Below are 114,576 nucleotides of genomic sequence, written 5' to 3' on the forward strand. Positions count from 1 at the left end.
CAGATCGGTTTTTTCTTTTCCGGTTCGGACTGGGTCATGTCCAGGCTCCGTTTTGGCTGTCTTGTCTGGCCTTGGGTGTCAGGCCGGTGAAATTGGCTGAGGTTTCACCGGGCCAGAGCGGCCCCGCGAACGTGGAAAGGGCGGGCGAGGGGCCCGCCCTTTCCTGTGTTTGGTCCGAACCCGTCAGGTGACGTGGTTCGAGCGGTTGTAGACGTTGAACTTGCCGGTCGGCGCATAGAGCCCGTCGATGCGGCCGATCTCTTCCAGCGTCTTGGCGTCGAAGATCACGATCTGACCGTTGGGCTCCTTGGAGTCCGACAGGTTCCACTTGGAGACCCAGACCTCGGTGCCGTCGGCATTGAATTCAAAGTGAACGGCGGCACTGCCTTCGTCTTCGGTGATCTGGATGGTTTTCACGATCTCGCCGGTCTCTTTCGAGATGACCTGCACCGACTGCTGGATTTCCGGCTCGGGGTGTTTGGTCTGGTCAGCCCAGATGTAGTCCGAGTTCGGGTGGGTGCGGACAAACAGGCCGGGGCCGTCCGTCTCCACTTCGTAGCAGACCTTCCAAGCCTGATCCGGGTGGCCTTCGGGGTCGTTGCCCCAAACGGTCACGGTACCCACACCCAGGTGGGTCGTACCGGCGACGGGTCCACAGTTCGGATCGACCCAGTTTGCGCCCGGTCCGGGGTGCGGCAAGGCAGCGGTGTCGATCATCGCTTCCAGCTTGTGGGTTTCGGTATCGACGACCACCATTTTGTTCGACGCGTTCGCGGCGATCTGGAAATAGCGGCCTGTCGGGTCAAAGAACCCGTCATGCAGGAACTTGGCGCTGTCGATCTTATCGATGCGCAGGTTGTCGAGGTCTGTGTAATCGACCTGCCACAACTGGCCCAGTTCTTTCACGGCGACGATCCAAGTGGGTTCGTTCGGTGTCGTGTAGATCGCGGCCACGCGGCTCTCTTCGACATAGTCGCCGTCCACGTTCACGCCGCGGGTCGAAACGACCTTGAGCGGTTCCATGGTTTTGGCGTCAACGATCGCGAAGTGCGGCGGCCAGTAACCACCACCGATGACGTATTTGCCATCGCCGGAAACTGCGACGTCGCGGGCGTCATAGGCGATCTTGACCTCCGAGACCAACATCTTGTCCGGCGTCTGCCAGAGGTCGATTTTGGTCATCTTGCCGTCGCGACCCATGGTGTACCAGAAACGGCCCGGGTGTTCCGGTTCGGTCAGGCTGTGGTGTTCGGACGCTTTCAGAACGTGCACGGCATAGCCGGTGGGGATGTGGGTCAGCACCTCTTTGGTGTCGCCGTCGATTACGGCAACCTTGCCCACGTCACGTTCGATGACGACGAAGAAGTTCTCCCAGTTGCGACCGTGCAGCGGCTCGGTCGGATAGTCTGCCTCTTCGACATAGACCTTGCGGGTCGCCTTCATCTGTTCCAGCGACATTTCCGGCGGCTTGGGCGCGTCCATCATGATGTAGGTCGCCATGTCGCGAATCTGCTCCTCGGTCATGATGTCCGAGAAGTTGTTCATGCCGCCTTCGGTGCCCCACGCGATGATCTTTTCAAGGCGCTCCTGGCCCAGTTGCAGGGTGCCGCCTTCGGTCACGGTGCCGTCGGCTGCGGTTTTCTTCCAGTGCGGCTCGAGGTTCTTGCCGGTGGCGCCCTTGCGCAGCACGCCGTGGCAACCGGCACATTGTTCGAAGTAGAGCTGTTTCGAAGCCTCGAAGGCCTCGTCGCTCAGGGTTGGCTCTTCGGCGAATGTCGGAGCAGCGACGCTGCCCAACAACATGGCCAGACCGACCCTGAAGGCGCGGCCGGTGGTGTAATGGCTGATTCCAAGTGACATGATCACTCTCCGTTTGCTGGTGAGGCAGGCCGGACACTGCGCCGGGACGGGCGTCTTCTCCTTGACGAAAGTCAACGGAGGGGGTGTTCAGACGGAAATGGGGCCGAAAAAAGCCATGAAAATAAGTGCTTTTTGGGGTCATGTTTTCGCCGACGCTTGATTTTGGTTAAGGGGGGCGGGCCCGGCGGTTGCTAGTGCTTGGCCATCGAACAGTTTGGCCAAGGAGAGCAGGCATGTCATCGGCAATCACGCGCGTTATGGGTGAGGGGTTCCGGGTCTTTTTTCTGTTTGCAGGTCTTTACGGCGTGTTTGCCGGTTTGGCCTGGGGAGGGTGGCTGGCAACGCTGGCCGGGGTCGAAATGTGGACCGAGGCGCCCTATGCCATGAGCCCGCCGATGTGGCACGCGCACGAGATGGTTTTCGGCTATGCCAGTGCCGCACTGGGCGGGTTCTTTCTGACCGCCGTCCCCAACTGGACCGGCGCCCCCGAGGCGCGGCGCTTGTTTATTGCCGCTGCAGCGGCGCTGTGGTTGGTCGGGCGCGTGGCACTGTGGTTCTCGGGTGCGATCGACCCGGTGATTGTCGCGGTGCTCGACCTCGCCTTCGTGCCGGTTCTTGCCGCCAAGATCGCCACCCAGTTGATCCGGCGACCAAAACCGCAGAATATGATCTTTCTTCTGTTGCTGGCCTACATCTGGGTCTCAAACCTGTTGACCCATCTGGACTGGATCGGTGTGACAGCCGGAACCCTGGATGTCGGTCTGCGCACAGGTTTGCTGGCCTTGTGTTCCATGATCGCCATTCTGGGTGGTCGGATCACTCCGGCCTTTACGCGCAACGCAATGAAGCGCGCAGGCGTGCCCGAAGCTGAGTGGCCTGTCAGTCGCGATTGGATGGAAAAAAGCAATATGGTCTTGGCCCTGCTGCTGCCCGCTGCGATGCTGATCTTCGGGGCCGGGTACGCAGTCGCGATAATGGCACTGGTCCTCGGAGTGATACAGGGCTTGCGCCTGTCAGGTTGGCGGGGGGCTTGGGCGCTCCGGCAGCCGATCCTGTTTGCGCTGCATCTGGCCCTGGGGATGCTGGGCCTTGGCTTGGTTCTGTGGGGAATGAGCCTGTTGGGCCTCGGCAGCGAACTCGGTGCGCTGCATGTGTTGGGCATCGGCTGTGTGGGCGGGATGACCCTGGCGGTCATGAGCCGCGCTGCGCTTGGCCATAGCGGCAGGGCGCTGGTCGCCCCCGCTCCGGTGGTCGTCGCCTACGGAGCGATGGCTTTGGCTGCGATCTTGCGCTGGATTGGGTCCGGGTTGGACGCGCAATTTCTGACCACCATGCTGGTCGCCGACGGGCTGTGGATCAGCGCGATGGCGCTGTATGTGGTGGCGATGTGGCCGGCCTTGGTGGGTCCGCGTGCAGTACCGTCCTGAGAGGCTCAGGCCCGGTCGATCAATGGTCGCGCGTTTTTGACATGCCGATGGATCATGTGCCGCGCACGCTTGCCGGTTTCGGGAATGGGCCGAGCGGCGATCGGGACATGATCCGGGTCGTCAAGTTCGGGGAATATCTCGAAGATCTCGTCTCGGGCATCGCAGCCAATGCTTTTGAGAGCCTCGGGCCCGGTGTACAGGCTTTCCGACGGAGCCCCCTCGGCGGTCACGATTTCATGGCGGTCGAACAGAATGTGGTAGTACGTCACGCTGCTGGCAGTTTCATCGACATGAACGCCGGGAACGCCGACCAGCTTATGGGCGGGGATCAGCACTTCTTGGGCGTCGAACATGCGCACGGCAATCGCCGAGCGGACCAGCATCCGGTGCTGCGGAGAGACCCGCAGATCGCGCCGCGGTAGACCCGCCCCCAGCGCACCCGCAGACACGCAGACCGGCCGCAGCCGTGGCTTGGCTCGCAGCTCGGCCGACGTCAAGGTGCGCGAGCCGATCCAGCGAATCGGTTGCGGGCCGTGATCGAGCGTCAGAACCAGGTCGCCTTCCGCCAGATCTTCTATCGCCTTGGCGCCGGTGGGCGTATCGATCAGCGTACCGGCGGTAAAGCAGGGCACGTCGACGATCGCTGTAGGATCGGTGGTGTCCGGCGCGTTCGACGGGGTCACATTCGAACGAATGAAGGAATAGGCGGTACCGGGTACCAAAGGTTCGGACGTGATGTATCCTACAAGACTTCCTTCAACCTCGACCCGAAAAACATCGATCGTACCGCCGCCCGGTTTGGTCAGGGCGTAGGATTCTTCCAGATAGATAGCGCCGGAATCAAAGGTGGTTGATCCGTCAAGACTGGTGACAACGCCTGTCTGTGTCAGGTCATCGCCGACTTCGTTGTTGAAACGGTCGCCGTTAAAATCAGTTCCATTGTCCGGGTCCCCGTTCACGAGCGTTCCACCGGCCGCATCGGTTACGTCAAATACCCGGCGATCGGTGTTCGGATCGTAGCCTGAACTCAGAGTGATGGTCCCGGAGTTAAACCCGGTAAAACTAAGTGAAATCACCCCCGGCGCGTAGCCGATATAGGAATAGTTCGCCATCTTTTACTCGTTCACTCACTCATTCAAAGACACTGGAACCGCACAACACAGACCCGGCAACTCCATCTGACTTGGCACCCTGATAGACGCGGTTCAAGGCGATTTCGGGGCATTTCACGCTTATTTTAAGGGAATGTAGCCTATTGGCCGCGTGCCAGGGCAGAGTCTTGACTTTCGTTAAGGCGGCAAACCGCCCATCCCGCCATTGTCCCACTACCAGCAAAGCGGCGCAAAGGAGAGCGCAATGCGAGAAGTCATGACCAAGAGCATGGCCCGCAACATATTCTATGGCGGGTCACTGTTCTTCATCTTAATCTTTCTGGCCCTGTCGGCCCACTCACACCTCTACATCGTCAATTCGCCGAACTCGGCGAAGCTGGATGAAAGCGTGATCCGGGGCAAGCATGTCTGGGAAAAACACGCCTGCATCAACTGCCACTCGATCATGGGTGAGGGTGCCTATTTCGCCCCCGAGGTCGCCAACGTGATGACCCGCTGGGGCGTTCTGGACGACCCGGAATCGGCCTTTGAATCCCTCAAGGGCTGGATGGAGGCGCAACCCACCGGCATTCCCGGTCGCCGGCAGATGCCCCAATTCAACCTCAGCGACGAAGAGATCCGTGATCTGGCCAACTTCCTGATCTGGACGGACAATATCGACGCTCAGGACTGGCCCCCGAATGACGCGGGCTGAGAAGGGAACGGAGCAATGAAATACGAATCCCAAAAAGTGGCCTATGCCTATTTCGCATTCGCAATGGCCCTGTTCGCGATCCAGGTGATCGGCGGTCTGCTGGCCGGCTGGATCTATGTAGCCCCCAACTTTCTGAGCGAGCTTCTGCCGTTCAACATCGTGCGGATGCTGCACACCAACGCGCTGATCGTATGGCTGATCACCGGCTTTTTCGGCGCGGCCTATTTCCTGATCCCCGAAGAGGCCGAGCGCGAGATCCACTCGACCAAGCTGGCCTATATCCAGCTGGCGATCCTGATTCTGGGCACGCTGGGTGTGGTGCTGACCTATGTCTTCAACCTGTTCGAAGGCAACTGGCTGCTGGGCAAAGAGGGGCGCGAGTTCCTTGAGCAACCCAAATGGGTCAAGGCCGGCATCGTCGTGGCGGCGCTGATCTTCCTCTACAACGTGTCGTTGACCGTTCTTAAGGGCAAGAAGACCGCCATCACAAACATCCTGCTGCTGGGCCTGTGGGGTCTGGCTCTGCTGTTCCTGTTCGCCTTCTACAACCCGGGCAACCTGTCGCTGGACAAGCAGTACTGGTGGTATGTCGTCCACCTGTGGGTCGAAGGCGTGTGGGAGCTGATCATGGCCTCGATCCTGGCCTACCTGATGCTCAAGCTGACCGGTGTTGACCGCGAAGTGGTCGAGAAATGGCTTTATGTCATCGTCGCCGCCGCGCTGTTCTCGGGCATTCTGGGTACCGGGCACCACTATTACTGGATCGGTACGCCGGGCTACTGGCAGTGGATCGGGTCGATCTTCTCGAGCCTCGAGGTAATCCCGTTCTTCGCGATGATGGCCTTTGCCTTCGTCATGGTCTGGAAAGGCCGTCGGGACCATCCCAACAAGGCCGCACTGCTGTGGTCGCTGGGCTGTGCCACGCTGGCCTTTTTCGGCGCCGGTGTCTGGGGCTTCCTGCACACGTTGCACGGGGTGAACTATTACACCCACGGCACGCAGATCACCGCGGCTCACGGGCACCTGGCCTTCTACGGCGCCTATGTCTGCCTCAACCTGGCGATCTTCACCTATGCGATGCCGATCCTGAAAAACCGGGATCCGTACAACCAGGTGCTGAACATGGCCTCGTTCTGGCTGATGACCAGCGGCATGGTCTTCATGACCTTCGTGCTGACCTTCGCCGGTACCGTCCAGACGCACATGCAGCGCGTGGTGGGTGACTACTACATGGATGTGCAGGATCAGATCGCGATCTTCTACTGGATGCGCTTCGGCTCCGGTCTGGTCGCGGTCATCGGTGCGCTGCTGTTCATCTACTCGATCTGGGTTCCGCGCAAAGAGATCGTCGAACCAGGACCGGTCGAACGCGAGCGTCTGGAAAGCGATCCTGACCATGTGGCAGCGGAGTCATGAACATGGATGGATCGATGCAACTGGGAAAGGGGGCGGCAGACGCCCCCTTCTACCTGCCCCAAGGCGATGAATGCGACGTGTTCGCCGCCGCCTATACCAACAAGCTGCCGGTCCTGCTGAAAGGGCCGACAGGTTGCGGCAAGACCCGCTTCGTGGCCCATATGGCCGCCAGCCTTGGCCGGCCGCTCTATACCGTGGCCTGCCACGACGACCTGGCCGCCGCCGACCTGATCGGGCGTTACCTGCTGAAGGGCGGCGAGACGGTCTGGGTCGATGGTCCCTTGACCCGCGCGGTGCGGGAAGGCGCGATCTGTTACCTTGACGAGGTGGTCGAGGCGCGCAAGGACGTGACCGTAGTGTTGCACCCGCTGACCGACGATCGTCGCATCCTGCCGATCGACCGCACCGGAGAAGAGCTTGAGGCCGCGCCCGGCTTCATGCTGGTGGCGTCCTACAACCCCGGCTATCAGAACATTCTGAAAACCCTCAAACCCTCGACCCGGCAGCGGTTCATCTCGCTGGAATTCGACTTTCCCTCGCCTCAGATGGAGGCCGAGGTGGTCGCGCAGGAAAGCGGACTGCCGCTGGAACGCTGTAAGCCGCTGGTGCGGCTGGCGGGAAAACTGCGCGGGCTCAAGGGTCAGGACCTCGAGGAAGGCGTATCCACCCGCCTGGTCGTCTATGCCGCGACGCTGATCGCGCAGGGCATGTCCACCGACCGCGCCATCCTTGCCGCCATGATCGAACCTCTGACCGATGATGAGGATATCAAACGCGGGCTCCTCGATCTTGTCACCGCCGTCTTTGGGTGAGGCCGGCGATGGTCAGGATCGACTTTGAGCCATGGGAACCCGAAGAAACGATCGGGAAACTGTGGCACACCCTTGCCAGCCGCCTTGATGCACCAGAGGTGCACGAAGGAGCCGCGGTCGACCTGTCGCAGGTCGCGGGGCGGCTGGCCGTTCTTTTCCGGGGGCTGGGCGGCAGTCCGGGCGTCGAGCTGCGTCCGGTTTCGCCTGAGCTCTCGCGCCACCGGCTGAGCTGGCGGCGCAAGCTGGCCACCGAGGCCGAACTGATCCCACGCGCCAGTTTCGACGGCGAGGTCCTGCGCCTGCCCGACCGGCTGGCGGTGTTTCCCGCACGCGAGGCCAATGGCGCGCTGTATGTCTGGCTGGCGGCGGTGGCCGCCCATGCCGGAACCCGCATCGACGAGGACGATCCTTTGCGCGCCGATCTGCGCGCCCTGCAGGCGGCCCGCGCGATGGTCGCCGCAACGCTCGAGGACGCGCCGGGCCTGTGCCCGCTTTACACCGAACTATGCAAGGGCGTGCTGTATCAGCGCAATCTGCCCGGCCTGCCCCCGGCCGAGGCCGCCGTCGAAGACCTGATCCGCCGGATGCTGGGTGATCCGGCGCCCCTGTCCGCCCGCGCCCAGGCCTATGACGCCCTGGGCGACGACGTGGCCGCCCCGCGCGGGTACCAGCCGTTCCGCCCGGTGCCCCTGTGGCCCGAACTGCGCGCGGTCGCCTTTTCCGAACACACCGAGGTCGAAAGCCGCGACACCGACGGCCCACCCGAGGAATCGGGGGAAAAGACCCACCGCGCCCGCCGCCGCAAATCCGACCAGGCCGAGCGGCAGGACAGTCTGATCCTGCACAAGTTCGAGGCGATCCTCAGCTGGGCCGAATTCCTGAACCTCAACCGCCGGATCGACGATGACGACCCGGACAACGCGAAAAAGGCCGCCGACGATCAGGACGAAATCGGGCTGGGCCAGATATCGAAGGCGCCGCCGACGCGGCTGAAGCTGCATCTCGATCTCGCGCCCGAAGACGTGAACCGCGAGCGCCTTTCGGGGCGTGTGCTGTACCCGGAATGGGATGTGCGCACGGGGCAGTATCTGCCCGATCACGTCAACGTTCTGACTTCGGATGCCGAGATTCGCGTGGATGCCGCCGATTTCGGCAAGGACCCGGCCACCGCCCGCCGCATCCGCGCCGTCAAACGCCAGTTCGAGGCCCTGCGCCCGGGCCGCGTGATGACCCGCGGCCATCTGGACGGCGACCAGCTGGATATCGAGGCCGCCGTGCGCAGCGCCGTGGACCGCCGCGCCAATGGCGAGGGCAACGAGCGCGTCTGGATGCAATCCCGCCCCGAGGCGCGCGACCTGGCGGTGTCGATCCTGCTGGATGTCAGCCGCTCGACCGAAAGCGCGGTCGCGGGGCGTGCGGTGATTGACATCGAACGCGAGGCGCTGGCGGCGCTGGCCTGGGGTCTGAACGCCTGCGGCGACGATTTCGCCATCCACGCCTTCAGTTCACTGAAACGCCAGCGGGTCTATGTGCAGCGCTGCAAAAAGTTTAATGAGCCCATGACCGCCACCGTGGAACAGCGTATCGCGTCGCTGCGGCCGGGCCATTACACGCGGCTGGGGGCGGCGATCCGTCATGTCTCGGCCGATCTGGCGGCGCAGGCGCGCAAGCGCCGGCTGCTGCTGGTGATCACCGATGGCAAGCCCAATGATCTGGACCACTACGAGGGCCGCCACGGCATCGAAGACACCTGCATGGCCGTGCGCGAGGCGCGCCGGGCGGGGCAGTCGGTCTTTGGCGTCACCATCGACAAGACCGGCAAAAGCTGGTTCCCGCGCATGTTCGGGCAGGGCGGGTTCGCGGTGATCCCCGACCCCAACCGCCTGACCATGGCGCTGCCGCAGATCTATCGCCAACTGGTCGGCGCATGAGCGATGCGTCCCTGATCGACGAGCTGCCCGGCGAATTGCTGATGTGGGTTCTGATCGTTTCGGAACTGTTGGTGTTCGGGGCCGGGCTGACCGCCTTCATGGGCGTCCGCCTGACCGACCCGGCAGGCTTTGCCGAGGCGCAAGCCCATCTCTACCGCACCGGGGCCGCGCTCAATACGGGGGTTCTGGTCACCTCGGGCTTTCTGGTGGCGCGGGCCCTGCGCTGGCGACAGGCGGCACGCCGCGGCGCCGCAAGGCTGGCCCTGATCGGCGCGGCCCTGCTGGGTGTGGTATTCCTGATCATCAAGGGCGCGGAATATGGCGGCAAGGCCGCGCAGGGCATCAGCTACGAGACCCACCCGTTTTTCCTGTTCTACTACCTTCTCACCGGGTTTCACGCCGCGCATGTGCTGGCCGGGGTCGCCATTCTGCTGCTGGTCGCCTGGCGCGACGATCCCCGCAATATCGAGGCCGGCGGCCAGTTCTGGCACATGGTCGATCTGGTCTGGATCCTGCTGTTTCCGGTGATCTACCTGCTGGGGTGACGCGATGCCGAGTTTTTCCTTTGTCCGAGACACCCATGCGGATCGCCTGACCCGCGCCTGGGCCGGCCTGATCGCGCTCAGCCTGGTCTCGGCCCTGCTGACCCTCGTGCCCGTTGGGCCCCGGCTGGTCGGGGGCGGCATCCTGCTGCTGGCCTTGTTCAAGGCCCGCATCATCCTGGCGCGGTATCTCGACCTTGAATGCAGCCCGGCCTGGCTGCGGGGCTTCACGCTGGTGCTGAGCACCTTTGCGGCACTGATCTTCGCACTCTATCTGGTCTGAGGCAAAAAGAACCGCCGCGCACAGGGGCACGGCGGCTTGCCAGTTCAGGGACAGAAATCTATTGCGCGGCCATCGGCATCCGGGCGATCTGGCACCGCTGCCACAGCGCCGAGAGCGCGCCGACCAGATGGTCGATATCGGCATCGGTATGCACGGGCGAGGGCGTGATGCGCAGCCGCTCGGTGCCCTTGGGGACGGTGGGATAGTTGATTGGCTGGATGTAGATGCCGAACTCTTCCAACAGCGTGTCCGAGATGAACTTGCACTTGACCGGGTCGCCCACCATCACCGGGATGATGTGGCTGGGGTTGGGCAGATGCGGGATGCCCTCGGCGTCGAGCCGGGCGCGAACCTGGGCCACGCGTTCCTTCTGCAGGTCGCGTTCCGCATTTGATTGTTTCAGATGCCGGATCGAGGCCGCAGCCCCGGCGGCGATCGCCGGCGGCAGGGCGGTGGTGAAGATGAAGCCGCTGGCAAAGCTGCGGACGAAATCGCACAGCGCGGCCGAAGCGGCGATATAGCCGCCCACAACACCGAACGCCTTGCCCAGCGTGCCCTCGATCACGGTCAGGCGGTCCATCAGACCCTCGCGTTCGGCGATGCCGCCGCCGCGCGGGCCGTAGAGGCCGACGGCATGGACCTCGTCCAGATAGGTCATGGCGCCGAATTCATCGGCCAGGTCGCAGATTTCCTTGATCGGCGCGATGTCGCCATCCATCGAATAGACCGATTCAAAGGCGATCATCTTGGGCGCCTCGGGGTCGGCGGCGGCCAGCTTGGCGCGCAGGTCGTCCAGATCGTTGTGCTTCCAGATCACCTTCTGCGCCCGCGAATGGCGGATGCCCTCGATCATCGAGGCATGGTTCAGCGCGTCCGAGAACACGATCAGGCCGGGGATCTTCGCCGCCAGCGTCCCCAGCGCGGCCCAGTTCGAGACGTAGCCGGAGGTGAACAGCAGCGCCGCCTCTTTCCCGTGCAGGTCGGCCAGTTCCTGCTCCAGCAGGACGTGGTCATGAGTGGTGCCGGAAATGTTGCGGGTACCGCCCGCACCGGCGCCGCAACGGTCCAGCGCGTCATGCATCGCCGCCAGCACCGAGGGGTGCTGGCCCATGCCCAGATAGTCGTTCGAACACCAGATGCGGACGTCCCGTGCCGCCGCGCCATCAGTCTGGCGGGCATTGGGAAAGGCGCCGCATTTGCGCTGCAGGTCGATGAAGACACGATAGTTGCCCTCGGCCTTCAGGTCGCTGAGGCTCTGGCTGAAGAAACGCTCGTAATCCATGTCTCGATCTCCCCGGAAAACTGGCTGCTGGACCGAAAACTAGGGGTGCGCGCGCGTCGGGAACATGACAATAGTCAAGCGACGCCGGGAAAAGGGTGGTGCGCGGCGCGCGGGTTTGGCATAGGCTGGCGCAGGGATGAATGGGCCGGTTATTCGGCCGGACAAGAGGGGATGCCTTCGTGGCGCATGAAGCACAAAAAGCCATTGCGCGGCAGTCGCTGCTGCTCAAAAGCCTGCCGGATCAGCATGTCGAAACCCTGCTGAGCCATGCGATCTGGCGCCAGTATGACCGTGGCGAGACGATCTTTGTGCAGGAAGAAAGCGCCCAGGCTGTGCATGTCGTCCTGGCCGGATGGGTCAAGCTGTTCCGCATGTCGCCCACAGGGGCCGAGGCCGTGGTCAGCGTTTTCACCCGCGGCGAAAGTTTCGGCGAGGCGGTGGCGCTGCGCAACGTGCCCTATCCGGTTTCGGCCGAGGCGGTCTCGGCCTGCGAGATCATGCACATTCCCAGCCCGGTGCTGATTTCCTTGATGAAGACCGATCCCGAGATCGGGATCTCGATCCTGGCTTCGACCTTCACACATTTGCATTCGCTGGTGTCCCAGCTGGAACAGCTCAAGGCCCAGACCGGGGCGCAGCGGGTGGCCGAGTTCCTGCTGAACCTGTGTGACTGCGACGAAGGCGCCTGCGAAGTCGAGCTGCCCTATGACAAGATGCTGATCGCCGGGCGTCTGGGCATGAAGCCCGAAAGCCTGAGCCGTGCGTTTTCGCGGCTCAAGGCGGTGGGGGTGAAGATCAACCGCAACCATGCCGAAATCTCGGACATTCCGCAGCTGCGCGACTATGCCGACAGCGATCCGGCCGACAACTGGGGGCGCTGAACGCGCCCGTTCAAACCCGCAACCCGTCCTCTCCGAACGTCAGTGCATTGGCCGGATCATAGTCGATGCCGACCTGCGTCCCCGGGGACACCAGATGCTGACCAAAGGCCCGAACGGTAAAAGGCTTGTCGGTGCCGATATCGACCAACACGTTGGTATCTGCGCCAAGGTTTTCCACGTGAACGACTGTGCCCGACAGCGGACCCGACTGCCCAAGGCGAGCGTATTCAGGGCGAATGCCGATAAGTTGCCGGCCAGACCCACCGATCCGATCGGCGGGCACGAAATTCATCGCCGGAGACCCAATAAACTCGGCCACGAACCGGTTGGCGGGGTTGTTGTAGAGCTCCATCGGGCTGCCGATCTGTTCGACCCGGCCGTCCCGCAACACAACGATCTTGTCCGCCAAAGTCATCGCCTCGGTCTGGTCGTGGGTCACGTAGATCATGCTGGCGTCGATCTGGCGGTGCAGGTTTGCAATTTCGACCCGGGTGTTCAGGCGCAACGCGGCATCCAGATTGGACAACGGCTCGTCAAAAAGGAAAAGCTTCGGGTTCCGTACGATCGCGCGGCCGATCGCGACGCGCTGGCGCTGACCGCCGGACAACTCGGCCGGGCGACGTTCAAGATACGGATCCAGCGACAACATGCGGCTGGCTTCGGTGATGCGGCGCGCGATTTCGTTCTTGGGATGCCCGGCCTGTTTCAAGCCCAGTTCCATGTTCCCCCGAACAGTCAGATGCGGATACAGCGCATAAGACTGGAACACCATTGCGATGCCGCGCTTGGCAGGTGGGACCTCGTTGACGGTCTGGCCATCGATTTCCACCGTTCCCGAGGTCGCCTCTTCAAGCCCCGCGATTACGCGCAGCAGGGTGGACTTGCCGCAACCCGAGGGGCCAACAAAGACCACGAATTCGTTTTCCTCGACGGTCAGGTCGATGTTCTTCAGCACGTTTACCTGTCCGAAGGACTTGCACACATTGGTCAGTTTCAGGGCGGTCACGTCACGTCTCCTTCAGGTCGACCGGCTGGCCGGATCGAATGCTTTGGTCGGCGGCAAGGCAGATCCGCAGGGATTGCACCGCGTCATTCATGTGGCGGGTCAGGTCGATGTCCTGCGCGATGGCTTGCAGCATGTAGGCTTGTTCGGCGTCGCACAGTTCCTGGTGGCCAGGTTCGCCATCCATCTCGATCAGGGTGTCGCCGCTGGATTTGTGCACAAGAATGCCGCCCACCTTTGTGTGGCCGTCCACATCGTCGGATGCGCCCTTGTTGCCTTCGGTAATGGAAACCGCACCATTGGGTGAAACGATGTCCTTCACGAAGAACGCCGTTTCGGACATCATAGGACCCCAACCGGCCTCGTACCAACCAACCGAGCCATCTTCGAACACCACTTGGAACTGGCCGTAATTGTACATGTCGGGTGCGATTTCGTCCGACAGTCGCAGGCCCATGCCGTTGACCCGAACCGGCCGGGCATCGGTAATCTGGCACATGACGTCGACGTAATGCACACCGCAGTCCACGATGGGTGAGGTGGTTTGCATCAGCGCCTTGTGCGTCTCCCATGTCGGGCCGTCGGACTGCTGGTTCAGGTTCAGGCGAAAGACATAGGGGCCGCCCAGGTCACGCGCCTCGGATATCAACCGCATCCACGAGGGGTGATGCCGAAGGATGTAACCAACCACCAGCTTTCGGTTGGCGTCAGTGGCCTTCTCGACGACACGGCGTGCGTCTGCGACCGTGGTGGCCAGGGGTTTCTCGACAAATACATGCGCACCGGCGTCCATTGCGGCACAGGCATAGTCGGCATGGCTGTCGGAATAGGTGGCAATCACGGCCAGATCAGGGTTGGTGTCTGCAAGCGCCGTATGGAAATCGGTGAAGACCGGATACCCCTGCAAATCCGGGTGATCCACTGTCCCGGATCGGTTCACCAGACCCACGATCTGGGCGTCGGGATGGTGATGATGCGCCAGCGCATGGCTGAGGCCCATGTTGCCCAAACCTGCGATCAGAACCCGGATCATTTGACCGCCCCCGAAGTGATCCCGCGGATCAGTTGCCGCGAGAAGATGACATACAGAACCATGACCGGCAGGATCGCCATGCTGAGTGCCGAAAGCACCGCGTTCCAGTCGGTGACGAACTGACCGATGAAGACCTGGCTACCGAGGGTCAGGGTCTTGGTCTCTTCGGCCGGGGCCAGGATCAGCGGGAACCACAGGTCGTTCCAGATCGGGATCATGTTGAACACCGCCACGGTCGCCATCGCCGGACGCACCAGCGGCAGAACAAGGCGGAAGAAGATGGTGTATTCGCTCAGCCCGTCGATGCGGCCTGCATTCTTGAGGTCGTCGCTGACTTGGCGCATGAACTCGGACAGGATGAATACGGCCAGCGGCAGGCCCTGTGCGGTGTAGACGAGGATCAGCGCCATCAGCGTGTTGACCAGCCCGGTCGCCACCATCATGTCCAGGATCGCAACCGTGCCGATGCGGATCGGAATCATGATACCCAATGCAAGGTACAGGCCCATCAGCGTGTTGCCCTTGAACCGGTATTCGCTGAGCGCAAAAGCCGCCATTGCGCCGAACAGCAGGATCAGGAACAGCGACACGACGGTGACAATCATCGAATTCTGGAAATACAGGAAGAAGTCGCCCTGTTTCATCACCGTCTGGTATCCGATCATCGAGAACGAGTCGGCATCGGGCAGGGCCAGCGGTTCACGGAAGATCGCCTTGCGCGACTTGAAGCTGTTGATCACGATCACGAAGACCGGAAACAGGGCGATCAGCGTATAGAGGATCAGCGCGCCATGCATGGCAGCGATGTTGAAGGGGTTTCTGCGGGCTTTGTTCATGCTCTTCGGGCCCCTCAGAACTGATACCGGCGGATGCGGGTCTGGATCAGGAACAGATAGATGCAGACCCCTGTCAGGATGATGGCGAACATGCCCGTTGCGATGGCCGATCCCATGTGCGGATCACCGAGTTGCAATTGGAACCCGAAGAAGGTCCGGTACATGAACGTGCCAAGGATGTCGGTCGAGAAATCCGGCCCCGCCAGAGCGCCCTGGGATGCGTAGATCAGATCGAACGCATTGAAATTGCCGACAAATGTCAGGATCGAGATGATGCCGATAGAAGGCAGGATCAGCGGCAGCTTGATCTTCCAGAAGGCGGACATGCCGGTGACGCCTTCGACTTCGGCAGCCTCGAGGATCTCTTCGGGGATCGACAGCAGGGCGGCATAGATCAACATCATCGGAATGCCCACGAACTGCCAGACCGAAATCAGGGCCAGCGTGGTCAGCGCGTATTCTTCTTTGCCGAGCCAGGGCGCGAACAGAGATTTGAGTCCCACCGCGGCCAGCATATCGGGGGCGATGCCCCAGATCGGCGACAGGATCAGCTTCCAGGCGAAGCCAACGATCACGAAGGACAGGATCGTCGGGATGAAGATGGCCGATCGATAAAACGCAGCAAAGCGCAGGCGTGGGTGGCTGAGGATTGCCGCCAGTGCGATCCCGATCGGATTCTGCACCAGCATGTGAATGAAGAAGAACCAGAAATTGTTGCCCAGTGCGTTCCAGAACGCATCCGACCAAATCGGGTCGCCGAACAGGGTGCGGAAGTTGTCCAGGCCTACGAAAACACGGGCCTGATCGACCTCGGTGTACAGTGCCAGCCGCAGCGTGTTGAACAGCGGAAAGACCATGACGGCCGAGTAGACCAGCACTGCGGGTGCCAGAAACACCACGATGTGCCATTTGATCCGGCGATTGCCCATGTTGTTCCTCGAAAGCTCAGGGTGGCTCTGGCCGCCTGGCCAGAGCTGATTGTGTCACGATAGACGGGTTACTGGTGCGGGGCGTACCAGCTGGCCAACCCGTCCTGCAGGCGCTTGCCGGCGTCCTCTGGCGATTCCTCACCCTTGATCACCTGAGCCGATGCGTTCCAGGTCTCGTTCTCAAGGTTGGGCGTTCCACGCGACAGGATCTGATAGGTGGACCGGATGGTCGAGTTGCACTCGTTCCGCCAGCTGACGAATTCCTGTGCCAATGGGTCCTCCATCGCCACATCGAAGCTGGAGAGAGAGAAGAAGCCGGGCAGGGCGTTTGCATAGATCTGCGCGAATTCCTCGGACCCGACCCAGTTCAGGAAGGTGCGTGCCGCATCGGCGTTGGGCGACGCCGCGTTCAGACCAATGGCGATGTCGGTGTGATCCGAGATATAGCACTCGTCCCCGGCATTCTGGACTGGCGGCTTGAAAGCGCCCATCTCGAAATCGGCCAGGTTGTTGAAGCCGCTGATCTCCCAGCTGCCGGCCGGATAGATGGCGGCGCGGCCCAGCGTGAACAGGTTCTGGCTGTCGGGATAGGTCTGCGCTTCGAACCCGTCGCCCAGATAGGCACCCCATTTGGCCAGCTGGCGGTAGGGGGCGACCCACGGCTCGTCCGTCAGTTTCTGAGAACCTTCGATCAGGGCGAGGCGACCTTCTTCGCCCTTCCAATAGTTCGGCCCGATGTTGTTGTAACCCATGGTGGCCGCTTCCCACTGGTCATTGGTGCCCATGGCCATGGGGATATAGGTGCCGTCTTCCTTGATCTTGTCCAGAACAGCAAAGAACTCGGCTTCGGTTTCCGGAACCGACAGGCCCAACTCGTCGAACGCGTCCTTGTTGTAGATGAACCCATGGATCACCGAGGCCATCGGCACGCAGAAGGTGGCCGAGCCGTCATCGGTCTGCCACGCCGATTTGGCGACGTCCGAGAAGTTCGCCATGCCTTCAAGGTCCGAAAGATCGGCCAGCTTGCCCGCCTCGTACAGGCCAAGTGAGGTGTCGAAGGGGCGGCAGGTGATCAGGTCTCCGGCCGAACCGGCATCCAGCTTGGCGTTCAGGGCGGCATTGTACTCCGCCGGGGCCGATGGGGTGAACTTGATCTTGATGTCGGGATGCTTGGCCTCAAAGGCCGGGATGATCTTTTCCTGCCACAGGGCCAGGTCGTCGTTGCGCCAGCTTTCGATGGTCAGCGTGGTTTCGGCCATTGCCGCACCGGCCAGGGCCGATGACGCCAGCAGCACGGCGGTCAGTGTGGTTGTTCTCATGATGTATTCTCCCTTTTGGTCTTCTTCTTGGTTCAAATCTGGTCCAACGCAGGGCGCAGATGGCCGCCCGATGCCGTCAGCAGTTCACTGGCCTGCGCCGGTGTTGCGGCACCGGCGGCCAAAAGTACGGCAAGCTTCAGGTTGCCTTCGGCACGATCCAGGGCATCAGCGGCGTGCTGAGGCGTGGCGCCGGTTATGTTCCGGATGATTCCTTCTGCGCGCTGACGCAGCTTGGCATTGTCGGCCACCACGTTGACCATCATGCCGTCATGCACATGGCCCAACCTGACACCCATGAGGGTCGAGAGCATGTTGAGCGCCGCCTTTTGCGCGGTTGCGGCGCCCAGTCGGGTCGATCCGGCAATGACTTCGGGCGGGGTGTTCAGGCAAATTGCGCAATCGGCGTGCTCGAACAGCAAAGCGTCGGCGTTGTTGGCAATGCAGATGGTTTTGGCGCCGCGGGACCTTGCAATTCCGGCAAAGGTCAACGGGTAAGGCGTGGTGCCGCTGGCGGATATCGCGATCACCGTGTCCGTGGGGAGGAGGTCGGCGGCTGCGATTTCGGCAGTTCGGGTGTCATCTTCGGTGTGACCCGGCATCTCTGCCCCGGTCGGTATGCCGCCGGCCATGCAGATGGCGATCGACTCTGGAGACAGGCCGAATGTCCCCGGTATCTCCGCCCCATCGGCCAAGCCCATCAGCCCGGACGACCCGGCGGCGGCATAATAGAGCCGCCCCCCGGTGCGGATGGTTTCTGCCATCAATGCCGCACCTCTTGAGATATCCTGAAGGCATGCATCCAGCCCGTTCAGTGCGGCTTTCTGCGCATCCAGCAGCAGGCGCAGAACTTCGGCGTCCGGGCGCAGGTCCAGTCCCTCGGATTCGTCGCGCAGCATTTCGGTTTGCGGCAGCATGTGCGGCGTCATGTGATTCCCCTTTGGCATCGAAGATAATACCTATATAATACCTTTTGTCTACCATTCGTTTTAAATCGCGAAATATCGACCGATAAGCATGAAAAATCACGATCTCGGCACACAAGAGGTCTTTTTTTCAGACAAAAGGTATCGTAAAGGTATCTATATGGATGAGTCCCTCCAATATCTCATAGCAATTGACGGTGGCGGTACACGCTGCCGGTTTGCCATGGTCGGCCCCACCGGGCGGCATGATCTGATTCTGGGAAGCGCCAATGTCTATTCCGATCGTGCGGCGGCTATCTCAACGCTGAATGCCGGGCTGCGGGCTCTGGCCGAGCGTGCTGCGATGCCCGAAGCGGCTTTGACCGGGATTCCGATCTACGCAGGGCTGGCTGGCGTGACCGACGCGGACACCGGTGCTGAAATCGCACGGCACCTGCCATCGCGCATTGTGCAAGTCGAGGATGACCGTCGCTCGGCCGTGGTTGGGGCGTTGGGTCCGGTCGATGGATGTTTGATCGGGATCGGCACAGGATCGTTCCTGGCCCGGCAAAGTGATGGCGAAATCCGGTTGCTTGGCGGTTACGGGGCGCTCATCGGTGATGATGCTTCCGGATATTGGCTGGGAAAGCAGTTGCTGCGGCGGGTGTTGCTTGCAGCGGACGGAATAATCCCCGACAGCGCGCTGACGCGGTCCATACGCAGACGTTTTGACGATGACCCGATGCAGATCGTGCGATTTGCGGGGCAGGCGCGGCCGGCCGAAATCGCAGACTTCGCGCCCGAAATCATTGCGGCGGCTCAAAAAGGCGATGTGGTGGCCGTGGCCCTGATGCGCGAGGGCGCCGACTATGTCGCTGCAGGGCTTCAGGCCCTTGGTCGCGATGATGCCGAGCCGGTCTGTGCAGTGGGCGGTGTGGCATCGCATTACATCGCCTATCTTTCCGCCGAGGTGCAGAGCGCGATGATCGAACCGGCAGGCACCGCCCTTGACGGGGCGCTGCAGCTCGCCGCACAGCTGGCCGAGCGCGCCAGATTGGGGGCAGCATGACCGCCGAAACGATCGAAACCTTCCTCAGGACCGGTGACTGGATGCAGCAGGCCGTGGGGCCTCGGTACGTTCGGTTGCGCAAGCGGATCGAAGAGGGCATCGAGAATGGTCTGCTGGCGGAAAGTGCACCGCTACCGGCCGAACGCGAGATCGCAAACCTCACGGGCCTTTCCCGCGTCACCGTGCGCCGGGCGATGCAGGATCTGGTAGATCGGGGAATCGTCATTCAACGCCAGGGCTCGGGCAGTTTCGTGGCCGACGGAACGCCTCGGGTCGAGCAATCCCTGTCACGGCTGACCTCGTTCACCGAGGACATGAACCGACGCGGTCTTGAATCCTCAAGCGAGTGGCTCGAGCGCGGTGTTCACACTCCGTCGCCCGAGGAGGTGATGGCGCTGGCCCTGTCCTCGGGCGAAGCGGTCGCGCGCATCTCGCGCCTGCGTATGGCCAACGATCGGCCCATGGCGATCGAACGGGCCTCGCTGCCAATCGACATTCTGCCGCGCCCGCAGGAGGTCGAAGCCTCCTTGTACGAAGTCTTGGAGCGGGATGGAAACCGGCCCGTACGGGCGCTGCAGCGCATATCGGCGATCAATCTGGACAGCGCCGACGCGGGCTTGCTTGGGGTCGAACCCGGTGCGGCCGGACTGCGCATCGTTCGAACATCATACCTGTCCAATCGGCGGGTCGTTGAATTCACTCGGTCGATCTATCGCGGCGACGCCTATGATTTTGTCGCCGAATTGCGGTTGGCCAACAGCTAGGACACATCATGCAACAGCAGATCACCCGGATGCGCCGGGAAATTGATGAAATCCCCGTGGCCGTAGAAAGGCTTCTGAGTCGGGGCCAGACCGACATTGAGGCGGTCGCCTCGGTTGCCCGCGAACTGGACCCGACATTTGTCGTGACGGTCGCACGCGGGTCTTCCGATCACGTCTGCACCTATCTCAAATACACGTCGGAGATCCTATTGGGTGTGCCGGTGGCCTCGGTCGGGCCGTCGATCGGATCGATCTACGATTCCGTTCTGCGCATGCGTCAGGCGATGTGCCTGTCGGTGTCGCAATCCGGCAAAAGCCCTGACATCGTGGCCATGGCTCGCAATGCCCGGCGCGACGGCGCATTGACAGTAGCGTTGACCAACGACGCCGCTTCACCGTTGGCCGAGGTCAGCGATCACACCATAGATATTCAGGCGGGCCCCGAACTGAGTGTTGCGGCAACCAAGACCTTCGTCACATCGGCGGTGGCCGGCTTGTGGCTGTTGGCAGAGTGGGGGCAGGATGCGGCGTTGCTGGCGGCGTTGCGCGACCTGCCCGAGCAGCTGGATCAGGCGGCCCGGATCGATTGGCCCGAAGTGCGTGACGCTATCGGTGCTCACCCGTCGCTGTTCACGCTTGGCCGGGGCCAGGCACTGGCCGTATCGAACGAAGCTGCGCTGAAATTCAAGGAGACCTGCCAGCTGCACGCTGAAAGCTATTCCTCGGCCGAGGTTCTGCACGGGCCGGTGTCCATCGTCGAGGACGGTTTTCCGGTACTCAGCTTTGCAGCGGCAGATGCGGCGGAGCCTGCGTTGGCGGAGGTGGCGGACGCGATCAGCGCCAAGGGTGCCCGTGTCTTTGCGACCACGGACAGGGTTACTGCCGCGACGCGCATTCCGCATGTCCGCACGGGGCATTCCCTGATTGATCCGCTGAGCTTGATCGTCTCCTTCTACGCGATGGTCGAGGCGTTTGCCGCCTCGCGCGGGATCGATCCGGACGCACCGCGGCATCTGAACAAGGTGACGGAAACCGTATGACCAGCGAACTGCAGGCTCTGGCGGGCGCGGACATTCTGACCCCTGCAGGTATCCTGCAGGATCATGCCCTTCTGTTCGCGGAAGGGCGTATCGGGGGCGTGACGCCTGTCTCCGACACTCCTGGCATAGCGAGGGTGTCGCGGCTGGACGGTGGCCTTCTGGTCCCGGGCTTCGTCGATCTGCAGGTCAATGGCGGCGGCGGGGCAATGCTGAACAACGCCCCAGATCTGGCCACGCTCCGCACGATGTCGCAGGCACATGCGCGTATCGGAGCAACGTCGATCTTGCCAACGCTGATCACGGATACGCCTGAGATCACGCGCCGGGCAATCGCGGCCACGATTGCGGCCGTGAACGAAGGCGTTCCCGGCATTGTCGGCCTTCATCTGGAAGGCCCGCACCTGTCCCAAACCCGCAAAGGTGCACATGACGCTGCCCTGATCCGACAGATGGAGAAGGCTGATCTGGATTTGTTGCTGGACACAGCCACGCAGTTGCCGGTTCTCAAGGTTACGGTGGCGCCGGAAAGTGTGACCGATGATCAGATACGCGCCATGACCCAAGCGGGGATCGTCGTCTCGCTGGGCCATACGGATGCGAGTTTTGAAACCTGTCAAAGAGCCGTTCAGGCCGGGGCTCGTTGCGTCACACATTTGTTCAATGCTCAGAGCCAGATGGGTAACCGAGAGCCCGGCGTCGTAGGCGCGGCGCTGGCGCTTGGCGAGCTGTCTGCGGGCCTGATCGCTGATGGAATTCACGTCCATCCGGTGTCAGTGCGCAATGCCATCCGGGCCAAAACAGGGCCGGGCTGTGTTTTCCTTGTCAGCGACGCGATGGCGACCGCCGGGTCGGATATCGACAGCTTTCTGCTGAACGGACGGCAGATCTTGCGCGACGGCAACCGGTTGACCCTCGCCGATGGAACGCTCGCCGGTGCGCATCTTGAGCTGTTGGACGCGGTTCGCAACGTGGTTGCATTCGCGCAACTGCCTTTGCGAGCTGCTTTCGACATGGCGACCCGGTTTCCCGCGGACCTGATCGGCAGATCAGATCTTGGCCGTTTGGCGGTTGGTGCCCGCGCAAATATTTTGCATGTCTCTGACCAACGGCTGCTCCAGGTCTGGCAGGAAGGTCAGGCATTGGGCTGACGGTGTCCACGCCGACCCTTGGTCGCCGGATTTCCTACGACATGTCGGACCCTGGGCTGTTCATGTCGGGAATCTGGATTGTGCACATCTTGTATTTTTCTTAGCCTTGGTGTCGGGCGCAAGTTTCACGCGTGCCCGGCAAGAGGAATGAGATGACGCCTGTGTTCAGATTTCAGGGGATCTACGCCCCGGTGGTGACCCCGTATCACGCGGATTTCAGCGTTGATTGGGATGCCTTGGCCGAGGTGATCGAATACCTTGTCGACAACGGCGTGCACGGGATGATCTCGGGCGGGTCCACGGGCGAAAACTATGCCCAGACCGTCGATGAAAGGCTGGAACTGGCGCGTTTTACTCACCAGCGACTGAAGGGTCGGCTGCCTTTGGTGGTCGGGACCGGCGCGATGTTGACGCCGGATTCGATCGCGTTGGCCCAAGGCGCGCGCCAGATCGGGGCCGATGCCATCCTGCTGGCCAGCCCGCCCTATTCGGTGCCGACGGATCGGGAAAACGCCCTGAATGCGCTGGCCATCGACAAGGCGGCCGATTTGCCGGTGATGCTGTACAATTATCCGCACCGCACCGGCACGATGATGGGGGCCGAGTTCCTCGATCGCGTCGGGCGCAGCCGCAATTTCTGCGGCATCAAGGAAAGCTCGGGCGACATCAACCGCGTACACATGCTGGCGCGGGACTATCCGCATATCCAGCTGGGCTGCGGCATGGACGATCAGGCGCTGGAATTCTTCGCTTGGGGCGCGCCCTTTTGGATCTGTGGCGGGTCGAATTTTCTGCCGCGCGAGCATGTGGCGCTGTATGAGACCTGCGTGCTGAAGGGCGATTTCGCCAAGGGCCGCCGGATCATGTCGGCGCTGATGCCGTTGATGCGGGTGCTGGAACAGGGCGGCAAGTTCATCCAGACCATCAAGCATGGGGTTACGATGAACGGCATCTCGGCGGGCGCGGTTCGGCCGCCCCTGAAGGGGCTGAACAAGGATGACAAGCGCGCGCTGGAACAGGTGACCCGCGTGCTGAAAAGCAAGATCGCAGACATCATGGCGGAGGGCTGAGGCATGGGCTTGCTGACACGGGACGAATACGCATCCATCGCCGCCGGGCTGGACCTGCCCACCGGCGCCTTCATCGACGGCGGCTATCGCCCGGCGACCTCGGGCGCGGTGTTTCCCACGGTGAATCCGGCCACCGGCACGGTGCTGACCGAGGTCGCGGCCTGCGCCGCCGCCGATGTGGACCTGACCGTGGAAAAGGCGCGCGAGTCCTTCGATGACGGCCGCTGGTCGCGCCTGCACCCGTCGGCGCGCAAGGATGTGTTGATCCGCTTGGCCAAGCTGATGACCCGCAATGCTCGCGAACTGGCGGTGATGGAAAGCATCGACAGCGGCAAAACCATCTTTGACTGCGAAACCGTGGATATCCCCGAGGCCATCCACTGCCTGAAATGGCATGCCGAGGCGGTTGACAAGATTTACGATCAAGTCGCGCCTGCCAGCGACGACCACATCGCGATGATCCTGCGCGAACCGATCGGGGTGGTGGGGCTGGTGCTGCCGTGGAACTTCCCCCTGCTGATGCTGGCCTGGAAGATCGGCCCGGCGCTGGCAGCCGGGTGCTCGGTGGTGGTGAAGCCGGCGATGGAAACCCCGCTGACCGCCCTGCGTCTGGCCGAACTGGCGGCCGAGGCCGGGCTGCCGCGCGGGGTTCTGAACGTGGTTCCGGGTGGCGGCGCCGAGGTGGGCGAACCGATCGGACGGCACATGGATATCGACATGGTGTCATTCACCGGCTCGACCGTGACGGGCAAGAAATTCCTGTCCTATGCGGCCGAAAGCAACGCCAAGGAGGTGGTGCTGGAAATGGGCGGCAAGAACCCGGCCATCGTGATGGAGGATGCCGAGAACCTCGACCGGGTTGCCGCCCATGTGGTGAACGGGGCGTTCTGGAACATGGGCGAGAATTGCTCGGCCACGTCGCGCCTGATCGTGCACCGCGCGGTCAAGGCTGACCTGCTGGAGCGCATCGCCCACCACGCCCGCCAGTGGACTGTGGGCGACCCGCTGGACCCTGCAACCCGTCTGGGCGCGCTGGTCAGCAAAGACCATTTCAACAAGGTCTGCGGTTATCTGGACAAGGCGCCGTCAGTCCTTCTGGGCGGCAAGGCCGAAAACGGGTTCGTCGAAGCAACCGTGGTCGAGCTGCCCGACAATGACGCGCCGCTGGCGCGTGAGGAAATCTTTGGGCCCGTTCTGTCGGTGATCGAGGTCGCGGGGTTCGACGAGGCCATCGCGATGGCCAATGACACGCCATATGGGCTGTGCGCATCGCTGTTTACGGCCAACGCCAAGCGCGCCCTGCGCGGCGCCCGCGCGATCTGGGCCGGAACCGTGACGGTGAACAGCTTTGGCGAGGGCGACATCTCGACCCCGTTTGGCGGCTACAAGCAGTCTGGTTTTGGCGGGCGGGACAACGGGCTGCATGCGCATGACCAGTACACGCAGCTGAAGACGCTATGGATCGACCTGTCGGATGATGCCGACGAGGCGGTGGATTGACGCGGTTCACCGCTTGCCGCCTGCCGGTGCAGCGCGGTCCGGCTGCGTGGAATGCCCTGCTGGGCCCGCAAACTCCCGCGCGGCAGCTTTCGGGCAATATCACCGCAGATTTCACCATCGTGGGCGGCGGTTTTGCCGGGCTGTCTGCGGCGCGGCGATTGCGGCAGTTGGTGCCCGATGCGCGGATCGTGGTGCTTGAAGCCGGGCGCGTGGCGGAAGGCGCGGCGGGGCGCAACTCGGGCTTCATGATCGATCTGCCGCATGACCTAGCCTCGGACGACTATGCCGGGGCGGGCGATGACCGGTCGATGATCGGGCTGAACCGGCAGGCCATCGCCTTTGCTCGCGCGGCGGTCGAGGAATACGGCATCGACCCCAACTATTTCGATCCGGCGGGCAAGGTGAACGGCGCGGCCAGCCCGGCGGGACATGCGCACAACCAAAGCTATGCCCGCCATCTGGACAGCCTCGGCGAGCGGTTCGAGATGCTGGACCGGCAGCAGATGCAGGAACTTACCGGGTCCGGGCACTATGTCTCGGGGCTGTATACGCCGGGCACGGTCATGCTGCAGCCGGCGGGCTATGTGCGAGGTTTGGCGGCGGGGTTGGCGGCCGATGGGGTGCAGATTTTTGAAAACAGTGCGGTCACGGGGTTCCAGCGCGACGGTGCGGGTTGGTGCGTGCAGACCGCGCTCGGGCAGGTCTCGACCGGCCGGCTGATCCTTTCGGTGAACGGTCACCTGGAGAGTTTCGGGGTGGAACGTGGCCGGCTGATGCAGCTGTTTCTGTTCGCGGCGATGACGCGAGAATTGGAGGCCGATGCGCTGGCCCAGCTGGGTGGCCAGCCGCGCTGGGGCGTGACCCCGTCCGATCCGATGGGCACCACCATGCGCCGGATCGACACCGGGCAGGGCGGCAACCGGATCATCACCCGCACCTGCGCCGTGCTGCGCCCGGGCATGGAGGCGCGGGCAGCGGACCTGCGGCGCGCAGTTGCGGTGATGCGGCGCAAGTTCGACCGGCGCTTTCCACAGCTGCGCGGCATCGCGATGGAGTACGAATGGGCCGGCCATCTGTGCCTGAGCCTGAACGGCGTCTCGGTCACCCGCGAGATCGAGACCGGCGTTTATTCCGCCTGCGTCCAGAACGGGTTGGGCACCGCGCGCGGCACCCTGACCGGGATCGCCGCGGCCGAGATGGCCTGTGGCGTGCGGTCCGGGATCAGCGATTATTTCGGTGCCGAGGACCGGCCCAAACGCCTGCCGCCCCGACCGTTGTCTGAGATCAGTGCCAATATGGTGCTGCGCTGGAAGGAATGGCGCGCGCGCGACGAATGAAAAAGGCCCGCCTGACAGGCAGGCGGGCAAGTGGAGTGTTCCTAATAGTGCTGGTTCAATTCGTCGGCGGCGGGAATTTCCCGCTCGCGCCGGGCGATGTAATCGCGCAGCGCCTCGTCGGTGGCCGGGTCCATTCGGGGCTCTTGATACTCGGCCAGCAGCTTGCGGGCGTGGTTCAGGGCGCGCTCGGTGATCTCGACCCCGCCCTCGGCCACCCATTGTTCGATCGAGTTGTTGTCGAACAGTTCGGGCATGAAGAACGCCTCCTGGAAATTGTCCTGTGTGTGCGGATGGCCCAGGTAATGCCCGCCGGGGCCGATATCGGATACGGCGGCAACGGCCTCGTCGAAATCGTGCCATTTCGGCCCCTCGGCCATGCGATAGGCCATGGCGCATTGCTCGGCATCGACCACGAACTTGGCGGTTGAACAATGCATCCCGGCCTCGTTCCAGCCCGCCGAATGCCAGATATAATTGGCCCCCGCATGGATCACCGCCGACAGCGTGGTGGCGGATTCGTAGCCCGCCTGCGCATCGAATGTCTTGGCCCCGCCCAGCGTGTTCGAGCTGCGCCAGGGCACGCCGTAGTGTCGCGCCATCTGGCCGATCATGAAGTTCATCAGGCTGATCTCGGGCGTGCCCGCCATCGGCGCGCCGGATTTCATGCTGACGGTCGACAGGTAGTGCCCGTAGATCGCGGGACAGCCGCGCCGGATCACCTGCGTGTAGGCCAGCGCGCTCAGCGCCTCGGCGTTGAGCTGCGCGACCGTCGCCGGCACGCTGGCCGGCGTGTTGGCCCCGCCCAGTACGAAGGGCGAGCACAGCACCGGCTGATTGCGGTGGCAGAAGGCGCGCATCGCCCCCAGCATGGTCTCGTCCCAGACCAGCGGCGAGTTGCCGTTGCAATTGCCGGTGGTGACGGGGTGATCCTCCATGAAATCCTCGCCGAACAGGATGGCGCACATCTCCATCACGTCTTCGGCGTTCTTGGGCGAGGTGGTCATGCCCATGAAGGTCTTGTCGGAATATTTCATCGACGAATAGGTGATGCGCAGATGGCGCTGGCTGATCGGGTGATCATAGGGTTCCACGATGTGGTGAGCGCTGGAATGCAGCGCGGGCAGCATGTGGCTGAGCTTGTGGAACATCGCCAGATCGTCCAGTGTCGGGTTGCGGCGCATGTCGTCGAGATCGCGCAGAAACGGCGCGCCGGTCATCGGAACGAAGATCGCGTGCGGCCCACCCAGGCGCACATTCTTGCGCGGGTCACGGGCGTGATAGGTGAAATCCGAGGGGAGCGTCGCGATCAATTCGCGGACCAGACCGCGATCAAGATACACCCGCTCGTCGTCAACTTTGGCTCCAGCCGCCTTCCAGTCGGCCAGCGCGATCGGGTCGCGGAACTGCACGCCCACGTTTTCGAGGATGTCCATCGAGGCCGCGTCGATCCGCTCGACCTGTGACCCGTCCATCACTTCGCACAGTGGGATGTTGCGGGTCAGGCCCGGCAACATGTCAAAGCAGGGCGCGGTGCGCAGGGCGCGGCGGGCGGCGCGGCCTCCGGTTCGGACACGGGTGGCGGTCTGGGTCATTCTGGGCCTCCTTTGACACCAGTCTGACCGCCGACCGTGGGCGCGACCTGCAGGATTGCGAAATACTGTTGCGGAATGCGACATCGAGCCCGTGCATTGCCGGCGACAGCTGCTAAGCTGCGCTCCGCAGGATCAGGAACAATGCACAGAGCAGACCGAGAATGAATTCCGCCACATCTGAAACCGCCCGGCTCGAGGGCGAATACGACTATATCATCATAGGCGCGGGTACCGCGGGCTGTGTGCTGGCCAACCGGCTGACCGAGGATTCCAGGACACGGGTTCTGCTGCTCGAGGCGGGCAAGTCGGACAATTACCATTGGGTCCACATCCCGGTGGGGTATCTGTACTGCATCGGCAATCCGCGCACCGACTGGATGATGAAAACCGCGCCCGAGCCGGGTCTGAACGGGCGGTCGCTGGTCTATCCGCGCGGCAAGGTGCTGGGCGGGTGCAGCTCGGTCAACGGGATGATCTACATGCGCGGGCAGGCGGCCGACTATGACCATTGGCGGCAGCTGGGCAATGCGGGCTGGGGCTGGGACGACGTGCTGCCCTATTTTCTGAGATCCGAAGATCACCACGCCGGCGACAGCAAAATGCACAGGTCCGGCGGCGAGTGGAAGGTTCAGAAACAGCGGCTGAGCTGGGAGATCCTGAAAGCCGTTCAGGACGGCGCGCGCGAGATCGGCATCCAGCCGCGCGCCGATTTCAATGACGGCAACAACGAGGGCTCGGGGTTTTTCGAGGTCAACCAGAAGAACGGCGTGCGCTGGAACACGGCCAAGGGATTTCTGCGCCCAGCGATGAAGCGGCCCAACCTGCGGGTCCTGACCGAGGCCGAGACTCTGGGCCTGATCCTCGAGGGCAAGGCCGTGCGCGGCGTACGCTTTGCGCGGGGGGGCACCGAATACCGCGCTGTGGCCGGGGCCGAAGTTCTGCTGGCGGCGGGGTCGATCAACTCGCCCAAGCTGCTGGAACTGTCGGGGATCGGCGACCCCCAGGTGCTGGCGGCGCACGGAATCGCGGTTCAGCATGAAAGCGCGGGCGTGGGGGCGAACCTGCAGGACCACCTGCAGATCCGAACCGTGTTCAAGGTGCAAAACGCCAAAACCCTGAACACCATGGCCAACAGCCTGTGGGGCAAGGCGCGCATCGCGGCGCAGTACGCCCTGACCCGGTCGGGCCCGATGGCGATGGCGCCCAGCCAGTTCGGCATGTTCACCAAATCCGACCCGATGCTGGCCACGCCGGATCTGGAATATCACGTACAGCCACTGTCGACCGACCGTCTGGGCGATCCGCTGCATCCGTTCCCCGCGATCACCGTTTCGGTCTGCAATCTGCGGCCCGAAAGCCGGGGGCACTGCCACATCACCACGCCCGATCCGACGGCCCAGCCCGAGATCAGGTTGAACTACCTCTCGGCCGAGCGTGACCGGCAGGTGGCGGTCAAATCCGTGCAGCAGGCCCGGCAGGTGATGGCCGCGCGGGCGCTGGCACCCTATCACCCGCAAGAGGTTCTGCCCGGCCCCGAGATCAACGACCAACAGGGTCTGCTGGATGCGGTGGGCGACATCGCCACCACGATCTTTCACCCGGTCGGCACCTGCCGCATGGGCAGCGACGCCGCCGCGGTGGTCGATCCACAATTGCGCGTTCGGGGTCTGGAGGGGCTGCGGGTGGTCGATGCCTCGGTCATGCCGAAGATCGTGTCGGGCAATACCGCCTCGCCCGTGATCATGATCGCGGAAAAGGCTGCCGACATGATACGCGGACGGGCATGAGCGCGGGGCTTGCGCCTTGGCCCGTCGGACATAAATGACCGCCAGCCTCATCAACCGGAAAAGCTGAACCGATGCAGGACACATTGATTTTTGAACGCCGGTCGCTGAACGCGGCAAAATGGGCCAGCCTGTTCATGGCGGGTGCCGGGGTTGTGGCCGGGTTGCTGGCAAACTCCGATGCGCTGTTGCTGGACGGGCTGTTCTCGGGGCTCAATTTCGCAACGGCTGTGGTGGCGGGATGGGTCGCCGCCTCGATCCGACGGGCCCCGGACCAGAACCGCCCCTTCGGATACGAGATCGACGAATCCGTCTTCGTGATGTTCCGCAGCCTGCTGCTGTTCGGGATCATCCTGATGGCGGCTGGTTCGGCGGTGAACAGTCTGCTGGTCTATGCCAAGACGGGCGAAGCCGCGCCGGTGGTTCTGGAATGGATCCTGATCTATGCCGGGTCGATGGCGGCGATCTGCCTGGCGCTGTTCGCCTATCACCGCTGGAACTGGCGCCGCACGGGAAAGACCAGCGATCTGCTGCGGGTCGAGTCCCGGGCCGCGATGGTCGACGGGGTGCTGAGCCTTGGGGCCGGGGCGGCGTTTTTTGCGATCAACCTACTTGAGGGCGGGCCGCTTGCCGGTCTGGTTCCGGTGTCGGATGCGCTGGTGGTGTTGCTGCTGTGCCTGGCGCTGCTGCCTCAGCCGATCAAGGTATTTCTGGGCGCGCTGCGCGATGTCGTGGGTGTGGCGCTGCCGGTTGATGCCCGGGCCGAGATCATTGCGCAGGCCCGCCGGATCTGTGCCGACAGCCCGTTTCAGGTGCTGGACGTGGCGACGGTGCGCAGCGGGCGGGCACTGTTCCACCTTGTCTATCTGAAACCCGCCGAACCCGTGACGATCGAAGCCTTCGAGGCCGTCCGCGACCGGCTGGCCCAGGCCGCAAGCCCGGGCCGGGTCGCGTTGACACTGGCCTCGGACCCGCCGTTTGGTCCGGCCCCGCGCGCTCAGTAATCGGCGACCAGCAGGAATTCGGGCGCGGTGTCTTCCTCGATCGTGGCAAAGCGCGGGATCGGCTGTTCGAACACGTTATCGGTGCGGTCGTCATTGACGGTCGAGACTTCGCCGATCAGACAATCGCCCTTTTCCGCCCAGAAGGCGTGCCAGATGCCGGGCATCAGCGTGACGCTTTCGCCCGGTTTCAGGCGCAGATGCTCGCCCGGCTGGATGGTCACCGGGCAGGCGTCGCTGGGTACGGTGACGGGGGTATCGCGGTCGATGCTGCCATCGGGGGCCGAGGCGTAGATCTCCATCACCAGATCGCCGCCGCCGCGGTTGATGATGTCCTCGGCCTTGACGATGTGGCGATGCATCGGCGACAGCTGTTTGTCACGCGAAATCAGCAGCTTCTCGGCATAGAGCATACCCCGGCCCGCGCTCAGGTCCTTTTCGTCGCCATTGCGCAGGGTGAACAGGAACAGGCCCAGTTCATCGAACTCGCCCTGGCCGTAATCGGTGATGTCCCAGCCAAGACCACGGGCGCGGATGCCGGCGGCCTGCGGGCTGCGCATCTGCTCGGGCGTCCAGTCGGCAAAGGGCGGCAGGGCAAAGCCGAAAGAATTGATGAAGGCCTGCGCCTCGGCCTTGATGCGGTTGATCTCGGATCGTTTCATATCGGTGCTTTCGATGAATTACAGCTCGTGCGCCCAGGGCGGGTTGGCGCCGGCGCGGGATACGGTGACGGCGGCGACCTTGCCGCCCAGCTCCAGCGCGGTGCGCAGGTCGTCGGGCGAGATCGCACGGAGCGCCTGTTTTGTCAGCAGCCCGGCGCGGTGCAGTTGCGCCAACACCCCGGCGTTGAACGTGTCGCCCGCGCCCACCGTATCGACCACCTGAACCGGCGTGACCGGCACCGAAACCGTGCGGCCATCGGCCAGATACCCGGCCGCGCCCTGACTGCCGCGCGTGACGATCACCACGGCGGGGCCGGCCTGCAGCAGCAGCGGCACTTTTTCCTCCAGCGTTTCAGGGCCGGGGACGATCCAGTCCAGATCTTCGTCCGAGACCTTGACGATGTCGGCCTGCGCGATCATCCGGTTCAGCCGGGTGCGATAGCGGGTCTGGTCCTGGATGAAACCGGGGCGGATGTTGGGGTCGATCATCACTGCGCGCTCGGCGCCGTGGCGGTCCAGCAGGGCGGCATAGGCATCGGCGCAGGGCTCGCAGGTCAGGCTGATGCCGCCGAAATACAGCGCCGAGGTCGCGGTCAACTGGTCCGGCATGTCTTCGGGGCGCAGCATCCGCCCGGCCGAGTTTTCATCGACGAAGGAATAGGTGGCGTGCCCGTCCTGCAGTTGCACGAAGGCCAGCGTGGTCGGACGGTCCGAAAGAACAACCTGCGAGCCATCCACATGACTGTCTTTCAGGGCTTGCGCCATTTGCTGGCCGAACATGTCGCTGGACAGCCCGGTCAGCATTCCGGCAGGCGCACCCAGCCGGCCCAACGCGATGGCGGTGTTGAACACCGCCCCGCCCGAATGCGGCACGAAACCTTGCGCGCCCGAAACCGTCGGCTCCGCGATCATGTCGATCAGGGCCTCGCCACAGCACAGGATCATGTCCCGGCTCCTTCCTTCTGCAAAGATCTGGCGGTGAGTTTACCGCGCGAGCGCATTTTTGCAGAAGTTGTTAGCGCCAACAATGCCAAATTCGGCCTGTTCCGACACATAAACGCCAAAGCCCTGCCGCAGCGCGTCGAACCGGCCTCCGGCGTTGAAGGCCGCTAGGAAGTCGTCGCCGAACAGCCAGCGGTTCTTCTCGGCCACGCCGCCCACCAGGAAGACGCCGCCCGTGGGCATCACGGTCACGGCCATGTCGCCCATCACGGCGCCCAAGTGGGTGGTGAAGATCTGCGCGGCGCGCATGGCGAGCGGATTGGACCCGTTCTGCGCGGCGTGCAGGATGTCCTTGGCGGGCAGGACGGGCGTGTCGGGCTGGCCTGCGGCCATGCCCAAAGCGCGATACAGGATCGGCAGGCCCGTGCCGCTGAGGAACATTTCGGCCTCGAGCGTCAGGCTGTCGCCAAAGAAACACTCGGGCGCGATCCGGCGGGCGGCTTCGAACACGTCCACCTCGTCGCGGGTGCGGGGTGACAGGCCGACATGGCCGCCCTCGCCCGAGACGGTGTGATAGTGGCCTTCGGAATACAAAAGCGCGCCGACGCCCAGCCCAGTGCCGGGGCCGACCACCAGTCGGGTGCCCTTGGGCGGGGTCGGGTCGCCCTGCAGGGCCTGCACGTCATCGCGGGTAATCTCGGCCACCGACCACGCGGCGGCGGTGAAGTCGTTGATGACAAAGGTGTGGTCCGCGCCGGTGGCTGTTGCAATGTCGGCCTCGGACAGGTCCAGATTGGCATTGGTCAGGCGGATCGATCCATTGCGCACCGGGCCGGCGCCCGCGGCGACTACGGCGCGCGGCGGCGTTCCGATCTCGGCGCACAGGTCGTGCAGGGCGGCCAGAAACTCGGGCAGGGTGCCGGTGGGCGATTTGCGCAGATCGGTGAGCGTGCCATTGGTGACGACCCCCAGCCGCGTGTTGGTGCCGCCGATATCGGCCACCAGGTTCCAGTGGTCGTGCATCGCGCCCCTGGGCTGCGCCATCGGGACCGAGACCGGTTCGCCTTGGGCCAAAGCCGCCTGCATCGCCCTGAACGAGGCCTTGGGGCGGCGTTCCAGCGTGTCGAAATCGACATCGACCAGGCCGAACCGCTTTTCGTATCCCAGCGCCCATTCGTAATTGTCCAGCAGCGACCAGATGAAATAGCCCTTGACCGGAACGCCTTGATCCAGCGCGTCCTGCACCGCCGACAGATGCTGATTCAGATAGTCGATGCGGTCGTCATCCTGCTGCCGCTCGGGGCTTGCCATGCCGTTTTCGGTGACATAGATCGGCAGATCGCCTGTGTAGTCCCGGGCCGTACGGGTCAGGAACCGGGTCAGCGCGCTTGGCTCGATCTCCCACCCCATCTGCGTCTTGGGCAGAGGGCCAGGCACCTCTTGCAGGCTGGGCCAGGGCGTGTCGGCGGGCGCGATCAGCTTGCGGGTATAGTAGTTCAGCCCGCACCAGTCGACCGGCGTGCCGATCGTGTCGAAATCATCCTGCCACCCGTCGGGCAGGTGGGCCTGCAGCCCCTGCAGGACGTTCTCGGGGTAGGCCTTGTTGAAAACACCGCCCAGGAAGAACCGGTTGTAGATACCGTCGTACAGATCGGCGGCTTCGCGGGCCTCGGGGGTGTCATCGGCAGGTTCGGCCCATTCCAGGTTGAACACCGCGCCCAGGTTCGACATGCCAAGGCCCCGCATCGCCTGAATCGCGCGGCCGTGGGCCAGAAGGACGTGATGCATGGCGCGGGCCGTGGCGCGGATGTCGCGCAGGCCGGGGGCGTGGTGGCCTTCGAAATGGCTCAGCCAGCTGACGCACCAAGGCTCGTTGATCGGGGCGACGCTGTACATGCGGTCGCCGATGCGGCCCATGATGATCTCGGTGAAATCGGCGAACCAGTCGGCGATGTCGCGGTTGCGCCAGCCGCCCAGATCAGCCAGCGCCGAGGGCAGCTCCCAATGATACAGAGTGGCGCAGGGGCGGATGCCGCGTTCCAGCAGGGCGTCGGCCAGCCGGTCATAATAGTCCAACCCGGCCTGGTTCACCGGACCGCGCCCTTCGGGCAGCACGCGCGCCCAGCTGGTGGAAAAGCGATAGCAGTCGAACCCGGCCTCGCGGATCAGGTCGAAATCCTGTTCGAACCGGTGCAGGTGGTCGCAGGCCAGATCGCCGTTTTCGGCACGCACAACGTTGCCGGGCGTGGCCGCGAAACTGTCCCAATGGGTCGGGCCGGCGCCGCCCTGTGCGTGGCCTTCGATCTGATAGGCCGAGGTTGCGACACCAAAGAGGAAGTCTTTGGGGAAATCAGCGCGGGTGTATTTCATGTTCAGAACCTGTTGGGGGCGGGACCGGTCGAGCCGCCGACTACCAGTTCGGCCTCGAGCAATCTAGTCTTGGCCGGATCGTGGGGTGCGCGGATGCGCTCGATCAGCATCTCGGCGGCCAGTTCGCCGGCGTGGCGTACCGAAGATCGGGTGGCGGTAAAGATCGGAACGTCCTGCCCGTTCTTCAGATAGGACAGGTCATCGTCATGGGCGATCACCGATACGTCGCGGCCCATTTTCAGCCCGGCCTCGTCCAGCGCGCGCCGCACCCCGATCGCCGAGATCATCGACGAGGTCAGGATCGCGGTCGGCGGATCGTCCAGCCGCAGCATGTCGCGGGTTTCGTGATGGCCATAGACTTCGGTCATCTCGGCGCTGCGCATCAGAGCCGGGTCGGGCGACAGACCGGCCTGTTTCAGCGCCTCGAGATACCCGTCGCGGCGCCTTTGGGCAAAGTCCATGTCCTCCAGCCCGTTGATCAGCGCGATCCGCCGGTGGCCCAGGTCGATCAGGAACCGGGTGGCGCGAAGGAACGAGCTTTTGTTGTTCACGTCGATCCAGTCATAGGGCACGCTGACGCTGGTCGACCGGCCATGCACGATGAACGGCACCTGCATGCGGGTCAGAACCTCGATCCGCGGCTCGTTCACTTTGGGGCCCTGCAACACTACGCCGTCGACTGCCCCGCGTTGGAACAGGCTGCGATAGGCGTCCTCGATCGAGGTGTCGTCAGCATTGGTGAACATCATGTCATAGCCGTGCTCGGCATATTTTTTGACCGCGCCGGCGACGAAATCGCCGAAGATCGGGTTCACCATCTCGTGGCGCGACGAGATGGGGATCACGTGGCCGATCACCATCGACCGACCCGTCGCCAGCCCCTTGGCGCGCGCGTTCGGTCGATAGCCATGTTTGGCCGCCGCCGCCTGAACCCGCATGCGAGTCTCTTCGTTCACCTCTGGGTAACCGTTCAGCGCGCGGCTGACTGTCGTCTGTGACAGACCCAGGATCTGAGAGAGCTGCTTGAGGTTCATAGCGGTTGCAAATCGCTTTCAATGCTTGTGTGCGCCCTGTTGTGTGGGGATTTGCCGCTTGCGTCAAGTTGTTTTGCAACTCTCTGCAGTATACCATGAAAACATGGGCGCAGGCGGCCCAAGTCAAAATCTAGCCATTGACAGGGCCAACATGTTAGCGGATAACGGCCACATTCAAAGCGCTTTGAAAACTGAGTCTCACACGCGCGGATACAGTTGGGAGGAAAATCAATGAAACACTCGCTTTTGGCAGGTGCGGCCACGTTTGCCCTGATGGCGGGCGCGGCGCAGGCCGAAAAGGTCACCGTGTTCGGCCCGTGGCTTGGCCCGGACCAGGAGAATGTCGAAAAGGTTCTGGACGGCTTTGCCGCGGCCACCGGTCATGAATATGCCTATGTCGGGTCGGACAGCTTCGAGCAGCAGATCCGCATCGACGCCGAGGCCGGATCGGCACCGAACATCGCCGTGTTCCCCCAGCCGGGTCTTGCTGCCGACATGGCGAAGGCCGGGTTTCTGACGCCGCTTGCTGACGGGACCGCCGACTGGATCCGGGACAACTATGCCGCGGGCCAGTCCTGGGTCGATCTGGGCACTTACGCTGGGCCGGACGGTCAGGATCATCTCTACGGCTTCTTCTACAAGGTCGATGTGAAATCGCTGGTCTGGTACGTGCCCGAGAATTTCGAGGACGCGGGATATGAAGTCCCGACCACGATGGAAGAACTCAAGGCCCTGACCGACCAGATCGTCGCAGATGGTGGCACGCCCTGGTGCATCGGCCTGGGGTCGGGTGGCGCAACTGGCTGGCCTGCGACCGACTGGGTCGAGGACATGATGCTGCGCACCCAATCCCCCGAGGATTATGACGCGTGGGTTGCCAACGAGCTGAAGTTCAACGATCCCAAGGTCGTGGCCGCGATCGAGGAATTCGGCGCATTCGCCCGCAATGACGACTACGTCGCCGGTGGGGCCGGTGCGGTTGCAACCACGGATTTCCGCGACAGCCCCAAAGGCATGTTCAGCTCGCCGCCGCAGTGCTACATGCACCGTCAGGCCTCGTTCATCCCGGCCTTCTTCCCCGAAGGCACGGTCGTGGGCGAAGATGCCGATTTCTTCTACTTCCCGGCCTATGAAGGCAAGGATCTGGGCAGCCCGGTTCTGGGCGCGGGCACCCTGTGGGCGATCACCAATGACAGCCCCGCCGCGCATGACCTGATCGCCTATCTGCAGACGCCCGAGGCGCATGAGACCTGGATGGCGCTCAGCGGTTTTTTGACCCCGCACAAGGGTGTCGATACCTCGGCCTTCTCGGACCCGACCCTGAAGAAGATGAACGACATTCTTCTGGGTGCGACCACCTTCCGCTTTGACGGGTCCGACCTGATGCCGGGTGCGGTTGGCGCAGGCACGTTCTGGACGGGCATGGTCGACTATGCCGGTGGCAAACCCGCGCAAGAAGTGGCCGACGAGATCCAGGCGTCTTGGGACGCGATCCAGTAAAGCCGTAAAACCGGGCAATCCGACCTTCGGGTTGCCCGACCCATTGTCGCCAGGGAGGGTGACATGCATCCCGCATTGCAAGGTCTGCTGACGATCGCCATCGGCGTATCCGCCTGCGTTGGTTACTTCTATCTGTCCAACCAGTTTCTGGACAAGATTCTGTTCCCGCCGCGCGGCCCGAACGCCGGGCGCAACATCAATCGGGCAAACATGGTCCGGCCATGGTTGTTTCTATTCCCCGCTCTGGTCGCGCTGGGGCTGTACCTGGCCTATCCTGTGGTGGAAACGCTGCGCCTGTCTCTGACCGACCGGGTGCCCGGCGGCGGATACGAATGGGTGGGTCTGGACAACTACGCCCAGATGATGGGAGAGCCCAAATTTTGGGAAGCGATGCGCAACAACATGCTGTGGCTGATCGTGGTCCCGGCGCTGTCGACAGCGTTTGGCCTATTGGTCGCCCAGCTGACCGACCGCATCCGTTGGGGCAATATCGCCAAGTCGTTGATCTTCATGCCGATGGCGATCTCGTTCGTGGGCGCATCGGTGATCTGGAAGCTTGTCTATGACACTCGCCCGGTCGAGCAGGACCAGATCGGCATGCTGAATGCCCTGTACATCTTCTTTGGCGGAACCGACCCGCAGACCTGGCTGACGATTCCGTTCTGGAACAATTTCTTCCTGATGATCGTGCTGGTCTGGATTCAGACGGGCTTTGCCATGGTGATCCTGTCGGCGGCCCTGCGTGGCATTCCCGAAGAAACGGTCGAAGCCGCCATTCTGGATGGCGCCAGCCCGTTTCAGATTTTCTTCAAGATCAAGGTACCGCAGATCAAGACCACGATCCTGGTGGTGTGGACAACGATCACCATCGTCGTGCTGAAGGTGTTCGACATCGTGTTCGCCATGACCAACGGCCAGTGGGAGACACAGGTCTTGGCCAACTACATGTTCGACAAGCTGTTCCGCGCCAATGACTGGGGCGTGGGCTCGGCCTCGGCCATGGTGATCATGCTGCTGGTGACGCCGATCCTGGTCTGGAACGTGCGCAACGCGCGCAAGGAAATGGAATAGGAGGGTGCGTCATGAGTGAGATCGCAGGAACCCGCCCGGCGCTCAGATGGGCCGTACATGCCTCGGTTCTGTTTCTGGTGGTGCTGTGGGTGGTGCCCACGCTGGGCCTGTTCATCTCGTCCTTCCGCACGGCGGACCAGATCGCGACCAGCGGCTGGTGGCGGGCGATTTTCCCGTCCGAGCAGAACCTGACGCTGCGCAGCGCCGCGCCCGACACCCAGGTGCAGGAAAACGGCCTGTATGTGATCGAGGGCAACCTGTTTGACGCCGGAACCACGGCGCGCATCTCGAAATGGGGCATCAGCTCGCGCGAGATCGATGCGTTTGAGCCGGGCCAGACGGCCGAGTTGCGCAAGGGCGGCACGGTCACCGTTCAGGCCAATGGCGACTACCGGATGGAGAACACCGAGGAATTCACCGGCAGCCGGGGCACGCGGGTCTTCGTGACCGCCGAACTGCCGCCCGAATTCACGCTGGACAATTACCACAAGGTCCTGCTGGCCGAGGACAGCACTGACAGCATGGCCAAGGCGTTCTTCAACACGTTGACGGTCACGATTCCGGCCACGATCATCCCGATCCTGGTGGCGGCTTTCGCGGCCTATGCGCTGGCCTGGATGGATTTCCCGGGCCGTGCGCTGTTGATCGCCGCGGTGGTCGGTCTGCTGGTGGTACCTTTGCAACTGGCGCTGATCCCGCTGCTGAAATTCCACCTGAACATCGGCATCGGCAAAGGGTATCTGGGCGTCTGGCTGGCCCATACCGGCTTTGGCATGCCGCTGGCGATCTATCTTCTGCGCAACTACATGGCCGGGCTGCCCCGCGACCTGATCGAGAATGCGCGGGTCGATGGCGCCACCGAGTTTCAAATCTTCACCAAGCTGATCCTGCCGCTGAGCTTTCCGGCGCTGGCCTCGTTCGCCATCTTCCAGTTCCTGTGGACATGGAACGACCTGCTGGTGGCCAAGGTGTTCCTGATCGACGCATCCGGCGAAACCACCGTGATGACCAACAGTATCGTCGAGCTTCTGGGCACAAGGGGCGGCAATTGGGAAATCCTGGCAACGGCCGCATTCGTGTCGATCGCGGTGCCGCTGGTCGTCTTCTTTGCAATGCAGAAATACCTGGTCCGCGGATTGCTGGCCGGTTCAGTCAAATAAGGGCGTGTGATGAACGTGCAGAACAACGTGGACCTCAAGCACTCAACCAAGACGGCGTCCGACTGGTGGCGCGGCGGGGTGATCTATCAGATCTACCCACGCAGCTTTCAGGACAGCAACGGCGACGGCATCGGAGACCTGCGGGGCATCACCCGGCGGTTGGACTACATCGCCGGTCTGGGGGTCGATGCGATCTGGATCTCTCCCTTCTTCAAGTCGCCGATGAAGGATTTCGGGTACGATGTCAGCGACTATCGCGCCATTGATCCGATGTTCGGCACGATGGAGGATTTCCAGACGTTGCTGGACCGCGCCCATGGTCTGGGTCTGCGGGTGATGATCGACCTGGTGCTGTCGCATACCTCGGACCAGCATCCGTGGTTCGTCGAAAGCCGCAGCAACCGCGAAAACCCCAAGGCCGACTGGTATGTCTGGGCCGATCCCAAGCCCGACGGGACCCCGCCCAACAACTGGCTGTCGATCTTCGGCGGCTCGGCGTGGCAATGGGATACGCGCCGGCAGCAGTATTACCTGCACAACTTCCTGACCTCGCAGCCGGACCTGAATTTCCACAACCCCGATGTGCAGGACGCGCTGCTGGACGTGGCGCGGTTCTGGCTGGACATGGGCGTTGACGGGTTCCGGCTGGACACGATCAACTTCTACTTCCACGACGCGCAACTGCGCGACAACCCGGCGCTGCCGCTGGATCAGCGCAACGCAACCATCGCGCCGATGGTCAACCCCTACAACCATCAGGACCACCTGTATTCCAAGAGCCAGCCGGAAAACATCGCCTTCCTAGAACGGCTGCGCGCCCTGACCGACCAATATGACGGCCGTGCCTGTCTGGGCGAGGTGGGCGATGCTCAGCGTGGGCTCGAGATCATGGGCGAATACACCCGTGGCGACAAGCGCATGCACATGTGCTATGCCTTTGAGTTTCTGGAAAAACGCCGCCTGTCAGCAGAATACACCAAGCATGTGTTCGACCAGCTTCTGTCCAAGGCCGGCGACGCCTGGCCGTGCTGGGCGTTCTCCAACCACGACGTACAGCGCCACGCCTCGCGCTGGGATCTGGACGAGGCCGGCATCCGCCAGCACGCGGTTCTGATGATGTGCCTGCGCGGCTCTGCCTGCCTGTATCAAGGCGAAGAGCTGGGCCTGCCCGAGGCCGACGTGCCCTTTGAGCACCTGCAGGACCCCTATGGCATCGAGTTCTGGCCTGAATACAAGGGCCGCGACGGCTGCCGCACGCCCATGGTCTGGGCCGCGCAGGACGAACAGTCAGGCTTTACCACCGGTGCGCCCTGGCTGCCCGTCAGCACCGCGCAGGCCGAGCGCGCCGTTGACCGGATGGACGCAGACCCGCGATCGGCGCTGAACCATTATCGTCGCGCCATCGCTTTGCGCCATGAGTATCCGGCGCTGATGTCGGGCACCCAGTCCGACATGCGCGAAACCGGCCCGATCCTCAGCTTCCTGCGCGAGGATGATACTCAGCAGGTGTTCTGCGCCTTCAATCTGGGCGATGGCGCCGCGGAAATCGACCTGCCCGAAGGCAACTGGCGCTGCATCGCTCAGGATCTGGGCGCTATCGAGGCGCAGGGCCGCGTCACGCTGGCGCCGTCGCAATTCTGCCTGATGGTCCGAGAGAAAGGGTAACCCATGTCCGAACTCAAGCTGACCGATGTCGCCAAGACCTATGGCAATGTCGATGTCCTCAAGGACATCAACCTCGAGATCGAGCGCGGCGAGTTGATCGTGTTCGTCGGCCCCTCGGGCTGCGGCAAGTCCACCCTGCTGCGGATGATCGCGGGTCTGGAGAAAATATCGGGCGGGACGTTGGAAATCGAGGGGCAGGTGATGAACGACGTGCCCCCGGCACAACGCGGCATCGCCATGGTGTTCCAGAGCTATGCGCTGTACCCACACATGACCGTGCGCGAGAACATGGCCTTTGCCCTGAAGATCGCCAGGATGCCCGCCGATCAGATCGACGCCGCGGTGAACCGCGCGGCGCAGATCCTGCAGCTGGATCCGTTTCTGGACCGGCTGCCCAAGGCCCTGTCGGGCGGGCAGCGTCAGCGGGTCGCCATCGGCCGGGCGATCGTGCGCGACCCCAAGGTCTATCTGTTCGACGAGCCGCTGTCGAACCTGGATGCCGCGCTGCGGGTGGCCACGCGGATCGAGATCGCGCGTCTGAAAGAGGCGATGCCCGACAGCACGATGATCTATGTGACCCACGATCAGGTCGAGGCAATGACCCTTGCCAGCCGGATCGTGGTTCTGGCCAACAAGGGCATCGCACAGGTTGGTACGCCGCTGGAGCTGTACGAGACGCCCGACAATGAATTCGTGGCCCAGTTCATCGGCTCGCCCGCAATGAACCTGCTGCCGGGCACGATCACCGGCACCGGTGCCACCACGACCGTTGCGTTGGACTGTGGCGGGACGGCAGTTTCGGCCATACCGACCGAGGACGCCGACGCCGGCAAGAAGGTCAACGTGGGTGTGCGGCCCGAGGATCTGGTGGTCGCCGACGGTGACCCCATCGTGACCGGGACCGTGGACTTTACCGAAGCGTTGGGCGAGGTGACGCTGCTCTATTTCGCGAAAGCCCCCGGCGCTGAGTCGGTGATCGGCAAACTGCCGGGCATCCATCGTGGCTTGCGTGGTCAGACGGTTTCGGTGACTGCCGCGCCGGAGAAGATCCACCTGTTTCATGACGGCCGGTCAATGCGCAAATAGCTCCGACCGCGTCGTGATTCTGGTCTGAATTCGTCGCAAATCGATTTTTGCGGCTGAAATGGTGCGCATCGATTAGGCGGCTGCGTAAAAAATTCGCGTGATCTCCCTTCGCGACATGAGGCCAGTTCCGATGCGCCGTTAGGTATCGTCGGCCCTTTTGATATATGATCCTTGCGCGAATTCCCGCAGAGTCGCGTGCTGTTTGGGCAGGCTCCGGGCTTGGGCTTCCGAGGGAACTGGACCTAAGAATTTCGCAAACTGTCACTTTTTGGACTGACGGGGCGACCGCAAAACTCTAACGTGACGCACGGATAAAAAACAAAACTCAGTCCAAACACGGGAGAAACACGAATGACCAAATCGTCAAACTTCAGCCGTCGTACGGTGTTGAAAGGGGCCGGCGCAGCTGCGCTGGCGGCACCTCTGTACAGCAAAAGCGCCCTTGCATCTTCGGGCGAAGTCAACATCCTGATGTGGTCGGATTACCTGCCGCCCAGCTTCATCGAAGAGTTCGAAACCCTGACCGGGATCAAGGTGAACTACACCGGAATTGGCTCGAACGAAGAGATCATCAACAAGATGAAGGCCACCAAGGGCCAGGGCTTTGATATCGTTTCGCCGACCAACAACCGCTCGCTGCAGTGGGAGCCGCTGGAGCTTCTGCAGCCGTTCGACATGAACAGGGTCCCGATCGACAAGGTCAACCCGGCGATGGCCAAGATCGGCACCGATGCCTGGAACTTTGGTGACAGCGGCGCGCATTGGCTGCCGCATATCTGGGGTACCGAAGGCATTGCCTATCGCACCGACCTGTGGCTGCCCGAGGGCGACGCTCCGTCCTATGGTGACGTCTGGTCGGAAGAAAACGCCGGCAAGACCATGGGTCGCGCGCATTCGATGATGTTGGGCGCGGGTCTGTACATGGAGCGCATCGGCGAGATGGAGCCCGGCTCGGTCTGGGCCGCATATGGCGACGAAGACACCATGCGCAAGGTCTGGGGTCAGATCACCGACTGGTGCATCGCCCGCAAGGACCGGATCAAACTGATCTGGAACGATGCCGACACCCAGAAGAACGGCCTGCTGAACGAAGGGGTTGTCGTCGGACAGACTTGGGATGGTCCGCCGCTGGCACTGAAATCCGCTGGCGAACCGGTGCACTACCAGGCTCCGGTCGAGGGTGCGATGGCTTGGGTCGACGGTATTTCGATGCCGACCGGCGCAACCAATATCGACCAGGTCTACGCCTTCATTGACTTCGCCTATCAGGCCAAGCCGGCCGGTGTCGCAATCGACAGCCACGGCTACAACTCGCCGGTTCTGGGTGCCGACCAGTATTCGGGCGACACCTACAAGAAGAACTTTGCCGAGGCCTATCCGGGCGACTCGCTGGCCAACCTGAACCCGTGGCCTGCCGAAGCACCGTGGTATGCCGAGACCCGGACCGAGTTCGTCAACAAGTTCAAGAGCGCCTGATCGCCTTGAGATCGCGCCCCTCGCGTTGTCGCGCGGGGGGCCTTTGGACCCCGCACGCGTTTGCCCCGCGTGACGGACAACGATGCGGTGCGGCCTGAGGCTGCATCACAGGGAGATACCAAAAATGAGTGCAGGGATCGGAGTTGATCTGGAAAACCTGTGGATCCGCTTCGGCGATTTTGTCGCTGTGCGAGATGCGAACGTGAACATCAACGGGGGCGATTTCTTTTCGTTCCTTGGGCCTTCGGGCTGCGGCAAGACCACGATCCTTCGAGCGGTCTCGGGGTTCCTCGAGCCCAGCGAAGGCAATGTCCTGATCGGCGGCAAGAACATGAAGGGCATCGGGCCGAACAAGCGTCCTACTGCTCTGATCTTTCAGAACCTCGCGCTGTTTCCGCTCATGAAGGTGTGGGAGAACATAACTTTTTCGATGGAGATCAAAGGGGCCAGCGCCGCCGAACGGCGCAAACGCGCGGACGAGCTGCTGGACATGATCGCCCTGCCGGATCAGGGCGACAAGCTGCCCAGCGAATTGTCGGGCGGTCAGCGCCAACGAGTGGCCATCGCGCGCGCTCTATGCGCCGAGCCAGACGTGCTGCTGCTGGACGAACCGCTGTCGGCGCTGGATCTCAAGCTGCGCCAGCACATGCGCACCGAGCTGCGCGAAATCCAAAAGCGTGTGGGCATCACATTCATCTACATCACCCATGACCAGGGCGAGGCCCTGACCATGTCGGACAACATCGCCGTGATGCGCGCTGGCGTGATCGACCAGATCGCCGATGGCAAGACCATCTACAACGACCCGACAACCGCTTTTGCCGCCTCGTTCGTGGGCGAAAACAACGTCTTCCGCGGCAAGGTCAAAAGAGTGATGGGCGAAGAGGCCCTGATCTCGACCAACCGGTCCGGCGATCTGGTGGCGCGGATATCGACCGCCAATCAGGGCAAGTTGGCCGAAGGTGACGACGCCATGATGTTCATCCGACCCGAGGCGTTCTCGATTGCACCCGAGGGGACGAGCGGCGATCATTTCGTCACGGCACGGGTGACCCACGAGGAATTCGAAGGCAACGTCTTCAACATCTTCACCGAAGGAGAGGGCGGCAAGGAGATTAAGGTCTCGATCCCGAACCACGGGCAGTCGTTCAAAGATCACACCGGGCAGAACATCACGTTGGAATACGAAACCCGCAACGCGGTCGTCGTTCCGGCGGGTGAGCTGGCTGCGGAATAAGGAGGCCCGACGATGCCTGGCTTCCTCAGGGACTTCTTCAACCGCAACGGTTTCGGCATGGGGCTCGCGATTCTGGGACTTGTCCTGTTCTGGACGATCGGCCTGATCATCCTGCCGCAGCTGTCGATGCTGGACTTTTCCTTCCGTCCCAACCTGCCGCCGCCGGAAATCGGCGGCCCCAAGGACGTGTACACGCTGGAGAACTACAAATACCTGATCTACGGCCCGGAAGGCGGTAGCCAGTCCTACAACGCCGTTGATCTGCGCGTGTTCTTCCGGACGTTGATCGCCGCGGTCTGCGTGACGATCTTCAACCTGATCATTTGCTATCCGATTGCCTATTACCTGGGCCAGTCCAAGGGCAATCACATCCGTATCTTCGCGATCATGCTGATCATCCCCTATTGGATCAACGAGATCCTGCGCGCCTTTGCGCTGCGCATCATCTTCGGAGAGACGGGTGTTTTGAACACGCTGTTCGTCGGATTGGGGATCTGGGACACGCCGTTTGATTTCATCCGCAACGACATCGCGCTCTATGCGGGCCTCGGCTACGCGTACATCCTGCTGATGATCTTCCCGATGTACAATGTCATCGAAAGCCTGGATGGAAACCAGATCGAAGCGGCGCGCGACTTGGGCGCTCCGTGGTGGCGGATCCACTGGAGGGTGGTCATCCCCTATGCCAAGCCCGGCATCAGTTCCGGCTGTACGATGGTGTTCATGCTGTCGGCCGGTGCGCTGGCCGCACCGCAAATCCTAGGCGGGCCATCCAGTCTGTGGTTCACGCAACTGATCTATCAGCAGTTCAATGACAACAACGACTGGCCACAAGGCGCAGCCTACGCCATCGTTCTGCTGGTCACCTGTATCCTGTTCGTGCTGGCAATGATGCGCCTGTTCAAGGTGAACATGGGGGATATCGGGAAATGAACATGTCCTTCCTCCGTATCAGCATCTGGGTCTATCTGGCGATCTTCTTCGCCTACCTGCTGGGTCCGCTGGTGATCATGTCGATCACCGCCTTCAACTCATCTGGATTCCCGCGCATGAGCCCGTGGGAATGCCTGACCTTCCAGTGGTTCGGCGAGTTGTTTCAGGACCAACGCATCCTGAACGGCATCAAGAACTCGTTGATCATCGGCACGGGAACCGTGGTTCTGTCGGTGGCGATGGGCTTGGCTGGAGCGTTGATGCTGACCCAGATCTGGCCCAAGCTGCGCGCCACCTACTACACGATCATCATCGCACCGATCCTGATCCCGGGCGTTGTTCTGGGTATCTCGACGCTGGTCTTCTGGGACCGGATCAACCGGATGCTGGGGCTGGGTGCCGACAGCTTCTTGTCGAACGGTATTTTCCTGACCGTGATTGGCCAATCCACCTTCATCGCCAGCTATTGCATGTTGGTTCTGGTGGCTCGGTTGCAGCGATATGACCTGGCGCTGACCGAGGCGGCACTGGACCTTGGCGCAACGCATGCACAGGCGTTTCGCAAGATCCTGCTCCCGTTCATGCGCCCGGCGATTGCTTCGGCGGCGGTGCTGGCGTTTCTTGCCTCGTTCGAGAACTACAACACCACCACCTTCACGTTCGGCGAATATCCGACACTGACAATCGAATTGGCTCAGAAGGTGCGCTACGGCATTACACCTGCGATTTCGGCGCTGGCCTTTATCATCGTGGCGCTGACCGTTTTCTTCGCCCTGTTGAACGAAGCCAAGTTGAAGCGTCAGGAACTGGTCGCCGCCGCGCGCAAGGAAGCCACGGTCGAGGAGCTGGCGGGCAAGATCAAGTTGCCCAGCTTTTTCTCGGGGAACATGGCGGCCGTGCTGCTGGTCATGTTCGCCGTGGCAACGATCACTGTCGTCGGGACGGCCATGGCCTACAACCCGGCCCAGTGTATCGCGGACGTCAAGGAAGAAAAGCGTCTGGAAGCCGAGCAGCGCATTCAGGAATTGCGCAAGCAACGCGAGGAGCAGCGCAAGCAGCGCGAGGCCGAGCAAGGCGACGCTCAGCAATCCACGCCCAAACCGTCTAACAACAGCGGTTTTGGCAATGTGTTCGCTCCGAACACATTGGGTGGTCAGGACGACGAAAGCTCAGCCGAGCCTGACGATCAGCCTTCGGGCAACAGTGGGTTCGGCAACGTCTTCGATCCAAACAGTCTGAAGACCGACGAGTAGGAAGAAGCGCCTACCAGAGCACCACATCCGCCCGGTTCAGGTTCATTCCTGGCCGGGCGGATTGCGTTTCAGGATGGCGACTCCGCAGGCAGCGATGCTGTGGCCGTTCCAATCCACCGGTGTGGCGTTGTAGTTGATCAGGAAGTCATGGGTCGCGGTCTCGCGCCGCCGCAGGCCAGGCGGCATCGGGTGCAGGGTCAGCCCGACCTTCTGCGCGGCCATTTCAATGATCCGGTCCCACAGGTCCTCGTCCGGGAACCCGGCCAGATACCAAAGCTGGTCACTGCCCTTCAGCGCAGGGGTCCCGTCTTCGAAGGTCTGCAGGTCGGGCGCGTCACCGGTCAGCCGCTCGACCCAGTGCTGCGCCGCTCCGCCGCTCTGAACCGGGCGGGTGATTTCGGGCGGCAGGGATTCCACCAGCGCCACATCGCAGTCTAGCGCTTGCAGGCCGGGGCGGCCTTGGGCCGGGATCTGAAAATCAGCCGTGATTGCCCCGCTGCGCGGGCCCAGAACCGTCAATTTGGCGGCCGTCTGCAAGCGGTCGGCCAGCGCGTCGTCCAGCGTGGCCAGCCCGGGGGCGAGGATCAGATCATAGTCCGCGCTTGACAGGCCCGAGGCCGGTAAGACATCGATCGACAGCCCGGCGCGGCGCAGGGCGCGATAAGCGGAAAACACCAGCCGGAAATAGTTGAACCCCGCGCCTTGAGGCTGGGTCGCCCAGGCCCAGTCCGACGGATAGTCGAACAGGATGGCCACCCGCGCCTGCACCGGTTCGACCGGTCCCAGCGTGGCCAGATCCGCGGCCGTCTGCTGCGCCTCGGCCAGACCGGGCGCGGGGTGGTTGTTCGGCGTCAGCAAGCCCGCGTGCATCTGTTCCTGCGCAAAGGGCGCCTGCCGCCAGCGGAAATAGCTGACCACCTCGGCCCCGTGGGCCACGGCCTCAAGCGACCAAAGCCGCACCATGCCTGGCAAGGGGGCCGGGTTGTAGGGCGCCCAGTTCACCGGTCCGGGCTGTTGTTCCATCACCCACCAGCGGCCGCGTCCGACGGCGCGGTACAGATCGTGGTGAAAGGCCTGCATGTCCGGGTCGCCCTGTTGCAGAAAGGCTGCCTTGTGCGCCGCGTCGGCCTCTAGCCGGTCGGACAGGAACCCGATCGGGTAGCTGTCCCAGGTGGCGATATCCAGATCGGCGCCCACCTCGAAATGGTCGAAATCCAGAATCCGGCCCATGTAGTTGTGCAGCAGCGGCGCGTCGGTCAGGGGCCGCAGCACCTGAACCTGTGCCCGGTTGAAGGCCACCACCTGATCCGAGCTGAACCGGCGGAAGGCCAGCACATGCGCTGGGTTGGGTTCGGTCACAGTCAGGTTGGGCAGGTCGATCTGATCGAAATCGCCGTATTCCATCGACCAGAACACGTTGCCCCAGGCCGCGTTCAGCGCCTCGACCGAGCCATAGCGTTCGGCCAACCAGCGGCGGAAGGCCTGCCGCGCGGGCTCGCAATAGCTGACGGTGGTGTCGTGGCAACCATATTCATTGTCGATCTGCCAGGCGGCCACATGCGGGTTGCGGCCATAGCGTTCGCCCATGATCCGGGCGATGCGGACGCACTCATCGATATATCCGGGATGGCTGAAGCAATAGTGCCGGCGCGAGCCGAACTTGCGCGGCTGCCCGTTTTCGTCCACCGCCAGCATGTCCGGGTGCCGGTCCAGCATCCAGCGCGGCGGCGTGGCGGTGGGGGTTCCCAGCACCACTTTCAGCCCGGCCGCACCAAGGGTCTCGATGGCCTGATCCAGCCAGTCGAATGTCAGCCGGCCCGGTTCCGGCTCCATCCGGCTCCATCCGAATTCGCCGATCCGGACCCAGCGCAGACCGGCCTCGACCATGCGCGCGGCATCTTCGGCCCACATTTCTTGCGGCCAGTGTTCAGGGTAATAGCAAACGCCAAGTTCGGGGTTCATAGGATGACTCTGTATTCCGCCTGACCTTGGCCCGCGTTTTCGGCGGCAAAGGTCATTCCGTTGGTGGGGTGCGACGCAATGGTGTCCGCATCCAGCCCTTCGCGGGCCGAGGTGCAGAACAGCGTCGTAAGTTCCGGCCCGCCGAATGCGGGGCACGAGGTATGGGCCGCCGCGAAAGGCACCGCGCGCAGGAAGGCTCCGCCGGCGTCATAGGCCGCAACCCGCGCCGCGCCCCATTGCGCGAGCCACAGATTGCCCATGGCATCGACGACCGCGCCATCGGGGTTCAAACCCTCGGCGCGCAGGTCCAAAAACACCGCGCTGTCGCCCTCGGGCCAGCCGGTTTCCGGGTCCAGACCCCAGCGCCGCACCTGCCCGGTGGCCGTGTCGCAGAAATAGGCGCAGGACCGGTCGGGCGCGAAACTGATCGCGTTCGAGATGGTCACATCCGGCACCAGCTGCCGCAGCTCACCCCGCCACAAGCGATAGATCGCCCCCGCGCCCCGTTCCGCGCGCTTGCCCATTGTGCCGATCCAGAACCCGCCCCACGGATCAGCCCGCCCGTCATTCGAGCGGGTCACCGGGTTGTCGGCCTCGAGCGCGACGATGCGGTCCTTGTGACCGGTCTCAAGCCCGAACCGCCACAGGCCGGTTTCCGACGCGATCAGCAGTGTGTCGCGGTCGATCCAGCCTGCAGCCGAGACGTGCTCGGCAAAATCCCAGCTCTGCGGGCCATCCGCGTCGCGGGTCATCAGGCGCTTGTTGACGATGTCGAACCAGAACAGCTGTTGCCGTTCGGGGTGCCACAGCGGGCCTTCGCCCAACGCGCACGGGCGGTCGTCAAAGACCTGGCTCATCGCGTGGCCTCGTCAAAGGCGGCGACGATCCGGCGTGCGTTGTCGGCGATCTGGTCCACGGACATTCCGGGTTTGAACAGCGCCGAGCCGATGCCGAACCCGTCGGCCCCGGCCTTGAGCCAGTCGCCGAAATTCTCGGGCCCCGCGCCGCCAACGGCATAGACCTGCGTGCCCTTGGGCAGGATCGGGCGCATGGCAGCCAGCCCCACCGGTCCGGCCATCACGCCGGGAAACAGTTTCAACCCGGTGGCCCCTGCGCGCAGGGCGGTGAAGGCCTCGGTCGGGGTATAGACTCCGGGCCAGCTTTGCAGGCCCAGACCCACCGTACGCGCGATAACGTCGGCATCGCAATTGGGCGACACGATCAGCTTGCCACCCACGGCAGCCACCTGTTCGACCTCATCCATGGTCAGGACGGTTCCGGCCCCGACCAGCGCGCGGTCGCCGATCGCGCGGGCCAGACGGCCGATGCTGTCCAGCGGGTCGGGCGAGTTCAGCGGCACCTCGATCCGGTCGATGCCGGAGTCCAGAATGGCCTGGCCGACGGCCTCGGCCTGCACCGGGTCAAGCCCGCGCAGAATGGCGATGATGGGGCGGCTCATGCGGTTTGCCTCGTGAGGGTGCGGGCCTGCAGCAGACCGGCCAGCGTGGCCTGGGTCGCGTCGGCGGTTTCGACGAACGCGCCCTGTTGCTGCAGCGCCGTGGCATAGATGTGCGACAGGGCTTCGGCGCCGATGATGGCCAGTTGCTGACCCAGCCAATAGGGGCGGGTGGCGGCCAGTTCGGCACCGATCAGAGCGCCCGACAGGCGGGCGCGGGCGGTGGCCGGATCCTGCCCGTGCAGCAGGTCGGCCGCGCGCAGCCCGAACAGCCGCCCGGCCAGTTGCTCGGGCTTTGACAGCGTGTCCGCGACGGCCGTGGCAAAGGCGTCGTCGTCCCAACCTTCGCCAACCGAGTGTTTCAGCACCGAGTGCTGGCCCAGCAGATCGAACAGTTCACCCGTCATGAAGGTGCGGAAGCTGACGACCTCGCCGGCGCTGACCTGCACCCATTTGGTGTGGGTGCCGGGCAGGCAGATCACGCCATCCCAATGCGGGCGCGTGGACAGGTAGCCGGCGATCTGGGTTTCCTCGCCGCGCATCACGTCGGCGGGATCGTCCTGTTTCAGGCCGGGCACCACGAAGGCGCGGATGCGCGGATCGGTGCCGGGCACGCGCACCGGAACGGTCGAGATCGGCTTGGCCGGCACCGCCACATAGGGCGCCTCGACCCAGCCTTGCCGGGCACCGACCATGCCGCAGGCGATCACGTCGACCGGCGCCGCGTCCAGCCAGCCCTGGACCAGCGTCAGCAGCGCGTCCTGGAACTGATCCCGGCCCAGCGTTGCCATGCCCCGGTCGCATTGGGCGTGGTCCAGCACCGTGTCGCCCTGCATCGCCCAGGCGCGCAGATGCGAGGTGCCCCAGTCTACTGCGATCCACTCGGTATTCATGTCCTCACCCCGTTGTGACCACGCCGCCATCGACGACCATGCATTGCCCGGTCATGGCGCGGCTGGCCGTCGATGCCAGAAACAGCGTCGGCGCGATCATGTCGTCCGGGCTCAGATGCTCCTTCAGGCATTGGCGTTCCATATGCGCGGCCAGATCTTCGGGCGTGGCCCACATGTCCAGTTGTTTCTGCGTCAGCACCCAGCCGGGCGCCAGCGCGTTGACGCGGATGTTCTTCGGCCCCAGCTCGCGCGCGAGCGAACGGGTCATGCCGGTGATTCCGGCGTTGGCCGTCGTATAGATCGGATAGCCTGCATTGCCCATCATGTAGCTGATCGAACTGAAGTTGATGATCGACCCGCCGGTTTCGGCCATCTGGCGCGCGGCCTGCTGGCAGGCAAAGTAATAGGCCTTGAGGTTGACCTCGATCATCCAGTCCCAGAACTCGGTCGTGGTTTCCTCGAGGCTGTGGCGCTTGTCATTGGCGGCATTGTTGACCAGTACGTTCAGCGGACCGTGGGCCTCGGCGGCCTTGGTCATGGTTTCGTGCAGCAGCGCAGTGTCGGTCATGTCGCCCTGCAGGAACAAAGGCGCGCGGCCGTGTTTGGCGCGCATCTCTTCGACGAACGCGCTGGCGTCCGACCGGCCGATAAAGGCGACATTGGCGCCCTGGGTCAGGAACCCGTCGGTCAGGGCCGCGCCCACGCCCGACCCGCCGCCGGTGATGAAGACGGATGCGCCGTTCAGGTCATGGAAGGTGGCTGGGTGGGTCATCAATGGCTCTCTCTGGTCACAAGGCGGGTGTCCTTGCCCACCAGGAAATCAAGGTCAGCGCCGCGGTCGGCCTGAAGGACATGGTCGATATACAGCTTGGCATAGCCGCGGGTGTAATGCGGGTCGTCGGGCCGCCAGGCCGCGCGGCGGGCAGCCAGCTCCTGTTCGTCGACCAGCAGTTCCAGCTCGCCCTTGCTGGCGGACACGCGGATGCGGTCGCCGGTTTTCACCAGCGCCAATGGGCCGCCCGCCTGCGCCTCGGGGCTGACATGCAGGATCACTGTGCCGAAGGCGGTGCCCGACATGCGTGCGTCGGAAATGCGGATCATGTCACGCACGCCCTGTTTCACCAGCTTGGCGGGGATCGGCATGTTGCCGACCTCGGGCATGCCCGGATAGCCCTTTGGCCCGCAGCCCTTGAGCACCAGGATGGTCTCGGGCGTCACCGGAAGGTCGTCGCGGTCGATATTGGCTTTCAGGTCCTCGATGCTGTCGAAGACATAGGCCTCACCTTCCGTTTCCAGCTGGCTGTCGGTGGCGGCCGAGGGTTTCACGATCGCCCCGTTCGGCGCCAGGTTGCCGCGCAGAACGCGCAGCCCGGCGGCCGGTTTCACCGGGTCGTCGAAGGAATGGATCACGTCGCGGTCAAAGCATTCCGCGCCCTCATAGTGGGCCGAGATGTCCTTGTTCAGAACGGTTCTGGCCGGGCGCAGATGCGATTTCAGCTCGGACAGGACCACCGGCATCCCGCCGGCATAGCAGAAATCCTCCATCAGGTACTTGCCCGAGGGCATGCAGTTGACCAGCAGCGGAATGTCCGAGCCGATCTCGAAATCCTGCAGGGTCAGGTCCACGCCCACCCGGCCGGCCAGCGCCAGCAGGTGCACCACGGCGTTGGTTGACCCACCCACTGCGGCATTGGCCAGGATGGCGTTCTCAAACGCCGCTTTGGTCAGGATGTCCGAGGGTTTGAGGTCCTCGTCCACCATCTCAACGATGCGCTTGCCGGTCATGTGCGCCAGCGCCATCCGGCGGGCATCGACGGCAGGCAGGGCGGCGTTGGTGGGCAGGCTCATGCCCATCGCCTCGACCAGCGATGCCATGGTCGAGGCCGTGCCCATAGTCATGCACACGCCCTTGGACCGGCTCATGCCGGATTCTGCGTTCATGAAATCCTGCAAGGTCATCTCGCCGGCGCGCACGGCTTCCGAGAACTTCCAGACATCGGTGCCCGAGCCGATATCCTGACCGCGATACTTGCCGTTCAGCATCGGCCCCGAGCTGACCACGATGGTGGGCAGATCGACCGAGGCCGCGCCCATCAGCTGGCCCGGCGTGGTCTTGTCGCAGCCACCCAGCAGCACCACACCGTCGATGCCATAGGCGCGGATCGATTCCTCGACATCCATGGCCAGCAGGTTGCGGAACAGCATGGCGGTGGGCTTCATCTGGGTTTCGCCCAGCGACATCACCGGGAATTCGACCGGAAAGCCTCCGGCCTCCCACACGCCGCGCTTGACGCCTTCGGCGAGGTCGCGCAGGCCCGAGTTGCACGGCGTCAGTTCCGACCATGTGTTGCAGATGCCGATGATCGGGCGTCCGTCGAACGCATGATCGGGAAAGCCCTGGTTCTTCATCCACGACCGATGGATGAACCCGTCCTTGTCGAGCTTGCCGTACCAGTGCTGTGAGCGGCGTTTCTTCATGTCTTTGTTTCTTTTTCGTATTGGGTCGTGGTTTTCTTGTGTGTTTGCCGGATGATCAGGCCGCGCGGGCCGGACGGCACCAATCCGGCAGCCAGTCGGCATGGGCGGTCAGCAGGTCACTTACCAGGCTGCGGATCTGGCGCAGGTCCAGTTCGGCAGCGGTGTGCGGGTCCATCATGGCGGCGTGGTAGATGTGTTCGGGGTTTTCCTCGACCAGGGCGCGCACGGTCAGTTCCTGCACGTTGATCTGGCTGCGCATCAGGGCGACCAGCTGCGGCGGGATGCCGGTCACGACCGAGGGCTGCACGCCGTTGCTGTCGACCAGGCAGGGCGTTTCGACCGCCGCGCCCAGCGGCAGCTGCGGGATCTGCCCGGTATTGGGCAGGTTGCCATAGGCGACATAGGGCGTGTCGGTGACGATTGCGTTCATAAGGTCGGCGGCGAATTCGTGGCTGCGGATCACTTCGATGTCGCGCCCGTCGGTCAAGGTCTTGGCCTGTTCCTTCCAGTTCGCGACCTGTTCCTCGCAGCGGGTGGGGTATTCGTCCAGCGGGATCTGGAACTGGTCGATCAAGTCCTGACGCCCGTCCTTGATGAACCACGGGACATACTCGGCCAGGTGTTCCGAGCTTTCGGTGCAGAAATAGCCCAGGTGATCCATCACCTCGTACCGCACCTTGTTCGGACAGCGCGGCATCAGCAGCGGCGCCTTGGGCAACTGGCCCGCGTGATAGCCAAGGCGCAGCGCCGGATACAGGTCGCGGCCCTGATGTTCCAGCCGCAGGAAAAACGCCACATGGTTCACGCCCGCAACGCGATAGCGGATTTCATCCTTGGGCAGGTCCAGGTCATGGGCCAGTTCCTCGACCGTGTTCTGGACCGAGTGGCACAGACCCACATGTTTCAGTGCCGGGAACCGTTCGGCCAGCGCCCAGGTGTTGATGGCCATCGGGTTGACGTATTGCAGCAGCGTGGCATCCGGGCACAGCTGCGCCATGTCGCGGGCCACATCCCACAGGACGGGCACGGTGCGCAGGCCGCGCATGATGCCGCCCACGCCCAGCGTGTCGGCGATGGTCTGGCGCAAGCCATATTGCTTGGGGATCTCGAAATCGGTGACGGTGCAGGGTTTGTAGCCGCCGATCTGGAAGGCGGTGATGACGAAATCGGCCCCGTCCAGCGCCGCGCGGCGGTCGGTATGGGTGGACACGGTCGCGCCGGTCCCGACCGAGCGGATCATCGCGCGCGCGACGGTTTCGCTTTCGGCCAGACGCTCGGGGTCGATGTCCATCAGGGCAAAATGGCTGTCGGCCAGCGACGGGGTCAGCAGGGCATCGCCCACGATGTTTTGCATGAAAATCGTGGAACCTGCACCGATGAAGGTGATCTTGGTCATGACTGTAAACCTTGACTAGGCGTTATTTTACGGCACCGAGGGTCAGACCCGCGATGAAGTGTTTCTGCATCAGAAAGAACATGGCCACCGGCGGCAGGGCCGCGACGATCGAGCCGGCACTCATCAAGTGATACGCTGCGCGGAACTGCGCGTTGAAGCTGGTGATCCCGGCGGTGACGGGTTGGCTCTCGGCCCCCTGGGTCAGCACGACGGCCCAGAAATAGTCGTTCCAGATGAAGGTGAAGATCAGCACGCTGAGCGCGGCGATCGCGGGCTTCATCAGCGGCAGGACGACGTACCAGAAGATGCGCCATTCGCTGATGCCCTCGACCCGGGCGGCCTCGATCAACTCAAAGGGCAGGGCGCGGATGAAGTTGCGCATGAACAGCGTGCAGAACCCCGTCTGGAACGCGATGTGGAACAGCACCAGGCCGGTTTTCGTGTTGTAGAGCCCCAAGTCCAGCGTCAGATCGCGCACCGGCACCATCAGGATCTGGAAGGGCACGAAGTTGCCCGCCACGAACATGAAGAAGATCCACAGGTTCGACTTGAACTTGTATATCCCCAGCGCAAATCCGGTCATGCAGCTGAGCGCCACCGCGCCGATTACCGTGGGCACCGTGATCAGGAACGAGTTCAGCAGATAGCGCGGCATGTCCGAGTTGAAGAACACCTGACCATAGTTCCTGGCGCCTTCAAAGCTGGAGGGCAGACCCCAGTAGTTGGCGTTGGTGAAATCCGCCTCGGGCTTGATGGAAAACAGGGCCACCGCCAGCAGCGGGCCGAGCCACAGCAGAAGGGCGACCGGCAGCATCGCCTGATAGGAAATCTGCGCCGCGCGGGGTTGTTTTTCGATCGGTTTGGGAAACATCTCAGTGCCCCTTTTCTTCGCGGTACATCGACCACAGGAAGTAGGCGATGAAGCACAGCATGATCAGGAACAGGATCACGGCGATGGCCGCGCCATAGCCCATGCGGAACCCGTATTCCGACAGGGCGACCTCGAACATGTAATAGGCTAGCACGCGGCTTGATCCGAACGGCCCGCCCTGCGTCATGATCGAGATCAGGTCGAACGAGCGCAGCGCGCCGATGATGGTCACCACGAAGGCGATGAAGGTTGCCGGGCGCAGTTGCGGCAGGATGATGTGCCACAGCATCCGTCCGCCCTTGGCGCCGTCCAGCCGGCCGGCCTCGATCTGTTCGGGGTCCACGGCGTTCAGGCCGGTCAGATACAGGATCATGCAATAGGCGGTCTGCGGCCAGAGGCCCGCGAAAATGATGCCGTAGGTTACGAACCGTTCGTCACCCAGGACGTTCACAGGGCCCAGCCCGACCAAGCCCAAAAGCTCGTTCAGCAGCCCGAATGTGGGGTCGTAGAACCAGGTGAAGACCAGCCCGACAACGACCTGGCTGATGACGAAGGGAAAGAAGAACAAGGATTTGTACAACCGGATTCCCCAGACAGTCTGGTTGAGGAACAGTGCGATGAACAGGCCTGCCGGGATCGCCAGCAGGTACATGATCAGCCAGATCAGATTGTTCTTCAGCGAGACATAGAAGGCGTCACGGTCGACCAATTCCCAATACAGGTCCTCATAGTTGCGCATACCGACATATTCGGCCGCGCCCAGCCCGTCCCATTCGTAAAGTGACAGGTTGAAGGACTGGAATACGGGGATGATCACGTAGACCATGAAGAACAGCACGCCCGGAGCCAGAAACAGCCAGGGTGCGATACGTTGCTGATTTCTGTGGAACCAGCTTTCGTGTTCGGTGACGTCGACAGCGGTCATGGTCAATCCCGGTTTGGAATGGGCAGGACGGGATCGTGCCCGTCCTGCGTTTGGCTACGGCGTGGCCGGGGTTGCCCCGGCCACCACCCGATCAGTTGTCGTAGATGCGTTGACGTGCGCGTTCCAGCTTGGCCAGGATGCTGTCCAGGTTGTCCGGCTTGACCATGAATTCCTGGAAGCCTTCCATCGACACTTTGGCCATTTCCGCCGGCGCGTCGCGGTCCCAGAACTGGGCGACGCCGCCAGGGCTGTTGGTCGACAGCATCTTGAAGCCTTCCTGCAGGAACTTGTCGTCATCCACCGAGGATTTGGCGTTGACGGGCAGTTGTCCGAGGTTCTTGCCGTTGTTGATTTCGGTCTGCTCGTCAGCCGAAACAACAAAACGCAGGAACTCGCGCGCGGCTTCTTTGTTCGACGCGTTCGCCGGGATGTGGAACGTGTCGGTTGGCGCATCCTCGGCCAGCTCGACATCGGGGTTGATCGCGACGAACTGGTAGAAGTCCAGCTGGTCGTCGGTCAGACCGGCCTCGCGCAGCGGCGCCACCGCGAAGTTGCCCATCAGATAAGCTGCTGCATCACCCTGAACCATGAAGGGCAGGGCCTCTTGCCAGCTGTAGGTCTGGTGGTTGTCGATGAAAGCGCCCATGTCGATCAGCTGCTTCCAGTTGGCGAAGGTCTGCTTGACCCGGTCGTCTTCCCAGCTGACTTCGCCATTGGCCAGTTGCTGGTGGAAGTCGAAGCCGTTGGTGCGCATGTTCAGGTAGTCGAACCAGCCGCCAGCCGTCCACAGGAACTTGGTGCCGATGGTATAGCAGGCGCGACCCGAGTCGACGATCTTCTGGCAGTTGGCCAGCTCTTCTTCCCAGGTGGTCGGCTCGGACAGGCCCAGCTCGTCAAAGATATCTTTGCGGTAGTAGACGCCCCACTGATAGTAGGTGTAGGGCACGCCCCACTGCTTGCCGTCGATGGTCATCGCGCCCTTGGTCGAGGCCAGGTTTTCGGCGATTTCCGGCTCGGCCCACAGGTCCGATACATCTTCGAACAGTCCGGCCTCGACATAAGGCTTCATGCGGTTGGCCGCGTACCAGGTCGCAACGTCGGGCGTATCCGCCGTCAGGAAGTTGCGGATCTGGGTCTTGTACGCCTCGCGGTCGATGACCGTGGTCTCGATTTCCAGACCCGGGTGCTGAGCCGCGAACCGCTCGATCATCGCTTCCATCGTCGCGCGCGGCGCCGGATTCGATGTGTCGAGGAAGATTCGCAGCTCGCCGGTCAGTTCTGCCGAAACGGGCGCTGCAAGTGCCACACTGGCCGCCAGAGCCGCCGCAGTGCGCTTGAACATGGAATGCATGGTTTCCTCCCTTAGCTTCCATTCAGTGGTTCCAAATAGTGAAACCAAGTTTTATATATTGAAAACTACACATCGAATCGGCTAGGCTTGTCAATACCCTCGCGGCCCGTCCGCAAGGGGAAGTGGAGGAGAAATCAGACCCGTGGCAGGTGACGGAACCATCGGCAAAGCATGTGACGTGCTGGAACAGGTCGCGGCGTTCGGCCGGCCTGTGCGGTTTGCCGAATTGCTGGAAAGCAGCAGCTTTCCCAAGGCGTCCCTGTACCGGTTTCTGCAGTCGCTGACCAATCAGGGCATGTTGTCTTACGACCCAGACCGGCAGACCTATTCGCCGGGGCTGCGGCTGGTGCGGCTGGCGCATTCGGCGTGGACGCAAAGCTCGCTCGCGCCGATCGCGCGGCCGATCCTGGATGGGCTGAGCCTGGAAACCGGCGAGACGGTGCACCTTGCGCAGCTTGATTCCAGTCAGGTTCTGTATGTGGACAAGCGCAATGCCAAAAACCCGGTCGAGATGTATTCCGAGGCCGGAAAAGTTGGCCCGGCTTATTGCACCGGTGTGGGAAAGGCGATGCTCGCCTTTCTGGATGATGACCGGCTGGACAAGGCGATCTCGCAGCAAAGCTTTCACCGCTTTACCGACAAGACGCTGACCTCGGAGGAGGTGCTGCGGGCGGATTTGGCCCGGATCCGCGAACGGGGGTTCGCCATGGATGATGAAGAGCACGAGCCCGGCATCATCTGCGTGGCCTGCCCGATCCTGACATCGGGCGGGCGGGTGCTGGGGGCGATCTCGATTACCGGATCGACCCAGCGCATGGATTTCGACCAGTTGAAGAAATGGGTCCCTCGGGTTCGGCGATCGGCCGACCAGATCGGGGCCGAAGCCGAAGCATGGCGGTTCCCCGAGGGCCGCAAGGACAGGATGCAAGCATCATGACAGGCGTTACCCTGAAGGGCGCAATCAAGCGTTATGGCCAGACCCAGGTCATTCACGGCATTGATCTGGAAATCGAGGACGGCGAGTTCTGCGTTTTCGTCGGGCCGTCGGGCTGTGGCAAATCCACCCTGTTGCGGATGATCGCCGGGCTGGAGGAAACCACCGAGGGCGAAATCCGTATCGGTCAGCGCGATGTGACCCACATGGACCCGGCCAAGCGCGGTGTCGCGATGGTGTTCCAGACCTATGCCTTGTATCCGCACATGTCCGTGGCCGAGAACATGGGCTTTGGTCTGCGCATGAACGGTGTGCCCAAGGCCGAGATCGACAAGAAGGTGGCCGAAGCGTCGGAAATCCTGAAACTGGACCCGTATCTCAAGCGCAAGCCCAAGGCTTTGTCGGGGGGTCAGCGTCAGCGGGTCGCCATCGGCCGGGCCATCGTGCGCGGCCCCGAGGTCTTTCTGTTTGACGAGCCGCTGTCGAACCTTGATGCCGAGTTGCGCGTGGAAATGCGGGTTGAGATCGCCCGTCTGCACCAGGAGATCGGCGCGACGATGATCTACGTCACCCACGACCAGGTCGAGGCGATGACCATGGCCGACAAGATCGTCGTGCTGCGCGATGGCCGGATCGAGCAGGTCGGCGCTCCGATGGATCTGTATCGCGACCCCGACAACCGGTTCGTGGCGGGGTTCATCGGCTCGCCCGCAATGAACTTTTTGGAATGCGATGTCGTCGATGGAACGGTGCGCCACCCCGCTCTGACGGACTCGATCCCCGTCACCAATGGCGTGCCGACCGATGCCAGGAAGGTGATCCTGGGGATCCGTCCGGAACATATTGCCGTGGATCGATCCGGCGACACCTGTACTGTCGATCTGACCGAGGCGCTTGGCGGCGTCTCCTACAGTTATTTGCTGACGCCCAACGGCGACAAGCTGATCGTCGAAGAGCGGGACGACCAGCGCAGCAAAACGGGAGAACGGATCGGAATCTCGGTCCGGCCTGAACGGGCCATGCTGTTCGACCCGGAAAGCGGGATGCGGTTGCGCTGAACCGCTGTTCAGTTGGAAAGTGTCAACGCGCCGGGCAATCTGCCTGGCGCGTTTTTCTTTTGTCAGACGAATCGGATGGATTTTGGATACAAAAACCGATACTGCGGGACTGAGACAGTAAATCTGACCGCCCGGCGAAGGACGCGGGCAACTTGGAAAGGATCGGCCACATGTCACCCGACGTCTTTACCGGCACCATGCCGGCGCTCATGACCCCTTGTACGCCCGACCGTCAGCCCGACTTTGACGCCTTGGTGCGAAAGGGTCGGCAGATGATCGAGGCGGGTATGTCCGCGGTCGTCTACTGCGGGTCGATGGGCGACTGGCCGCTGCTGACCGACGAACAGCGGATGGAAGGGGTCGAGCGGTTGATCGGCGCGGGCCTGCCCGTGGTGGTGGGCACCGGGGCGGTCAACACGCAATCCGCCGTGGCGCATGCAGCGCATGCGCAAAAGGTGGGTGCAGCTGGGCTGATGGTTATCCCGCGGGTCCTGTCGCGCGGCAGTTCGGTCACGGCGCAGCGCAACCATTTCAAGGCCATCCTGTCGGCGGCACCGGATATTCCGGCGGTCATCTACAACAGTCCGTATTATGGATTCGCCACACGCGCCGACCTTTTCTTTGCGCTGCGGGCCGAGCACTCCAATCTGGTGGGCTTCAAGGAATTCGGTGGCAAGGACGATCTGCGATACGCGGCTGAGAGCATTACCAGCCGCGATGATCAGGTGACGCTGATGGTGGGGGTCGATACGGCGGTTTATCATGGCATCGTCAATTGCGACGCAACCGGCGCAATCACCGGCATCGGCAACGTACTGCCCAAAGAGGTTCTGCTGCTTACCGCTTTGTCGAAAAAAGCGGCTTCTGGCAGCGCCGAGGCTCGCCAGCGCGCGCAGGAGTTGACAGAGGCCATCCACGTGCTGTCCAGTTTCGATGAAGGCCCCGATCTGGTTCTGTACTACAAGCACCTTCTGGTGCTGAACGGCGAGGAAGAGTACCGCTTGCACTTCAATGAAACCGACGCGCTGACGGATGCGCAGCGCCACTATTGCGAACAGCAGTACGGCTTGTTCCGCGCCTGGTTTGCAGACTGGTCAAGGCAAGGCGGGGTGATTGCCACGTGCATGTGATCGACAGCCATACCGGCGGAGAGCCCACGCGCGTGATTCTGGACGGCGCGCCCGATCTGGGCAGCGGTCCTCTGTCCGAGCGCGCAGGGCTTTTGGCGACCCAGCACCGCCCGTTCTGGCGCTCGGTCATGCTGGAGCCGCGCGGTCAGCCAGCGATGGTGGGGGCGCTGCTGGTGCCTCCGGTCGATCCGTCCTGCGTGACCGGGGTGATCTATTTCGACGTGGATGCGGTGCTTGGCATGTGCGGGCATGGCACGATCGGGTTGACCGTGACGCTGGCCCATCTGGGGCGGATCGGTGTTGGCATCCACCGGATCGAAACACCCGCAGGAGTGGTCACGGTGGAGCTGCAAGATCCAAACACAGTGACAGTAACCAACATCGAAAGCCGGCGGGTGCATCAGGCCGTTACGATCGAGGTTCCGGATTTCGGGCCGGTGACAGGTGATGTGGCCTATGGCGGCAATTGGTTCTTTATCGTCGATCCCAGCCCGGTGCCGGTAGAACCCGCGAACATCCGGCAACTGACCGATCTGGGCGTCGCCATTCGACAGGCCTCGGTCGCGCAGGGCGTGGGCGGCGAAGCGGGCGAGCCGATCGATCATGTGATCTTTCAAGAGGCCGTGCCGGACCCTGACGTGCACAGCCGAAACTTCGTTCTGTGCCCCGATGACGCCTATGACCGCTCGCCCTGCGGCACGGGCAGTTCGGCGCGGTTGGCGTGTCTGGCGGCCGACGGGCGCTTGGCGCCGGGTGAAGAAATCGTGCAGGCCAGCGTCATCGGCAGCCCCTATCGGCTGTCCTATCAGCCAGGTCCGAACGGCGGGGTGATCCCCTCGATCACCGGTCAGGCTTTCGTGATGGCCGAAAGCCGCTTGATTTTTGATCCCGCCGATCCATTCCGTTCGGGTATAGAGATCACATGAAGAAAGACGTCATCGTCATAGGTGCCGGCGTCGTTGGTATCAGCGCGGCACTGGAATTGCAGCGTCGCGGTTACACGGTTCAGGTACTGGACCGCGAAGGCGTGGCCGCGGGCAGTTCAGCGGGAAATGCCGGGGCGTTCGCCTTCCCCGAGGTCGAACCTCTGGCCACGCCGGGGATCATGAAGAAGGCCCCCAAATGGCTACTCGATCCGTTGGGGCCGCTGTCGATCCCGCCCGCCTATGCCCGGCAGATCGCGCCGTGGATGTGGCGGTTCTGGCGGGCCAGCCGCCCCAGCCGGTATCAGGCGCTGGTCGCCGCGCAGGCCAGCCTCATGTGCCTGTGCCAGGCCGCGACCGAACGGCAGATCGCCAATACGGATGGCGAGGCGATGATGCAGCGCGACGGGCAGTTGCAGTTGTACGAAAGCGCGGCCGAGTTCCGCGCCGCCTTGCCCACGTGGGAATTGCGTCGCCAGCATGGCATCGCCTTCGATCTGCTGGAAAGCCCCGAAGCGATCGCCGAGATTCAGCCCGGGCTCAGCCCGCGTTTTACCCATGCCGGGTTCACGCCGCATTGGTGGAATACCGTTGACCCCAAACGCTGGGTCGAGCATCTGGCGCAGGTGTTTCGCGACCGCGGCGGGGTGATCGAAACGCGCCCCGTACGCGCGCTGGAGCTGTCGGACACGGGCGTCTGGGTGCGCTTCGACCAAGGTGCGGCTGATGCCAGCAAGGTCGTGGTGGCCGCCGGGGCGTGGTCGCACCACCTGACCCGCACGGTGGGCGATCTGATCCCGCTCGAGACCGAGCGGGGCTACAACACGACCCTGCCGCCGGGTGCGTTCGACCTGCGGCTGCACCTGGCGTTCTCGCGGCATGCTTTCGTGGCCAGCAAGATCAACGGTGGTGTCCGCATCGGTGGTGCGGTCGAACTGGGCGGGCTTGACCTGCCGCCCAATTTCAAACGCGCCGATACCTTGCTGAACAAGGCGCGCCAGTTCCTGCCGGGGTTGAAGACCGAAGGCGGGACGCAGTGGATGGGTTTCCGCCCCTCGCTGCCCGACAGCATTCCGGTGATCGGACGGTCTTCGAAATCGCCGAACTTGGTCTATGCTTTCGGGCACGGCCATCTGGGCCTGACCCAGTCGGCCGGGACCGCCGAGCTGGTGGGGGCGCTGATCGACGGCACCGATCCGGCCATCCCGGTCGATCCCTTCGCCGCCACCCGGTTCTGAGCGGGGATGCGCAGCAGCAAGACCATTCACGTGATCTCGGCCCATGCCGAGGGTGAGGTGGGCGACGTGATCGTCGGCGGTGTCGCCCCGCCGCCGGGCGACACGATCTGGGCGCAACGCAGCTTCATCGCCCGCGACCAGACCCTGCGCAACTTCATGCTGAACGAGCCGCGCGGCGGGGTGTTCCGCCATGTCAACCTGCTGGTGCCGCCCAAACACCCCGATGCCGACGCCGCCTTCATCATCATGGAGCCCGAGGACACACCGCCCATGTCCGGCTCGAACGCGATCTGCGTGGCGACGGTGCTGCTGGACGGGGGCATCCTGCCGATGACCGAGCCGGAGACCCACCTGACGCTCGAAGCGCCGGGCGGGCTGGTGCAGGTGCGGGCCGAATGCCGCAACGGTAAGGCCGAACGGATCTTCGTCCAGAACCTGCCCAGCTTTGCCGACCGCCTCGCCGCACCGCTCGAGGTCGAGGGGCTGGGGACCCTGACGGTGGACACCGCCTATGGCGGGGACAGTTTCGTGGTGGTCGACGCGGCGGCGCTGGGGCTGCGCATCACCGAGGACGAGGCCGCCGACATCGCCCGCCTGGGGGTGGCGATCACCGATGCCACCAACGCGCAGCTGGGCTTTGTCCATCCCGAGAACCCGGATTGGGATCACATCTCGTTCTGTGCCTTCTGCGGACCGTTGGCCGAAACCGAAACCGGCCTGACCGGCCAATCCGCGGTGGCGATCCAGCCCGGCAAGGTCGACCGCTCTCCCACCGGCACCGCCGTTTCGGCCCGCATGGCGCTGATGGCCGCGCGGGGGCAGATGCGGCCGGGCCAGAGCTTTGAGGCCGTCTCGATCATCGGTTCGCGGTTTACCGGCCGTATACTCGGCACAACCCATGTTGGCGACCGCCCCGCCATCCTGCCCGAGATCTCGGGCCGCGGATGGATCACCGGCATCCACCAGCACATGCTGGACCCCGACGACCCCTGGCCGCAAGGCTACCGCCTGCGCGACACCTGGGGGCGCTAGTCCAGAAGGGCCAGCAGGTCGTGATGCAGTTGCGCGGAAACCTCGGCATATCCCCGGGCGGTGTTGCGCGCGCGGGCGGCAAAGCGGCGCTGTGACGGCAGGCGCGCGCCCTGATCAAGGATATCGGCGAACAGGCGCTCGGCCCGCGCGTCGTTGGCCTGTCGCCGCCCGCCGCTGAACTGGTCGGGGTCGAAGGCGATGATGATGTCGCCGTGGTATGGTGCGCCGCCTGTTCCTTGGGCGAACTCCATGCTCTCGAGGCTGGTCAGGTCGTCGATCAGCGGGCCGGCCAGAAGCTCGATCATGATCGACAGGGCCGAGCCCTTGTAGCCGCCGAAGGTCAGCATCGCGCCGTCCAGCGCCGCTTGCGGGTCGGTCGTGGGGTTGCCGTCCTTGTCGATCGCCACGCCTTCGGGCAGGGGTTTGCCCGCGCGCTTGTACAGCTCGATCTCGCCGCGGGCGAAGGCGCTGGTGGCGAAATCGAAGGTGAACGGGTCCCGGCCCATGCGGGGCCAGCTGAAGGCCAGCGGGTTGGTGCCCAAGCTGCCGCGCGTGCCCCCCGCAGGGGCCACCCAGGAATGGCTGGGTACCATCGCCATGGCCGCAAGCCCCTGGGCCGACAGGGCCTCGACCTCGGGCCACAGGGCGGAGAAATGAAAACAGCGGTTGATCGCCATGGCCGCGATCCCGTGGGTGCGGGTCTTCTCGATTAGATGCGGCAGGCCTTTCTGGAACGCCAGCAACGACATGCCGCCCTGCGCGTCGACACGGACGATGGCATTCTCCGAGGGGGCGACCTGGGGCTGCGCATGGCCGTCGATCTTGCCGGCCTGCATGGTCTGGGCGCACATGAACAGGCGAAACAGCCCGTGCGACTGGCAATCGTCCATTTGGCAAGTGGTCAAAAGTTCCGCGATCGCCTGAGCGTGGTCAGAGCCATAACCCACATGGGACAGAACCTTCAGGCTCAGGTCGGTCATTTCTTCGGGCGTCAGCCGTACCGTTTCGCTCATGGTCTGTCCCTCGGTTTGATCTCAGTTGCCAAATGGGTAGCGGGGAACCCTAGCCCTGTTCAACCCAATAGGCGGTTGGAAAAGCGGCACGGGGCGGATATTTGTATCCAAAATGCAAATGCGGACAGACCCTTGGCAGCAAAACGTGCAATCACCCGTCAAAGCCTTCCCGATGCAATCGCGTCCGACTTGCGTGAACGCATTCTCAGCGGTGACCTGGCGGAAGGCGAAACCATCCGTCAGGAGGCATTGGCCGAAGACTATGACGTGTCGCGCATGCCGGTGCGCGAGGCGCTGAAACAGCTTGATGCCGAAGGTCTGGTGCAGCTGACGAACAATCGCGGGGCACGGGTCACGCGCCATTCCCTGTCCGAAATCGGCGAGATCTTCGACCTGCGGTCGCTGTTGGAGACCGACCTCTTTCGCCGGGCAATTCCGCAGATGACCCAATCTGACTTCGCGCGCTGCGAACACTTGTTGGAGCAGATGGAGGCCTCGTACGACGCGAATGACGTCAGCCGGTGGGGCGCGCTGAACTATCAGTACCACTCGGCCCTCTACGCGGCCGCGAACCGAAGCCTGACCAACGAGCTGCTGCACCGCGTGAGCCTGCAGTCGGACCGGTACATCCGAATGCATCTCAGTGTGATGCAACAACGCGAACCGGCCCGCAAAGAGCATCGCGAATTGCTGCGCCTCGCCCGGGATGGGCAGGTCGAGCAGGCCTGCGCGCTTCTGTCCGCGCATATCGGACGAACCAAGGACCAACTGCTGGCGCTGGTGGCTGCCAAGCGAGCGTCCGAGGAGGCGGTCGGACGCTGAGGCCAAGCGACCGTAAAGAAAGCGTTTTCAATTCTTCTCTGTCTGTGCCAGTTCTGGCGTCGTGGGATGCGTGCCTTAACATGGATCGACCAAGTGCCCAGTGATGACCTCAACAGTTCGGAACAGGCCGTGCGTCAGGCGATTGGGGCGTATTCCAGGCGCGTCTGGCGGTTTGCGCTCGCTCTGTCGGGGGCGCAGGATGTTGCCGACGACCTGACCCAGGCAACTTGCCTGCGCGCGTTGGAGCGAAGCCATCAGGTTACGCATACTGATCGGTTGGATTCGTGGTTGATGACGATCTGCCGGTCGATCTGGTTGAACGAGCTGCGGGCGCGGACCGTGCGCAAGTCCCAGGGGTTGGCCACAACGCCGGACGCCGAATTGATCGCGCCGGGTACCGACGCCGAAATGAATATTTTTGCGCGGGAAGTGTTTACACAGGTGATGCAACTGCCCGAGGCACAACGCGAAACGGTCATGCTGGTCTTTGTCGAGGGCTACAGCTATCGCGAGGCCGCCGCGTTGCTGGAGGTTCCGATTGGTACGATCATGAGCCGGCTTTCCAATGCCCGTAAGAAACTGCAAGCTGCGATGCCGCAGGATGCCGGTGCGTCCGACCGACGGAGGGACTCATGACCTTTTCCGACGATACGCTAAAGGCCTATCTGCAAGGCTCATTGGGGTCTGAGGAGAGCGATGCCATCGAGGCCGCTGTTGAGGATGATCCGGAACTGGAACAGCGCCTGATGGATCTGGATCCGATTGCGCCGGTGGTTGGCGAGGTGTTCCGTGACATTCCCGCCGCCGCGCCACAAGTTGAACTGCCGCCTAGGATTCCGGCTTCGGCGGGGCCCTGGCGCCTGTTGGGCGTCGCGGCTGCCGCGGCCGTGTTGGCCGTATCTCTGACATTTTGGCTGACCCGCCCACAACCGATGGGATGGGCAGAACAGGCGGCCTTGTATCAATCGCTTTACACGCCGGATTCGATTGCAACGCTCGAATACCCGCCGGCGGTCGTCGACGCCCAGATCTCATTGGCCGAAGAGAAACTGGGCCGCCCGTTGAACCGGGATTCGCTTGAAGGTTTGCCGGGGCTGGAACTGAAGGCCGCGCAGGTTTTGTCCTTCAAGGGCAAACCATTGGTTCAGATCGTTTTTGCCGACGCTGATGGCAATCCCTTTGCGCTGTGTGTGATCCGTCAGGGCGATGGCGCGCCGAATGCAGCGTTGAAACAGGAAGTCCTGAGCGGGCTTGCAACGGCCCGGTGGGCGAGGGACGGATACGGATACATGCTGTTGGGGAACCGGCCGGACAACGATTTGACCGTGCAGCTGGATTATCTGGCTCAGACATTCGCCGGCTGAGCCGCCTTGTGCGAAACCTCTTGTGAACCGGTGCGATTGGCCGAACAATGCATGGCATGACGACCAAGGCCACGAACCCGGACCCGGACGAGGACGATGTCCTGGACGGGCCGCGCAGTATCTATGACGTCGATCCGCCGGACGACGAAGACCTTTGGTTTCTTCCGCCCGAAGATGTAGTGGCGCCCGAGGACATGTTGCCGCCGGGTCCGCGTGCCGATCGGGGCGCTTTGTTCGACCCACGGGACTGGCGCGCCGCCCAAGCTGAAGTGGCGCAGGGATTGGCGGATCTGGCCTTGACCTTCGGGGCGCTGGACGAGCGGCTGCGCAGTGGTCCAAAGGGGTGGACCCACCGGCTGGCCCTGATGGACGTATCCGACCTGGGGTGGTGGACCGGTGACCGGATCAGTGTTGATCGGCTTGCCCTGTGGACCGGATTGCGCATCGGAGCCACCGGGGACGATGTGCAAGCATTGTTTCGGGCGGGTTGGGCGGTTCGGCGACTGACTTCGGGCGCAGGGCCGTCGGACGGCGGCTGGCAATCGGGACTGGCCGCCTTTCTGGACCGGATGGCTCAGGGGATAGACGAAGTTCCAGAAGCGGTCGCGGACTTGGCCGAAGTGATGGACAGCGCACAAGCCCTGCACCCTGTCACGCAGTCGGCCATTGCCTTTCACGCTTGGCGCGCGCTGTCGCAAGGAAATGGACAGGATACCGAAGCAGCGGTGATCGCTGCGCGGCACGCGGCCACGATGGGTCGGGGCGGGGCACTGTTCATGCCGCTGGCACTGTCGGGCCCCGGGGCGCTGCGCGGCATCGGCACGCCAGAGGAAAAACTCAACGCTTGGGTTCGGGGGGCAGGGCAGGCGGCCTTGGCCGCGCTGCTGCACCTGGATCGCGTCAGCGCGTGGGAGGCCCGGGCGCGCGAGGCCACCACGGATCTCAGCGGGCGGACGCCGCCGGTCCTGATCGATGTGCTGACCGCATGGCCCATGGTTTCCGCGCCATTGGCCGAGGAGTTGACGCAAGCCTCGCGTGCAGCCGTGCAACGCAATCTCGACAAGTTCACCGAACGTGGGTTGATCCGCGAAGTGACCGGGCAGGGCCGTTATCGGGTCTGGGCTGCCGCGCTATAGTCCAGCAACCACTCGCGGAACGCACGCGCGGGCGGCCGCAATGTGGCCCGTGATGGGTAGATCAGGTGGTAGGCATCCCGGCCCGGCACGGCCACCTCGGGCAGACACGGCACCAGGCCCGACATCCGCATGATCCGGTCAGACGCGGGCGCGCGGGCCAGGGCGATCCCGACCCCTTGCGCGGATAGCTCGGCCGCCATCACCGAGTTGTCCGCGAAGAAATACTGGGCCTGCCCGGCCGGCAGCCTGAGGGCTTCGAACACATGCGGCCAGCTGGCCCTGTGGGTCGAAACCTCGATCAGCGGAAACCGGGCCAGATCCAGTGGAGTGCGGATCTGTTCGGCAATGTCCGGTGGCGCCACGGGAAAAAGGGTCTCGGTCAACAGCATGTCACCCTCGGCCCCGAACAGCGTCGGGTTGCCGAACACGATCTGCAGGTCGGTAAAACGATTGGCGAAGTCGGTGATCCGGTTCCCGGTCGTCAGGGACAGGTTGATCTGAGGATGGGATTCTTGGAACTGGGTCAGACCGGCCGCAAGCACCCCTTGCGCGAACAACAACACGGATTGGACATACAGCCGTTGGTCCCGGGTCTGGCCGAACAGGCCAGTAGTGGCCGATTCCAGCATCACCAGCGATTGCTGCACGACCGGCAGATAGGCCCGCCCGGCCTCGGTCAAAGTGACGGCATGGGCATGTCGATGAAACAGCGGTGTCCCCAGACGAGTTTCCAGCGCCTTGACCTGCTGGCTTACAGCGGCGGCCGACATGTTCAACTGGGCGGCAGCACGGGCAAAGCTCTCGGTTCGGGCCGCGGCCTCGAAAACGCGCAGCCAGTTGAGAGAGGGGATGCGGGTCGACATGGCAACCAGGCTAAGCTGAACTTATCCTGACAGGCAAGGCTTTGCGTTCTCGTCGCAAGACCGGTTCGGCTAGGCTGTGCGTGAACCGATCCGAAAAGGTGCACCCATGCCCGACATCCAAGACCTGGCCCGGCACAAACTGACCCCATCGCAAGCAGCGCAATACTGGGAAGACGGCTTCCTGTTTCCGCTGGATATTCTGTCTGCTGACGAGGCCGCGCAGGTGCGCTCGGAACTCGAACAGATTGAACGCGACTGGATGGCCGCCGATCTGCCATTGCCGCTGAATACCTACAAGCGCGTGGATTCACACCTCGTCATGCCGCTGGCGGCGCGACTGGCTATGGATCCGCGTATACTGGATGCCGTCGAAGGCGTCTTGGGTCCGGACATCATGATCTGGTCGGCCGAGTTTTTCATCAAAGAGCCGCGCACCGTCCAGACGGTTGGCATGCATCAGGACCTGACCTATTGGGGGATGGGCGAGACCCCGGATCAGGTTACGGCCTGGCTGGCCCTGTCGCCGGCAACCGTGGAAAGCGGCTGCATGGATTTTGTCCGGGGCAGCCACAAGAACCCAATACTTCCGCACAATGACACCTATTCCGAAACCAACCTGTTGTCGCGCGGGCAAGAGATTGCGGTCGAAGTGGCCGAGGAAGACAAAACCCATATCGAACTGGCGCCCGGACAGATGTCACTTCACCACGGGCTGACCATTCATGGCTCGGGTCCGAACCGGTCGGACGATCGACGTATCGGGATGGCCATCCGCTATATCAGCCCGAATGCGAAGCAGTTGGTGGCGGACCGCGACTACGCGATGGTCGCGCGCGGAGAGGATCGGCAGGGAAACTTCATCCATGTCGATCCGCCCGTCACCCTGTTTTCTGACGAGTCGCTTGCCCTGTACGAACAGGTGCGGCGCGATCTGGGCAAGGCGCTGGCAGCTGGGGCCAAGGCCACCGTTCCGCTCTATGATTGATCCGGGTTCGAAACCCAAAAGCCAGGAGAGGCCAGGGGATTGGACGCTTAGCGTCCAACCCCGACGTAGGTTTCGAAACCGGATTTCTTGACCTTGTCGCGTGAATAGATGTTGCGCAGGTCGACCATGCGTGGAGATTTCATCTCAGCGGCCATCTGCATCAGGTTCAGCGCGCGGAACTCGTTCCATTCGGTCAACAGCACCACAGCGTCGGCGTCCTTGGCTGCGGCATACGGGTCTTCGACCCACTCTACACCCGGCAGCAGAGCCTCACCCTCGGACCGGCCCTGTGGGTCGACCACGCGAACTTTGGCGCCGCCACCGATCAGGGCGGGCACGATGGTCAGTGATGGAGCATCGCGCATGTCGTCGGTGTTGGGTTTGAACGTCACCCCGAGAACCGCCACAGTCTTGCCGTTGAAACTGTCGTCGCAGGCTTCGCGGATCTTTGCGATCATGCGTTTTTTGACCTCGTCATTCACGCGCATGACGGTTTCGGTGATTTGCATGGGGAAGGCATGTTCCTGTCCGATCCGCGCAAGCGCCGCGGTGTCCTTGGGAAAGCATGATCCGCCGTAGCCGGGGCCGGCATGCAGGAACTTGTTTCCAATACGCCCATCCAGGCCGATGCCGCGCGCCACTTCCTTGACGTCGCCACCGACCCGCTCGCACAGGCCTGCGATTTCGTTGATGAATGTGATCTTAGTGGCGAGAAAGGCGTTTGCCGCGTATTTGATCATTTCGGCGCTTTCCAGATCCGTCGTCAGGATCGGAAAATCACGCAGGTAAAGTGGGCGGTAGATTTCGGCCATCACCTCGGCGGCGCGGTCGTTCTCGACCCCTACAACGACGCGGTCCGGACGCATGAAATCGTCGATCGCAGCGCCTTCGCGCAGGAATTCCGGGTTCGAGGCGACATCAAAGTCTGCCTTGGGGTTGGCTGCTGCGACAACTTCCTGAACCTTACGGTTGGTCCCGACCGGAACCGTAGATTTGGTCACCACCACGGTGTAGCCATCCATCGCATGGGCGATTTCCTCGGCCGCTGCCATCACATAGGTCAGATCCGCATGGCCGTCGCCGCGGCGGGTTGGTGTCCCGACGGCGATAAAGACGGCATCCGCGCCCTTCACCGCATTCGCCAGATCGGTGGTAAAGCTCAGCCGGCCGGCGGCCACGTTCTTGGCCATCAGAACATCCAGCCCCGGTTCGTAGATCGGAACCTTTCCGGCCTGCAGCATCTGGATCTTAGCTTCGGCCTTGTCGACGCAAATGACGTCATGGCCGAAATCCGAGAAGCACACACCCGACACCAGACCCACATATCCGGTGCCGATCATCGCAATACGCATTATTCAAATTCCCTTGTTACCAATGCCACCTCGGGCGGCCACACATTCGGAGAAACTTCCGCCGGTTTCAATGCCTGACAGTGGCCTCGGGTTGCATTCCATGACATCTTGCTGTTTTTGGGGCGACAAATGGGCGTCCATGAAACTGGTGGAACAAACTGATGACCAAAAAAGCGCTGATCACCGGAATTACCGGACAGGACGGGTCTTACCTGGCCGAATTTCTGTTGGCAAAGGGCTATGAGGTTCACGGGATCAAGCGTCGGGCATCCTCGTTCAATACCCAGCGGATCGACCACATCTATCAGGACCCCCACGAGCCTGATCCGAAGCTGCGGCTGCACTACGGCGATTTGAGCGATACCTCGAACCTGACCCGCATCATCCAAGAGGTTCAGCCCGACGAAGTCTACAACCTGGGCGCCCAATCTCACGTGGCCGTCAGTTTCGAGTCTCCGGAATACACCGCGGATGTCGATGCCATCGGCACCCTGCGTCTGCTTGAGGCGATCCGGTTCCTGGGACTTGAGAACAAGACCCGGTTCTATCAGGCGTCAACTTCGGAACTTTATGGGCTGGTCCAGGAAACTCCGCAGCGCGAAACGACCCCTTTCTATCCCCGCTCGCCCTACGCGGTGGCCAAGCTGTATTCGTATTGGATCACGGTCAATTACCGTGAGGCGTACGGGATGTATGCCTGCAACGGAATCCTGTTCAATCACGAAAGCCCGCGCCGCGGCGAAACCTTTGTCACCCGTAAGATCACGCGTGGTCTGGCCAACATCGCCCAGGGCTTGGAGAAGTGTCTTTACATGGGAAATATCGACAGCCTGCGCGATTGGGGCCATGCCAAGGATTACGTGCGGATGCAGTGGATGATGCTGCAGCAGGACAAGCCCGAGGATTTCGTTATTGCCACCGGCAAGCAGTATTCCGTGCGCCAGTTCATCGAATGGTCGGCGGCCGAGCTTGGGCTCACCTTGGAGTTTTCGGGCAGCGGTGTCGACGAGGTCGCAACGGTGACGGCGATTGAAGGCGACAACGCCCCAGCGCTGAAACCCGGCGACGTGATCATGCGGATCGACCCGCAGTATTTCCGACCCGCCGAGGTGGACACTCTGCTGGGTGACCCGTCGAACGCCAAGGCCAAATTGGGATGGGAGCCGGAGCTGACCGTGCAGGAAATGTGCGCAGAGATGGTGCGGGAAGACCTCAAAACCGCCAAGCGCCACGCCTTGTTGAAAGAGCATGGGTTCGAATTGCCGGTCAGCCTGGAAAACGGCTGAGGAGGCAGAAATGCGCAAGATCTACATCGCCGGACATCGTGGCATGGTGGGTGGAGCAATCCTGCGTCAGCTCAAGGCGCGCCAGGCTGATGGTGAGGCGCTTGAACTGGTGACCCGAACCCATTCCGAATTGGATCTGACCGATCAGGCGGCCGTCCGCGCCTTCATGCAGGCCGAGCGACCAGACGTCGTGATCCTGGCCGCTGCCAAGGTGGGGGGGATTCACGCCAACAACACGTATCCTGCAGATTTCATTTACGAAAATCTGATGATCGAGTGCAACGTGATCCATCAGGCTTTTGCGGCCGGCGTACGGCGTCTTTTGCAGCTGGGCAGTTCCTGCATCTACCCGCGTGAAGCAGCGCAGCCGATGCGCGAAGACGCGTTGCTGACGGGTGTTTTGGAGCCGACGAACGAACCCTATGCGGTCGCCAAGATCGCCGGAATCAAGCTGTGCGAAAGCTACAACCGCCAGCACGGGGTCGACTACCGGTCGGTCATGCCGACCAACCTGTATGGGCCGGGCGACAATTTCCACCCTGAGAACAGCCATGTTCTGCCAGCACTGATCCGCCGCTTCCACGAAGCCAAACGCGACGGGTTGGGCGAAGTGGTGATCTGGGGAACTGGGAAGCCGCGGCGTGAATTCCTGCATGTCGATGACATGGCCGAGGCATCGCTGTTCGTAATGGATTTGCCGCAGGACGTGTATCAGGCCAATACGCAACCCATGCTGAGCCACATAAACGTGGGCTGCGGGCAGGACGTTTCGATTGCCGAACTGGCCGCACTGATCGCCAGAATTACCGGGTATTCCGGCCAGATCACGCAGGACACCACCAAGCCTGATGGTACGATGCGCAAGCTGATGGACGTTTCTCGGTTGGCCGAGATGGGCTGGAAAGCACGCATAGGTCTCGAAGATGGTATCCGCGAGACCTATGCTTGGTTCCTTGATCAATCGGCCGGCGACCTGCGGGCCAAATAGGCACCCGGCCCAAAGACCGGGTGCGTTCGGTGATCAGAACCAGCGGCCGATGGCTGCGACTGTCGGGCTTATCGCTGCCGGATCGGACACCGCCGCCAGAACTTGCCACGCTACCTGCGTTTCGGTCGGCAAATCGAAGCTGATGAACCGTCCCAGTGCATTACCGCTGCCGCTCAGGGTCGGAGTGCTGCCCGCAGCAAAAGGCGCGGGGAAAGCCCAAGTATTCTGAGGGCTTGCAAACAGTGGCCCCATGCCGGCGGTACAAGTCACCGCGCTCGCCGCGAGAGTGCAGATCTGAGTTCCGTCCGCGAAACGAACGAATTCGCCGTTCGCATTTGCGCCGCGCTCGATCACTGCGCCGGTAGGGGTCCCGCCAGACTGCGTCACCTGACCCAAGAGGTTGCCCGGGCCATATCCGTAGTCGGCTCGCATCAGCCGTCCGGGTGTTACATCTTCAGGGTTGGCTTGAATGGCCGCGCCACTGATCATTCCCGATGTGGCATCTACGCGCACTGCCTCGGTCCAAGAGCCGCCGTCAGGTGAAACCTTGATCGAAAAATCGGTATTGCCCGCAAGGCCCATCTCGGCGTGACCGGTCCAGTTGGACTGAAACAGGAGTGAGGCGGTGTCAGTCGCGCTCGCCTTGTTGATCTTCAACTGATGGTCGCTTCCGTCATGGCTCAGCAATGTGGCTGGGCCCCGTACCGAAAGGCGGTTGGTCGAATCGTATCCGGTAGCGACCCCGACCCCGGCAAGGTTCGCTGTATTGACCGGAGGATCGATCCATCCCCCGTTTTCCCAGACCTTGAGCGCGGCGCTGGCTTGGTCCCAAACGCGCCATCCGTTTGCCGGAGTGACAAAGACCCAAGCATTGTCCAACCATGCTGCGAGCTGCCCAGCGTTGCCCGCCCAGGCGCCTGTCGGGCTGGCCCCCAAGCCGTAGATGGCACCTTGATCTGGTGCCGCAGGCGGAATGGTTTCTTCCAGAGCCACAACACTCAGCTGCACGATCAGGTCCAGCTGCCGCAGCGCCTCGTTGTGGGTGACGTGTTTTTGCGCCTGTGAGGGTTGCAGAAACGGCAGATTCAAACGGGGGGTGTTTTGGGACACGGGCGGGAACCTCCTTGGGCCATCGATTTACGGAATTCGCTGCGCGCCACCCTGCCGCGGATGGGATGAATCCCCGCTTTCACGTGCGAACGGCACAAAAAGGATTTGGTTACTTATGGATTTCCAAAAAGGAAACAAAGCCGCCCTTTTGGGGCGGCTGTGTATGGTTTTACGATGGAGGTTGGCCAGCTGATTCTGTCCTGTTCGCCCAAAGCGTGAACAATTAGCGGCCAGAGCCGCGGTGTTCAGCCAGGATCAGCTGCGCGCATAAACATCCTCGTATCGGATAATATCGTCCTCTCCCAGGTAGGCGCCGGTCTGGACCTCGATCAGGACCATAGGCACCTTGCCGGGGTTTTCCATGCGGTGAACCGCGCCAAGGGGGATGTAGACAGACTGGTTTTCGCTGACCAGACGAACCTCGTCATCGACCGTGACCTTGGCGGTACCTTCCACGACGATCCAATGCTCGGACCTGTGGTGGTGGGATTGCAGGCTCAGGGCTGCGCCGGGGTTTACGTGGATCCGTTTGACCTGGAATCGTTCGCCCACGACCAGGCTCTCGAACCAGCCCCAGGGGCGATGGTCGACCGGCAGAGCTTCGGCTTGCGGTGCCCCTTTGGCCTTCAGGGCAGCCACGGCCTGTTTGACGTCCTGTGCCTTGTCCATGCTGGCCACCAGAACGGCATCCGGCATGGCCACAGCGATCATGTTCTCGAGCCCCATGGCCACGACTTCTTGGGAGGCTGACTCGGACCGGATCAACACGTTGTTGCAGTCGATCGTCGTCACCTCACCGGTGGTCGCAACGCCGTTTTCGTCGGGGCTGCTCAGCTCCTGGACGGCCGACCAGCTGCCGACATCCGACCAGCCGGCGGCATAGGGAACAACACTCAGGTTTTTGGCCCGTTCCATGACCGCGTAGTCGATCGAAATGTCTTCGACTTTCTCCCAGGCCAATGCGTCCAGTCGCAGAAAGCCAAGATCGGCCTTCGCGTCCTCGACTGCAGTCTGTACCGGCGGCAACAGGTTGGGTGCATGGTCCTGGAACGCAGCGATGATGTCGCGCACCGCAAACAGGAAAATGCCGGAATTCCACAGGTAACTGCCATCGGAAATCATGGCTTTAGCTCGATCCAGATCGGGCTTTTCAACGAAATGGTCCAATGCGACCGCAGCACCTGTCGCGTCGGGCGCAGCGCTTAGCTTCAGATATCCATATCCGGTTTCCGGCCGGTCCGGAGTGATCCCGAACGTCACCAGATTGCGGTCCCTCTCGATGGCGGTCACACCTTGCGAAACCGCCGCGTGGAACGCGGATTTTTCGGGAACGACGTGATCGGAAGGTGCCACCAGCATTAAAGCATCCGGGTCTACCTTCGACAGGTAAAGCGCGGCCGCTAAAACCGCCGGAGCCGTGTTGCGGCCCTCAGGTTCAATGAGGATCGGACCGGGGTCGACACCAATGGCGGTAAGCTGCTCGGTGACGATGAAGCGGAACGATTCATTGGTGAGTATCAGGGGCTTGGCGTACGGTGCGTCCTTGGGCCCTCGCATCCTGTCCGCACAGTTCTGCAACAGGCTGCTGCTTCCGACCAGAGGCACGAACTGCTTGGGATAGCTTTTTCGGGACAGCGGCCACAGGCGGGTTCCGGAGCCGCCGCACAGAATGACGGGATAGATGGTGGTCATGACGAATGGGCTTTTCGGCTGGTTTTCTGACGTTTTATCGCAGTCATCACAGGGTGGGTGAAGGACCGCCGCTTATTGGGCGGCCCGACCTGTGGCAACAATATCATTCAGATAGGCGCTCAGATCGTCGCGCAGGTCATTCCGGGCCAAGGCAAAAGCCACGGTGGCCTGCAGGAAGCCCGCCTTGGATCCGCAGTCGAACCGTTGACCATCGAAGCGGTATCCGAAAACCGGGACACCGTTGCCGATGTCTTCGGCGATGGCATCGGTCAGCTGGATCTCCCCGCCGCTGCCTTTCTTCATCTGATTGAGGTTGTACAGCACCGATGGCCCCAAAATGTATCGACCGATGACCGCCATGTTCGACGGAGCCTCGTCGGCCTTGGGCTTTTCGACCATGCCGCGGGCGCGGATCACCTTGCCGGAACTGTCGGCGGCGTCCAGTATCCCGTACGAGCTGGTTTTTTCGGGTGCGACCTCCATCGCGGCGACCATGTTGCCGCCGGTTTCCTCGTAAGCCTCGACCATCTGCTGCAGGCAGGGTTTGTCGGCTGCAATAACGTCGTCCGGCAGCATGACCGCGAAGGGTTCATCGCCGATCAGGCGGCGGGCGCACCATACGGCGTGTCCCAAGCCCAAAGCCTTGTGTTGGCGGATATAGGCGATAGCACCGCTTTCCATGTTGGTGTTCTCGAGAACCTCCAACAAATCATCCTTGCCTTTGGCCTTCAGTTCCTGCTCCAGCACGAGATTGTGGTCGAAATAGTCTTCGAGCGCCGATTTCCCGCGTGATGTGACGAATATGAACTCTGTAATACCCGCAGCGCGTGCTTCGTCGATGGCATATTGAACGAGGGGCCGGTCGACCAGCGTCATGATTTCCTTCGGAACGGATTTCGTTGCCGGAAGAAACCGGGTGCCCAATCCTGCGACAGGGAAAATCGCCTTGGTGACCTTGCGTGACATGTGACCTCTCAAATTCAAAAACTTAGCCGGCGGACGTGGTGCATCCGGGGCTTCCTCTTAGGCTGCGAAACCGGATCAATCAATGATGCCCGAAGAAACAGGCCGAAAACGACCGAAGGGTGCCATCTGGTCATGGCAAAGTCAAAATACCCATTTCCAATATCTCTGCCCTAACGGGCAAGCACCCCGAAGCCGGTTGCCCGGCTTCGGGGACTGGATCAAGCGCTCGCCATGATCGCTTCCAGCGGATCGTGTTCAGCCACGAAATGCCCGGGCGAAATCTCGCTGAGCGCGGGAACATAGTCGGTCTGACCCGCCGCCAGACGGCTGGGCAGGAACCGCAGCGCTGCCTTGGGATCCATCGGCGAGGGCAACTCGCCCGGCAATTTCAGCCGCTGGCGGCTGCGCTCGACATCCGGGTCCGGGATCGGAACCGCCGAGATCAGCGATTGCGTATAAGGATGAACCGGGTTCGCGCAGATCACCTCGCCATCGCCCAGTTCGACGATCCGACCTAGATATAGAACCATGATCCGGTTCGACACCGCGCGCACCACCGACAGGTCGTGGCTGATGAAGATCATCGACAGGCCGAACTCCTGCTGCAGTTCCTTCAGCAGCTGCACGATCTGCGCCTGGATCGACACGTCCAGCGCCGAGACCGCCTCGTCGCAGATGATCAGCTTGGGCTTGTTGATCATCGCCCGTGCGATGCCCACCCGCTGGTTCTGCCCGCCCGACAGCTCGTGAGGGTAGCGGTTGATCATGTTGGCGTTCAGGCCGACCCGTTCCATCATCTCGGCGACCATCTGCTTGCGTTCGCGCTCGGTCAGGTCGGGGCGATAGGTCTTCAGCGGTTCTGCGATCGAGGCGGAGATCGTCATCCGCGGGTCCAGGCTGGCCAGCGGGTCCTGGAACACGATCTGCAGATCCTTGCGGTACTTGTTCAGCTCGGCCCGTTTCAGCCCGACGATCGGATGGCCCAGCCAGCTGACATTTCCGGCGCTCGGCTCGATCAGCTGCAGCACGGCACGGGCGAGGGTGGACTTGCCGCAGCCCGATTCACCGACCACGCCCAGGGTTTCACCCTTGCGGATGTCAAAGCTGACGCCGTTCACCGCCTTCAACGGCACCTTGCGGCCGAAGATGCCGCCCGGAACGTGGATCGGGAAATGCACCTTGACGTCATCGACCTTCAGCAGCGGCGCCTCGTCGGTCTCTACCGCCTTGGGCGCGTCCCCCGCGTCGATGCGGGGCATGGCCTCGATTAGGGTGCGGGTATAGTCGTGCTTGGGCGCGTGAAAGATCTCTCGCGTGTCACCGGCCTCGACGAACTCACCCAATCGCATGACCTGCACCCGGTCACACATGCGGGCCACGACGCCCATGTCATGCGTGATCAGGGCGATGGCCGTGCCTTCGTCCTTTTGCAGACGTACCATCAGGTCCAGAATGTCGGCCTGAACGGTCACGTCCAGCGCGGTGGTCGGTTCGTCGGCGATCAGCAGCTTGGGATTGCACAGCATCGACATGGCGATCATCACCCGCTGGCGCATCCCGCCCGACAGCTCGTGCGGGAACTGGTCGAGACGGCGCGCGGCCTCGGGGATGCGCACGCGGTCCAGCCATTCCAGGCACCGTTGCCGCGCGGCCGAACCCTGCAGGCCTTCGTGCACCTGCAAGACTTCACGCATCTGCTGGCCGACCCGCAAATGCGGGGTCAGGGCGGTCAGCGGGTCCTGAAAAATCATGCCCACGTCATCTCCGCGGATCTGGTTCAGCTTGTTCACGGGCAGGTTCAGAATTTCCTGCCCGTTCAGCAGCACCGACCCGGTGGCCCGGCCCGCCGGCGGCAGCAGGCCCATCGCGGCCATGAAGGTCTGGCTTTTGCCCGACCCGCTTTCGCCGACGATGCCCAGGCATTCGCCCGGCGCGATGTCAAAGCTGATGTTCTTGACGGCCTCGACCACCCCGTCGGGCGTGTCGAACTGAACGCTCAGGTTCTTTACGGAAAGCAGGCTCATGTCAGCGGTCCTTCGGATCCAATGCGTCACGCAGGCCATCGCCGATGAAGAACATCGTGATGATGATGGTGACATAAAATGCCAGGGGGTACATCAGTTGCCACAACGTGCCGTAACCCATGGTTCCGGCGCCCTCGGCGATCAGACGACCCAACGAGGTATAGGGCTCGGAAATCCCCAGCCCCAGGAACGAGATGAAGCTCTCCGTCAGGATCATCTCGGGCACCAGCAGCGAAGCATAGACGATCACAACGCCCAGCAGGTTGGGCAGGATGTGGCGGTACATGATGGTGAACTCGCTGACACCGGCGGCACGGGCGGCCTCGATGAACTCGCGGTTCTTCAGGGTCAGGGTCTGGCCGCGCACGATCCGCGCCATTGTCAGCCAGCCCACCGCACCCAGCGCGATGAACAGCATGAAGAACGACCGCCCCGCCACGACCAGCAGCAGGATGATGACCAGCGTGGCCGGAATGGCCAGCAGGATGTCGACGAAGCGCATCATCACGCCATCGACGCGCCCGCCGATGTAGCCGGCGGCGATGCCGTAGCAGGTGCCGACGATCAGCGCGGTGGCCGCCCCGATCAGGCCCACCAGCAACGAGGTGGTGGTGGCCTGGATGACCCGGCTGTACAGGTCGCGCCCCAGATCGTCGACGCCGAAATAGTGCCCTGTCTCGATGGATGGCATGCCCATGCCAGCCACGTCGCCCATGACGTTCCAGTCGATTTCCTCGTTGTTCCAGACGGCGAAGTAAGGCCCGATGATCGTGAACAGCACGATCAAGCCCAGGATGAACACGCTGGCCATGGCGGCCTTGTTGCGGACAAAACGCATCCGCGCGTCCTGCCACAGCGACCGGCCCTGAATGACCGTGTAATCGGTGATGTCTTCGGCCAGATGGGCGGCTTTCTGAGATTTTCCAAGCATTTGCCAGACCCCTCAGTAACGGATTTTCGGATCGAACCAGGCATAGGCCAGGTCGGTCAGCAGGTTCACCAGAACGGTCAGAACGCCATAGAGGATCGTGACCCCCAGCAACACCGCATAGTCGCGTGACAGGGCCGAACCCACATAGGCCTGCCCCAGCCCGCCGGTCGAGAAATAGATGTCAACGAAGACCGAACCGGTCAGCACATAGACGAAGACCGGGCCCAGATAGGACACTACCGGCAGCAGCGTGGGTTTCAGCGCGTGACGCCAGATCACGGTGCGGGTCGGCAGGCCCTTGGCCCGCGCGGTGCGGATGAAGTTCGAATTCAGAACCTCGAGCATCGACGACCGGGTGATCCGCGCGATCGAGCCCATGTACGATGTCGCAAGCGCGATGACGGGCATGATCAGGTATTGCCACTGACCCCCGTTCCAGCCGCCGCCCGGCAGCCAGCCCAGCCACAGGGTGAAGGTCAAAATCAGGATCGGGCCCATGATGAAGTTCGGCAGCGCCTGGGCGGCGATGCCCAGACCCACGGCGAAATAGTCGATCCAGCTGTTGTGGCGGATCGCAGCGGCGATGCCCAAGCTGACACCCACCAGCGTGGCCACGAGGAAGGACAGCATTCCGTAGGTCAGCGAAATCGGAAAGCCCTGCGCGATGATGTCGTTCACGTCGCGGTCCTTGAACTTGAAGGATGGGCCGAAATCGAAATGCACGACGATGTTGTACAGGTAATCCCACAGCTGTTTCCACAGCGGCTGATCCAGCCCGTAGCGCGCCTCGATATTGGCCAGAACCTGCGGCGGCAACGGCCGCTCCGAGGTGAAGGGCCCGCCGGGCGCGAAGTGCATCAGAAAGAAACTGGCGACGATCAGCAACAGGATCGTCGGAACGGCGATCAGCAGTCGCCGGATGACATAGGCAAGCATTTCATGCCCCCAATTATTGGCCCTGCCCCAGAGCATGTCCGGGGCAGGGCGCGATCAAAGGATGATGATTACTCGGCGATCTTGTAGAGGTTCTTCGAGTACCAGTTCTGCTCGACGTTGTTCACCGGCCAGTTCCCCACGTCGCTGTCCATCATGTAGACACCGGCATAGTGGTAGATCGGGATCACAGGGGTTTCCTGTGCGATGATCCGCTCAACCTCGGTGTACAACGGGGCCGGATCGTCCGAGGTTTTGGCCTGGGCCAGCAGCTCGTCGACCTTGGCATTGTTGTACTTACCGTCGTTATAGCCGGAATCCGACTGCAGCAGATCCAGGAAGGTCGAGGCTTCGTTGTAATCGCCGCACCATGCGCCGCGGGCCAGCTCGAAGTTCTGGTTGCCGCGCTCTTCCAGGAAGATCTTCCATTCCATGTTGGCCAGTTCCACCTGTGCGCCCAGCTTCTGCTTCCACATCTGGCTGAGAGCCACGGCGACCTTCTTGTGCGCCTCCGAGGTGTTGTAGACCATCGCGAAGCTCAGCGGGTTGTCGGGACCGTATCCGGCCTCGGCCAGCAGTTCCTTGGCCAGCTCGTCGCGCTCGGCCTGGGTCATCGACGCCATTTCGACGACCGGCGGGGTGAACCCAGCGGTTGCTTCGGGCACGAAGGTGTAGGCTTCGGGCTGACCGCCGGCCAGAATGTTCTCGGTGATGATCTTGCGGTCAACCGCCAGCGACAGGGCCTGACGCACGTTCGGGTCTTTGAAGGCCTCGGGGCCGCCGTCGGACAGGTTGAACGTGTAGTAGTAGTTGCACAGGCGCGGGAAGCTGATCGCCTCGTTCGGGTATTCCTTCTTCAGGCGCGGGAACTGGCCTGCGGGAACCTCGGTGCGGTCCAGCTCACCGGCCAGATAACGGGTCAGGGCCACATTCTCATCGTTGATGACCAGGGCCACGACCTTGTCGATGATGGTGTTGTCGTTGTCCCAGTACATCGGGTTGCGCTCGCGCACCGAGCGTTCGTTGGGCAGGTGCTCGGTCAGGACATAGGCGCCGTTCGAGACGATGTTGCCGGGCTTGGTCCATTCATCGCCGAACTGCTCGATGACCTTCTGCGGGGCCGGGAAGGTGGTCGAGTGCGTGGTCATCTGCGGGAAATAGGGCAGCGGCGCGCTCAGTTTCACTTCCAGCGTGTGGTCGTCGATCGCCTTGACGCCCAGGTCGTCGACCGGCTTGTCGCCTGCGATGATCTCGGCGGCGTTCTCGATCGACATCAGCTCCATGAACCAGGCATAGGGCGAGGACAGGGCCGGATCGACGGCACGCTTCCAGGCAAAAACGAAGTCATGTGCGGTGACCGGATCGCCGTTCGACCACTTGGCGTTGTCGCGCAGGGTGAAGGTGTAAACGTCCTTGGTCTCGTTGGTGGTATAGCCGGTGGCCACGCCCGGAACCAGGTTGCCGTCTTCGTCCTGGTTCATCAGACCTTCGAACAGGTCGCGGACAATCTCGGCGCCCGACACGTCCTCGACCACTTGCGGGTCGACCGAGCTGTGCTCATCCAGTACGCGGTAGACGAAGGTCTGGTCGTCGGCCAGCGGCTCGCCGGTGACTGGATGGGTGCCCGCGGCCAGCGCGGCACCGGTGATGAAGGTCGAGCACAGCAGGCCCGCCACCGAGTTTCGAAGGATGGTGTTCATGATCTTCTCCCAATTATTGTGGCGGCGGTCTGCGCATCCATATGGGATGGCGTCCGGCGGCCCTGGTTGCCCGACATCCGCTGGGACCCGGTTCTTTTCGATTTTGGGTTGTGCCAATTCGCAAGGAACACTGCGTCGCAGCTTTCTGGATTGCAGTCGGTGAAGTGGATGCAAGAGCTTCCTCTCGCTGGCCGAGACCGTGCCACTATTTTGGGCAGGGTTAAAGCCTTCCCATGAGTCCGGATCGCCTAAAGGTAGAAAGAAACTTCGTGACGCGTGGTCGCTGAAATTTTGTAACGATGGCGTGTATCGTTGCGATATTTTCGTGCCCAGGCCGCTAGGATTGCAGTCTGTGGCGCGGTCTGTTTCGGCAGAATTTCGCCGCCCGCTTTCGCCCAATCAGGCGAATCGCCAGCGGTCAGGGACGCAACCGCGATTTCATGTCGGCCTCTGGGAAACAGGTGGCGCGCTGGCCTGTTTCTTCCTGCCAGCGGCCGATCGACCGGCGGGTTTTGTATCCCGGAAGCCCGTCGGCACCACCCACGTCGTGCCCCATCGCGATCAACGCCTGCTGCATGGTCGCGATATCCGATCGGTACAGACCGCCCACCTTGCCCCAGCGCCCTTTGAAATCGCCCACGCCATACTGAATGCGATCGCCCACATGGCCTACGAACAAGGCGTAGAGATCGCTCATGTTGTAGTCTTTGAGAACGTAGAAATTGGGCGTTACGACAAAAGCCGGACCGTTCCGGCCAGCCGGCATCATCAGGTAGCCCTCGCCGCGCAGCTCGTGTTCGGGGAAGGGGCGGCCCGAGACGCGTGAGATGCCCATGGCAACCCAGTCGCGGATCGCCCGGCCCTGGTCGGGACCCTCAAGCGCGCAGGACACAGACGCCGGTACAGTCACCTCGAAGCCCCAATCGCGGCCGCGGACCCAACCGTGCCGCGCGAGGTAGTTTCCGATCGATGCAATCGTGTCGTCTGCGGACCCCCAAATGTCGGCCCGGCCGTCTGCATTGCCGTCGGCCGCGTGGTTCAAAAAGCTGGTCGGCATGAATTGCGGCTGGCCCAACGCGCCGGCCCAACTGCTTTTCATCGCGCGGCCATTCACGTGACCGCCCTCGACGATCTGCAGCGCGGCGATCAGTTCGCCGGTAAAATAATCCGCGCGCGTGCTCATGAAACCTTTGGTGGCCAGCACCTGGATCGCGTCATGCCGGATCGGAACCTGCCCATAGCCGCTTTCTCGGCCCCAGACCGCAAGGATGATCCGGGCGGGAACGCCGGTCTGTTCCTCGACCCGGCGCAGCGTTTCCGCATGACGCTTGGCCATACCCCGACCGCCGGTGGCGGCACCCTGAACCGAATTTGCGTTGAAATACCAGCCGGGGGACCCGAACTCGGCTTGCCTTTGCTTTTTGGGTGCCTGTGTAGGAGAGCCCGGCGGAACAAGATCAGGCAGCTCCCAATTCAGGCGAACCCCGTCGGTTGCGCTGTCAAACGTGCGGCGCGATACACCCTGTGCCCGGGCCAACGGCCACACCTGTTGCTGCAACCAGTTCTGAAACTGCCGCTCGACCACAGCTCGGTCCTGCGCGATCGCTGCGCCGGAAAACGCGATCAGTCCAATCAGAAAAAGCAGTAAACGCATGACACAATGACTGACCCGAGCCACTGGTCAAGTCAACTCGACGGTGACGTGGTTCCTGGCCGCCGGGGAAAAACCTTGTGAAATTTGCTGACTCTGCCGATAGTTGCACCAACCTGAGGTTTGATGAGGGCGATCCGGCGTGAGTGGAAACAGGACTATACCTGCGGTACTGACAGCGCTGATCGTGGTCGTATTGTGGTTGGGCACGGCGCAATCGGCTCTGGCCAGCGACAGTTTCATGGATCCTCAAGGTCCTATTGCGGCGGTCCAAAAAAAACACCTGGTGCGCGCAACCGCGTTGATCCTGATCGCGGTCATTCCGGTTTTGGTTTTGGTCCCCTTGATCGCTCTACGCTATCGGCGCGGCGCGCAAAGCCCGGCTGCCTATCGGCCCAAATGGGATTTCTCGCCCATGCTGGAAACCGCGATGTGGGGTGTGCCGGTGGTGATCGTGGCGCTGCTGTCCTTTTATCTTTGGAAAGCAACCCATCGGCTGGACCCTTACGCGGCCCCGTTCGGCGATGAACCGGCCCTGCGCGTGCAGGTGGTGGGGCTGGATTGGAAATGGCTGTTCATCTACCCCGACCTGGGCATCGCGACGGTGGGTGAGTTCGGGGTACCGACAAAACAACAGGTCGCCCTGACACTGACGACGGACACGGTGATGCAGTCGTTCATGGTTCCAGCCCTGGCCGGGCAGATCTATGCGATGCCGGGAATGACGACCCAATTGCATCTCGTGGCTGATGCCCCCGGACAAATGCAGGGCGAAAACACCCAGTACAACGGGCGCGGCTTCACCAAGCAGAAGTTCCAGACGGTCGCGATGCCGCCGCCGGATTTCGACTCATGGGTCGACCGTGTTCGGCAGAACGGTATCGTTCTGGACCCTTCAACCTACCGGACGTTGGCCATGCGGACGGACCGGGACGAAGTTCAGAACGCGCTTGGCACCGCGCAGATGCCGGACAATGCGCTGTATTTCCGTCTGGATGACGGCGACCTGTTCCACAGCATTCTGGGTCGGTATCACAACGGGCAACCTCTGCCACAGGATCAGCAACCGGGAACCGCTCAATACGGGCAGGAGGACAAGCAATGACATCTGCCGAGTCCGGTTTCTTCGGCCGTCTGAACTGGGATGCCTTCCCCATCGCCGGGCTGATCCAGGATCCCAATACGAATGAAATCGTGGCCAATGCCGCGGCGGGCGTCGTGATCGTCGGTGTGGTCGCGGTTCTGGGGCTGCTCACCTGGTTTCGCCTGTGGGGGCCGCTGTGGCGTGACTGGCTGACCAGCGCGGATCACAAGAAGATCGGCATCATGTATATCGTCTTTGCCATCGTCATGCTGGCGCGCGGCGTTCTGGAAGGCGTCGTGATGCGTGCCCAACAGGCGGCCGGGCCGGGCGAGGGGTTCCTCGAGGCCGAACACTTTGCCGAGCTGTTCAGCACCCACGGCACGATCATGATCTTCTTCGTTGCGGTGCCTTTCGTGTTCGGACTGGCGAATTTCCTTGTCCCGCTGATGATCGGCGCGCGCGACGTGGCCTTTCCGGTGATGAACCAGATCAGCCTCGGTCTGACGGTTTCGGCGGGGATGATGCTGATGGTCAGCCTGGTGGTGGGCGAGTTTTCCACCGGCGGCTGGACGGCCTATCCGCCCTATACCGGCGCGGCCTTCAATCCAGGCGTGGGGCCGGACTATTGGATCTGGGCGATCGTGGTGTCGGGCATTGGCACCACCCTGACGGGGATCAACTTTGCCGTCACGATCTACAAGCTGCGCGCGCCGGGGATGAAATTCATGCGGTTGCCGATGTATTGCTGGACGATCATCTGCAGCTCGATCCTGATCGTGTTCGCCATGCCGCCCCTGGGGGTGGCGGCACTGTTGCTGGCCGCCGACCGGTATCTTGATTTCCATTTCTTCACCAATGACCTGGGCGGCAACATGATGAACTATGCCAACCTGTTCTGGCTGTTCGGCCACCCCGAGGTCTATCTTCTGGTTCTGCCGGCCTATGGCATCTATTCCGAAGTCTTCGCGACTTTCTCGGCCAAGCGGCTCTATGGCTACAACTCGCTGGTGATCGCGACCATGTCGATCGCGGTACTGTCGTTCACCGTCTGGCTGCACCATTTCTTCACCATGGGCCAAAGCGCCCTGATCAATGCGGTGTTCGGCATCGCCACGATGCTGATCGCCATACCCACCGGCGTCAAGGTCTATGACTGGATGGCCACCCTGTATCGCGGCCGCATCCGGTTCTCGGTGCCGATGCTGTACGGGCTGGCCTTTCTGATGTTATTCGTGATCGGGGGGCTCAGCGGGGTGATCCTGGCCAACCCAACCGTTGACTATCAGGTGCACAATACGCTGTTCCTGGTCGCGCATTTCCACAACGTGTTGCTGCCAGGTGTCCTGTTCGGATTGCTTGCGGGCTACAACTACTGGTTTCCCAAGGCGTTCGGCTTCCGCCTGGACGAGGCTTGGGGGCGGATATCGGTCGTGCTGTGGACGGTGGGCTTCATGCTGACCTTCCTGCCGCTGTATTTCGTGGGCCTGATGGGTATGCCGCGCCGCTCCTACAGTTGGGAGGACCCGAGCTTTCACCCCTACATGATCACGGCCGTCATCGGCGCGCTGGTCATTCTGGCGGCCTTGCTGTCGGTCGTCGTGCAGCTGTGGGTCAGCATCCGCAACCGCGAACAGAGCCGCGTATCGGTTGGCGACCCTTGGGACGCCCGCACGCTGGAATGGTCGATCCCGGCCCCGCCGCCGCCTTACAATTTCGCGATCATCCCGCATGTCACGGACCGCGACGATTTTGCCGCCGCGAAAGAGCGTGGCGAGGCCTACCCGCACCCCGACCGGTACGAGGACATCACTATGCCACGCAACACCGGTATCGGTTTCGTGCTCTGCGTGCTCAGCGGTGCGTGGATGTTTGCGCTGGTCTGGTGGATCTGGTGGCTGGCGGCGCTGATGACCGTGATGATGATCCTGTCATTCATCCTGTGGACCTTTCAGACCGATACCGAAGAAGTGGTTTCAGCTGAAGACGTGCGCAGGCAGCACGAGGCCTGGCTGGACTTGGTTCGCAACGCGACCCCTGTGAACCGGGATCACGAAAGTGCGCCAGAAAACACCGGGCTTGCCCGACCGGATCTGGAGGCAGCGACATGAAGCCTGCACCAACCCACAGTTACCCAGGTCTGAACCTTGGGCGGCGTCATGCCAGCGCCCACAAGGCGACCGAAGTGGTGACCTTCGGTTTCTGGGTCTTTCTGATGAGCGACCTGGTCTATTTCGGGCTGATGTTCGGCGTCTACATCACCATGATCGACGCGCAGGCCGGTGGTCCTGGCCCGCACGACTTGTTCGATCTCTACAGCATCTTTGCCCAGACCCTGATCCTGCTGACCAGCAGCCTGACTGTTGGACTTGCCATGCTGGCGCTGAAATACAACCTGCCGCGCGGTCGGATCGTCCTGTGGTTCGGGGTTACGCTGCTGCTTGGGCTGAGTTTTCTGGTCCTCGAAATCCGCGATTTCATGTCGATGGCGGAAAAGGGTGGCATCCCGCAGCGCAGCGGTTTCCTGTCCGCCTTCTACGGGTTGGTGCCTCTGCACGGGCTGCATGTGGCGGCGGGCTGTGTGTGGCTGGTCGTTCTGGGCATTCAACTGCGGGTCATGGGGATGACCGACCTCGTGATTTCGCGCGTGGTGCGGCTGGCACTGTTCTGGCACTTCCTTGATCTGATCTGGATCGGCATCATCACCATCGTGTATTTCGGAGGGCTGACCTATGGATAAACGGTCCGAGATGCACAGGCGCGAGCGGCGCCGGTATGTGATCGGCTATGGCGGCTCGCTGTTGCTGACACTCACCGTGTTTGCGATCGCCTACTGGTTCGGCATCGAGACCAAGGGTGTCTACCTTGCAATTGGGCTGTTGGGTTTGGCGCAGCTAATCGTTCAACTGGTCTATTTCCTGCATATCGACCGTCGCCGCAGCAGCCGCGAAGATCTGGATTTGGTCCTGTTCTCGACGCTGGTTCTGCTGATCATCATTCTTGGAACGGTCTGGATCCTGGGCAATCTGGCCATGCGGATGCACATGCCGGGCATGTAGCGTCCGGCTAGCCCATCACCCACAGTCCCAGCCACAGGGCCAGCCAGCACAGTCCGAGGCTGAGCAGCATGTTTCCACCCGCAAGGACAATCGTCCGCTCGCGCTGCAGTTCAAGAGACTGGTAGGCAAAGCTGGAGAATGTCGTGAACCCTCCGCAAAAGCCGAAAACCAGGCGCTTTTCTTCTTCGGCCATCTCCACGGGCCCGCCCAGGTACCCGATCCAAAGCCCCAACAACAGGCTGCCCAATACGTTCACGACCAGTGTTGAGACCGGCAGGTCGTGGGTGATGGCCCGCGCGACCCAGTGGCGAAGGACTGCTCCCAGTCCGCCGCCCAGCCCAAACACCGCATGCAGATACAGATCGGTCATTCGGCCCGCCCTCCTGAGTGGCGGCGGCGTCCAATTGCCTCGCCCAGAATGGCCGCGCCCAAACCGCAGATGACTTCGGCCGCCAACGGCAAGATGACCGACCAGCCGTCGGTTTCGGCGATCCGTTCCAGTTCGGCGGCAAAGGACGAAAACGTCGACAATCCGCCGCAGAAACCAACGGCCCCGAGGTGCAGAACATGGGCATGCACCCGGCCCCGTATGGCGTAGAGCCATCCCAGAATGAAACAGGCCACGACATTGATGCCGAAGGTCGATGTCAGCAACGGCATCCCCGGGATTTCCAGCGCAAACAGTTCGCGCAGGATCGACCCAGCCGCCCCGCCGACAAAGACGGCGGCGTACATCATGGGCTTCCCCGAAACTGCCGCCTGAGTTTTGGCCAAGGACGCTTCTCCGCCTGTGGGGTTTGGATTTGGATAGCGGCTGTGCCGCCCGGGTTCAACCGCCGCAACTAAGCCACCGCAAATCCGCCCGATGCTTGGGGTGGCCGTACAAAGGCTTGCAATCAAAGGGCAACCTGCCCACGATCTATCGGGACAGGCCCGATGGGGTCGGAACCAGAGGGCAGGTCATGACGTCGAATTCCGTATGCAAGGTATTGCTGGATATTCTCTCGGATGCCGGAGGGCGCCAGATCTTTGGCGTGACGGGCGATGCGCTCAACCCCCTGCTCGAAGCCATGCGCGGGGATGGCCGGTTCGAATGGATTGGAGTCAGGCACGAGGAAAACGCAGCCTATGCAGCCTATGCCCAGGCGCATCTGACCGGCGGGATCGGGATTTGTGCCGGAACTGTCGGTCCCGGAGCGCTTCACCTGATCAATGGGCTGTACAATGCCCGGCGCGAGGGTGCAGGGGTCGTGGCGATCACAGGTCAGGTCGCCCATCGGGAACGCGGGACCGGGTACCACCAGGAAGTCAATCTTGAGAAAGTGTTCGAGGATGTCTGCGGCTATCAGGCCGTAATCAATTCGCCGGACCAGATGCCGCGACTGGCTCAGATCGCCGTGCAACGCGCCTTGATCAACCGCGAGGTCGTGCGGATCGAACTGCCCATCGACGTATCCGAACAGCAGGTGCCCAGCTTGCACCAACTGCACCCGATCCTGAAAACGCCATCAACGCTGATTCCGCCCGAATCCGAAATCGACCGTGCGGCCGAGATCATCAACGCGGACAAGAAAGTCGCCCTTTTCGCCGGCGTGGGATGTCGAGAAGCCAGGGAGAAGGTTCTGGCTCTGTCCCAGCGGCTAAATGCGCCGATCACGCATTCCCTCAAGGGCAAGGACATCTTTGACTATGATGATCCCAACGTGGTCGGGATGACTGGGTTGATCGGCAATCCCGGCGGGTATCATGCAGTGCGCGACTGCGATGTTCTGGTGATGCTGGGAACGGACTTCCCATACGAGTGGTTCCTGCCGGAAAAAGCAAAAATCATCCAGATCGATCGCAACGTAGAACATCTGGGACGCCGCGCGCCCATCGCATCGGGATTGCTGGGGGATGTGGGCGCGACGCTGGATCTGCTTTTGCCTAAGTTGGCAGCGAAGGATGACAGGTCGTTTGCCGATCACCAGGTCAAGCTGTGTACGAAATGGCTTGCGCAGCAAGACCGCGACTCCAGCCTCGAGCGCGACACCGAGCCACTCCACCCGCAGCTGTTCGCGCGGCAGGTCTCCGACCAGGCTGCCGATGACGCGATATTTGCAATGGACATCGGCGAATGCACGGTCTGGGTGGCGCGTCATACCCGGATGAAAGGCGGACGGCGCATGGTGGGGTCGTTCAACCATTCGTCACTGGGGTCCGGGTTGCCTTCGGCGTTGGGAGCCGCCGCACTGGATCCGCAGCGCGAGGTTTGGGCCTTTTGCGGGGACGGCGGCTTTGGCATGTCCATGCAGGATTTCGTGACTGCCGGGCGCTACGAGTGGCCCATCAAGGTGCTGGTCTTCAACAACCAGACGCTCGGCTTCGTGAAGATGGAGATGGAGGTGGCGGGCTATCCGCTGAATCCCGCTGCTACTGACCTGGTGAACCCGGACTTTGCGGAATACGCGAGGGTGTGCGGTGGGGATGGTGTCCGTGTGGAACATGCGGCTGACATCCCCGAGGCCGTCGCGCGGGCCAAAGCCAGCCGAAAGCCATTCATCATCGAAGCCATGGTCACGCCCGGCGAGTTGGTCATGCCTCCGCATATCGATACCAAGATGGCCTGGGGCTTCGGCATGTCGAAACTGAAAGAAGGCATCCTGCTGGCCAAGGGTGAACACGCGCAGTGGGACAACTGGGTCAAGGAACTCAAGGCCGACCTCTGACCGATTGGCCCAAGGGAGAGCAAGATGATCGTACGTCGAATCTATTATGTCGTGACCTATGTGGTTCTGCCTTTGACCGTGGTCTGGGGTTTGTACTGGCCGCCGGCATTCTGGCTGCTGATTTTGCTGGTCCCTTACGCGTTGGTCGGGCTGTACGACATGCTGACCACCAAACACAACGTGCTGAACAACTATCCGGTTCTGGGCCATTTCCGGTATATGCTGGAGTTCGTCAGCCCGGAAATCCGCCAGTATTTCGTGGAAACCAACGAAAGCGGGCGGCCCTTCAACAGGATCATTCGCGCGCTGGTGTATTCACGAGCAAAGGGACAGGTCGACACTCAGGCCTTCGGCACCCAGTACGATATCACCGAAGTCGGGTATCACCGGGCCAACCACTCGCTTGCGCCCAAGGATGTTCCGGAAAGCGAAGAGCGTGTGATGCTTGGCGGTCCTCAGTGTGAAAAGCCCTATCTCGCATCGCGGCTGAACGTCTCAGCGATGAGCTTCGGAGCACTCAGCGCCAACGCAATCCGAGCCCTGAACGGTGGGGCCAAGGATGGTGGTTTTGCACACAACACGGGCGAGGGCGGGCTGTCGCCGCACCATCTTGCCGAAGGCGGCGATATCATCTGGCAGATTGGCACCGGATACTTCGGTTGTCGAACGGCGGAGGGCGGCTTTGACAAGGACAAGTTCGCCCAGAATGCCCAGAAGGATGTCGTGAAGGCGATTGAGATCAAGCTGTCCCAAGGCGCGAAACCGTCCCATGGAGGTGTTCTGCCAGCGGCCAAGGTCGACGAAGAAATCGCGCTTATTCGCGGCGTACCGGTGCATCAAGATGTGATTTCGCCGCCAATTCACTCGGCCTTTGACGGGCCAACGGGATTGATGCATTTCGTGCAGCACCTGCGCGAAATGTCCGGGGGCAAACCCGTCGGTTTCAAGCTGTGCATCGGCAACCGGTCCGAGTTCATGGGGATCTGCAAGGCCATGCTGGAAACGGGCATTCTGCCCGATTTCATCACCGTTGACGGGGCCGAGGGAGGGACCGGCGCTGCGCCTGTGGAATTTACCAACCGTTTGGGCGTACCGTTGAACGAAGGGCTGATCTTCGTGAACAACTGCCTGCGCGGAGTAGGCTTGCGGGACAAGATCCGGGTGATCTGTTCAGGCAAAGTGGCAACCGGCTATGACATGATCGAGAAATTCGCGCTTGGGGCCGACATGTGCAATGCGGCGCGGGCGATGATGTTCGCCGTGGGCTGTATTCAGGCCCTGCAATGCAATACGAACCGCTGCCCGTCGGGCGTGGCAACACAGGATCCCATTCGTGGCCGCGCGGTCAACGTGCCGCAGAAACGCAAACGGGTTCACCGCTTTCATGACGCCACCCTGGAAAGCTTTCGCGAAATACTGGGTGCCATGGGGAAAGAGCGCGTATCTGACCTTGGCCCATCCGATATCTACCGCCGAATTGCCAACGAGCGCGAGTGCTCATATGCGGAACTTTACACCTTAATCGAGCCAGGTGCCTTGTTGAAAGATACAGTGCCGCAGGAATTTGCGGCGGATTGGCAGAAGGCGTCGGCCAGCCATTTCTAGTTTTTTCTCGAATGGTCCAAGGATCCGCTCCTGTCCTGCGTCTGAATAGTCAGAATGAGCAAACTGACCTCGGATGAAGAATTAGCCCATGGGGCCGCCAACGGGGACGCGGAAGCGTTCGCGACGCTGCTTGGACGGCATTATGACCGCGTGTTCCGGCTGGCCTTTCGGCTGACCGGCAGCGCCGAGGTCGCCGAAGATCTGACGCAGGACATATGTGCAGCCTTGCCCGCAAAAATTGTCGGGTTTCGAGCGAATGCAAAGTTCACGACCTGGCTGTATCGGGTCGTCTGCAACGCGGCACACGATGCGCGGCGTCGAACGGCCAGCCGAAACCGGGCAGCAATCGGCTGGGGCGATGTGGAAAAGATGCGGCGCGCTGAAGCCGTCGAGGCGGCCGAGGCCCTGTCATGGCTGCAAAGGGCCATGCAGAGCTTGCCCGAAGATCTGCGTCAGACACTGGCGCTGACGCTGGATGAAGAAATGACCCATGCACAGGCCGCCGACGTGCTGGGCGTGTCCGAGGGCACGGTCTCATGGCGCCTGTCCGAAGCCCGAAAGCGCCTGCGCGCGATCAAACAAGAGGAGCTTGCCCAATGAGTGATGAGCTCGATGATCTGAAAACACTGATGGATGCCGCAACGCCTGCAGCGGATGAAAAGCGGCGGGCCGTCAATCTGGAACTGGCCAGAAAAAACTTTGCTGATCTCCAAGGATCCCGACCCGGTACGCGTCCCAATGTCAAGCGAGGCCCGTTGGCCCGCGTGACAGAAGGAACCAAAGCCATGTTGAATGCAATTTCGACCCGCGGCGCGCTGGCCGCCACAACAGCCATCGCTGCCGTGACGCTGATCATGATCGTGCCGCAGACACGGGACGGTGTGCTGTCCCCGAGTTTCGATACCGAGACCCGGGTAATCGGCCAGCCGCAGGCGGTTCGGCCATCCGGACAATCAGACGCTGAAACGGCTGAGATGGTTCTTGAGGAACCCGTTGTCGAAGCGCCGATAGTTGTGGAAGAAGCGCGGGAACCTCTAGCAAAACGCAGCCTTCTCTCGCAAGGCCACCTCGCTGACAGCACAGTGGCCCCTTCGGTTTCGAGTGACGCTTTTCGTCCGCCAGCGCGACCCGAGCAGTCGTCCGAAGAATTTGCAAACGCCGAAACCAACTCACTCAAGGTCACTGCGGAAGAACCGGTTTCGACGTTTTCGATTGATGTCGACACCGCATCTTACGCCATCGTCAGGTCCTCGCTTCTGGCTGGTCACTTGCCCCCGCGTGACGCGGTGCGGATTGAAGAAATGGTAAACTACTTTCCCTACACCTATCCGGCGCCGGACGGCGCGGTGCCGTTTCAGCCAAGCATCACGGTCATGCCCAGCCCATGGAATCCCGGTACTCGGCTGGTCCATATCGGCATTCAGGGAACGCTTCCGGTGATCGAAGAGCGCCCGGCGCTCAATCTTGTCTTTCTCATCGACACCTCAGGTTCGATGCAGGACGCCAACAAGTTGCCCTTGTTGAAACAGTCCCTGCGCCTGATGTTGCCCGAGTTGCGACCCGAGGATCAGGTATCGATCGTGACCTATGCAGGCAGTGCGGGCCAGGTTCTGGAGCCGACATCCGCAGCCGACCAGGCCAAGATCCTACGGGCGCTCGAACAATTGGACGCGGGCGGATCCACAGCGGGACAAGCCGGGCTTCAGCAAGCCTATCAGGTGGCTGAAAACATGGCCGCCGAGGGCGAGGTGACGCGGGTCATTCTGGCCACGGACGGGGATTTCAACGTCGGTCTGTCCGATCCTGAAGCTCTGAAGGAGTTTATCTCTGACAAGCGCGACAGCGGAACATATCTGAGCGTTTTGGGTTTCGGGCGCGGTAACCTTGATGACGCTACGATGCAGGCCCTGGCCCAGAACGGAAACGGACAGGCGGCTTACATCGACACGCTGAGCGAGGCCCGAAAAGTGCTGGTTGACCAACTGACCGGTGCGCTGTTTCCGATTGCCAACGACGTCAAGATTCAGGTCGAATTCAACCCTGCCCAAATCGCCGAGTACCGCCTGATCGGGTACGAAACTCGCGCTTTGCGCCGCGAGGACTTTTCGAATGACACTGTTGATGCGGGCGACATAGGTGCAGGCCACAGCGTGACCGCGATCTACGAAGTCACGCCGGTCGGCTCCAACGCAATTCGCAATGCACCGCTACGGTATGGAAACACCGCCCCTGCTTCGGGCAGTAATGAAATCGGCTATTTTAAGCTGCGGTACAAAACACCCGGCGACACGCGCAGCCAGTTGATCGAGCAACCGATCTTGGACGGGCAGGGCCGCCAGACGGATGACGTGAGGTTTTCGGTCGCGATTGCAGGTTTCGGCCAGCTGTTGCGCGGCGGCACTTACCTGTCCGACTGGAGCTATGATGATGCAATTGCGATGGGCAACACGGCCCGTGGGACCGATCCTTTCGGGTACCGGGCCGAAGCCGTGGCCCTGATGCGTTTGGCGCAATCCCTGTCAAAATAAAGGGCGGGCAATCCGCGTCAGTTCAACGACGGGCGCGGATTGTTGGCGGCGTGCGAATGGATCTTCCGCACGCTCCACTCAACCGCGTCGCGCATGGTTTTGCCCAAGGCGGTGTCAAAAGCGGCAACAAGATCCGGCGTTTCGTCGCTGGTCGAGACAACGGCTTCCTGAAACGAGCTTGAAGCGATGATCTTGTCTTCGAACTCGTCGATGATCTTGATGTTCATTCGCACTTCGATCTTTACGGTTTTCGAGTTTTCGGTTTCTCCGACGACAATCCCCTGGAACTCGCGCAGGTCCGGAACGATGACGTAGTCGGCGCGCAGGCCGACCGTCGAACGGCCCACGGCGGCGACGCGACCGCTGTTTTCAAAGCTTTCGACCATCAACGCCTGAACGATCAAAGGTGCTCGGTCCACCCAACGCGCGCGCGGCAGATACTGGACCTGCAGGGGCGTTGGCTGCACGGCAATCTGGTCGGTATTGACCGCAGCGGTTGCAGTGGGTTCCTGGATGACGATCTGTTTCTGCACCCGAGGCAAAGACTGCGAGAACGTACTCTTGGGGGTCAGCAGATACAGGTCGTTCGGTTTCGAGGCCTGTTTCAACGTGCCCAGACCGGCACATCCGCCCAGCGTCGTGATAGCAAGGGTCAGAAGAAGGGACCTGATCATTGACGGAACTCCGATGCTTGGGTGCCCAGAAGGAAACGCGCGGGGTCGCGCTCGACCTTGTCGACAAGACGGTCCAGACTGATGACAAGGCGTTGGGATTCTTCCACGAAACGAACGAATTGTGGCAGTCCGACCCGCAGGAAGTCCGAAACCTGCCGGCGGTTTTGTTGAACGATGCCGTCGATGGTTCCCAACAGGTCCGATGCCGATTGCGACGCGCTCAGAACGTCCGCTGAAATCTGGTCGATCTTGTCGGTCACGTTCGTTACCGTTTCGGCCACTTTGGTGGCGGCGTTTCGGATGTCGGCAACAACCTGTGCAACGTCTTCGTCTATCACGCGATTGGCCGAGTCGAACGCGCGTTCTGCGGATGCCAGAGTTCCTTTCGCCGTATCCATGGCCGAGGTCACCGAGTCGAGCGTTTGGTTGGCGTTGGCAAACGTGTTGTTTACGGTTGCCATGGTGACCGCGGCTTCATCCGACAACCCGATCAGGCGGTCCGCGAGTTGCGACCCGCGCTCGATGAAGGGGCGAACGTCGTCTTCGATGACCTTGTTGGCCGTGGCCAGCGTCTGGTTCGCGCTGTCCAGTGCGGTTTTGGCCGATTCCGAGGCCGTTTTGATGCTGTTCAGCGTATCAGTTCCGGTGGTCAGCGTGGTTTCTGCAGTATCGGCCAACTGATCCAGGCGTTTGGTGAAGGCCCCGATGTCCTTTGCCGCGCCGCCCAGATCGCTGGACAGGGATTCAAAATCGTTCAGGGTCTTGTCCAGCCGGCCCGAGGCCGAAGCCAGGTTGTCGAGGATGTCCGACACGGCCTTGCGATTGTTGTCATCCACCACCGCGTTCAGGTTTTCCAGCAAGGTCACCGCCTCGTCCAGGACCTTGGGTGCGCCTTCGAACAGGGATTGGATGGCGCTGCGCTTGCTTTTGATGACACTGTTCTGCGGCAGCCGTTCGGCATCGGGCGACCCGCCCGACAGCTCGACATAGCTGACGCCGGTCACCCCCAGCGACTGCAACTGCGCGATCGTGTCCGTGGTCACCGGAATGTCTGCATCAACCTCAAGCCGGACCCTTACTTTGGATGGGTCATCGTCATCCAGGTCCAGCGAAATGACCTGTCCCACGGGCAGGCCGTTATAGCTGACGCCACCGGCGGCTGACAGGCCCGACACGTTGTCGAACAGCACGTCATAGTACGCGTATTGGCGCGTGACTTCGAACTTGGCCAGCCACAGGAAGAAGCCGAACGCGCTCAGGATGCCCGCCAGTGTAAACGCGCCGATCAGGATATAGTTCGCCCGGGTTTCCATCGCCTTTACCTGTCCTGCCCCTTCTGTTGCGCCGCGCGGGCCCGGGGGCCTGTGAAGTACTCCTGCACCCAAGGGTGGTCGACCTTGGTCATGTCTTCAATCGGACCTTCCACCAGCACGCGCTTTTCTGCAAGAACCGCAACGCGGTCGCAGATGGCGTACAGGCTGTCCAGGTCATGTGTTACCATGAAAACGGTCAATCCCAAGGCCTGTTGCAATTCTCCGATCAATTCGTCGTAGGCCGCGGCACCGATGGGATCCAGTCCGGCGGTGGGCTCGTCCAGAAACACGATCTCGGGGTCCAATGCCAACGCTCGGGCCAGCGCGGCCCGCTTGCGCATCCCGCCTGACAGCTCTGACGGGAACTTGCCACAACTCAGCTGCGGCAAGCCGACCAGACCGATTTTCAGGCTGCCGAGCGCCCGCATCAAGCTCTCGCTCAGGCCGGTGTGTTCGCGCAACGGGGCCATGACGTTCTGAAGCACAGTCAGCGAGGAAAACAGTGCCCCGTCCTGAAAGGCCACGCCCCAGCGTTTCTCGATGCGGCGTCGGTCGGCCTCTGGGCCGTTCAGCACGTCGACGCCCAAAACTTCGATACTACCCGCAGCGGGTTTGTTCAGCCCGACAATGGTGCGCAGAAGGACGGACTTGCCGGTTCCGGACCCGCCGACAATGCCCAGCACTTCGCCGCGCCAGACATCCAGGTTCAGGTCGTCATGCACCACCTGTGGACCGAACTGGTTGCGCAGATTGCGCACACGGATCACCGCTTCGCGCTGCGCGTCCAGCTTGGCGGTCGATGTCTGAGCGGATCCATCCATGTCAGACACCGATCTCGGAGAAGAAAATGGAGAACAGCGCGTCAATGGCAATGACCATGAAGATCGACTGAACAACTGACGCTGTGGTGCGCTGGCCGACGCTTTGGGCGGAGCCCTTGACCTGCATTGCCTGCCAACAGGCGATTACCCCGATGACCATGGCAAAGAACGGCGCCTTGATCAGCCCAACCGCCAGATGCCAGACGCTGGTGTTTTCCTTCAGGCGCGTAATGAACATTCCGGGGCTTACGCCCAGGTCGATCCAGCTCATCAGGGCACCGCCAAAAAGGCCGGCGATATCGGCCACGAAGCCCAGGATCGGCAGCATGATCAGCAGTGCAAGAACCCGTGGAATGACGAGCACCTCGATCGGGTCTAGGCCCAGCGTGCGCATGGCGTCGATTTCTTCCTGCACTTTCATAGAACCGATCGAGGCCGTGAAGGCCGAACCGGACCGACCAGCCACGATGATCGCGGTCAGCAGGATGCCCAACTCGCGCAATACCGAGATCGAGATCAGCTCAACCACGAAAATTTCCGCGCCGAATTGTTTCAACTGGGTGGCCCCTTGAAAAGCCAGAACCACGCCGATCAGAAACCCCATCAGCGCCACGATGGGCAGGGCCTTGAACCCGGTTTCCTCCATCTGCGACACGACCGCGGCGCGGCGCAGGCGCCACGGCATGATCATCGTGCGGCCCAGCCGGTGCAGGGTCAGGCCCAGAAAGCCGAGGATCGACATGGTGTCGCGCCCGGCGCCCACTGTTGATTGGCCCAGGCTCTCAAGCCATGGCATGAAACCTTTTGGCGGGGCCTCGGCGGGAATGTCCTTGGGAATGTTCTCCGAGACGGTTTCCAGCAGCGCGGAATGTGCCGGTTTCAACCCGTCGAATGCCACGGTCGCCCCCATGGCAGCGCAGCGGTTTTTCAGGTCCGCGATCAGCCACGCGCCGCCGGTGTCCAGCGCATCGATGTCGGACATGTCGACCGTCACACGCGCCGCATCCGGACGGGTGGCGCGAAAGGCGTCTTCGACGGCGCTCAACGACTGTGTCAGCATTTCGCCAGACACAATCACGCGCGCTGTGCCGCCTTCCTGTTCGACTGCAATCGAGGGTTTCGTCATGCCGGTATCAGACGGGAAACCGTTCCGGGCCGCAATGGCTTTGTTCAACCGGGCGGCGATTTGGGTGCGGGGGTTACCGGTTTGCACGGCCCGGGTCGCCCTAGAGTCGAGAATTGGCGCAAAACCGGTTGCCTGCCCGAGGGAACCCCGACACAGTCCGCACCGTCGAACACCAGTTTTCCAATGGGAATCACGGCATGAGCCAAGCAGGAAATGTTCTTTTCATCATCATCGACCAATTGCGGGCCGATTGTCTGCGCGGTGCTCTGGCTGATCATGTCGACCTGCCCAATCTGCGCGCCTTCATGGACGAAGCCGTTTCGTTCGACCGGCATTTTTCCGTAACCAATCCCTGCGGGCCGTCCCGCGCCTCGATCCTGACCGGGCAATATGCGATGAACCATCGTTCGGTCCGCAATGGAACGCCGCTGCGCCATGACACGCCAAACATCGCCACCGAGATGCGAAAAGCCGGCTATCTGCCGATGCTGTTCGGCTATACGGACACCTCGGCCGATCCACGGGTTCATCATCCGAATGATCCCGCGGTGAAGACTTACGAAAACCCGATGCACGGGTTTCACGAAGTGCTCGAAATGCGACTTGAGGAGTCCTTTCCTTGGCGTTCCTACTTGATGCGCCAGGGATACGAGTTCGAAGACTACTGGGATCTCTACAAGCCGGTTTCGCCGGATGGGTCGGCCCCAAAACTGAACGACCCGGCCCCTTACAAGGCCGAGGACAGCGACACCGCATTTCTGACCAATAGGTTTCTGGACGGAATTGCCGCCTATCGGAACTCGGGATGGTTCGCGCATTTGACGTATATCCGTCCGCATCCGCCACTGGTGGCCCCCGCGCCCTACAACCGGATGTACGATCCCGACGCGTTGCCTTTGCCAAACCGTCTACCCAGCCCCGAGGACGAAAAGGCCGTGCACCCGTTCTTTGGACCCGCTCTGGACTCGAATACACCAAAAGACTGCGTGCAAGGTTTTTCCGAAGTTGGGCCGACGGATGAGAACACGCAGACCCTGCGGGCCGTCTATCTTGGATTGGCAACCGAGGTTGACCATCATATCGGCCGGGTCATCCGCTTTCTCAAGGACAGCGGCCAGTATGACGACACGCTGGTGGTGATCACTGCGGATCATGGCGAGATGCTGGGCGATCATTATTCCTGGGGCAAAATGTCAGTGTATGACGCGGCTTACCACACGCCGTTGATCATTCGCCTGCCCGGCAACGCTCAGATGGCCGGCCAGCGCGTCGAAGTGCCGACCGAGTCAATTGATGTCGCACCCACGATCCTGGACTGGGTTGGGCAAGAGGTCCCGAACTCGATGGATGGTCGATCCTTGCTGCCGCTGCTGCGTGGTGCCGTGCCAGAGGACTGGCGCCGGTATTCCTTCAGTGAGCTGGACTTTGCCGATCCACTGACGCCCACTCAGTTTCAGAGTGATCTTGGAACGGGTCACAGCAACTCGTGTCTGGGCATCCTGCGTAACGAGCGCTTTACCTTGGTCGAGTTCGCAGCTGACCTGCCGCCGTTGTTGTTCGACCACCACGGTCGGGGCGAAGCAGAGAATGTCGCCGCAAACCCTGACTACGCAGCTGATTTGGCGCGGCTTGGTCGTGAAATGCTGCGCCACCGTATGCGGAACATGGATCATTCCCTGTCCCTGCATTCCGTGACATCCCAGGGGCCGAAGTCGGTGCGCAGGTTCGATTGATCCAGGCGGTTGCCGACGATTTTTCACACCTGTGCCGCCGCTGGCGGACACAGTTCCGAGCGGCTCGGTAGCCAAACAAATCCAGATAACTCAATGGACAAACGGTCCTCGTGGGGTATCGTGACCTTGGAAATTCCTGCGCTGATCGCAATCGTCCGGGCCTCCGGACAGCTGACGTTCAGGGTGGACTGAGCGACGCAACAAACCCGAAAGGCGCAGTATGGTCGATTGGCTGGTGAATATCCTGCAAACCTATCCGGAACTGGCTGTCTTCCTCGCCATCGGCATCGGGTTTTTGGTCGGACCAATCAAGGTCATGGGGTTCAGTCTGGGTTCGGTAACGGGCACCCTGTTGGCGGCCGTCGTGATCGGGCAGGCACAGATCAGTATTGATTCAGCGGTGAAGTCCACCTTCTTCATCCTGTTCATCTTCGCAGTTGGTTACGGCGTTGGGCCGCAGTTCATTCGCGGTCTCAAGGTCGACGGCGCGCGCGAGGTGCTTTTTGCGCTGAGCGTCCTCGCCCTGTGTCTGATCGTGCCGGTCGTGTCGGCCAAGATCGCCGGGCTCGAGCTTGGCTACGCCGCGGGCCTTTATGCCGGCTCGCAAACGATTTCTGCGGCGATCGGAGTGGCGACGGACCAGATCAACCAGTTGGGTTTGTCGGCCGAGCAGGCCAAAACCTATTCCAACCAGATCCCGGTCGCCTATGCGGTGACATATATCTACGGCACGATCGGGTCGGCGATCATTCTGGCCAAGATCGGCCCGCGCCTGATCGGTGTTGACCTGGTGGCCGCCTGCAAGGAATACGAGGCCAAGCTGAGTGGCGGCGAAGATGTCGAGACCGGAGGCGGCATCGTTTCGGCCTATCGCGCGATCGAGGCGCGCGCCTTTGAGATTCCCGAAGGCAGCGAATTGCTCGGCCAGCCGGTCAAGGACCTTTTGCCCGGTGTTCGCGTCTATGCCGAACGCCTCAGCCGAGGTGGCAAGATCGTCGAGGTTGATGCGGACACGGTGCTGCAAGCGGGTGATGTCGTGATGTTCTCAGGCCGGCGCGGTGATCTTGTCGGAGCGCTCGAGCCCAGCCTCAAGGAAGCCGATGCGCCCGAGCTGCTGAGTATCCCATCGGAAAAACTGGACGTTTTGATCACAAGCAAGGACGTGCACGGCAAGACATTGGATGAGCTCAGCAAGATGCCTCAGGCCCGTGGCGTGTATGTGTCGAAGCTGACGCGGAACATGATTGATCTGCCGCTGCTGCCGGGCACGGTTCTGCATCGCGGTGACATTCTGACCATTCTGGGCAGCAAGCGCCATGTCGAGGCGGCCATCGCCGAAATCGGGTACGCCGACCGGCCCGTTGACACGACCGATCTGGCCTTTGTGGGCTGGGGCATTTTCATCGGGGGTGTCATCGGCACGCTTGCAATTACAATGGGCGGTTTTCCGATCAGCCTGTCTACCACTGGTGGCGCGTTGCTGGCCGGGCTGCTGCTGGGGTGGCTGCGCACCGTTCACCCGACCTTCGGTCGCATTCCCGCACCGTCGCTGTGGTTGATGAATACGCTGGGCCTGAATGTCTTCATTGCGGTCATCGGGATATCGGCCGGGCCCGGTTTCGTGGCCGGTTTGCAGCAGGCGGGTATCGCGCTGTTGTTATGGGGTATTGTGGCCACGTCTTTGCCGATGATTTTCTCGGTTTATGTCGGGCATTACATATTCAAGTTTCATCCCGCCATCCTGTTTGGCGCCTGCGCGGGCGCCCGGACCACGACGGCTGCGCTCGGCATGATCCAGGAGGCCGCGCAAAGCCGGATTCCGGCCCTGGGCTACGGCATGCCCTACGCGATCGGAAACACCCTGCTGACGATATTCGGGATGGTCGTCGTTTTGATCCTCAGTTGATTTGAAAAGGTCTTGAGTCATGGACAGATTAAAGCTGCACGATTACGAAGCCCTCAGCCCCTTTCAGATCAAGGACGAGCTGATCAAGCTGGCCTCGGTCGAGGCGCGCAAATCCAACAGCGCCTTTTTGAATGCCGGCCGGGGCAATCCCAATTGGGTCGCCACCCGCCCGCGTGAAGCGTTCTTTGCGCTTGGCCAGTTTGCCGTGACCGAGTCGCGCCGCGTCATGAATCATCCGGCGGGTCTGGGGGGGATGCCGGCAATGGCAGGTTGCCATGACCGTCTGTTGGAGTGGGGCAAGGCCAATTCCGAGATGCCGGGCGCCGACACGCTTTTGGATGTAGTCGACCACGCCATCCGGGCCTTTGGTTTCGACGCCGACGAATTCGTGCACGAGCTGACGGACTCGATCATCGGCGACAACTACCCTGTTCCCGACCGTATTCTGAAACACAACGCCGCCATCGCCCACGAATACCTGATGTGGGCCATGTGTGCCGGGCACCGTCCCGATGCGCAGTTCGACCTGTTTGCGGTGGAAGGCGGCACAGCGGCCATGTGCTATATCTTCAAATCGCTCAAGGCCAACCGGCTACTGAACCCGGGCGACACGATTGCCCTGTGCACGCCGATCTTCACGCCCTATCTCGAGATGCCCGAACTTGAGGATTACAGCCTCGCGTCCGTTCACGTTGAAACGGACGAGGAAGATGGGTTCCAACTGACCGATGCTGCAGTCGAAAAGCTGAAGGACCCCAAGGTCAAGGCCTTCTTTCTGGTCAATCCGGGCAACCCGTCGTCGGTGGCCCTCAGCGATGCTTCTCTGCGCAAACTCGCGGATCTGGTCGAGAACCACAGGCCGGACCTGATTGTCCTGACCGATGATGTGTACGGCACTTTCGTACATGATTTCACCTCGGTCATGGGCTACATGCCCCGCAACACTATCGGCGTTTATTCCTATTCAAAATATTTCGGCTGCACCGGTTGGCGGCTCGGCGTGATCGCCGTCGCCCAGGATAATATCTTCGACGAAAAGCTCGCCGCGCACCGGGCCGAGATCAAGCAGAAGCTCGACAAGCGTTACGGCACGCTCAGCCTGCACCCCAGCGAGATCAAATTCGTCGACCGGCTGGTGGCCGACAGCCGGGATGTGGCCCTGAACCACACCGCCGGATTATCCCTGCCGCAGCAAGTCATGATGACGTTGTTCTCGCTCTGCGAGTTGGTCGACACAAAGAAAGCCTATCAGGCCGCCTGTATCGAACTGGTGCATAGACGGTTCCACCTGCTGACCGAAGCCTTGGGGATCGAGGTCCAGCCGGGTGATCACTATGATGCCTACTACGGCATCATCGACTTCGAATTCTGGCTGCGAAAATACGTCGGCGAAGAGGTCGTGGACTGGATCAAGAAGAACGTCCACCCGTTGGACATCGCGTTCAAACTGGCCGAGGACTATGGGATCGTGCTGCTGAACGGCAGCGGTTTCGATGCGCCGAACTGGTCCGCGCGAGTATCTTTCGCCAATTTGCCGGATGAGGCATACACCCAGATCGGTCGCGCTGTCCGTTCGGTCGCGCGCGGTTATGTGCAGGCCTATCGGGCGGCGAACAACAAGCCACTTCACGGTTGAATCGCCGTTAGCGGTCACGGTCATTTTCTGCGCATGTGACATCGCGGATGTTGCGTTTTCCGGCTTTATTGATAAACCCGAGTAAATCTGAATCATCGGGAAAAATTATCTATAAAATGTCGGCTACATCGAACACTTGGACCCGCGAAACCGCTCAGGCCATCTATGACCTGCCGCTGATGGATCTTCTGTATCGGGCGCAGACCGTACATCGCGAGAATTTTGACCCCAACAAGGTGCAGATGTCGCGGCTTCTGTCGATCAAGACCGGCGGCTGCGCCGAGGATTGCGCCTATTGCTCGCAATCCGCGCGCAACGGCTCCAAGCTGAGCGCCTCGAAACTGATCGAGGTCGAACGTGTTCTGGCCGAGGCCCGCAAGGCGCGCGAGTCCGGCTCGACCCGGTTTTGCATGGGCGCCGCCTGGCGTGAGCCCAAGGCGCGTGACATGGATGCGCTGGTGGCGATGATTCAGGGCGTCAAGGCGATGGGCATGGAGACCTGCATGACGCTGGGCATGCTGGACGACACCCAGGTGGTGCAGCTGCGCGATGCCGGGCTGGATTATTACAACCACAACATCGACACGTCCGAGCGTTACTACCCCGAGGTCATCACCACCCGCACCTTCGCCGACCGGATCGACACGCTGAACCGCGTGCGCGAGGCGGGTATGAAGGTCTGCTCGGGCGGCATTCTGGGCATGGGCGAAAACGGCGAGGACCGGATCGACATGCTGGTGACGCTGGCCAACCTGCCCGAGGCGCCGGACTCGGTTCCGATCAACATGCTGATGCCGCAGGCTGATACCCCGTTGGCTGACGCCAAGCCGGTCGACCCGATCGATTTCGTGCGCATCATCGCGCTGGCGCGGATCATGATGCCGAAGTCCCACGTTCGTCTGTCCGCTGGCCGCAGCGACATGAGCGACGAGATGCAGGCCATGTGTTTCTTTGCCGGTGCCAACTCGATCTTTGCCGGCGACACGCTGCTGACCGCCGAAAACCCCGAGGAAAGCAAGGACGCGATCCTGTTCGCCAAGCTGGGCATCCAGCCGATGGAGGCGGAGTCCGAGGCCCGCGTGGACGCGGCCGAATGACAGCGACCGCAAGGCTGGGCAATGCGCTGAAGGTGCTGGAATCGCGCCATCGGCTGCGCAGGCTTGCGCCCCGCACGGGGCTTGATTTCGCGTCCAACGACTATCTGGGCCTGGCCGGGTCCGACGTTCTGAAACGCGCGGCGCAGGACGCGCTGGACCGCGGCGTTCCGCTGGGCTCGGGCGGGTCGCGCCTGCTGCGCGGCAACCACCCCGAGCACGAGGCGCTGGAAGCCGAGGCCGCCGCCTTTTTCGGCGCCGAGGCGGCGTTGTACATGGGCGGCGGGTTTCAGGCCAATCAAGCCATTTTTTCGACCCTGCCCGCAGCCGGGGATCTGATCCTGCATGACGAGTTGGTCCATGCCAGCGCGCATGAAGGCATGCGGCTGGGTCGGGCCGAGACCCGTGGCTTTGCGCATAACGACATTTCGGCGGCCCGCGCCGTGCTGGCCGACTGGCGCGCGCAAGGCGGTACGGGCCAGGTTTGGATCGCGGTCGAAAGCGTCTATTCGATGGAGGGCGATCTGGCCCCGTTGACCGCCCTGGCCGAACTGGCCCGAGCCGAGCAGGCGGTGCTGGTGGTGGACGAGGCCCACGCCACGGGCGTCTTCGGCTCGAACGGGCAGGGGCTGGCCCATGGGTTGGACGCCGAGGTGCTTACCCTGCACACCTGCGGCAAGGGGCTGGGCGCCAGTGGCGGGCTGATCTGCGGACCGCGTGAAATGATCGACACACTGATCAACCGGGCACGGCCGTTCATCTTTGCAACGGCCCCATCGCCGTTGGACGCCGCAATCGTGCGGGGCGCGCTGTGGGCCGTCGGACAGGACCCGGGCCTGACTTTGGCCGCGCGCGACCGGATGGCCCATGCCCATGCCGAGGCCGCGCGCCTGTGCGGGTTGACCGGATTTCACAGCCAGATCATGCCCGTCATTGTGAGCGAGGACGCGGCCACGATGGATCGCGCCGTGCGACTGCAACAGAGGGGCTTTGACGTGCGCGGCATCCGCCCACCCACGGTGCCGCGCGGCAGTTCGCGGCTGCGGGTGTCCATCACCGGCAACGTGGGCGCGCAGGACATCACGGCGGTGTTTCAGGCCATCGCCGAACAACAGGCAGGAACCGCATGACCACAGTGATCGTGACCGGAACCGACACCGGTGTCGGCAAGACCGTGTTTTCCGCCGGGCTGACCGCCGCCCTCGGCGCGCAGTACTGGAAGCCGGTGCAGTCGGGGCTTGAGGAGGAGACCGACAGCCAGATCGTGGCGCGCTTGTCCGGCCAACCAGTCCTGCCCGAGACCTATCTGCTGAACCTTCCCGCCTCGCCGCACCTGTCGGCCGAGGCCGAGGGCGTCGAGATCGACCTTGACCGGCTGACCCTGCCGCAGACCGATGGCCCGCTGGTGATCGAAGGGGCAGGGGGCGTCATGGTGCCGCTGACCCGGCAGGCCTATTACCTTGACCTGTTCGCCCGCTGGCAGGCACCCGTGATTCTGGTGGCCCGAACGGCCCTGGGCACGATCAACCACACGACCCTGTCGCTGATGGCGCTGCGCGGGGTCGGTTGCCCGGTGGTTGGCGTTGCCTTCATCGGCGACCCCGAACCCGAGGTCGAACAGACCATCATCCAGATGTCGAAGGTGCCCCACCTGGGACGCCTCGGCCAGATCGAGAGTCTGACACCCGACACCCTGCGCCATGCCTTCGAGGCGATCGACATGGACACGATCCGAGGTGCCCTGTGACCCCGCTGGAATTTGACGCCCGCCACCTGTGGCACCCCTACACGAACGTGGCCGATCCGGGTCCGATGCATCTGATCGACCGGGCCGAAGGCGTGTATCTGTACCGCGAGGATGGGGTGAAGATGATCGACGCCATGTCCTCGTGGTGGTGCGCCATCCATGGGCACCGTCACCCGGCGATCACTGCCGCCATGCAGCAGCAGCTGGACCAGATGCCCCATGTCATGTTCGGCGGTCTGACCCACCGGCCCGCCATTGATCTTGGCCGCAAGATGGTGGCCTTGCTGCCCGAGGGGCTGGACCGGATTTTCTATTGCGACAGCGGCTCGGTCTCGATCGAGGTGGCGATGAAGATGGCGGTGCAGTTCCAGATGGCCCATGGCCGCACCGACAAGGTCGAGTTCGCCACGATCCGCGGTGGCTATCACGGCGACACCTGGAAGGCGATGAGCGTCTGCGACCCCGTCAACGGCATGCACGGGCTGTTCCGCGGCGCGCTGTCGATCCAGCACTTCCTGCCGCGCCCGTCCGTCCGCCTGGGCGATGACTGGCCAGAGGACCCGGCGCAGAACGGGCTCGACGCCTTGGAACAGTTGCTGCGGGACAAGGCGCACAGGCTGGCTGCGCTGGTGCTTGAACCGGTCGTGCAGGGCGCGGGGGGCATGTATTTCTATCACCCCGAATGGTTGCGCCAGGCCAAGGCACTGTGTCAGGCCCACGACGTTCTGGTGATCTTCGATGAAATCGCTACCGGATTCGGCCGCACCGGAGAGCTGTTTGCCACCACCCATGCGGGGGTGACGCCGGACATCATCTGCCTGGGCAAGGCGCTGACGGGGGGGCATATCTCGTTCGCCGCGACCGTGACCACCGAACAGGTGGCCCATGGCATCGGCAACAGCGAGGCCGGCGTGTTCATGCACGGCCCAACCTACATGGCCAATCCACTGGCCTGTGCGGCTGGCATCGCCAGCCTGGGGCTGCTTGAAGACAGCGACTGGCAGTCCCGTGTACGGGCCATCGAGACGCAGATGAAGGCCGAACTGGAACCGGCGCGCAGCCTGCCCGGCGTCGCCGATGTGCGGGTGCTGGGCGCCATAGGCGTGATCGAGATGAAGGACACCGTCGATCCGCGCATCGCCCATCGGCGGGCGCCGGAAACCGGTGTCTGGCTGCGTCCCTTCGCGCGCAACATCTACTGCATGCCGCCCTATGTGATCTCGGGCGACGAGCTGAGCCGGGTGACGGCGGCCATGGTCGAACTGGCGCGAGGCGACGCATGAGGCGGCACTGGCTGACCCGTGACGGCGGAGCGCAGTTGACGCTGGTGTTCGGCGGTTGGGCGCTGGGGCCTGCGCCGTTTGCGCGCCTGACCGGGGCGGCGGATGTTCTGGTGGTGGACGACTATCGCAACCTCGATGACGCGTTGCCCGAAACCGGCGACTATGACACGGTCCGCTTGCTGGCCTATTCCTTCGGGGTCGCGTCGGCCGCGCATTGGCTGGCGGGTCACGGGCTGATGTGCATCCGCAAGGTTGCGGTCAACGGCACGCTGTTTCCTGCAGATGCAGACCGGGGCATCGCGCCCGAGACGGTGGCGGCCACGGCCGATGGCCTTAGCGCGGCTAGCTTTGCCCGGTTCTGCCGCCGCGCCGGGCTGGAAGGCCCCGCGCCCGGGATCGATTTTGCCGCCGCGGCCGAGGAACTGCGGGCCATCGCGGCGCGCGGACCTGCGCCCGATCCCGGGTTCGACCGGGTCTGGATCTCCGCTTCGGACCGCATCGTTCCGACGGCTGCGCAGGAAATGGCCTGGGGCCAATCGGACACCGTGCGCCGCATCCCTGGCCCGCACCAGCCTTTCGCGGCGGGGCAGACCTGGGCGGAGTGGTTCGCATGAACGCCATGCCCACCGACCGCATCCGGCGCAGTTTCAGCCGCAGCTTCGGCAGCTATCACTGCGCCGCTGGCCCGCAGGCCCGGATCGCCCGCGCATTGGCGCAGCGGCTGGTCGATCTCGGGGCGCCCAGCCATTTTGGCACCCTGTTCGAAATCGGCTGCGGCACCGGCCATCTGACCGAGGCGCTGCACCAGCAGTTTTCGTTCACCCGGTCCACGCTCAACGACCTGATGGCCGAGGCCCAGGAAACTGCGCGGCGATGGGGCGCGGATTTCCTGCAAGGCGATATCCGAAATGTGACATGGCCCGCGCGGCCCGACCTGATCGCCTCGGCCTCGACGGTCCAATGGCTGGATGATCCGGCGGCCGTGGTCCGCCGCGCCATGCATCAGGTCGCACCCGGTGGCTGGGTGGCCATTTCGGGATTCGGCCCCGACCAGTACGCCGAGCTTTCCGCGCTGGGGTCGGCGGCCCGCGCGCCCGGCTTGCGCGCCCCCGATGATCTGGCCGCAGGCATCGGCCCCGATGTTGAAATCCTTGACCTGTGGCAGGACCGGCAACCGCTGTGGTTCGACACGCCTTTGGACGTGCTGCGCCACCTGCGTCAGACCGGGGTGAACGGCCGCGCGGCGCAGGTCTGGACCCGCGCCGATCTGACCGACTTCAGCACGCGCTATCGCGCCGCGTTTTCCGGCCCCGAAGGCGTGCGCCTGACCTATCACCCCGTCTGGATCATTGCCCGCAAACCCGCCTAGGGGCCAACCGGTCGCATCCGGCCCCTCTACACCTGCCCGAAAACTGGTGATAGGCCTGTGCCCAGGGGAGGATCGGCGTGGACATATCCGAACAGCGCATCAAAGAGATGACCACCGCAGGGCTGAACCTGATTGGTCAGGCCCTGTCGATCTATGACGACCAGTTGCGCCTTGTGGTCAGCAACAAGCGTTTTCAGGAAATGTTCGACCTGCCCGAACGCCTGGTGCAGCCGGGCGCGCTGTTCAGCGACACGATCCATTTTCTGGCCAGCCGGGGCGAATACGGTCACGACCAATCGGTCGAGGATCTGGTCAGTGTCCGGGTCGAACAGGCCTTGGCGTTCGAGCCGCACTACATGGAACGCGTGCGCCCCAACGGGCAGGTGATCTCGATCGAGGGCGCGCCGCTGCCCACCGGTGGCTGGGTCGCCGTCTATACCGACATCACCAGCACCAAACGGGTCGAAGAACTGCTGCGCAGCCGGTCCGAGGAGCTGTCGGACCAGTTGCTGAGCCATGCCGAAGAGCTTTCGGCCACCAACCGGCAACTGGCCGCCACGATCAGCGCGCTGGAAGAGGCCAAGCGCCAGCTGACCGAGATCGAAGCGCGCACCCGCATGACCACCGAGATGATGCCCGCACATATCGCCCATCTGGATGCCGAGGGGCGGTATGATTATTCCAACCGGCGGCTCAGTTCGGTCCTGCCGGGGCGGCCGTCGGACATCCTGGGTCTGCACATCTCGCAGGCCCTCGGCGCGCATGCTTACGAGCGGGTCCGGCCGCATCTGAAACAGGCCTATGACGGGCAGGCCTCGGTGTTCGAATTCACCGAGGATCAGGATTCGCGCCGTATCCGTGTCTCGTTCACGCCCGATGGCACGGGCGGCGTCTATATCATGTCGGTGGACATCACCGAGGAAACGCAGGCCCGCGTGGCCCTGCAGCAGACCCGACGCCGGGCGATGGCCGCGCAGATGACCAGTGGGCTGGCGCATGATTTCTCGAACCTGCTGACCATCATCCTGGGGATGCAGGCCAAGCTGGAAAAGATGGACCTGCCCGAAGACGCCGCCGAGCTTGTCGCGGCAACCCAGCAGACCGCGCGGCGCGGCGGGCAGCTGCTGAACCGCATCGCCGACATGACCGGTAACCGCACCCCGCAGCCGCAGGCCACCGACATGCGCGGCCTGCTCGAGGATCTGCGGGTGCTGGCTTCGCCTTCGCTCCCGCGTGGGGTGGGGCTGTCGGTGGTCAACACCCTGCCCGACGAGGCGCTGATGCTGGACCCGGGCATGGTTCAGGACGCGTTGCTGAATCTGGTGCTGAACGCCCGCGACGCCTGCGGCAGCAGCGGTCAGATCACCATCAGTGCCCACGCGATCGGCCGGATCTGGGTGGAAATCACCGTATCCGATACCGGTCCGGGGTTTTCGCCGGATGCGCTGGACAAGGCGCTGAACCCGTTTTTCACCACCAAGGGCAGCAAGGGGTCGGGGCTGGGCCTGCCGATGGTTTATGACACGGTGAAGCTTGCAGGCGGAGACCTGCAACTGCGCAACACGCCCTCGGGCGCATCCGTAATGCTGCGGCTGCCCTACCGGCCCGCGCCGCCCGTTCAGTCGGGCTTGGCGCTGCTAGTCGAGGACAGCGACGATCTGCGCCACCAGTTCCGCGACATGCTGGTCGATCTGGGGCTGTCGGTAATCGAGGCGACCTCGGCGGATGAGGCCCTGGTTCTGGCCAACAGCTTGGACGACATATCGGTGATCCTGTCGGACATCCGGCTGGAGGGCGCTGCCACCGGCATTGATCTGATCGAACGACTTGCTCTACCACTTCCGGTGATCCTGATGACCTCGTTGCCCTATGATGATCCGCTGCACCGTCAGGCTCTTGCCAAGGCGCCGGTCCTGCGCAAACCCTTCACCCGCGCGCAATTGTCCGCGCTGATCCGAACCGAGGCCGCTACATGACGCAACCCCTGGTGACCATTCTGGACGACGAACCCGAAATCCGCCGGATTCTGACTGAGGCGCTGGAGGATGCCGGGTTTAGAACGCAGAGCTTTGCCCGCGCCCGTGAATTCGAAGCGTCTCTCAAACGGGTCACGCCGGATGTCTGCCTTGTGGACCTGTCGCTGCCCGACACCGACGGGCTGGCGCTGGTGCATCGGCTGGCGCTCGAACAGGGGGCGGCGGTCATCATCATCTCGGGGCGGGCACAGGTGCAGGACCGGGTGACGGGGCTGGAATTGGGGGCTGATGACTACATCACCAAACCCTTTGACCCGGCTGAGGTGGTGGCCCGCATCCGGGCCCGTCTGCGCGCGCCCAAGGCGCAGCAACACCACTCGGACGTGGCCCGGTTCAACGGCTGGACTGCCTATTTTGATCGCTATGTGCTGGAGTCCGATACCGGCACTGAAACGCCGTTCAGCCATGCCGAAGGCGAAGTGTTGCGGTTGTTCCTGGAAAGTCCCAAACGCCTGATCAGCCGTGCGCAGATGCAGGAAACATTGGGTGGCGCGGCCGGTGAAAGCTTTGACAGGGCGATGGACGTGCGTATTTCCCGCCTGCGCACGAAGCTCGGCGAAGACCCAAAAAACCCGCGCCTTATCAAGACGATATACGGCGCGGGGTATATCTTTCTGGGGGATGTCGCATGGGATTGACCAATTCCGCGGGCTGGAATTGACCTACGCGACGCCGAACCAAACTACTGGTGAAGCGCTCCTGTTTCTTAGGCTGCCTCTGGAAATCCAGCTGAAGTGACCTTAACTTCTGCCGGCTGCACTTTTTCGGTGCAGTGTTGAAGCGCGTAGTTATGGCAGCTTGCAAACTCTGCGCTGACGCGCAAGAAAGCGTCAGCTTGATTTGGAGACCCTTATGATCAGGAAAACCTGGGCCAAGTGGCGATCCGGCCATATCGGTCGGCTGGTGGGCGACAGCTTGCGGGCGCAAGGCAAGAAATATGCGGTTGCCATGTTTGCCATGATGATCGTTGCCGCGACCACCGCAGGGACGGCTTGGATGATGGAAAACATCGTCGATGCCATGACTTCGCCTGACATGCGGTCTCAGGTTCATATCATCGCGTCAGCCGTAATCGTGCTGTTCTTGGTCAAGGCGCTGGCTTCTTACGTCCAGTCCGTGTTTCTGGCTCGCGCCGGCAACCGCATCATCGCCGAGCAACAGGAGAAGTTGTACAAAAAACTGCTTCGGCGTGGAGTGGATTTCTTTTCCAAAAGCGAGTCTTCGGACCTTCTGATGCGTGTGACCCGGGGCGCGGGTGCAGCGCGAACGCTGGTCGACGTGATCGTGACCACGTTCGTTCGGGATGCGCTGACACTCGTGGGCCTCATCTTTGTGATGGTCTATCAGCAGCCTGTGCTTTCGGCGTTGTTTTTCATCGTTGGGCCGGTTGCGCTGCTGAGTGTGCGCTATCTTTTGAAAAGCGTCCGCGCGATCATGC

100 protein-coding genes and 1 pseudogene (1 of these 101 only partly in view) are annotated in these 114,576 nt (G+C 62.4%); 59 read left to right on the forward strand and 42 right to left on the reverse strand.

What is annotated here, in order from left to right:
* Positions 1–183 precede the first annotated feature (183 nt).
* On the reverse strand, positions 184–1,860 hold the full coding sequence (locus ACR0FC_RS13895) for a cytochrome D1 domain-containing protein (protein ID WP_093963191.1): 1,677 nt from the start codon (positions 1,858–1,860) through the stop codon (positions 184–186).
* 233 nt (positions 1,861–2,093) lie between these two features.
* On the opposite strand from ACR0FC_RS13895, the gene ACR0FC_RS13900 reads away from it, so the two are divergent.
* Complete coding sequence (locus ACR0FC_RS13900) at positions 2,094–3,287, forward strand: NnrS family protein (RefSeq protein ID WP_170341772.1); 1,194 nt, start codon at positions 2,094–2,096, stop codon at positions 3,285–3,287.
* Positions 3,288–3,292: 5 nt separating this feature from the next.
* On the opposite strand, the gene ACR0FC_RS13905 is transcribed toward ACR0FC_RS13900, so the two are convergent.
* On the reverse strand, positions 3,293–4,399 hold the full coding sequence (locus tag ACR0FC_RS13905; RefSeq protein WP_170341775.1) for a Hint domain-containing protein: 1,107 nt from the start codon (positions 4,397–4,399) through the stop codon (positions 3,293–3,295).
* 244 nt (positions 4,400–4,643) lie between these two features.
* Between ACR0FC_RS13905 and ACR0FC_RS13910 the strand changes: the two genes are divergently transcribed.
* The 6 genes from ACR0FC_RS13910 to ACR0FC_RS13935 are packed head-to-tail and all read left to right on the forward strand — an operon-like array spanning position 4,644 to position 10,077.
* Positions 4,644–5,093 (forward strand): c-type cytochrome, encoded by a 450-nt coding sequence (locus ACR0FC_RS13910; protein ID WP_093963737.1) that lies wholly within the window; start codon positions 4,644–4,646, stop codon positions 5,091–5,093.
* A 15-nt stretch (positions 5,094–5,108) separates the two neighbouring features.
* Positions 5,109–6,509, forward strand: a complete 1,401-nt coding sequence (locus ACR0FC_RS13915) for a cbb3-type cytochrome c oxidase subunit I (RefSeq protein ID WP_170341777.1) — start codon at positions 5,109–5,111, stop codon at positions 6,507–6,509.
* On the forward strand, positions 6,506–7,321 hold the full coding sequence (locus ACR0FC_RS13920; protein WP_093963187.1) for a CbbQ/NirQ/NorQ/GpvN family protein: 816 nt from the start codon (positions 6,506–6,508) through the stop codon (positions 7,319–7,321). Before ACR0FC_RS13915 ends, ACR0FC_RS13920 begins: the two co-directional genes overlap by 4 nt.
* 8 nt (positions 7,322–7,329) lie before the next feature.
* A complete protein-coding gene (locus tag ACR0FC_RS13925) occupies positions 7,330–9,252 on the forward strand; it encodes a nitric oxide reductase activation protein NorD (protein ID WP_170341779.1) in 1,923 nt (640 codons plus the stop codon).
* Complete coding sequence (locus ACR0FC_RS13930) at positions 9,249–9,797, forward strand: cytochrome c oxidase subunit 3 (RefSeq protein WP_170341781.1); 549 nt, start codon at positions 9,249–9,251, stop codon at positions 9,795–9,797. Before ACR0FC_RS13925 ends, ACR0FC_RS13930 begins: the two co-directional genes overlap by 4 nt.
* A 4-nt stretch (positions 9,798–9,801) precedes the next feature.
* Entirely contained in the window at positions 9,802–10,077 is a 276-nt protein-coding gene (locus tag ACR0FC_RS13935) for a cytochrome C oxidase subunit IV family protein (RefSeq protein ID WP_170341783.1), read from the forward strand.
* Between the two features lie 58 nt (positions 10,078–10,135).
* On the opposite strand, the gene hemA is transcribed toward ACR0FC_RS13935, so the two are convergent.
* Complete coding sequence (gene hemA, locus ACR0FC_RS13940) at positions 10,136–11,359, reverse strand: 5-aminolevulinate synthase (RefSeq protein ID WP_170341785.1); 1,224 nt, start codon at positions 11,357–11,359, stop codon at positions 10,136–10,138.
* A gap of 179 nt (positions 11,360–11,538) precedes the next feature.
* Here hemA and ACR0FC_RS13945 point away from each other — a divergent pair, with 179 nt between their 5' ends.
* The gene (locus ACR0FC_RS13945; RefSeq protein ID WP_093963736.1) at positions 11,539–12,240 is read left to right on the forward strand and encodes a Crp/Fnr family transcriptional regulator; all 702 of its coding nucleotides are present in this window, start codon (positions 11,539–11,541) and stop codon (positions 12,238–12,240) included.
* A gap of 10 nt (positions 12,241–12,250) precedes the next feature.
* Here ACR0FC_RS13945 and ACR0FC_RS13950 read toward each other — a convergent pair whose 3' ends face one another.
* The 6 genes from ACR0FC_RS13950 to ACR0FC_RS13975 form a co-directional block, all read right to left on the reverse strand.
* Complete coding sequence (locus tag ACR0FC_RS13950) at positions 12,251–13,246, reverse strand: ABC transporter ATP-binding protein (RefSeq protein WP_170341787.1); 996 nt, start codon at positions 13,244–13,246, stop codon at positions 12,251–12,253.
* A 1-nt stretch (position 13,247) separates the two neighbouring features.
* Positions 13,248–14,276: a Gfo/Idh/MocA family protein gene (locus tag ACR0FC_RS13955; protein WP_170341789.1), complete on the reverse strand. Its 1,029-nt coding sequence runs from the start codon at positions 14,274–14,276 to the stop codon at positions 13,248–13,250.
* Positions 14,273–15,112: a carbohydrate ABC transporter permease gene (locus ACR0FC_RS13960; protein WP_170341791.1), complete on the reverse strand. Its 840-nt coding sequence runs from the start codon at positions 15,110–15,112 to the stop codon at positions 14,273–14,275. Before ACR0FC_RS13960 ends, ACR0FC_RS13955 begins: the two co-directional genes overlap by 4 nt.
* Before the next feature lie 14 nt (positions 15,113–15,126).
* Positions 15,127–16,041 (reverse strand): carbohydrate ABC transporter permease, encoded by a 915-nt coding sequence (locus ACR0FC_RS13965; RefSeq protein ID WP_170341793.1) that lies wholly within the window; start codon positions 16,039–16,041, stop codon positions 15,127–15,129.
* 68 nt (positions 16,042–16,109) lie between these two features.
* The gene (locus tag ACR0FC_RS13970) at positions 16,110–17,360 is read right to left on the reverse strand and encodes an ABC transporter substrate-binding protein (RefSeq protein ID WP_170341178.1); all 1,251 of its coding nucleotides are present in this window, start codon (positions 17,358–17,360) and stop codon (positions 16,110–16,112) included.
* A 32-nt stretch (positions 17,361–17,392) separates the two neighbouring features.
* A complete protein-coding gene (locus ACR0FC_RS13975) occupies positions 17,393–18,286 on the reverse strand; it encodes an N-acetylmuramic acid 6-phosphate etherase (RefSeq protein ID WP_254432959.1) in 894 nt (297 codons plus the stop codon).
* 157 nt (positions 18,287–18,443) lie between these two features.
* On the opposite strand from ACR0FC_RS13975, the gene ACR0FC_RS13980 reads away from it, so the two are divergent.
* The 7 genes from ACR0FC_RS13980 (at position 18,444) to ACR0FC_RS14010 (ending at position 26,190) form a co-directional block, all read left to right on the forward strand.
* Positions 18,444–19,331, forward strand: a complete 888-nt coding sequence (locus ACR0FC_RS13980) for a glucosamine kinase nucleotide-binding domain-containing protein (RefSeq protein WP_170341795.1) — start codon at positions 18,444–18,446, stop codon at positions 19,329–19,331.
* Positions 19,328–20,095 carry a GntR family transcriptional regulator gene (locus tag ACR0FC_RS13985; RefSeq protein WP_170341797.1) on the forward strand — a complete coding sequence of 256 codons (768 nt, stop codon included), beginning with the start codon at positions 19,328–19,330 and terminating at the stop codon, positions 20,093–20,095. The genes ACR0FC_RS13980 and ACR0FC_RS13985 overlap by 4 nt, the downstream gene beginning before the upstream one ends.
* 8 nt (positions 20,096–20,103) lie before the next feature.
* Positions 20,104–21,135 carry an SIS domain-containing protein gene (locus tag ACR0FC_RS13990; protein WP_170341798.1) on the forward strand — a complete coding sequence of 344 codons (1,032 nt, stop codon included), beginning with the start codon at positions 20,104–20,106 and terminating at the stop codon, positions 21,133–21,135.
* Complete coding sequence (gene nagA / locus ACR0FC_RS13995; protein WP_170341800.1) at positions 21,132–22,283, forward strand: N-acetylglucosamine-6-phosphate deacetylase; 1,152 nt, start codon at positions 21,132–21,134, stop codon at positions 22,281–22,283. Before ACR0FC_RS13990 ends, nagA begins: the two co-directional genes overlap by 4 nt.
* 152 nt (positions 22,284–22,435) lie before the next feature.
* Positions 22,436–23,353: a dihydrodipicolinate synthase family protein gene (locus tag ACR0FC_RS14000; protein ID WP_170341802.1), complete on the forward strand. Its 918-nt coding sequence runs from the start codon at positions 22,436–22,438 to the stop codon at positions 23,351–23,353.
* Between the two features lie 3 nt (positions 23,354–23,356).
* Complete coding sequence (locus ACR0FC_RS14005; RefSeq protein WP_170341804.1) at positions 23,357–24,853, forward strand: aldehyde dehydrogenase; 1,497 nt, start codon at positions 23,357–23,359, stop codon at positions 24,851–24,853.
* Entirely contained in the window at positions 24,850–26,190 is a 1,341-nt protein-coding gene (locus tag ACR0FC_RS14010; protein ID WP_170341806.1) for an NAD(P)/FAD-dependent oxidoreductase, read from the forward strand. Before ACR0FC_RS14005 ends, ACR0FC_RS14010 begins: the two co-directional genes overlap by 4 nt.
* A gap of 41 nt (positions 26,191–26,231) precedes the next feature.
* Here the strand turns inward: ACR0FC_RS14010 and ACR0FC_RS14015 are convergent, their stop codons facing one another.
* The gene (locus ACR0FC_RS14015) at positions 26,232–27,782 is read right to left on the reverse strand and encodes a trimethylamine methyltransferase family protein (RefSeq protein WP_170341808.1); all 1,551 of its coding nucleotides are present in this window, start codon (positions 27,780–27,782) and stop codon (positions 26,232–26,234) included.
* Positions 27,783–27,943: 161 nt separating this feature from the next.
* Between ACR0FC_RS14015 and ACR0FC_RS14020 the strand changes: the two genes are divergently transcribed.
* Both ACR0FC_RS14020 and ACR0FC_RS14025 read left to right on the forward strand, forming a co-directional pair.
* Positions 27,944–29,569 carry a GMC family oxidoreductase gene (locus tag ACR0FC_RS14020; protein WP_170341810.1) on the forward strand — a complete coding sequence of 542 codons (1,626 nt, stop codon included), beginning with the start codon at positions 27,944–27,946 and terminating at the stop codon, positions 29,567–29,569.
* A gap of 71 nt (positions 29,570–29,640) precedes the next feature.
* Entirely contained in the window at positions 29,641–30,570 is a 930-nt protein-coding gene (locus ACR0FC_RS14025; RefSeq protein WP_170341812.1) for a cation efflux transmembrane domain-containing protein, read from the forward strand.
* On the opposite strand, the gene ACR0FC_RS14030 is transcribed toward ACR0FC_RS14025, so the two are convergent.
* The 5 genes and pseudogenes from ACR0FC_RS14030 to ACR0FC_RS14050 form a co-directional block, all read right to left on the reverse strand.
* Positions 30,564–31,229 (reverse strand): D-lyxose/D-mannose family sugar isomerase, encoded by a 666-nt coding sequence (locus ACR0FC_RS14030; protein ID WP_170341814.1) that lies wholly within the window; start codon positions 31,227–31,229, stop codon positions 30,564–30,566. The two genes, ACR0FC_RS14025 and ACR0FC_RS14030, sit on opposite strands and share 7 nt — an antisense overlap.
* 18 nt (positions 31,230–31,247) lie before the next feature.
* Positions 31,248–32,174 (reverse strand): carbohydrate kinase family protein, encoded by a 927-nt coding sequence (locus ACR0FC_RS14035; RefSeq protein WP_170341816.1) that lies wholly within the window; start codon positions 32,172–32,174, stop codon positions 31,248–31,250.
* Positions 32,175–32,213: 39 nt separating this feature from the next.
* Positions 32,214–33,257, reverse strand: a complete 1,044-nt coding sequence (locus ACR0FC_RS14040) for a glucokinase (RefSeq protein WP_367646662.1) — start codon at positions 33,255–33,257, stop codon at positions 32,214–32,216.
* Positions 33,243–34,541: pseudogene (locus ACR0FC_RS14045) on the reverse strand (GH1 family beta-glucosidase); the annotation flags it as partial. The pseudogene ACR0FC_RS14045 and the gene ACR0FC_RS14040, both read right to left, overlap by 15 nt.
* Before the next feature lie 2 nt (positions 34,542–34,543).
* A complete protein-coding gene (locus ACR0FC_RS14050; RefSeq protein WP_170341820.1) occupies positions 34,544–35,575 on the reverse strand; it encodes a LacI family DNA-binding transcriptional regulator in 1,032 nt (343 codons plus the stop codon).
* 231 nt (positions 35,576–35,806) lie between these two features.
* Here ACR0FC_RS14050 and ACR0FC_RS14055 point away from each other — a divergent pair, with 231 nt between their 5' ends.
* The 9 genes from ACR0FC_RS14055 to ACR0FC_RS14095 all read left to right on the forward strand — a co-directional run bounded on the left by ACR0FC_RS14055 (position 35,807) and on the right by ACR0FC_RS14095 (position 46,956).
* Complete coding sequence (locus ACR0FC_RS14055) at positions 35,807–37,075, forward strand: ABC transporter substrate-binding protein (protein WP_093963165.1); 1,269 nt, start codon at positions 35,807–35,809, stop codon at positions 37,073–37,075.
* Positions 37,076–37,138: 63 nt separating this feature from the next.
* Positions 37,139–38,146 (forward strand): carbohydrate ABC transporter permease, encoded by a 1,008-nt coding sequence (locus ACR0FC_RS14060; RefSeq protein ID WP_093963164.1) that lies wholly within the window; start codon positions 37,139–37,141, stop codon positions 38,144–38,146.
* An 11-nt stretch (positions 38,147–38,157) separates the two neighbouring features.
* Positions 38,158–39,306 carry a carbohydrate ABC transporter permease gene (locus ACR0FC_RS14065; protein ID WP_093963163.1) on the forward strand — a complete coding sequence of 383 codons (1,149 nt, stop codon included), beginning with the start codon at positions 38,158–38,160 and terminating at the stop codon, positions 39,304–39,306.
* Positions 39,307–39,315: 9 nt separating this feature from the next.
* Positions 39,316–40,971 (forward strand): alpha-glucosidase, encoded by a 1,656-nt coding sequence (locus ACR0FC_RS14070; RefSeq protein ID WP_170341823.1) that lies wholly within the window; start codon positions 39,316–39,318, stop codon positions 40,969–40,971.
* A 3-nt stretch (positions 40,972–40,974) separates the two neighbouring features.
* Positions 40,975–42,057 carry an ABC transporter ATP-binding protein gene (locus tag ACR0FC_RS14075; protein ID WP_170341825.1) on the forward strand — a complete coding sequence of 361 codons (1,083 nt, stop codon included), beginning with the start codon at positions 40,975–40,977 and terminating at the stop codon, positions 42,055–42,057.
* 351 nt (positions 42,058–42,408) lie between these two features.
* Positions 42,409–43,533 carry an extracellular solute-binding protein gene (locus ACR0FC_RS14080; protein WP_170341827.1) on the forward strand — a complete coding sequence of 375 codons (1,125 nt, stop codon included), beginning with the start codon at positions 42,409–42,411 and terminating at the stop codon, positions 43,531–43,533.
* Between the two features lie 124 nt (positions 43,534–43,657).
* Entirely contained in the window at positions 43,658–44,770 is a 1,113-nt protein-coding gene (locus ACR0FC_RS14085) for an ABC transporter ATP-binding protein (protein ID WP_093963159.1), read from the forward strand.
* Positions 44,771–44,782: 12 nt separating this feature from the next.
* On the forward strand, positions 44,783–45,703 hold the full coding sequence (locus ACR0FC_RS14090) for an ABC transporter permease (RefSeq protein WP_170341829.1): 921 nt from the start codon (positions 44,783–44,785) through the stop codon (positions 45,701–45,703).
* A complete protein-coding gene (locus tag ACR0FC_RS14095; protein WP_170341833.1) occupies positions 45,700–46,956 on the forward strand; it encodes an ABC transporter permease in 1,257 nt (418 codons plus the stop codon). The genes ACR0FC_RS14090 and ACR0FC_RS14095 overlap by 4 nt, the downstream gene beginning before the upstream one ends.
* Before the next feature lie 42 nt (positions 46,957–46,998).
* Here the strand turns inward: ACR0FC_RS14095 and ACR0FC_RS14100 are convergent, their stop codons facing one another.
* The 10 genes from ACR0FC_RS14100 to ACR0FC_RS14145 form a co-directional block, all read right to left on the reverse strand.
* Complete coding sequence (locus ACR0FC_RS14100) at positions 46,999–48,918, reverse strand: beta-galactosidase (RefSeq protein ID WP_170341835.1); 1,920 nt, start codon at positions 48,916–48,918, stop codon at positions 46,999–47,001.
* The gene (locus tag ACR0FC_RS14105; protein ID WP_170341837.1) at positions 48,915–49,775 is read right to left on the reverse strand and encodes an SMP-30/gluconolactonase/LRE family protein; all 861 of its coding nucleotides are present in this window, start codon (positions 49,773–49,775) and stop codon (positions 48,915–48,917) included. The genes ACR0FC_RS14100 and ACR0FC_RS14105 overlap by 4 nt, the downstream gene beginning before the upstream one ends.
* Entirely contained in the window at positions 49,772–50,377 is a 606-nt protein-coding gene (locus tag ACR0FC_RS14110; protein WP_170341839.1) for a 2-dehydro-3-deoxy-6-phosphogalactonate aldolase, read from the reverse strand. The genes ACR0FC_RS14105 and ACR0FC_RS14110 overlap by 4 nt, the downstream gene beginning before the upstream one ends.
* Positions 50,374–51,267, reverse strand: a complete 894-nt coding sequence (locus ACR0FC_RS14115) for a 2-dehydro-3-deoxygalactonokinase (RefSeq protein WP_170341841.1) — start codon at positions 51,265–51,267, stop codon at positions 50,374–50,376. Before ACR0FC_RS14115 ends, ACR0FC_RS14110 begins: the two co-directional genes overlap by 4 nt.
* Positions 51,268–51,271: 4 nt before the next feature.
* Entirely contained in the window at positions 51,272–52,039 is a 768-nt protein-coding gene (locus tag ACR0FC_RS14120; protein ID WP_170341843.1) for an SDR family NAD(P)-dependent oxidoreductase, read from the reverse strand.
* A complete protein-coding gene (locus ACR0FC_RS14125; RefSeq protein ID WP_170341845.1) occupies positions 52,039–53,745 on the reverse strand; it encodes an IlvD/Edd family dehydratase in 1,707 nt (568 codons plus the stop codon). Before ACR0FC_RS14125 ends, ACR0FC_RS14120 begins: the two co-directional genes overlap by 1 nt.
* A gap of 55 nt (positions 53,746–53,800) precedes the next feature.
* Positions 53,801–55,141 carry an alpha-glucosidase/alpha-galactosidase gene (gene melA / locus ACR0FC_RS14130; protein WP_170341846.1) on the reverse strand — a complete coding sequence of 447 codons (1,341 nt, stop codon included), beginning with the start codon at positions 55,139–55,141 and terminating at the stop codon, positions 53,801–53,803.
* 22 nt (positions 55,142–55,163) lie between these two features.
* A complete protein-coding gene (locus ACR0FC_RS14135) occupies positions 55,164–56,012 on the reverse strand; it encodes a carbohydrate ABC transporter permease (RefSeq protein WP_093963150.1) in 849 nt (282 codons plus the stop codon).
* A 1-nt stretch (position 56,013) separates the two neighbouring features.
* Positions 56,014–56,937 carry a carbohydrate ABC transporter permease gene (locus ACR0FC_RS14140; protein WP_170341848.1) on the reverse strand — a complete coding sequence of 308 codons (924 nt, stop codon included), beginning with the start codon at positions 56,935–56,937 and terminating at the stop codon, positions 56,014–56,016.
* Positions 56,938–57,028: 91 nt separating this feature from the next.
* Positions 57,029–58,288 (reverse strand): ABC transporter substrate-binding protein, encoded by a 1,260-nt coding sequence (locus ACR0FC_RS14145; protein ID WP_093963148.1) that lies wholly within the window; start codon positions 58,286–58,288, stop codon positions 57,029–57,031.
* Positions 58,289–58,430: 142 nt separating this feature from the next.
* Here ACR0FC_RS14145 and ACR0FC_RS14150 point away from each other — a divergent pair, with 142 nt between their 5' ends.
* The 6 genes from ACR0FC_RS14150 to ACR0FC_RS14175 all read left to right on the forward strand — a co-directional run bounded on the left by ACR0FC_RS14150 (position 58,431) and on the right by ACR0FC_RS14175 (position 64,603).
* Entirely contained in the window at positions 58,431–59,225 is a 795-nt protein-coding gene (locus ACR0FC_RS14150; RefSeq protein ID WP_170341851.1) for an IclR family transcriptional regulator, read from the forward strand.
* A complete protein-coding gene (locus tag ACR0FC_RS14155; RefSeq protein ID WP_170341853.1) occupies positions 59,222–60,280 on the forward strand; it encodes an ABC transporter ATP-binding protein in 1,059 nt (352 codons plus the stop codon). The genes ACR0FC_RS14150 and ACR0FC_RS14155 overlap by 4 nt, the downstream gene beginning before the upstream one ends.
* A gap of 170 nt (positions 60,281–60,450) precedes the next feature.
* Positions 60,451–61,410 (forward strand): dihydrodipicolinate synthase family protein, encoded by a 960-nt coding sequence (locus ACR0FC_RS14160; protein WP_170341855.1) that lies wholly within the window; start codon positions 60,451–60,453, stop codon positions 61,408–61,410.
* A complete protein-coding gene (locus ACR0FC_RS14165; RefSeq protein WP_170341857.1) occupies positions 61,401–62,336 on the forward strand; it encodes a 4-hydroxyproline epimerase in 936 nt (311 codons plus the stop codon). The genes ACR0FC_RS14160 and ACR0FC_RS14165 overlap by 10 nt, the downstream gene beginning before the upstream one ends.
* Positions 62,333–63,571: an NAD(P)/FAD-dependent oxidoreductase gene (locus ACR0FC_RS14170; RefSeq protein ID WP_170341859.1), complete on the forward strand. Its 1,239-nt coding sequence runs from the start codon at positions 62,333–62,335 to the stop codon at positions 63,569–63,571. Before ACR0FC_RS14165 ends, ACR0FC_RS14170 begins: the two co-directional genes overlap by 4 nt.
* A 6-nt stretch (positions 63,572–63,577) precedes the next feature.
* Positions 63,578–64,603, forward strand: coding sequence for a trans-3-hydroxy-L-proline dehydratase (locus ACR0FC_RS14175; protein ID WP_170341861.1), 1,026 nt, complete (start codon positions 63,578–63,580; stop codon positions 64,601–64,603).
* Here the strand turns inward: ACR0FC_RS14175 and ACR0FC_RS14180 are convergent.
* A complete protein-coding gene (locus ACR0FC_RS14180) occupies positions 64,600–65,616 on the reverse strand; it encodes an Ldh family oxidoreductase (RefSeq protein WP_170341863.1) in 1,017 nt (338 codons plus the stop codon). The two genes, ACR0FC_RS14175 and ACR0FC_RS14180, sit on opposite strands and share 4 nt — an antisense overlap.
* Positions 65,617–65,748: 132 nt before the next feature.
* Here ACR0FC_RS14180 and ACR0FC_RS14185 point away from each other — a divergent pair, with 132 nt between their 5' ends.
* The 4 genes from ACR0FC_RS14185 (at position 65,749) to ACR0FC_RS14200 (ending at position 68,938) form a co-directional block, all read left to right on the forward strand.
* A complete protein-coding gene (locus tag ACR0FC_RS14185; protein ID WP_170341865.1) occupies positions 65,749–66,438 on the forward strand; it encodes a GntR family transcriptional regulator in 690 nt (229 codons plus the stop codon).
* Positions 66,439–66,504: 66 nt separating this feature from the next.
* A complete protein-coding gene (locus ACR0FC_RS14190; protein WP_093963139.1) occupies positions 66,505–67,074 on the forward strand; it encodes an RNA polymerase sigma factor in 570 nt (189 codons plus the stop codon).
* Complete coding sequence (locus ACR0FC_RS14195; RefSeq protein ID WP_170341867.1) at positions 67,071–67,802, forward strand: hypothetical protein; 732 nt, start codon at positions 67,071–67,073, stop codon at positions 67,800–67,802. The genes ACR0FC_RS14190 and ACR0FC_RS14195 overlap by 4 nt, the downstream gene beginning before the upstream one ends.
* Positions 67,803–67,858: 56 nt before the next feature.
* On the forward strand, positions 67,859–68,938 hold the full coding sequence (locus ACR0FC_RS14200; protein ID WP_170341869.1) for a helix-turn-helix domain-containing protein: 1,080 nt from the start codon (positions 67,859–67,861) through the stop codon (positions 68,936–68,938).
* Here ACR0FC_RS14200 and ACR0FC_RS14205 read toward each other — a convergent pair.
* Positions 68,911–69,801, reverse strand: coding sequence for a LysR substrate-binding domain-containing protein (locus ACR0FC_RS14205; RefSeq protein ID WP_170341871.1), 891 nt, complete (start codon positions 69,799–69,801; stop codon positions 68,911–68,913). The two genes, ACR0FC_RS14200 and ACR0FC_RS14205, sit on opposite strands and share 28 nt — an antisense overlap.
* 106 nt (positions 69,802–69,907) lie before the next feature.
* Between ACR0FC_RS14205 and ACR0FC_RS14210 the strand changes: the two genes are divergently transcribed.
* Positions 69,908–70,786 carry a phytanoyl-CoA dioxygenase family protein gene (locus ACR0FC_RS14210; RefSeq protein ID WP_170341873.1) on the forward strand — a complete coding sequence of 293 codons (879 nt, stop codon included), beginning with the start codon at positions 69,908–69,910 and terminating at the stop codon, positions 70,784–70,786.
* 47 nt (positions 70,787–70,833) lie between these two features.
* On the opposite strand, the gene ACR0FC_RS14215 is transcribed toward ACR0FC_RS14210, so the two are convergent.
* Positions 70,834–72,138, reverse strand: coding sequence for a UDP-glucose dehydrogenase family protein (locus tag ACR0FC_RS14215; RefSeq protein ID WP_093963136.1), 1,305 nt, complete (start codon positions 72,136–72,138; stop codon positions 70,834–70,836).
* A 161-nt stretch (positions 72,139–72,299) separates the two neighbouring features.
* Here ACR0FC_RS14215 and gmd point away from each other — a divergent pair, with 161 nt between their 5' ends.
* Together gmd and fcl are read left to right on the forward strand one after the other, a co-directional pair.
* A complete protein-coding gene (gmd, locus tag ACR0FC_RS14220; RefSeq protein WP_170341875.1) occupies positions 72,300–73,424 on the forward strand; it encodes a GDP-mannose 4,6-dehydratase in 1,125 nt (374 codons plus the stop codon).
* A 10-nt stretch (positions 73,425–73,434) separates the two neighbouring features.
* Positions 73,435–74,412 carry a GDP-L-fucose synthase gene (fcl, locus tag ACR0FC_RS14225; protein ID WP_170341877.1) on the forward strand — a complete coding sequence of 326 codons (978 nt, stop codon included), beginning with the start codon at positions 73,435–73,437 and terminating at the stop codon, positions 74,410–74,412.
* A gap of 33 nt (positions 74,413–74,445) precedes the next feature.
* On the opposite strand, the gene ACR0FC_RS14230 is transcribed toward fcl, so the two are convergent.
* The 8 genes from ACR0FC_RS14230 to ACR0FC_RS14265 form a co-directional block, all read right to left on the reverse strand.
* On the reverse strand, positions 74,446–75,522 hold the full coding sequence (locus ACR0FC_RS14230) for a DUF2793 domain-containing protein (protein WP_170341879.1): 1,077 nt from the start codon (positions 75,520–75,522) through the stop codon (positions 74,446–74,448).
* A gap of 255 nt (positions 75,523–75,777) precedes the next feature.
* A complete protein-coding gene (locus ACR0FC_RS14235) occupies positions 75,778–77,214 on the reverse strand; it encodes a mannose-1-phosphate guanylyltransferase/mannose-6-phosphate isomerase (RefSeq protein ID WP_170341881.1) in 1,437 nt (478 codons plus the stop codon).
* Between the two features lie 72 nt (positions 77,215–77,286).
* Positions 77,287–78,180 carry a UTP--glucose-1-phosphate uridylyltransferase GalU gene (galU, locus tag ACR0FC_RS14240; RefSeq protein WP_093963131.1) on the reverse strand — a complete coding sequence of 298 codons (894 nt, stop codon included), beginning with the start codon at positions 78,178–78,180 and terminating at the stop codon, positions 77,287–77,289.
* Between the two features lie 218 nt (positions 78,181–78,398).
* Positions 78,399–80,204 carry an ABC transporter ATP-binding protein gene (locus ACR0FC_RS14245; RefSeq protein ID WP_170341883.1) on the reverse strand — a complete coding sequence of 602 codons (1,806 nt, stop codon included), beginning with the start codon at positions 80,202–80,204 and terminating at the stop codon, positions 78,399–78,401.
* A 1-nt stretch (position 80,205) separates the two neighbouring features.
* Positions 80,206–81,135 carry an ABC transporter permease subunit gene (locus ACR0FC_RS14250; RefSeq protein WP_170341885.1) on the reverse strand — a complete coding sequence of 310 codons (930 nt, stop codon included), beginning with the start codon at positions 81,133–81,135 and terminating at the stop codon, positions 80,206–80,208.
* Between the two features lie 12 nt (positions 81,136–81,147).
* Positions 81,148–82,071, reverse strand: a complete 924-nt coding sequence (oppB, locus tag ACR0FC_RS14255; RefSeq protein ID WP_093963128.1) for an oligopeptide ABC transporter permease OppB — start codon at positions 82,069–82,071, stop codon at positions 81,148–81,150.
* Between the two features lie 68 nt (positions 82,072–82,139).
* Entirely contained in the window at positions 82,140–83,768 is a 1,629-nt protein-coding gene (locus tag ACR0FC_RS14260; RefSeq protein ID WP_093963729.1) for a peptide ABC transporter substrate-binding protein, read from the reverse strand.
* 418 nt (positions 83,769–84,186) lie between these two features.
* Positions 84,187–85,422 (reverse strand): lytic murein transglycosylase, encoded by a 1,236-nt coding sequence (locus ACR0FC_RS14265; RefSeq protein ID WP_170341887.1) that lies wholly within the window; start codon positions 85,420–85,422, stop codon positions 84,187–84,189.
* A gap of 139 nt (positions 85,423–85,561) precedes the next feature.
* Between ACR0FC_RS14265 and ACR0FC_RS14270 the strand changes: the two genes are divergently transcribed.
* From ACR0FC_RS14270 to ACR0FC_RS14285, 4 genes are read left to right on the forward strand one after another with little or no spacing between them, the layout of a single operon-like run.
* Positions 85,562–86,524 (forward strand): cytochrome ubiquinol oxidase subunit II, encoded by a 963-nt coding sequence (locus tag ACR0FC_RS14270; protein WP_367646362.1) that lies wholly within the window; start codon positions 85,562–85,564, stop codon positions 86,522–86,524.
* On the forward strand, positions 86,521–88,611 hold the full coding sequence (locus ACR0FC_RS14275; RefSeq protein ID WP_170341889.1) for a cbb3-type cytochrome c oxidase subunit I: 2,091 nt from the start codon (positions 86,521–86,523) through the stop codon (positions 88,609–88,611). The genes ACR0FC_RS14270 and ACR0FC_RS14275 overlap by 4 nt, the downstream gene beginning before the upstream one ends.
* On the forward strand, positions 88,608–89,240 hold the full coding sequence (locus tag ACR0FC_RS14280) for a cytochrome c oxidase subunit 3 (protein WP_170341891.1): 633 nt from the start codon (positions 88,608–88,610) through the stop codon (positions 89,238–89,240). Before ACR0FC_RS14275 ends, ACR0FC_RS14280 begins: the two co-directional genes overlap by 4 nt.
* Positions 89,233–89,559, forward strand: coding sequence for a cytochrome o ubiquinol oxidase subunit IV (locus tag ACR0FC_RS14285; protein WP_244952445.1), 327 nt, complete (start codon positions 89,233–89,235; stop codon positions 89,557–89,559). The genes ACR0FC_RS14280 and ACR0FC_RS14285 overlap by 8 nt, the downstream gene beginning before the upstream one ends.
* 7 nt (positions 89,560–89,566) lie before the next feature.
* Here ACR0FC_RS14285 and ACR0FC_RS14290 read toward each other — a convergent pair whose 3' ends face one another.
* The gene (locus ACR0FC_RS14290) at positions 89,567–89,929 is read right to left on the reverse strand and encodes a fluoride efflux transporter FluC (protein ID WP_170341893.1); all 363 of its coding nucleotides are present in this window, start codon (positions 89,927–89,929) and stop codon (positions 89,567–89,569) included.
* Positions 89,926–90,297 carry a fluoride efflux transporter FluC gene (locus tag ACR0FC_RS14295; RefSeq protein ID WP_254429382.1) on the reverse strand — a complete coding sequence of 124 codons (372 nt, stop codon included), beginning with the start codon at positions 90,295–90,297 and terminating at the stop codon, positions 89,926–89,928. Before ACR0FC_RS14295 ends, ACR0FC_RS14290 begins: the two co-directional genes overlap by 4 nt.
* Before the next feature lie 224 nt (positions 90,298–90,521).
* On the opposite strand from ACR0FC_RS14295, the gene ACR0FC_RS14300 reads away from it, so the two are divergent.
* The 4 genes from ACR0FC_RS14300 to ACR0FC_RS14315 are packed head-to-tail and all read left to right on the forward strand — an operon-like array spanning position 90,522 to position 96,400.
* Positions 90,522–92,267 carry a thiamine pyrophosphate-dependent enzyme gene (locus tag ACR0FC_RS14300; RefSeq protein ID WP_170341895.1) on the forward strand — a complete coding sequence of 582 codons (1,746 nt, stop codon included), beginning with the start codon at positions 90,522–90,524 and terminating at the stop codon, positions 92,265–92,267.
* A gap of 24 nt (positions 92,268–92,291) precedes the next feature.
* Positions 92,292–93,872 (forward strand): FMN-binding glutamate synthase family protein, encoded by a 1,581-nt coding sequence (locus tag ACR0FC_RS14305; protein WP_170341897.1) that lies wholly within the window; start codon positions 92,292–92,294, stop codon positions 93,870–93,872.
* A gap of 54 nt (positions 93,873–93,926) precedes the next feature.
* On the forward strand, positions 93,927–94,472 hold the full coding sequence (locus ACR0FC_RS14310) for an RNA polymerase sigma factor (RefSeq protein ID WP_170341899.1): 546 nt from the start codon (positions 93,927–93,929) through the stop codon (positions 94,470–94,472).
* Positions 94,469–96,400 (forward strand): vWA domain-containing protein, encoded by a 1,932-nt coding sequence (locus tag ACR0FC_RS14315; RefSeq protein WP_170341901.1) that lies wholly within the window; start codon positions 94,469–94,471, stop codon positions 96,398–96,400. The genes ACR0FC_RS14310 and ACR0FC_RS14315 overlap by 4 nt, the downstream gene beginning before the upstream one ends.
* A gap of 17 nt (positions 96,401–96,417) precedes the next feature.
* On the opposite strand, the gene ACR0FC_RS14320 is transcribed toward ACR0FC_RS14315, so the two are convergent.
* From ACR0FC_RS14320 to ACR0FC_RS14335, 4 genes are read right to left on the reverse strand one after another with little or no spacing between them, the layout of a single operon-like run.
* Complete coding sequence (locus ACR0FC_RS14320) at positions 96,418–97,074, reverse strand: ABC-type transport auxiliary lipoprotein family protein (RefSeq protein WP_170341903.1); 657 nt, start codon at positions 97,072–97,074, stop codon at positions 96,418–96,420.
* Positions 97,071–98,387 carry an MlaD family protein gene (locus ACR0FC_RS14325; protein ID WP_170341905.1) on the reverse strand — a complete coding sequence of 439 codons (1,317 nt, stop codon included), beginning with the start codon at positions 98,385–98,387 and terminating at the stop codon, positions 97,071–97,073. Before ACR0FC_RS14325 ends, ACR0FC_RS14320 begins: the two co-directional genes overlap by 4 nt.
* Positions 98,388–98,392: 5 nt before the next feature.
* Positions 98,393–99,208 carry an ABC transporter ATP-binding protein gene (locus ACR0FC_RS14330; protein ID WP_170341907.1) on the reverse strand — a complete coding sequence of 272 codons (816 nt, stop codon included), beginning with the start codon at positions 99,206–99,208 and terminating at the stop codon, positions 98,393–98,395.
* Position 99,209: 1 nt separating this feature from the next.
* Entirely contained in the window at positions 99,210–100,334 is a 1,125-nt protein-coding gene (locus tag ACR0FC_RS14335; RefSeq protein ID WP_170341909.1) for an ABC transporter permease, read from the reverse strand.
* A gap of 197 nt (positions 100,335–100,531) precedes the next feature.
* On the opposite strand from ACR0FC_RS14335, the gene ACR0FC_RS14340 reads away from it, so the two are divergent.
* From ACR0FC_RS14340 to ACR0FC_RS14395, 12 genes are all read left to right on the forward strand, one after another.
* Positions 100,532–102,067, forward strand: a complete 1,536-nt coding sequence (locus ACR0FC_RS14340) for a sulfatase-like hydrolase/transferase (protein WP_170341911.1) — start codon at positions 100,532–100,534, stop codon at positions 102,065–102,067.
* 220 nt (positions 102,068–102,287) lie between these two features.
* Complete coding sequence (gene aspT, locus ACR0FC_RS14345; protein WP_170341912.1) at positions 102,288–103,973, forward strand: aspartate-alanine antiporter; 1,686 nt, start codon at positions 102,288–102,290, stop codon at positions 103,971–103,973.
* Positions 103,974–103,992: 19 nt separating this feature from the next.
* Positions 103,993–105,609 carry a bifunctional aspartate transaminase/aspartate 4-decarboxylase gene (locus tag ACR0FC_RS14350; RefSeq protein ID WP_170341914.1) on the forward strand — a complete coding sequence of 539 codons (1,617 nt, stop codon included), beginning with the start codon at positions 103,993–103,995 and terminating at the stop codon, positions 105,607–105,609.
* Positions 105,610–105,725: 116 nt separating this feature from the next.
* Positions 105,726–106,706, forward strand: a complete 981-nt coding sequence (gene bioB, locus ACR0FC_RS14355; RefSeq protein WP_170341916.1) for a biotin synthase BioB — start codon at positions 105,726–105,728, stop codon at positions 106,704–106,706.
* Positions 106,703–107,833, forward strand: a complete 1,131-nt coding sequence (locus tag ACR0FC_RS14360) for an 8-amino-7-oxononanoate synthase (RefSeq protein ID WP_170341918.1) — start codon at positions 106,703–106,705, stop codon at positions 107,831–107,833. Before bioB ends, ACR0FC_RS14360 begins: the two co-directional genes overlap by 4 nt.
* The gene (bioD, locus tag ACR0FC_RS14365; protein WP_170341920.1) at positions 107,830–108,450 is read left to right on the forward strand and encodes a dethiobiotin synthase; all 621 of its coding nucleotides are present in this window, start codon (positions 107,830–107,832) and stop codon (positions 108,448–108,450) included. The genes ACR0FC_RS14360 and bioD overlap by 4 nt, the downstream gene beginning before the upstream one ends.
* Positions 108,447–109,733: an adenosylmethionine--8-amino-7-oxononanoate transaminase gene (gene bioA / locus ACR0FC_RS14370; RefSeq protein WP_170341922.1), complete on the forward strand. Its 1,287-nt coding sequence runs from the start codon at positions 108,447–108,449 to the stop codon at positions 109,731–109,733. The genes bioD and bioA overlap by 4 nt, the downstream gene beginning before the upstream one ends.
* Positions 109,730–110,347 carry a pimeloyl-ACP methyl esterase BioG family protein gene (locus ACR0FC_RS14375; RefSeq protein WP_170341925.1) on the forward strand — a complete coding sequence of 206 codons (618 nt, stop codon included), beginning with the start codon at positions 109,730–109,732 and terminating at the stop codon, positions 110,345–110,347. Before bioA ends, ACR0FC_RS14375 begins: the two co-directional genes overlap by 4 nt.
* Positions 110,344–111,102 carry a methyltransferase domain-containing protein gene (locus tag ACR0FC_RS14380; protein ID WP_170341927.1) on the forward strand — a complete coding sequence of 253 codons (759 nt, stop codon included), beginning with the start codon at positions 110,344–110,346 and terminating at the stop codon, positions 111,100–111,102. The genes ACR0FC_RS14375 and ACR0FC_RS14380 overlap by 4 nt, the downstream gene beginning before the upstream one ends.
* 77 nt (positions 111,103–111,179) lie before the next feature.
* Complete coding sequence (locus ACR0FC_RS14385; protein WP_170341929.1) at positions 111,180–113,078, forward strand: PAS-domain containing protein; 1,899 nt, start codon at positions 111,180–111,182, stop codon at positions 113,076–113,078.
* Positions 113,075–113,776 (forward strand): response regulator transcription factor, encoded by a 702-nt coding sequence (locus tag ACR0FC_RS14390; RefSeq protein ID WP_170341931.1) that lies wholly within the window; start codon positions 113,075–113,077, stop codon positions 113,774–113,776. Before ACR0FC_RS14385 ends, ACR0FC_RS14390 begins: the two co-directional genes overlap by 4 nt.
* Positions 113,777–113,990: 214 nt before the next feature.
* Positions 113,991–114,576, forward strand: partial view of an ABC transporter ATP-binding protein gene (locus ACR0FC_RS14395; RefSeq protein WP_170341933.1) — the beginning only. 1,181 nt of this gene lie beyond the right edge of the window; 586 of the gene's 1,767 nt are visible here — the first part of the coding sequence; it begins with the start codon at positions 113,991–113,993; its stop codon lies off the right edge, out of view.

The organism is Ruegeria sp. BB9, assembly GCF_056539345.1.

What these genes read in the sequence shown, in the direction of transcription:
- ACR0FC_RS13895 (WP_093963191.1), bottom strand. Translation starts at nt 1,860, where the DNA reads ATGTCACTTGGAATCAGCCATTACACCACCGGCCGCGCCTTCAGGGTC.
- ACR0FC_RS13900 (WP_170341772.1), top strand. Translation starts at nt 2,094, where the DNA reads ATGTCATCGGCAATCACGCGCGTTATGGGTGAGGGGTTCCGGGTCTTT.
- ACR0FC_RS13905 (WP_170341775.1), bottom strand. Translation starts at nt 4,399, where the DNA reads ATGGCGAACTATTCCTATATCGGCTACGCGCCGGGGGTGATTTCACTT.
- ACR0FC_RS13910 (WP_093963737.1), top strand. Translation starts at nt 4,644, where the DNA reads ATGCGAGAAGTCATGACCAAGAGCATGGCCCGCAACATATTCTATGGC.
- ACR0FC_RS13915 (WP_170341777.1), top strand. Translation starts at nt 5,109, where the DNA reads ATGAAATACGAATCCCAAAAAGTGGCCTATGCCTATTTCGCATTCGCA.
- ACR0FC_RS13920 (WP_093963187.1), top strand. Translation starts at nt 6,506, where the DNA reads ATGAACATGGATGGATCGATGCAACTGGGAAAGGGGGCGGCAGACGCC.
- ACR0FC_RS13925 (WP_170341779.1), top strand. Translation starts at nt 7,330, where the DNA reads ATGGTCAGGATCGACTTTGAGCCATGGGAACCCGAAGAAACGATCGGG.
- ACR0FC_RS13930 (WP_170341781.1), top strand. Translation starts at nt 9,249, where the DNA reads ATGAGCGATGCGTCCCTGATCGACGAGCTGCCCGGCGAATTGCTGATG.
- ACR0FC_RS13935 (WP_170341783.1), top strand. Translation starts at nt 9,802, where the DNA reads ATGCCGAGTTTTTCCTTTGTCCGAGACACCCATGCGGATCGCCTGACC.
- hemA (WP_170341785.1), bottom strand. Translation starts at nt 11,359, where the DNA reads ATGGATTACGAGCGTTTCTTCAGCCAGAGCCTCAGCGACCTGAAGGCC.
- ACR0FC_RS13955 (WP_170341789.1), bottom strand. Translation starts at nt 14,276, where the DNA reads ATGATCCGGGTTCTGATCGCAGGTTTGGGCAACATGGGCCTCAGCCAT.
- ACR0FC_RS13960 (WP_170341791.1), bottom strand. Translation starts at nt 15,112, where the DNA reads ATGAACAAAGCCCGCAGAAACCCCTTCAACATCGCTGCCATGCATGGC.
- ACR0FC_RS13965 (WP_170341793.1), bottom strand. Translation starts at nt 16,041, where the DNA reads ATGGGCAATCGCCGGATCAAATGGCACATCGTGGTGTTTCTGGCACCC.
- ACR0FC_RS13970 (WP_170341178.1), bottom strand. Translation starts at nt 17,360, where the DNA reads ATGAGAACAACCACACTGACCGCCGTGCTGCTGGCGTCATCGGCCCTG.
- ACR0FC_RS13975 (WP_254432959.1), bottom strand. Translation starts at nt 18,286, where the DNA reads ATGACGCCGCACATGCTGCCGCAAACCGAAATGCTGCGCGACGAATCC.
- ACR0FC_RS13980 (WP_170341795.1), top strand. Translation starts at nt 18,444, where the DNA reads ATGGATGAGTCCCTCCAATATCTCATAGCAATTGACGGTGGCGGTACA.
- ACR0FC_RS13985 (WP_170341797.1), top strand. Translation starts at nt 19,328, where the DNA reads ATGACCGCCGAAACGATCGAAACCTTCCTCAGGACCGGTGACTGGATG.
- ACR0FC_RS13990 (WP_170341798.1), top strand. Translation starts at nt 20,104, where the DNA reads ATGCAACAGCAGATCACCCGGATGCGCCGGGAAATTGATGAAATCCCC.
- nagA (WP_170341800.1), top strand. Translation starts at nt 21,132, where the DNA reads ATGACCAGCGAACTGCAGGCTCTGGCGGGCGCGGACATTCTGACCCCT.
- ACR0FC_RS14000 (WP_170341802.1), top strand. Translation starts at nt 22,436, where the DNA reads ATGACGCCTGTGTTCAGATTTCAGGGGATCTACGCCCCGGTGGTGACC.
- ACR0FC_RS14005 (WP_170341804.1), top strand. Translation starts at nt 23,357, where the DNA reads ATGGGCTTGCTGACACGGGACGAATACGCATCCATCGCCGCCGGGCTG.
- ACR0FC_RS14015 (WP_170341808.1), bottom strand. Translation starts at nt 27,782, where the DNA reads ATGACCCAGACCGCCACCCGTGTCCGAACCGGAGGCCGCGCCGCCCGC.
- ACR0FC_RS14020 (WP_170341810.1), top strand. Translation starts at nt 27,944, where the DNA reads ATGAATTCCGCCACATCTGAAACCGCCCGGCTCGAGGGCGAATACGAC.
- ACR0FC_RS14025 (WP_170341812.1), top strand. Translation starts at nt 29,641, where the DNA reads ATGCAGGACACATTGATTTTTGAACGCCGGTCGCTGAACGCGGCAAAA.
- ACR0FC_RS14030 (WP_170341814.1), bottom strand. Translation starts at nt 31,229, where the DNA reads ATGAAACGATCCGAGATCAACCGCATCAAGGCCGAGGCGCAGGCCTTC.
- ACR0FC_RS14035 (WP_170341816.1), bottom strand. Translation starts at nt 32,174, where the DNA reads ATGATCCTGTGCTGTGGCGAGGCCCTGATCGACATGATCGCGGAGCCG.
- ACR0FC_RS14040 (WP_367646662.1), bottom strand. Translation starts at nt 33,257, where the DNA reads ATGCAGGCGGCTTTGGCCCAAGGCGAACCGGTCTCGGTCCCGATGGCG.
- ACR0FC_RS14050 (WP_170341820.1), bottom strand. Translation starts at nt 35,575, where the DNA reads ATGAACCTCAAGCAGCTCTCTCAGATCCTGGGTCTGTCACAGACGACA.
- ACR0FC_RS14055 (WP_093963165.1), top strand. Translation starts at nt 35,807, where the DNA reads ATGAAACACTCGCTTTTGGCAGGTGCGGCCACGTTTGCCCTGATGGCG.
- ACR0FC_RS14060 (WP_093963164.1), top strand. Translation starts at nt 37,139, where the DNA reads ATGCATCCCGCATTGCAAGGTCTGCTGACGATCGCCATCGGCGTATCC.
- ACR0FC_RS14065 (WP_093963163.1), top strand. Translation starts at nt 38,158, where the DNA reads ATGAGTGAGATCGCAGGAACCCGCCCGGCGCTCAGATGGGCCGTACAT.
- ACR0FC_RS14070 (WP_170341823.1), top strand. Translation starts at nt 39,316, where the DNA reads ATGAACGTGCAGAACAACGTGGACCTCAAGCACTCAACCAAGACGGCG.
- ACR0FC_RS14075 (WP_170341825.1), top strand. Translation starts at nt 40,975, where the DNA reads ATGTCCGAACTCAAGCTGACCGATGTCGCCAAGACCTATGGCAATGTC.
- ACR0FC_RS14080 (WP_170341827.1), top strand. Translation starts at nt 42,409, where the DNA reads ATGACCAAATCGTCAAACTTCAGCCGTCGTACGGTGTTGAAAGGGGCC.
- ACR0FC_RS14085 (WP_093963159.1), top strand. Translation starts at nt 43,658, where the DNA reads ATGAGTGCAGGGATCGGAGTTGATCTGGAAAACCTGTGGATCCGCTTC.
- ACR0FC_RS14090 (WP_170341829.1), top strand. Translation starts at nt 44,783, where the DNA reads ATGCCTGGCTTCCTCAGGGACTTCTTCAACCGCAACGGTTTCGGCATG.
- ACR0FC_RS14095 (WP_170341833.1), top strand. Translation starts at nt 45,700, where the DNA reads ATGAACATGTCCTTCCTCCGTATCAGCATCTGGGTCTATCTGGCGATC.
- ACR0FC_RS14100 (WP_170341835.1), bottom strand. Translation starts at nt 48,918, where the DNA reads ATGAACCCCGAACTTGGCGTTTGCTATTACCCTGAACACTGGCCGCAA.
- ACR0FC_RS14105 (WP_170341837.1), bottom strand. Translation starts at nt 49,775, where the DNA reads ATGAGCCAGGTCTTTGACGACCGCCCGTGCGCGTTGGGCGAAGGCCCG.
- ACR0FC_RS14110 (WP_170341839.1), bottom strand. Translation starts at nt 50,377, where the DNA reads ATGAGCCGCCCCATCATCGCCATTCTGCGCGGGCTTGACCCGGTGCAG.
- ACR0FC_RS14115 (WP_170341841.1), bottom strand. Translation starts at nt 51,267, where the DNA reads ATGAATACCGAGTGGATCGCAGTAGACTGGGGCACCTCGCATCTGCGC.
- ACR0FC_RS14120 (WP_170341843.1), bottom strand. Translation starts at nt 52,039, where the DNA reads ATGACCCACCCAGCCACCTTCCATGACCTGAACGGCGCATCCGTCTTC.
- ACR0FC_RS14125 (WP_170341845.1), bottom strand. Translation starts at nt 53,745, where the DNA reads ATGAAGAAACGCCGCTCACAGCACTGGTACGGCAAGCTCGACAAGGAC.
- melA (WP_170341846.1), bottom strand. Translation starts at nt 55,141, where the DNA reads ATGACCAAGATCACCTTCATCGGTGCAGGTTCCACGATTTTCATGCAA.
- ACR0FC_RS14135 (WP_093963150.1), bottom strand. Translation starts at nt 56,012, where the DNA reads ATGTTTCCCAAACCGATCGAAAAACAACCCCGCGCGGCGCAGATTTCC.
- ACR0FC_RS14140 (WP_170341848.1), bottom strand. Translation starts at nt 56,937, where the DNA reads ATGACCGCTGTCGACGTCACCGAACACGAAAGCTGGTTCCACAGAAAT.
- ACR0FC_RS14145 (WP_093963148.1), bottom strand. Translation starts at nt 58,288, where the DNA reads ATGCATTCCATGTTCAAGCGCACTGCGGCGGCTCTGGCGGCCAGTGTG.
- ACR0FC_RS14155 (WP_170341853.1), top strand. Translation starts at nt 59,222, where the DNA reads ATGACAGGCGTTACCCTGAAGGGCGCAATCAAGCGTTATGGCCAGACC.
- ACR0FC_RS14160 (WP_170341855.1), top strand. Translation starts at nt 60,451, where the DNA reads ATGTCACCCGACGTCTTTACCGGCACCATGCCGGCGCTCATGACCCCT.
- ACR0FC_RS14170 (WP_170341859.1), top strand. Translation starts at nt 62,333, where the DNA reads ATGAAGAAAGACGTCATCGTCATAGGTGCCGGCGTCGTTGGTATCAGC.
- ACR0FC_RS14175 (WP_170341861.1), top strand. Translation starts at nt 63,578, where the DNA reads ATGCGCAGCAGCAAGACCATTCACGTGATCTCGGCCCATGCCGAGGGT.
- ACR0FC_RS14180 (WP_170341863.1), bottom strand. Translation starts at nt 65,616, where the DNA reads ATGAGCGAAACGGTACGGCTGACGCCCGAAGAAATGACCGACCTGAGC.
- ACR0FC_RS14190 (WP_093963139.1), top strand. Translation starts at nt 66,505, where the DNA reads ATGCGTGCCTTAACATGGATCGACCAAGTGCCCAGTGATGACCTCAAC.
- ACR0FC_RS14195 (WP_170341867.1), top strand. Translation starts at nt 67,071, where the DNA reads ATGACCTTTTCCGACGATACGCTAAAGGCCTATCTGCAAGGCTCATTG.
- ACR0FC_RS14200 (WP_170341869.1), top strand. Translation starts at nt 67,859, where the DNA reads ATGACGACCAAGGCCACGAACCCGGACCCGGACGAGGACGATGTCCTG.
- ACR0FC_RS14205 (WP_170341871.1), bottom strand. Translation starts at nt 69,801, where the DNA reads ATGTCGACCCGCATCCCCTCTCTCAACTGGCTGCGCGTTTTCGAGGCC.
- ACR0FC_RS14210 (WP_170341873.1), top strand. Translation starts at nt 69,908, where the DNA reads ATGCCCGACATCCAAGACCTGGCCCGGCACAAACTGACCCCATCGCAA.
- ACR0FC_RS14215 (WP_093963136.1), bottom strand. Translation starts at nt 72,138, where the DNA reads ATGCGTATTGCGATGATCGGCACCGGATATGTGGGTCTGGTGTCGGGT.
- gmd (WP_170341875.1), top strand. Translation starts at nt 72,300, where the DNA reads ATGACCAAAAAAGCGCTGATCACCGGAATTACCGGACAGGACGGGTCT.
- fcl (WP_170341877.1), top strand. Translation starts at nt 73,435, where the DNA reads ATGCGCAAGATCTACATCGCCGGACATCGTGGCATGGTGGGTGGAGCA.
- ACR0FC_RS14235 (WP_170341881.1), bottom strand. Translation starts at nt 77,214, where the DNA reads ATGACCACCATCTATCCCGTCATTCTGTGCGGCGGCTCCGGAACCCGC.
- galU (WP_093963131.1), bottom strand. Translation starts at nt 78,180, where the DNA reads ATGTCACGCAAGGTCACCAAGGCGATTTTCCCTGTCGCAGGATTGGGC.
- ACR0FC_RS14245 (WP_170341883.1), bottom strand. Translation starts at nt 80,204, where the DNA reads ATGAGCCTGCTTTCCGTAAAGAACCTGAGCGTTCAGTTCGACACGCCC.
- ACR0FC_RS14250 (WP_170341885.1), bottom strand. Translation starts at nt 81,135, where the DNA reads ATGCTTGGAAAATCTCAGAAAGCCGCCCATCTGGCCGAAGACATCACC.
- oppB (WP_093963128.1), bottom strand. Translation starts at nt 82,071, where the DNA reads ATGCTTGCCTATGTCATCCGGCGACTGCTGATCGCCGTTCCGACGATC.
- ACR0FC_RS14260 (WP_093963729.1), bottom strand. Translation starts at nt 83,768, where the DNA reads ATGAACACCATCCTTCGAAACTCGGTGGCGGGCCTGCTGTGCTCGACC.
- ACR0FC_RS14265 (WP_170341887.1), bottom strand. Translation starts at nt 85,422, where the DNA reads ATGCGTTTACTGCTTTTTCTGATTGGACTGATCGCGTTTTCCGGCGCA.
- ACR0FC_RS14275 (WP_170341889.1), top strand. Translation starts at nt 86,521, where the DNA reads ATGACATCTGCCGAGTCCGGTTTCTTCGGCCGTCTGAACTGGGATGCC.
- ACR0FC_RS14280 (WP_170341891.1), top strand. Translation starts at nt 88,608, where the DNA reads ATGAAGCCTGCACCAACCCACAGTTACCCAGGTCTGAACCTTGGGCGG.
- ACR0FC_RS14285 (WP_244952445.1), top strand. Translation starts at nt 89,233, where the DNA reads ATGGATAAACGGTCCGAGATGCACAGGCGCGAGCGGCGCCGGTATGTG.
- ACR0FC_RS14290 (WP_170341893.1), bottom strand. Translation starts at nt 89,929, where the DNA reads ATGACCGATCTGTATCTGCATGCGGTGTTTGGGCTGGGCGGCGGACTG.
- ACR0FC_RS14295 (WP_254429382.1), bottom strand. Translation starts at nt 90,297, where the DNA reads ATGATGTACGCCGCCGTCTTTGTCGGCGGGGCGGCTGGGTCGATCCTG.
- ACR0FC_RS14300 (WP_170341895.1), top strand. Translation starts at nt 90,522, where the DNA reads ATGACGTCGAATTCCGTATGCAAGGTATTGCTGGATATTCTCTCGGAT.
- ACR0FC_RS14305 (WP_170341897.1), top strand. Translation starts at nt 92,292, where the DNA reads ATGATCGTACGTCGAATCTATTATGTCGTGACCTATGTGGTTCTGCCT.
- ACR0FC_RS14310 (WP_170341899.1), top strand. Translation starts at nt 93,927, where the DNA reads ATGAGCAAACTGACCTCGGATGAAGAATTAGCCCATGGGGCCGCCAAC.
- ACR0FC_RS14315 (WP_170341901.1), top strand. Translation starts at nt 94,469, where the DNA reads ATGAGTGATGAGCTCGATGATCTGAAAACACTGATGGATGCCGCAACG.
- ACR0FC_RS14320 (WP_170341903.1), bottom strand. Translation starts at nt 97,074, where the DNA reads ATGATCAGGTCCCTTCTTCTGACCCTTGCTATCACGACGCTGGGCGGA.
- ACR0FC_RS14325 (WP_170341905.1), bottom strand. Translation starts at nt 98,387, where the DNA reads ATGGAAACCCGGGCGAACTATATCCTGATCGGCGCGTTTACACTGGCG.
- ACR0FC_RS14330 (WP_170341907.1), bottom strand. Translation starts at nt 99,208, where the DNA reads ATGGATGGATCCGCTCAGACATCGACCGCCAAGCTGGACGCGCAGCGC.
- ACR0FC_RS14335 (WP_170341909.1), bottom strand. Translation starts at nt 100,334, where the DNA reads ATGACGAAACCCTCGATTGCAGTCGAACAGGAAGGCGGCACAGCGCGC.
- ACR0FC_RS14340 (WP_170341911.1), top strand. Translation starts at nt 100,532, where the DNA reads ATGAGCCAAGCAGGAAATGTTCTTTTCATCATCATCGACCAATTGCGG.
- aspT (WP_170341912.1), top strand. Translation starts at nt 102,288, where the DNA reads ATGGTCGATTGGCTGGTGAATATCCTGCAAACCTATCCGGAACTGGCT.
- ACR0FC_RS14350 (WP_170341914.1), top strand. Translation starts at nt 103,993, where the DNA reads ATGGACAGATTAAAGCTGCACGATTACGAAGCCCTCAGCCCCTTTCAG.
- bioB (WP_170341916.1), top strand. Translation starts at nt 105,726, where the DNA reads ATGTCGGCTACATCGAACACTTGGACCCGCGAAACCGCTCAGGCCATC.
- ACR0FC_RS14360 (WP_170341918.1), top strand. Translation starts at nt 106,703, where the DNA reads ATGACAGCGACCGCAAGGCTGGGCAATGCGCTGAAGGTGCTGGAATCG.
- bioD (WP_170341920.1), top strand. Translation starts at nt 107,830, where the DNA reads ATGACCACAGTGATCGTGACCGGAACCGACACCGGTGTCGGCAAGACC.
- ACR0FC_RS14375 (WP_170341925.1), top strand. Translation starts at nt 109,730, where the DNA reads ATGAGGCGGCACTGGCTGACCCGTGACGGCGGAGCGCAGTTGACGCTG.
- ACR0FC_RS14380 (WP_170341927.1), top strand. Translation starts at nt 110,344, where the DNA reads ATGAACGCCATGCCCACCGACCGCATCCGGCGCAGTTTCAGCCGCAGC.
- ACR0FC_RS14390 (WP_170341931.1), top strand. Translation starts at nt 113,075, where the DNA reads ATGACGCAACCCCTGGTGACCATTCTGGACGACGAACCCGAAATCCGC.